Consider the following 115,343-nt stretch of genomic DNA (forward strand, 5'->3'; position numbering starts at 1 on the left):
AAATTGAAAAAACGCTTGGTGCACCAATCCAAAGACAAATAATCGAACAACCGAAGATAAAACGTGTAGATGAAAATGGAAAACCGGTACCAAAGCCTGCTCCGAAGAAATCAGGTCAACATCGTCAAAGAGATAGCCGCGAAGGTTCAAGAATTGATTCAAGACGTGATTCGAGAAATAGCTCAAGAAGTGATTCAAGAAATAGTTCAAGAAATGAAAACAACCGATCGTTTAATAAGCCAAGTAATAAAAAAGGTAGTACAAAACAAGGTCAGCAAAGACGTGGCCGTTAAATAGTTATTATCCTAGAAGAGTCGCAGAACGTTGCGGCTCTTTTTTATTTTTAAACAACGTAGTCGATATAAGTACGAAGGTGATGCAGAAGCAATTCTTAAAATTTCATTCACCGTATTAAAAAATAAAATTCATAAAGGAAATAGAAAGTAGGGCGTTGTATATATACGATAATAGGAAACTTTTTACGAACGAAACATATAATTTAAATAGACCGACAGTCGGTCTGGCAGGAAGGAGAACTTGAATGCGAATTGTAAAGGAGTATGAGGAGAGACGAAAGGAAATTTTAGAAACTGCTGAACGTTTATTTATTACGAAAGGTTATACGAAAACAACAGTAAATGACATTTTAAAAGAGATAGGGATAGCAAAGGGGACGTTTTATCATTATTTTAAGTCGAAAGAAGAAGTGATGGATGAAATCATTATGAGGATCATTAAAGATGATGTTGCAAAAGCGAAAATAATCGTCTCTAATCCAAATATCCCAGTATTAGAAAAGTTATTTCGAGTATTGATGGAGCAATCGCCAAAATCAGGGGATGTAAAAGATAAAATGATTGAGCAATTTCATCAACCAAATAATGCAGAAATGCATCAAAAAAGTTTAGTACAATCCATTATTCATTTATCTCCTGTATTAGCGGAAGTTTTAGAACAAGGAATCGCAGAAGGCATATTTTCTACTCCATACCCACAAGAAACAATTGAATTATTACTCTCTTCAGCACAAGTCATATTTGATGATGGTTTATTCCAGTGGAAACCAGAAGAAATGATGAGAAAAGCTAAGGCTTATATTAAAATGATGGAAGCATCTGTTGGAGCGAAAGAGGGAGCTTTTGATTACATGATGGAAGTTTTAATCAAACAGAAATAGTAATTTTCTGTTTGATGTTTATCGACCGACAGTCGGTCTAACTTACATGAAGGATGTGATTAAGTTGCCAACCAGCATAAAATCTTCTATGAAAGATTTTCACTTAATGGTGAGTGGGCAAATTATTACTATTTTGGGTTCAACACTTTTACGTTTTGCTCTGTCATTATATGTGCTAGATATAACAGGCCGTGCCGATATATTCGCAGGATTATATGCGGTAACGAGTATTCCGTTTTTGCTAGCTCCTCTTGGCGGAGCGATAGCAGATCGTTTCAATCGCCGTAACTTAATGGTCATTTTTGATTTTATAAATGCTACGATTGTATTAAGCTTTATAGTTTTATTATTTACTGGGTCTGTATCTATTCTATTGATTGGAACAATAATGTTTTTACTAGCGGTCATTAGTGCAATGTACGTACCGGTTGTAATAGCAAGTATTCCGCAATTAGTTCCTGAAAAAAAGTTAGAACAATCGAACGGTATCGTAAATGGTGTGCAAGCACTATCTAATATAGTTGCGCCTGTATTAGGTGGAATATTGTACGGCATAATTGGTTTGAAAATGCTCGTAATAATAAGTTGCTTCGCTTTCTTTTTATCTGCGATTTTAGAAATATTTATTACAATACCTTTTATAAAAAGAGCGCAAGAAAGCCATATCATACCGACAATTGTAAAGGATACGAAAGAAGGTTTTATATATGTTTTAAAACAGCCATTTATTTTGAAGGCTATGTTACTTGCAGCTTTACTAAACTTAATTTTGACACCGTTATTTGTTGTTGGAGGACCTATTATTTTACGAGTAACTATGCAGAGTAGCGATACGATGTATGGAATTGGGATGGGGTTAATTGATTTTGCAACCATACTAGGTGCATTGTCAATCGGTTTCTTTGCTAAAAAGTTACAGATGAAAACATTATATTATTGGATGCTTATTATAGCTCTATTAGTAATACCAGTAGCGTTATCAGTCACACCATTTATTCTTAATTTAGGACACTACCCACCATTTATCCTCTTTATACTTTCTTCTATTCTAATTGCAATAATCATGACAATTGTATCCATCTATGTAATTACTGTAGTCCAAAAGAAAACACCAAATGAAAATCTAGGAAAAGTAATGGCAATTATAACAGCGGTATCTCAATGTATGGCACCGATTGGGCAAGTTATTTATGGTTTTATGTTTGAAGAATTCAATATGAACATTTATTTACCTATATTAGCTATTAGTTTCATAATGATAATAATAGCGATAGTGACGAAGAAAATACTATGGAATGAAGGGAACTAGCTTCATATGATTAGGAGAATGTTAAAAAGAGATTTCTCTCAAAATAAAATGATAATTACCATTTTATTTATGTTTATCATGCTATCAAGTCTTTTAATGGCTAGTGCTTCAAGTAATGTTATAAATCTATTGAACTCAATGGAGAAATTGTTTAAAGTATCAAACGCGCCGCACTTCGTACAAATGCATGCCGGAGAATTAAATCAAAAGTCAATCGATTCATTTGTAGCGAAAACTCCTTTTGTAAAAAAACAGCAAACGGCTGAGATGATTCAAATTGACGGGTCTAACATTTTTATAAAGAAGAAAAATGAAGCGGAACATAATAGTGTAATGGACATTAGCTTCGTTAAACAAAATAGTAAGTTTGATTTTTTATTAAATCTAAATAATGAAGTGGTCGATGTTAGGAAAGGGGAAATAGGTGTACCCATTTATTATATGCAAAAATATAATTTGCGTATTGGAGATAAAATATGGGTTGTTAAAAATAATAATGAACTAGAATTGACTATTTCGTCATTTGTTCGTGATGTTCAAATGAACCCATCAATCGTTAGTTCAAAACGATTTGTAATAAGTGATGAAGACTTCGAAAGAATAAAGGGGAATTTTGGAGAAAGTGAATATCTTATTGAATTCCAGCTAACAGATGTAAATAAAATAAATGAATTTGAAAATCTATACGAATCATCGAACTTACCTCAAAAAGGTCCCTCTATTACGTATTCACTCTTTAAAACACTCAATTCATTAACAGATGGAATAATAGCTGCAGTACTTATCATAATAAGTGCATTATTAATGTTAATCGCAATTTTATGTATTAGATTTACGATTATGACTTCAATGGAAGAAGATTATCGGGAGATAGGTGTTATGAAAACTATCGGTATTACAAGTAAAGAGATTCAAAAATTATATGTAACAAAATATGTTGTTATTGCTGCTAGCGGATGTATATGTGGATATATTCTTTCATTATTTGTTACAAAAATATTTACCGCTAATATCTCACTTTATATGGGGACAGCAAATACAAGTGCTTTACATTTTGTTGTACCATTAATAATCACAACTTTGTTATTTCTAGCTGTTATCCTTTTCTGTCGTCTCATTTTGCGGAATTTCAGGAGAATTACAGCAATAGATGCTTTACGATCAAGAGATAATCTAGGAAAGAGGAAGGTGAAAAGTTCTTTTTCTCTTTCTCAAACTAAGATTACAAATATAAATATATTTATTGGTATACAAGATGTAGTAAAACGATTTAAGTTATATCGCGTATTAAGTATCGTTTTAATCATAGCCGTGTTCATGATTGTTGTACCTGTTAACTTTTTGTATACGATTCAGTCGCCGAAGTTTGTTAATTATATGGGAACGGGAAAAAGTGATATTCGAATAGATTTACAGCAAACTGAAAATATAGAGAAACGATTTAAGGATGTAATTTCATATTTACGAAATGATGATGAAGTAGAAAAATATGCAGCATTTGTAACGAGTACATTTAAAATGGTGACCGCTGATGGTACACATGAAAACTTAAATGTGGAAGTGGGAGACTTCACTCAATTTCCAGTAGACTATATGCAAGGTATGGCACCAAAAAATGAAAATGAAATTGCCTTTTCTTATATGAACGCAAATGAATTAAAAAAGAATGTAGGGGATGAAATCGTTTTATTTGTAGAAGGAAAAGAAAGAGTACTAACTATTAGTGGGATATATCAAGATGTAACAAATGGCGGGAAAACAGCTAAAGCCAGCTTCCCTTATAATAGCGAAAATATATTATGGTATGTAGTAAATGTAGATATAAAGCCTACTGTGAATTTACCAGAAAAAGTGAAGGAGTATAAACATAATTTTAGTTCTGCAAAAATAACAGATACAGATGATTATTTAACGCAAACTTTAGGAGAGACAATTAAACAATTAAGATTCGTGACTCAAGTTGCAATTTTAATTGCAATATTGATATCAGTTTTAATTACTGCAATGTTTTTTAAAATGTTATTGGCAAAAGACTCTTCGCAAATATTAATTATGAAAAGTATAGGCTTTTCTTACAAAGATATTCGTATACAGTATATAACTCGTTCTATTGTCATTGTATTAATAGGCATTGTAACAGGGACATTACTAGCTGCTACGTTTGGTGAAATGTTAGTAAGTTGGTTAGGCTCATTTATGGGAGCGGTTCATATAAAGTTTGTCGTAAACCCTATCGTTTCTTATATAATATGTCCAGCTATTTTATTTATATCTGTGGCTGCAACAACACTTTTCAGTAGTTTTACTATGAAACAAACAAACGAATTAAAACGAAATGGGGAGTAGGGGTTGTAACGTGAAAAAAATTTTAGAAGTAAAGCAGTTAAACAAAACATATTCAATAGATGGAAACGCAAATTATCACGTGTTAAAAAATATAGATTTAGAAATTTATGAAGGAGAATTTGTATCGGTCATGGGCCCTTCTGGTTCTGGGAAATCAACGTTACTATATAATATTAGTGGAATGGATCAAATGTCATCAGGAAGTGTGAAAGTTGATGATAACGAAATATCATGCATGAAAGAAGAAGCGTTAGCCAAATTGCGCCTTACTGAAATAGGATTTATTTTTCAACAGAGTAACCTTCTTAGAAACTTGAATCTATTTGATAATATCATCTTGTCAGCATATTTAGCGAAATGTGAGAGTAAGAAAATAGTAAATCAACGTGCTCTGGAGCTAATGGGGAAAATGGGGATAAGTGATATAGCATCCCATTATATAACCGAAGCATCTGGAGGGCAATTACAAAGAGTTTCTATTTGTAGAGCACTTATCAATAATCCAAATGTTATTTTTGCTGATGAGCCAACTGGTGCTCTAAATTTAAAATCAACAGAAGAGGTAATGCAAATATTATTAAATATTAATCGTGATGGAACGACTATTATGTTAGTGACACATGATGTAAAAGTAGCAGCGAAAACAGAAAGAGTTCTTTTTATGGCGGACGGAGAAATTATTAGTGATATACAGTTAGGTAAGCTTAGGAACGATGATTTAAAGGCGCGAGAAGAGAAGCTGTTAAACTGGTTAGCTATACTTGGATTTTAAAGAAAGAACTCCTATTGAATGTAGGAGTTTTTTCTTTGTTTGAAAGTTCAAAAAGATATATAATAATTTTCTGACTATTAGAATTTGGAGGGCTACAAATGAAAAATGAAACGTTGTACACGCAAGAAGATATTATTAAAATGCTTGATTCCTTATTAAGACCGGCAGAACCATTTTGGAATGAATTTTATGCGAATAGAGAAAAAGATGTTCCGTTTTTTGAAAATGTTCCAGATGAAAATCTAGTTTCATATATAGTAACAGGATGGGTTTCCAAAGGGAAAGTGCTGGAGCTTGGATGTGGTCCAGGAAGAAATGCTATTTATTTAGCGACTGAAGGGTTTGATGTAACCGCGGTGGATTTATCTATAGAGGGCATTAATTGGGCGAAAGAGAGGGCATTAGCAAAAGGAATAGAAATTGATTTTATTTGTGATTCGATTTTTAATTTAGAGGATCAAAATGATTTTGATTTTGTATACGATTCGGGCTGTTTACATCATATTCCACCACATAGAAGGATACATTATGTGGATTTAATTAAAAACGCGTTGAAATCAGGTGGTTATTTTGGAGTAACATGTTTTGCAGCAGGCGATTTAGATGAGCGAAATGGATCAGAAATAACAGATTGGGACGTATATAGAGGATGGAGTCTACAAGGTGGTCTTGCTTATTCGGAAGAAAAATTAAGAGAGATATTTAAGGGATTTGAAGTGATTGAAATTAGAAAGATGAAGCATATGGAACAACCAAATACTATGTTTGGAGAATCATTTCTTTGGACAGCATTATTTAAGAAGAAATAATAATGTAGATAATTGACAAACTCATCGTTTTTATAGACAATACATTTATAGGAATGTACGTTCGGTTTTTATTAGCCGATGTATGTTTTACATAAATACATAACAAGGGGTTGTGTCCATATGAGTAACACAAATCAAAAAATTACTACGTTTTTAATGTTTGAGGGCAAAGCTGAGGAAGCGATGAACTTTTATACGTCGCTATTTGATCAATCAGAAATTGTAAATATTTCTCGCTATGATGAAAATGGACCTGGTAAAGAGGGCTCTGTCATTCATGCGACTTTTACGTTAAATGGCCAAGAGTTTATGTGTATCGATAGTTATGTAAAGCATGATTTTACATTTACTCCAGCTATGTCTCTTTATGTAACCTGCGAGACGGAAGAAGAAATTGAAACGGTCTTTCATAAACTAGCGCAGGATGGAGCAATTCTTATGCCTCTAGGTGCCTATCCATTTAGTAAAAAATTTGGCTGGTTAAATGATAAGTATGGTGTGTCTTGGCAGTTAACGCTTGCTGAATAAAAAAGAAAAAGTGTAGCTTATTTGCTTAATGGATGCAGTTAAGAGCTTGAAAAATTAAATACTAATAAAGAAGGCGTTCCAACTTTCAACAGGTTTGGACGCCTTTTTTATTGACATGTCATTTTGGAGATTGTTAATTAATATCGTTTATTCTAAATGAATTGAATAGTCGTCGAATTTCTTGCTTATTTAGAATTTTTAAACAGTTTTACTTGTTTATTTGTTAAAATAAATATAGACAACTATGTATTTACTATCTGGTAGGTTAATAGAAAAAGGGAATGTATACATAGCTAATAATCTTACAATTAAATTGCAACTATATCTTTAGGAGGAATAATCATAATGGATACGACACAACAAAACAGTAATGCATGGGATAAGAAGGTTGAAGAAGGGGCTAGATACACGAAGCCTGTAAGTAGTGAGGTTATTGAAAAAAGTAAATCAGGCGAATGGGAGATTACAGTGACTACGGAAAAAGTAGTTCCTAGAGATTGGTTTCCAAAGTCATTAGATGGATTAAAGATACTTTGCTTAGCATCAGGTGGAGGACAACAAGCACCGGTTCTAGCTGCTGCTGGAGCAGATGTAACAGTTACTGATATATCTAAGAAGCAATTGGAACAAGATGAAAAGGTAGCACAGCGGGATGGTTTAACTTTAAAAACAGTACAAGGAGATATGTCAGACCTGAGTGATTTTGAGGAGGAATATTTTGATATTGTTGTAAATCCTGTTTCTAATTTGTTTGTAAAAGATATTCATCTTGTATGGAATGAAGTTTCCAGGGTTTTAAAGAATAAAGGCATTCTTATTTCTGGATTTACAAATCCGTTACTATGGATTTTTGATGATAACCAAGAACAAAAAGGTATTCTTGATGTTAAACATTCAATTCCTTCATCAACATTGGATTATTTACCAAAGGATGAAGTTCAAGATTACATCAATTCAAATCAAACAATAGAATATGCGCATACTCTAGAAGACCAAATCCAAGGCCAAATTGAAGCTGGTTTTGTTATAACAGGCTTTTATGAGGATGATTTTGGTGGAACAAGGATATTAGATAAGCATATTAAAACCTTTATTGCTACAAAAGCTATAAAGTTAAAGATGGATTAAGAATTTTGACTTGTCACAAGGGGTATTAGTCGAAGAAGGTTCTTAAAATAGTATACATAAGGAAAAGGATGGCGCTTTCCATCCTATTCCTTATGTATTTTGAGTGTCAAAACTATTCTCAAAACAAGTGTTACACTATCAATTGTATAATTAGGTTATGCTTTTTATATTAAGAATTTTGCTGGCCGAATCTTTTGCCCAGTTTAGCTAACAATTCTGGCTGATCCCCTTGGCTCATTACAACTTCAACAAAGATAAGCTGATCCTTATTAAAAGTTACTTTCGTTAAGACTTCTGCTAACTCTGTTTCATTTTCCACTTTACATGTTAGACTTTTTTCTTTCGATCCGAATACGTTCGCTAGTTTCGTGTAATCCCACATTTGTATGTCATTATACGGTTCGTTTTGGCCGTGAATTGCACGTTCAACAGTATATCCATTGTTATTGATTAAAAATATAATCGGTTTTAAATTTTGACGTAGTATAGTCGATAACTCTTGAACAGTGAATTGGAAAGAACCATCACCAATAATTAAAATGTTCCGCCTCGATAAATCAGCAAGCTGTGTACCAAGTAGAGCAGGTAATGTATAGCCGATCGATCCCCATAATGGTTGCGCTACATATGTAGTGTTGTTAGGTAAAGGGATAGCGGAACTACCAAAGAAAGGTGTTCCTTGCTCTGCAATTAAAACATCGTTTTCTTGTAAGAAATGGTATATTTGTTGCCAAAAACGTTTTTGTGTAACCATTTGAGCTTTTGGATTGAACTCTTCTGTCATAGATAGTGATTCTGAAATAAAGGGCTTAATTTCAAGTGTTTCCTCTATGCGATGTTCGATTAAATCACTTAATTGTTCTAAAACATCTTTCATTACAACTGGTCCATATGTTTTATCTATAATTTTCACAGTATAGGGATGGATTTCTATAACTTGCTCTTTCGTAAAACCTTGTGTGAAGCCGCCTGTAATAGTATCAGTTAACTTCACACCAATACTAATAATACAATCAGATGCATCAATTCTTTTTCGCAAGTACGGAGAACTTACATCACCAGTATAAACGCCTATAAATTGAGGTTGTTTTTCAGAGAATATTCCTTTTCCCATACTTAACGTTGCGATAGGAAACCCTGTTTTTTCTACGAATTGATACAAATATTCTTCCATATGGAAACGATCCACTTCAAAATCAGCTAAAATAACAGGTTTTTTGGCACTATTAATTTTTGAAGTTGCATGTAGAAGCATTTTATCTAATGCGTCTTTATTACTTACTATTGGATGATTTAAGATTGGTTCCGTAGGTTTATTAATTGGTTTATTATATACATCGATCGGTAAATTAATATGAACTGGACGTTTTTCATTCCAACATGCACGGAGTACTCGGTCAATTTCCTCAGCGGCATGCTCAGGAGTTAAATTTGTTTGTGCTACTGTAATTTCCCGATACATATTGGAAAAGTGATCGAACTTTCCATCACCTAACGTATGATGAACGAGTGCTCCATTTTCCATTACTGTTGTTGGTGGTGTCCCCGTGATTTTTATAACTGATACGTTTTCTGCGTATGACCCAGCAACACCGTTAATGGCGCTTAATTCTCCGACACCGAAAGTAGTAATAAGAGCAGCGATTCCTTTTATGCGAGCGTACCCATCTGCAGCATATGCAGCATTTAATTCATTACAATTGCCAATCCACTTTAAATTTTCATGTGCTACCACATCATCTAAAAAGGCCAGATTATAATCACCAGGAACCCCAAATATATGTTCAATTCCTAATTCGTGTAGTCTATCCAATAAATATGTACTTACAGTATATTGTTTTTTCAAATGAATCATCTCCTAATTATGCAATGAATGTTTCAATAGACTAAAGAAGTTCCAATGCGTTCATTAAAATATTGATTACTGGATTGTGGTATAATTTACATACAGGGGGAAAGTAGATGACACAACATAAAGAAGAACAGATGAATGAAGCATTAGCATTATTTTACTTTGCATATAAAACATTTACTGAAAAGCCAGATGAAATTATAAAAGAATATGGCATACAACGAGTACATCACCGAATTTTATTTTTTATCGCACGTTTTCCAGGGATAAGTGTAAATGAGTTATTATCACTGCTAGAAATAAGTAAACAGGCTCTACACGGACCACTACGACAACTTGTGGAAAAGGGTTTAATTGAGAGTAATGAAGCTACACATGACCGTCGTGTGAAACAGTTATCATTAACAGAAAAAGGTGCCGATTTAGAGAAAAAACTGAGCGATGTACAAAGACAACAAATGGGTACCATTTTTTCAAAATTTGGTGAATCGTGCGAAGAAAATTGGCATCAAGTTATGAATGAAATGGCAAATAGCCGTTCAGGTCATGATGCATGGATATCGAAAAGAGAAATTCCAGTTGATCAAAAATAATGAGAAATAGGCCTTTCTTTATAGTTTGAAAAAGAAAAAATTTTATCCGTACATATGGCAACTATGGATTGATCGTAGAGTGAATGGATAAAAAGATACATTACTAGATACTTTATACGTGTACGCAATGGAACAATAAAATTCACATTTCCGAGAGGGGAATTATTATGATAAAACTTGTACTTATTCGTCACGGACAAAGTTTATGGAATCTTGAAAATCGCTTTACTGGTTGGACAGATGTAGATTTATCAGAGAATGGACTAAGTGAAGCGAGAGAAGCAGGAGCAATATTAAAGGAAAACGGATATACTTTTGATGTTGCTTATACATCTGTATTAAAACGAGCAATTCGGACTTTATGGATAGTCCTACATGAAATGGATCTTACTTGGGTGCCTATACATAAATCGTGGAAATTAAACGAAAGACATTACGGAGCACTGCAAGGATTGAATAAAGATGAAACTGCGAGAAAATATGGTGAGGAGCAAGTTCATATTTGGAGAAGAAGTATTGATGTAAGACCACCTGCTCTTACTGAGGATGATCCTAGATATGAAATGAATGACCCTAGATATAAAGCACTTAAAAAAGGTGAGTTTCCATTGACAGAATGTTTAGTGGATACGGAGAAAAGAGTACTTGATTATTGGCATTCAGAAATTGCGCCATCATTAAAAAATGGTGAAAAGGTAATTATTTCATCGCATGGTAATACGATTCGTTCGCTAGTGAAATACTTAGATAACCTTTCAAGCGATGGTGTTGTTTCATTAAATATTCCAACGAGCATACCACTTGTTTATGAATTAGACGATGATTTACATCCGATTCGTCATTATTACTTAAGTATGGATGGAGAAGTACCTGAAGGGGAAATTCCAAAACATATTTCTTTTTAACATGAAAATTTGAAACGCATGCTTGTCTACATATACAATGTAGATTCATGATAAAAGACGTGGCACCTTCTAATATATATGCGATGTAGCTAAATTTAGAAGCTTGTCCACGTCTTTTGTCATAAAGAGAGCAGCTTGCGCATGTAATGATATCGTGAGTAGTTTTTGAATGGAGGGTGATGTGATTAATGATCTCTAACATTCGAATTGGCTTATTTGTTTTAGTGATTGTCTTTGTAGTCCTTGTTTTCTTTTATTGGAAAAATGAGGAGTTGTACGAGGAGAAAAAGCAGCGTATTAGAAAGACTTGGTATGGTTTGTTTATCATATCTGTCACTGTGTATTTCATGATAAAAGGAATCGATTTAACCCTCTGGAAAAATCTTTTGATGTTTACTGCAATGGTTATTTTTGTTGATATTGCGTTCATTTTAACACCTAACATTTCAGAAATATGGGGTGCGAAATTTAGCGATATTGGCAAGACAGTTCAATCAATAAAACGATCATTAATTGCATCTAAAGCGAGAGGAGAAATATACACGACAATTATTCAAAATGTTAATCCATCAGTATTTGGTACGATGGAATGGCATACGGAAGAGGAATATACAAAGAGCTTAAATGCATTTTTAGATTCATATGGGGAAAAGATTGGTGCGAAAATTGTTGTTTTTGAAGCCGCGAAGGAATTAAATACAAACTTTCGTGGTATTCGCTCGCAATTTAGTATTATCGTTCCGTTAGAACATATCGAGCAATTGAATGAGCAGAAAGCGGTGCAAGTAGAAAATGTCGGGATTATACCAGCAAAAATAGTAAGTGACGTTTTCATTATTATTGATGGAAAGAAAAATAACCTGCAAGATCGGGATTTTGAAAATGTATATAATTTAACAATACATCATAGTTATTTTAGTAAATAAGGACAGAATCTTTTTCTGTCCTTTTCTTCTATACATAAATTAAAAACAAAATCCAACAAAGTTGAATAAAATTGGACAATCATTCCTACACTAGCATGTAGAGGTGATCGTAGTGGTAAAAGATTATGACAATGATTTTTTTAAAGAAGACAATGAAGATACAACAGATTTCTCTTTAATAAAAGGAGATACTTTGCAGCAAGTAGAAGAATTAGAAGAAGAATTAAAAAGAAAATCATAAGTGTACACTCTTTCTACATTTTCTATATAATATAAATAGAAGATTGTATCTTTTTGAAAAGGGGGAGAAGAGATGGCTGAAGTCAATGTACAAAAGTCTTCGTTTTTTAAAGCAAAAAAAGAAGAATCAAATACAGATTTCTCTCTTGTGAAAGGTGCATTAACGGAAAATATAAATCGGTTAGAGAAATTAATGAATAATAGTACTTCAAAATATATGAAAGCAAAAAAAGAGAAAGAAAATGCATAGTGCATTTTCTTTCTCTTTTTTTATACGATTAAATAGTTAACGAATGGATTTTAAGGTATGAAATAGAAAGGGAAAGTAACGAATCATGCTATAATGATAGAAGACTTACATATTATTTTGTCATTTTGAGAGGAGCTTAAAAATGTATTCTACTTTAGAACAATTAACAAAGCACCCTGTATTTTATCATTTTGCAGAAATTTCAAAGATTCCTAGAGGATCGGGTAATGAAAAGGAAATTAGTGATTATTTAGTTGGCTTTGCAAAAGAGCGTAACTTAGAAGTGATTCAAGATGAAGCAATGAATGTCATTATTAAAAAAGACGCAACTGCTGGCTATGAAAATGTACCAGCTATAATCATTCAAGGTCATATGGATATGGTATGTGAAAAAAACCAAGCAACCGTACATGATTTTGAAAAAGATCCAATTGAATTACGAATTATTGGGGATATGTTATATGCAAATCAAACAACGTTAGGTGCTGATAACGGTATTGCTGTTGCATATGCAATGGCATTATTAGATTCAAAAGATATTCCGCATCCAGCACTTGAAGTCGTTATTACTACTGAAGAAGAAACGACAATGGGCGGGGCTTTCGCTGTTGACCCAAATCATTTTGAAGGAAAAATCTTTATTAATATTGATTCTGAAGAAGATCATAAATTACTTGTAAGTAGCGCAGGTGGTGCGAAAGCTGTTGAAACAATTTCAGTGATTTGGGATGAAGCGCCAGCGAATATGGATGCATACCGTCTATATGTTGGTGGTCTAAAAGGCGGACATTCTGGTATGGAAATTGATAAACAACGCGGTAATGCGAACAAAGTATTAGGACGAGTATTACATGATTTATCAGTAAATATTCAATTTGATATAAGTGAAGTTCACGGCGGATTAAAAACAAATGCAATTCCGCGTGAAAGTGTAGCTACAATTGTATTACGTACAAAAGATGTAGAGAAGGTAGAAGAAAAACTAGAATCTTGGACAAGAGTATTACAAGAAGAAATGCGTGCTGTTGATCCAGATGTCCACGTTACACTTACAAAATTGGATGAGAAAGTAGAAAAAGTATTTGCTAAAGAGATACAAAAGCAACTTATTTCATCATTATTCTTAATTCCAAACGGCATTCAAAGTATGAGCATGGATATTAAAGGATTAGTAGAAAGTTCAACAAATTTAGGCGTTATTGAAACGTTACAAGATGAAATTAAATTACGTAACGAAGTGAGAAGTTCTGTAAGTAGTTTAAAACAACATGTTGCAGATGAAATTAAATGTATTGCCGAATTAGTTGGTGCAACATTTGAAATAGAGTCAGAGTATCCAGAATGGCCATACAATCCGAATTCACAAATTCGTAATTTATTTGAAAAAGTGCATCAAGAAAAATACAATAAAGATGCTGAAATCTTCGCTGTACACGCAGGTATTGAATGTAGTGCATTCGTTCAAAAGATGCCTGACTTAGATGCAATTGCATTCGGTCCAGATATTTTCAACGTTCATACTCCAGATGAACATATTAGTATTTCTTCTGTTGTGAATAACTGGGGATTCTTTATTGATGTAATGAAGGGTACGAAAGAATTAGCTAAATAATATTGATGAAATGAAAAGTAGCCTATAAAACTTTATAGGCTACTTTTTTGTATTGATCTTTATTATGAGTTTTTTGTTGATAGTTTTGTTCTTATTTCTAGAGGAGATTGTACCAAAGATTGATCCTGATATTGCTCCGATTAAAGTCATAAAAATTGCACTCCATGCTGCAAATGACATTATTACACCTCCAAATAATACATTATTGTTTCTTAGCCTTTTGAATAGAAATGATAATTGCAACAACTATTAAGAAAATAAGAGGAGACCAAGAAAAGAAAGACATGTAATATTCTCCTTTCAATATTAATTTTATAAATTAGTATAAATAAATTATCGCATTTTTAAAGAGTAAACATATAGAATATGCAATATTGCATATTGAATGGTAAAACTTATAGAAGTGGAAACAGTTATTGAATAAAAATGCTAATTTATAAAGAAAGTAAGAATTTTTTAAACCTTAAAAAGGGCAAACAATCAAAAAGCTCCTCTATCTTATATAAGGTAGAGGAGCTTTGAAAATGGTTTTTGTTTAAAAAAATAGTATCCAATATTTATTTACTGGTGAGATAAACGTAAATTATTTTGAGATTTTAAAGCTGCCCCCATAATAATAATTTTCTCCAAGTTTCATAACAGCTACATATGTTCCTGGATTATAAGCCTTAGTAATAGGTGTTACAAATCTACCATAATTATGTTTTAAACCTGAGTCATAAATCGTTTTATATCTATGCAAGTTTATTTCATCATCTTCATTTCCACTCAATTGATATATTTTTACAATACCAGTATCTTTACCACCAGTATATATAGTAACATCGAATGTATCTCCATGTTTTAAGTCACCAACTGCTAACTCTTCTATAAAATCTGCATTATGATGTAATAAAAAATAGCTTTGCCACCGCCAATTATCTAAAAATCGTGATTCTTTTTGTGTAAGTTGCGATTCAGCAGACACAGGTGGGAGCGTACCAATTGTATTCGAAAATAAAAATCCTCCAACAGTCAATGCACCAATAATTGTTGATTGCCTTAAAAGTTTCATGTTCTAAACCTCCTATTTACTTAAGGATTCAGAAATCGTTTTTGTGAAAAACTAGCTGTGAAATCTAATGGATGATAATATCTTCTATAATCATATTAACATTTATTGATTTATCAGACAAATTAATTAATAAATAATAAAACTATATCGGGGGAGTTAAGGCTAATATAAGAAAGAAGCGAGATGTATAGCTAAGAAATCTGTATTATATGTAATTGGGATTTGTTATTTGAAAACTCGATTGTTTTAATGCTGAAATTTTAATTCATTCTTTAAGTTTCAGTACATAATTTTACAATTTGACTTATGTAATTTATCACGTTATGATTTTTTTATTATAAAAGAAAGGCTTGAATATAATGATTCGTCGTTTGAGAAAGCTAAAAAATGTAGCAGTCGTAGTAAGCTTCTAAGTAAATAGCAAAATATATAATACTTAGAAGCGAGGAATAAAGTTATGAAGCATCCATTATTTAATCATTGGTCAGAAACAAAGTATATAAAAGATATAGTAACAAATCCACTTATTGAGGTAGGAGAGTACTCCTATTATTCAGGTTATTATGGTCATCAAAATTTTGAAGATGGCTGTGTAAGGTATTTGTGGGGGGATGCTAAGTCCCGAGCGCTGTTCAATCCAATTGAACAGATGGGATGGCATCTTGATAAACTCATTATTGGGAACTATGTTTGTATTGCGAGTGGAGTAATCATTTTAATGGGTGGTAATCATAATCATCACTCAGAATGGATTACAGTATATCCATTCGCTGAGCAAATTGAATATTCATATGAACCGAAGGGTGATACAGTCATTAAAAGTGATGCTTGGATTGGAATGAATGCTATAATAATGCCTGGCGTTACAATCGGTGAAGGTGCAATCGTTGCAGCAGGATCTGTCGTAAGTAAAGATGTTCCGCCGTATACAATAGTTGGTGGAAATCCTGCTAAGGAAATAAAGAAACGATTCACTGATACAGAAATGAATATGCTAATGGAAATGCGTTGGTTTGATTGGGATAGAGAATTAGTTGAGAAGGCAATGCCGCTTTTATCTAGTTCATCCATTGAACCATTATTTGCTTTTTATAACAATGAAGTGAAAAATAAATAAATCAGTTAGAAAAACTACATCCTAAATAGGGTGTAGTTTTTTATTATTTGTACTAGAAATAATCACTCTGTTATGGTCTAGTTTTTATAAATTATCTTAAGAAAAATTAAGAAATATAACCAGTGGTTCTTAATATGTTTTATTTATAATTCAAATGATTGAACAAAATTGTTTCTTCATTTTCCCTTCAAGGTTTTCCATCACGAAGTATTTGCTAGGAAGTAGAAAAAAGCTAGCACATATATTAGAAATTTCAGCGATATTCCAAAAGTATTCACCTGAAGTATTTGGTGGACAGCAACATTTGCACTTATGCATAAGCTGGGCATTATATAGTTTATAAAATCTGCAGCAATGATTCTATTTTTGAGATAGCGAAAAGGTTTTTTTTTATGCAATTCATTTTGTTTTCTTAACAAAATACCTAATGCTTTCTTATCTAAATAGGAACAAATTTATTACTTAGATTGTCTATTACGTGTATTCCTAAAAATGGATGTCCAAATTAAATACTATTTATCCGGCTTGATATCTATTTTTATGTATTGCAAAAATATGAAAGGACTTATTATTTTAAAAAGTAAAAAGATATATATTAGTGGGGTGCAAGTTTAATACTTTTACAGATGGGGCATTGCAAGTGGAAACGAAAAAGAAACAACCCAAACAGTAGCTTATCAATCATAGAAACGTAGGAGGATATATATGATAAAACCAGTCGTAGACATAAAAAACATTCAAAAAGTGTACGGTAAAAAAGGTGAGAATGAATCATACGCATTAAAAGGTGTTTCATTTTCGATTCAAGAGGGGGAGTTTGTAGGAATTATGGGGCCATCTGGTTCTGGCAAAACAACATTATTAAATGTAATTTCGACTCTTGATAAAGCGACAGATGGCGTTATTGAAATTGCAGGAACGGATATTACGAAAATGAAGCAAGGTGAGCTTTCTGATTTCCGTTCGCAAAAGTTAGGATTCATTTTCCAAGACTTTAATTTATTAGAGAATTTATCTATTTACGAAAACATTGCACTTCCATTATCTCTTCAAGGTGTCCCATCACGCAAAATTGGGCCGAAAGTAGAGAAGGTAGCTGATATGTTAGGAATCTCAGCAATACTTCAAAAATATCCATCTGAAGTATCTGGTGGGCAGAAACAGCGTTCAGCAGCAGCGCGTGCTTTAGTGCATGATCCTGCAATTATTTTAGGGGACGAGCCAACAGGAGCTCTTGATTCTAAAAATGCAACAAGTTTACTTAATGCCATGACAGGTTTAAATAAAGAGCAAGGTGTATCCATTATGATGGTTACGCATGATCCTTACAGCGCAAGTTACTGTCAGCGTATTTTATTCATTCAAGATGGTGAGGTATATAAAGAAATTCATCGCGGTGGTACCCATGAAGAATTCTATAAAGAAATTTTAGACGTGCTTGCAAACTTAGGCACACAAAAAGCGTAAGGAAGGAAGTTCAATCATGTTATTTAAACTTTCTATGTCAGGCCTAAAAAGTAATTTGCAAGATTACATTGTTTTACTTGTTGGTCTTATTGTCTCCATTTCAACTTTTTATATGTTTCAAACGCTAGCATCCAATAAAACGTTCCTTGAATCTAACTCTTCTATTAGGGATATTGTGTCTGTATTTAAAATTGGTTCCTTTTTGTTAGCGGTTATCACATTTTTCTATATTTTATATGCAAATTCTTTCTTATCAGCTCTTCGTCAAAAAGAATTTGGTATGTATATGATGTTAGGAGCAAAAAAGCATAAAGTTACCTTACTTATGTTTATCGAAACAATCGTATTAGGCGCTGCGTCTCTTGCAATCGGTATTACAGTTGGTGTAGGACTTGCAGAAGGTATCGGTCACCTATTAATGAAACAACTCGAATTTGCTGGTGAAGGTTATAAAGCATTTTATCTGCCATCAATAATTATTACTTGCGTCTTCTTCTTTGCACTATTTATATTATCAGCAATTATGAATAGTATTAAATTATCGCGTATTTCTGTACTGCAACTTGTACATGCAGATGCACAAACAGAACGTGTCGCCGTAAAAGGAAAAATGACCGTTGTAGTTGCATTTCTTGGTATTCTTTTATTGGGTATTGGTTATGCATCACTGATCTATATGTCATATGCAAATCCGCTAATTGGTCTGGGTTTAATGGCAGTTGGATTAATCACAGCAACCGTTGGTACTTACCTTATATTTGGATCACTTCTCCCAGTTATGATTAACAAGCTAAAGAGTAATAAAAAGCATAGTGAAAAAGGCCTAAATGCTTTTACTTTTGCACAATTAAATTTCCGCATTAATGGTCTAACAAATGTGCTTGCAACAGTAGCAATCTTAGTGGCTCTTGGTGCTGGTGGAATTGCTTGTGGTATGGCATTTAAAAACAACATCTTAAACATGACAAATCAAATGCGAATTTACGATTCAGTCATTCATAATCCAACAGCAGAAGAAAAGACAATTTTGGATAGTATCTTATTTCAAGAAAAACTTGAATATCATTACAAAGTGGATGATAAGTATGTTTATTATCTTAAAGAAGATTTAGAAAAAAATCGCCCTTTCCTGCAAGGTATGAAAATAGAGAAAGTTTCAGAGGAAATACCCATTGGTGCATTTTCAATAAAGTGGGTTAAAGGAGAGATGAACACAAAACAATGGATCCAGGCTTTCAGAACGATCCAGTCAAATTATGTGTATCCTGATTATGAAATAAAAATTGTAGATCAAAACATCTACGATGAGTTGAAGGGTAAAGAAAGTACTGTGTTTATGGGGAAAACAGATGATTTTGGATCATACATAAAAGAATGGAAAAAACTTGATGAATTACAGATAGCAAAATATAAAAATGTAAAAGCGGAAGAATTGGATAGTAAGTATCAAGCGTATATTGTGAGTCATGATTTTGCCAGCGGACTAATGTTTATGGGTTTTTTCGTTGGTGTTGCATTTTTAGCAATGATGGCAAGCTGCTTAATGTTTAAAATTCTATCTGGTGCATCCAAAGATAGTACACGTTACCAAATGCTTCGTAAAATCGGTGTTCGCCGGGAGTTATTAATACAATCGATTTATAAGGAGTTATTCTTCGTATTTTTAGTCCCAGCAATTGTGGGTATTGTTCACATATTAGTTGGTATGAACATGTTCAGCGTTCTTTTGGCTGATCCGTACTTTCGTATTTGGCTACCAATTATTATTTTCGTAGTGATTTACTCGATTTACTATTTGATTACAGTTCAATTGTACAAAAGAATTGTACTTCCGAAAGAAGGTTAATGTAATAATATTATGTATACTAAATATTGACATAATTGCCCTCCGTTATGCTGAAATGAAAAAATACTATGTAAGCAAAATAGAAAATGAATTTGAGATACAAATATGCAGCAATGAGCGGCAGAAAGTGTTAGAAGAAAAGTAAATACAAGTAGGGGGGCATTTCATCTATAACTTACAAGAAGATATATATAAGCAATTAAAAGAGAAAAATACTATTCTTTCTATATCTTAATAATGAAGGGGCCAGATAGCATCGTTCCTACATTGAGTACTAATTTATCCTCATTTGTAGGAACGATTGCACTATCCCTTACAATAAAATTGAATTATCATCCAATATAAATTGTTAACTACAATAACTACCTTGTATTCATGGTATCTATTGTAGTTATTATTTTAAATTAGGCCTGCACCAAAAAAGTGTTAATTAAAATAAAACTTGTAAACCTTATTCATCATAAGGATTATCGTTTTAGAAAAGGAGTGTATGTTGAAAAAATTTTTAAAGGTAATATTCATCTTATTAGTAATATTTATAGGAAGTATGTTGGGAAGCAGAATTTTAAATAAAACATATCATACTGAGTTTAAGTCTTTAGATAACACAGATCAAAACATGTTAAAAGAATTATCTACTATTTATAAGAGCTTCGAAGAATCGAGTGATAAACTTTGGGATGAAGATTATCGCTTCGAAAAAATGCCATTGGTTCTAATACGTAGTAATAAAGATGGGGGATTCTTTAGACAAGAAGCTTATGCAGTTAATGTAACGGGATTAGAAAATAGTATTTTTGCAAAAGAAATAAAAGTTCCCAATTCTCTGCATTTACCTAAAGTCTATCGCTTAACTCGTTTTGATTTTAGAACAATTTCTACCTGGATTCCTTGGAACTTTGGGACAATAAATATGAACGATATGGATGTATTTTATTTGAAATATTATCCTAAAATGTTTAGTAATCCAGATTTATATTTTGATTTTTCGTCTTTCTTATTACATGAAGCTTTTCATGCTTATAAACAAAAAGATTGGACATATGATGCAAATGGTGGAGAGTTTATTTACGAATATCCGATTAATAAAGAAAATTACGCGCTAATGGGATTAGAATTTAAGTTATTAGATAAAGCGATGATTGATACGAACCCAGAAAGTATTAATAAGGTATTATATGATTGGACAATTGTACGTAACTATCGCTTGAAAAAATGGCCTCAATTAATTGGAGAAACAAAAACGGAAGCGATAGAAGGTTCAGCACGATACTTAGAGTATCGATATAGTAAGTTAACTGGTGGAAATCTTATGGTACTTGCAAAGAAACAGAAGCCATATCATGTTACTTTTATGGAGGCGTTCAACTTTATTGCTAATGGACAGGCAGAATCTCCAAAGTTTTTAGAACGGAATATGAAATATGAGACTGGTTCAGCGCTTGAATTAAGCATGGATAAAGCAAATATACCATGGAAAGAAGCTATTGAAGATAGTACAATCAAACAAGGAAAGACACCATATGAAGTATTAAATACGTACTTTAATATAAATAATACACCCACAATTGAAAATAAAATTAAAGAAATTAAAGAGAATAATGACTATGAAACACTTTTAGAACAAGGAGAAAAACTGGTGAAAATAAGTAACAAGTAAAAAATGAGATTTGAAAAAGAATATCCTTTAAGATCGTATTGAAGAGGATATTTTTTCTTTTTATAAGTTATATAAAATAATGATGTAATAAAAAAATTAATTAAAATAAGGAGTCATAAAGCAATTATTTTTTATTAAAAGTTAAATTTTATGAAGAAAAAAATATAAATTGTAAATGGATCTAAAGAAAATTGTAAGACGTTATCTTTTATACTGATTATATTATTTTTGTTCTTTCAATTACAGGTTTACAAAAAGGCGTATAAAAATGTACCACATGCTTATGCCTTTAGTTGTTCAATACGAGAAAATTGTGGAGGAATTATATGGAGTCAAAAATTCTTATTGTTGATGATGATAAAGAGATTAGAAATCTTATCTCTGTATATTTGGAAAATGAAGGTCTGAAAACTCAAAAGGCAGAAGATGCTATTGAAGCGTTAGAACTGTTAGAAGAAAAGCGATTCGATCTTATTATTTTGGATGTTATGATGCCAAATATGGATGGCATTGAAGCGTGTATGAAGATTAGGGAAGAAAGAAATATGCCTATTATTATGCTTTCTGCAAAATCAGAGGATATAGACAAAATTCAGGGTTTAGCCTCTGGTGCCGATGATTATTTATCAAAACCGTTTAATCCGTTGGAGTTAATCGCTAGAGTAAAATCCCAATTAAGAAGGTTTAAAAAATATAATACAAATGCAGATAATGATAAAAGAATACTAGAAATTGGTGATTTGACTGTAAATACAGATACACGTCAAGTATGGATAAGAGGCACGGAAGTAAGGCTAACTCCAAAAGAGTTTGATATACTCGAACTACTTGCTCGTAACAAAGGGATTGTTCTGAGTGTTGCAAAAATATATGAAGCAGTTTGGAAAGAGGTTTTTTATAAATCGGATAATACCGTCATGGTACATATTACAAAAATAAGAGACAAAATTGAAGAAGATTCTAAACATCCAATTTATATTAAAACTATTTGGGGGATTGGGTACAAAATATGAAGAAGGTTAGGTTTAGAAATAAGATAATTATAAAACTTCTTGGTGCTGTTGCAGTTAGTTTTTTTGTTTCGTTTGGTTTAACAATCCTCACTTTTATATATATCATAATTCCATTAACTCTAAATCACTATTTTGATAATCTTAGTGCATTTGAAAATAATATGCTTACATTTCTTATATTCGCGTTAGCGATCTTTACTTTTATAATCATTTTTTTAATATTGGTTCGAAAGAAAATAGTATATTTGAAGCTCATTTCTGATAATGTGAATGATATTGCTAATGGAAAACTGGGTTTGACAATTGAGATCGAGGGAAAAGACGAATTGACTCAACTTGCTCAAAATATTAATTACATGTCCAAGGAATTGGAGAATACATTTGAACAGGAAAGACGATTGGAACGTACAAAAAATGAACTCATAACCAACGTATCTCATGACTTACGCACACCATTGACATCTATTATCGGTTATGTAGATTTATTAAAAAGAGGGCAATACGACAGTAAAGCACAATTACAGGAATATCTCGAAACCACTTATTTAAAATCACAGAGATTGAAATATCTAATTGATGAATTATTTGAGTATACCCGTTTATCAGACAACGATGCCAAGTTAAACTTTAATGAAGTTGATTTATCTGGTTTATTGGAGCAAATAGTTGGGGAATACACTCCTATATTTGAAAAGGAAAGTTTAATTGTTCAAAAATCAATAACGGAAGAATCAATACCTATTTTCATGGATGTAGAAAAAATGGTACGTGTTTATGAAAATCTGTTTATGAATGCGATAAATTACAGCATGAAGCCATCCGAATTATCAATATGTCTTGATGTAATTGATAATAAGGCAATTTTGAAAGTATCAAATAAAGCTGAGAAACCACCTGTTAGCGATCCAAATAAATTATTTGAGAGATTTTTCAGAGGTGATAAGGCAAGAAAAGATAATCAAGGAAATGGACTGGGACTTGCTATCTCAAAAAGAATTGTTGAACTTCATAATGGTAATATACATGCAGAATATAAAGAAGGTTGGATATCCTTTATTGTTGAACATCCGATTATGTAGAATGGCTTATGGAATGAAAGGTTCCATAAGCTTTTTTTTAAAACTTAAGAAACTTTTTAATTTAATAATTCAAATAGGTCATTTGTAGTAGGCATGATACTGATAAGTTAATTATTTTATTTTTATAAAATAATTAATAGAATGAGGGAGAGTTCATTGATATGAATAATGGAAGAAACGATAGTAAGTTTAGCAACCAGTGTGTCTCGATATTTAATCGGGATACACTGGTTTTATTTTTTGTAAATGTGGAACAAACGCATTATTTAGATTGTCTATTCATTGTAATCCTAAAAAATATGAAAGTACCAATCATTTTGAAAAATACAAAGGTATGAAAAATAGGGATGCGTGTAGGGATACAAAATATCGGTGCGCCTAAAAGTGTTGGATGAGATGGTATATATGAAAGCGATCCTAACGTCTTATATGTATATAGAATTTGATAAAACTATCTATTTTTATAGGGATTATGCTAGAATAACGTTTTTTTTGAGTACAAAGATATTGGAGGTAAGAGAATTGAAAGGTATGTTTTACAAAAAATTCATTGTAATAGTAACAGTGCTTACACTATTTTGTAGCATAGTTGTTACATCTGGGAGCGCATCAGCGGAAACAGTCCCTGTTTTAGACGTAGAAGCAGGATCAGCAATTTTAGTAGAAGCAAATTCCGGAAAAATTTTATATGAAAAAAATGCGGATGAATCACTAGCAATTGCTAGTATGACAAAAATGATGAGTGAATACTTAGTTCATGAAGCGGTGGATAAAGGAAAACTTAAATGGGATCAAAAAGTTAAAATCTCTGAATATGCATATAAGATTTCACAAGATCGCTCATTATCAAACGTTCCATTAGAAAATGGTGGCTCTTATACAGTAAAAGAGTTATATGAGGCAATGGCAATTTACTCTGCAAATGGTGCAACAATTGCTTTAGTTGAAGAAATGGCTGGAAAAGAAGCCGATTTCGTAAAAATGATGAATGATAAGTCAAAAGAGTTTGGAATGAAAAATTATAAATTTGTAAACTCTACAGGCTTAACAAACTATGATTTAAAAGGACATCATCCAGAAGGGACAACTCCAGATGAGAAAAATAAAATGTCTGCAAGAGATTGTGCGATTTTAGCACAACGTCTCGTTCAAGATTTCCCCAAAATGTTAGATACAGCAAAAATCCCCAAAAAAACATTTCAAAAGGGTGGCAAGTATCCAATTGATATGGTGAATTTTAATATGATGTTAAAAGGTTTAATTAAGCAATACGAAGGTGTAGATGGGTTGAAAACAGGAACTACTCCAGAAGCCGGTGATTGCTTCACTGGTACAGTAGAAAGAAACGGTATGCGTCTAATCTCTGTAGTAATAAAAGCAAACTCTCATACAGCACGTTTTGATGAAACAAAGAAATTATATGATTATGGATTTGCGAATTTTGAAGTGAAGAATATCTACGGAAAAGATGCAGTAGTAAAAGGGTATGAAACTTTGCGAGTTGCAAATGCGAAAGACAAAGATGTAGTAGTTCAAACGAAGCAAGCTGTTTCACTTCCAATGCCACAGGGCAATAAAGATGTTTATAAAAAAGAATTTAAAGTATCGAATAAAGAACAAGAAGCGCCTATTAAAAAAGGTGTAACAGTAAGTAAAATGATTATCTCGCCTAAAGATAATACAGATCCTGGGTTCTTATTAGGTAAATCATTACAAATAGACCTTGTAACAAAATCTGATGTAGAACAGGCAAATTGGTTTACACGTTTTATGCGTAAAATCGGATCTTTCTTTAATGGTATGTGGGATAGTGCGGTTGATATAGTAAAAAACTAACATAAATTTGTGTCCATAAATTAAAAAACGCTATTCTTTTTGTAGAAATATACAGAAAGGATGGCGTTTATTATGAATCTTTCGATTTAGAGGGTTCTGGTGCAAGGATAGTTTCATAAAGTTACATGATGAAAAACCACCCACTATTCCATCAAATGACAATAACAAATTAATATCCGATACGTATTTCTGTAATTAGATTTTATAAAAATTTAATAAAATCTTTTCTTTGTATTAAATATTTTGTTTTAAATTATGTATATAAAGAAATGGAGGTCAAATTAACTCTGTACTGCTTATATTAGGAATTTAAAGAAACTATATGTACAATTGTCCCGCTACATTCGTATAGTGGCCTTTATGAACAGCAAAATTTACAATTTACAAGGAGAACATTTTATGAGTAAGAGAATAAAAGAATTAGATTCCATACGAGGATTAGCAGCACTTACTGTGGTATTTGGACATTTTTGTTTAATGCTACCATCGTTGCCTAATTCTATTAAATTTTCCCCGCTTAGGTTTTTATGGGCGGGTGGGGAAGCTGTTATCGTTTTTTATGTACTAAGTGGTTTTGTGTTATCTATGGCACTTTATCATTCAAAAACAAATTATTGGGGATATTTAATTAAGAGATTTGTAAGAATCTATATTCCTTATTATTTTTGGATAATCGTTACCTTTGCTTTATTTATTTTATTTTCGCCGTATGAAGTGATAGGACTACGTGATTGGTTCTATGATAGGTGGCAAGGATCTATAACAAAATTAGATATTATAAACCATTTTGTGCTTCTTACTAACTTTTTTACGGAAAATTATAATCCAGTTATCTGGTCATTGGCTCAAGAAATGCGTATATCTATTGTGTTTCCGTTCTTATTCCTTCTTTTTTATAAACTGAGTTGGAAGAAAATGATACTATTTGCTTTGAGCTTTTCTTTAATTAGTGTTTTTCTTAATATGTTGCATATTGGGAAAGCTGAGGGGTTTTATAATGGCTATGCTGATACACTGCATTTTACAGCTATGTTTATGGTTGGGATGATACTTTTTAAGCATCAGGAAAAACTTATCTACTCATATAGGAATATGAAAAAATTTAATAAAGGATTTCTTATTGCACTAGGGATTATTTTATATTTATATTCCATTTTAATTTATGGTATTTCCCGTAATGATACTACTTTCTTATTAAAAGATTGGGGTGTCGTAATGGGTGTTAGTATATTTATTATAATGGCCATGAGTAACCTTAAAGTAAAAGCATTTTTAAATAAGAGTGTGTTTGTATACTTAGGAGAAATTTCATACAGTATCTATTTGTGCCACTTTCCAATCATGATGGTACTATTTAAACTTTTGTATACAAAGATACCTATCTTATTCCTTCTTATTTTGTGCATTACAATGACACTACTTTTTTCTATAGTTTCGTATCATTTAATCGAAAAGAAATGTATCAATTGGGCAAAACAAAGAACAACAAATTTTTTGAAAAAAGTATAATGCCTAGAGAGGTTTTATTTCTTTAATAAATATACGAATATGACCGATTCCTAAGTATACTTAGGAATCGGTCATATTTGGATTCTAAATGTAAATATAGTAAAGTGGAATATAATTGAAATCGAAAACCACTTAGAAATAACAATTACGTTGTGAGCTATTGTATAGTATAGATATGGTTAATACTAAAGGGGGAATACATATGTGGAAGCGATTTGTAGCGATTGGTGATAGTTTTACAGAGGGGATAGGGGATGAAGTTGAGGGAATTGTATTAAAAAGCTGGGTAGATCACTTTGTTCAACTGTCTGTAAACGATATAGAATATGCCAATTTTGCAAAACGTGGGTTAGTAACTAAAGAAATTCGCTCGCAGCAATTGGAAAAGGCATTAACTTTTAAACCAGATCTGGTTAGTCTAATTGCGGGTGCAAACGATGTATTAAAAGGACGTTGGAATCATCAAGCATATAAGAATGATATGGAATGTATGATAGATAAATTAAGTAAAACAGAAGCTGATATTATTATAGCAAACCTTCCAGATTTTACAGTAAGGCTTCCTTGCGCTTCTGAAAAAAAACAAGTAATAAAGGAACAATTATTAGAGGCAAATGATGTTATACGTTCACTGAGTAGAGAGTATAAGATTCATCATGTTGACTTTTGGAGTCATCCTTTAGTTAATGACAATACGCTTTGGTCTGCGGATTTAATTCATCCAAATTCAAAAGGGTATGTAAAAGTTGCTGAATTAATTCATAGTAGTTTACCTGTGCATGACTCTTCTAAATAAGTTGTAGAATGACTAAAAATCCTGTCGCACATATTGCACAGGGGTTTTTAATACGAAAAAGAAGGATATAGGGTGCCTATAAATTATAGTTTAAATAACTTTTTATTTTTGATATTTTCTGTTGCAGAACCCTTTGTTTAAGGGTTCTTTTTTGTATCAAATATATACAAAAAAGATAGAATTGCAGAATCCAAACTAAGAGATATTTTAAATGAAATTATTAAAACAATACTAATAATAAAGTTCATTAATTATATCCGCTTCTTCTGTTTGTATGAGCTTAAAAACTTCTCTCTTCTAATCCAGCTTAACCATAAATTAAATTTTTAGTGTAAATATGGAACAATGTCATTACTTACACTGTCTATTAAGCGTTAAAACATTTTTTATTAAATAAATTAAGAAAGGAATCATCATTTTTAACTAAGGGAGAAGATTGAATTGAAAAAATTATGGATGCTGCTTTTCGTTTGTTTCGCAGTTATGTTGGTAGGATGTAATAAAAACGAACCGCCAAAACAAGCATTTGAAGAATATATCAATTTATGGAACGATAAAAAATTTGCAAATATGTATGATCATTTATCAGATCATGCTAAAAAATCGATTTCTAAAAAAGAATTTACAGAAAAATATCAAAAAATCTATGAAGGTATTGGCGTTAAGAATTTAAAAGTTAAAACGAAAGGAGAGAATGCTAAAGATAAAGAACTTTTTCTTTTTGAAGTTAAGATGGATACGGATGGAGGACCAGCTTCATTTATCCATGAAGCAAAACTTGTGAAAGAAAAAGAATCTTGGAAAATAGATTGGACACCAGATTTCATTTTTCCAGGTATGAAAAAAGATTACAAAGTACGTATGCAAATAGAACAAGGAAAACGCGGAGAAATATATGATCGAAATGGAAAAGGGCTTGCAACGAATGGTAAAGCGTCTGAGGTTGGAATTATTCCAGAGAAACTAGGTGAAATGGCAGCGCAAACGAAAGAAATAGTAGCACAATTACTTGATATGTCTATAGAAGAGGTCGATCAGAAGCTCGCAGCAAAATGGATAAAACCAGATTCCTTTGTACCCATTGGTATTTTAAAAGAGGGAACTAGACAGAATGATTATATTGAATTAGAAGGAGTTTCCTCTCGTCCAGTAAATATTCGTACGTATCCATTAGGAGAAGCGGCGGCACACTTAACTGGATATATAGGAAAGGTGAATGCGGAGGAGTTAAAATCGCTTCAAAAAAAGGGTTATCAAGCAGATGATTTAGTGGGTAAGACTGGTTTAGAGAAGGTATTAGAGAATAAATTGCGTGGTGAAAAGGGTGGACGCGTATTTATGGAAGACGAGAACGGGAAAGAGATCAAAAACGTAGCAAAAAAAGAAGCAAAAGAAGGAGAAAATGTTACGTTAACAATTGATGCTGCAATTCAAGAAAAAATCTTTAATGAGATGAAAAATGAAGCAGGATCAAGTGCAGCGGTCAATCCTAAAACGGGTGAAACTATCGCACTTGTAAGTAGCCCTGCTTATAATCCAAATACAATAGTTAGAGGCGCATCAAAAGCCCAACGAGAAGCATGGAATAACGACTCGAAACTACCAATGATGAATCGTTTCACACAAGCATTTGTACCAGGTTCCGTATTTAAAACGATTACAGGTGCAATTGGTTTGGAAATAAACACAATAAACCCTAAGGAAGAATTTAAAATTCAAGGATTGAAGTGGACAAAAGATTCATCTTGGGGAAATTATTATGTAACACGTGTGAAGGAAGCTAGTCCAATTGATTTTGATAAGGCAATGAAGTACTCTGATAATATTTATTTTGCTCAACAAGCTTTGAAAATGGGAAAAGATCAGTATGTAAATGAATTTAAGAAATACGGATTTCATGAAAAATTACCAATTGAATACGAATTCCCTATTTCAATCATTGCAAGAGATGGAATAAAAAATGATATTCAACTTGCAGATACGGGATATGGACAAGGACAAGTATTAATGACACCACTTCATTTAGCACTAACATATGCACCGATTGTGAATGAGGGAAATATCCCGTCGCCTCATCTTTTAAAAGAAACAAAAGCAGCGGGGAATTGGAAAGAAAAAGTCGTTTCTAAAAAGAATCAAGAGATATTAAAGAGTGCATTAATAAAAGTCATTAATGACCCTGATGGCGCGGGGAGAATTGCTAAAGTTGATGGTGTAACTCTTGCTGGTAAAACTGGTACAGCAGAACTGAAAGAGTCGAAAGAAGCAGACGGAAAAGAACTGGGATGGTTTGCAGCTTTCGATGCAAATGCGCCAAACATGATTGTTACAATGATGATTGAAGATGTAAAAGGAAGAGGAGGAAGTAACGTTCCAGGTGAAAAAATAAAACATATTTTCCAGAAATAACACTTCATTAAAAGATGACATTCCTTCTCTAGTAAATATACAAATCTAACCGATTCCTGATTATATTAGGAATCGGTTAATTTATATTTAAACGCACATTGTTCCAAAAATAATATGATGAATATTCATTTTGAAATTATTATCTATATGGGGGGCGGGCATTTTCAAATCTGTAAAATGGAAAGAAGAATACTACGTACATGTTGATGTGTTAACTATTTAGATTGTATATTCAGTTGTAAATAACCTTACAACAATGTAATAAAAATGTAAGGTTAAACGATAGGTATAGTTGTATAGATGTCGTATTATGAATGGGGTTTAATATGACAAAGGAGTTGTAATATGATAAAAAGCGTTACAAACAATAGAATTGACGAACTTGACTATATTCGGGGGTTCGCATTATTAGGGATTATCTTGGTGAATATTCTAGCAATACTTTCTTTGGATATACCAAAGCAGAATACAATGGATGCAAGTTATCAAAGGTTTTTATATTTATTTGTAGAAGGCCGCTTCTTCACTATTTTTTCCTTTTTATTTGGAATAGGATTCTATATCTTTCTTACAAGAGCGATTGCAAAAGGGCAAAATGGGTATATTTTGTTTTTACGTAGACTTGCTGCTTTACTTGTTTTTGGAATCATACATACGTTATATCAGTCAGGAGAAGCGTTAAAAATTTATGCAGTTTGTGGATTACTTATATTACCATTTTATAAAGTGAAAAAAGAAATTAACTTAGTTTTGGGCGTTATTTTAACAATCTATTTTGCTAGCACTGGTGCTAAATCAGCCTTACCAATCGCGTTAATTTTATTAGGACTTTCAGCTGGACAATATCGATTATTTGAAAACCTCTCAGGTAAGATGAAGCAGGTTGCTATTTTTACATGCATAATGTTTATGTTAAGTGTGGTAGGTGTATATTATCAATATAAACATGTTCCACTTTTACCATTTGACACTATGCTTGTTTATGGTGAAGATGGTTCAGCGATCGGACAAAATGGTAAGTTTTTAGAAATTGGAATTGCAATAGGGCCAATACTTTCTGCGTTTTATGTAGGACTATTAATCCTATTACTACAAACAAAGGTGTTGAGAACATTACTTGCTCCATTAAAATATTATGGTCGCATGGCATTAACAAATTATGTAGGACAAACTGCAATGATTTTACTGGCAAGTAGTGTGCTTCACTTAAGAGAAACTATGACATATATGCAAAGTTTATATGTATGTATTTCAATTTATGTGTTTCAAATTATTTTCAGTTTCATTTGGATGAAATTCTTTAAATTGGGACCACTTGAGTGGATTTGGCGCATGATTACGTATAAAAAAGTTATGCCTATAAAGAAATAGTGAGCAATTAGTAAGAGGGTTTCAGAATGCGTTTTACATTCCAGTAGTTTGGATAGGGTGGCAAATTAGGACATACCTCTACGTTATGCTCTTTATTATTTTGTAAATGTAAGAAGCACAGAGAGAAGACATCTCTGTGCTTCTATTTTTGGCCTTTTTATAGTAATTCTGTTTTTAGCATTCAAAGTATATTAGAAAACGAAGTAGTTTATAGGTAAAACAGGGAGAGGAGATATCAACAATGTAAAAGAGACGCTTACGTGATTGTAACGTCTTTTTACATTTATAGGAAATGATAAACCGTTCATCCCAAAACAAGTGAGTCGGGAAGAGAACTAAAAAAAATCGTAATGTGTCAGTCGTAGGTTTCGTATTATTCAAGCCTCTATATTCATTCATAGTGTGTACTTTCTACTGTCCGTTGGTGTATGTATAACCGTAATATAAAAAAGATAATCAATGGAACAAATGAAACTTGTATCTTGTCTATATATTGAAACCATAATAAAAGTGAGGGCAGTTTAATGGTTATTTAAATAAGTTTGAGGTGTGGAAATGGAACAGACGTTTATTGAAAAGTGTAATCATGATGAGCTGGACGATATTATAAAAGACTATTGGCAAGATGTATGGAATTATTCATTTATTATTACGAAAGATCCACACTTATCAGATGATATCACGCAAGATGTATTTATAAAGGTATTTAAAAATTGGAATTCATTTCGAAAGGAGTCATCTATTAAAACGTGGATATTAAAAATCACAAGAAATACGGCAATAAACTATTTGAAATCCTCTTATTTTAAAAGAATATCTTTAATAGGTTTTTTTAGTGACGATAAGCAATCTCCATCGGCAGAACGAGAATTTTTTAAGCAAGAGGAAATGAATGAAGTGTGGGATGTTGTCTTAAAACTACCTAAAAAACACCGTGAAATAATTATTTTAGACGCAAAATATGAATTATCTTATGAAGAAATGGCTGAAACACTAGGAGTATCCATTGGAACTGTAAAATCTAGATTAAGTAGAGCGAGAAGTAAGGTTTCAAAATTAATAGGGGAGGGTGGTAGTGATGAACAATAAACAAAATCCTGACTGGTATAGAAAATTAAAAAAAGGTCCAATGGAACACCGTAAAGATGAAGAAGAATATATATATAAAATAAAGCAATCTATATACCAAAGTAATGAGGTATATTCCCCAAAACATACAAGACCATTTCGTAAAAAAGTATTGCCAATTGTAGTGGTTTTAGCTTGTACATTTTTATTTTTTATTGTTCAACAACCTTGGCTTGATGATAATAAATCACCGGTACAAAGTAGTACACAAATTAAGCCTAAAACAAAAGATGAGTCTGCTCAAAATCCAACATTAAAACAATTTATGAATGATTTATATCAAAGTACAAATGCAAAAAATGAAAATGACTTGTATAAAGCGTTAAATGATGAAGTTATATTTAAAGGGAAAAATTATAAGAAGGATGAATTGAAGTTTGATGAAGATATTTTTCATGAGTTGCAAGTCGCTCTAACAATGGGGGGAGAATTTGCAAATGATACAAAACAAGTATACAAAGTACCAAGTGGATTGACAGAAAGTAACCAATCAAAGCAAGCACATTTTATATATGCAACTGTTACTGGAAATAAAACAAAAATTTTAGCTGAACCAAAGCGAGAATCGCGAGTTTTATATGAAGTATCTAATGAAATGGTAAAAGCTTGGATTCCAGAAAAAGTGCAGAATGATGGATATATAAAAATATCGACAATTAACGGTAATACTGGATATGTACAAAAAGAGTATGTTTTAACTGATATTAAATATTCATTTATGTTCGAAAAGAATAAAGAGGGTATATGGAAAATAATAAATATAGATTCTATATGGTAAAAGAGGAAGGTTCACTTTAATGAACCTTCCTCTTTGTTTTTATTCTCTTTTTGAAGAGTATTCCAGGAGTCTAAAATTTCTGATGTAACGAGAGCAGCAATGTTTTTTTCTGAATTACTACCAGGAATAACGACAGAAACGGCAATCTGTGGATCTTCGATAGGAGCATATGCAACGAATAGAGAATGATTTATCATTCTTGCTTGCTCATTCGGAAAACCTGTAATACCAGTTTTACCTGCGACGTCAAAGGGCAATTTTTTAATCTCCTCTATATTTTGACTCATCCCACCTTGCACGACACTCCAAAAGTTCATCGGGTAACGATTTGAATTTTCTAAAATAGGTTTAAACTTTTTTGTTCCCTTACCATCTTGACCAATAATAGCACTTGCCATTTGAGGTTTATATTTATCACCTTTACTTGCCAAAGTTGCTGCATATTGAGCGAGTTGAAGAGGAGTATGCACTTCATTTCCGCCCCACGAGGCATTTAATAAAGCGGAGATTCCATTTTCAAACTTATTAGAAGGATGGAATTCATATTGTCCGTCTTCTTCAAAGGGTAAATCAATCCCGGTTTTAGAACGTAGGCCGAATTGCATTAAATAATCTGTCCATATATGTGCGACTTTCTCTACATTGCCATTATTTTGGTTAAATAATGGTAGAGCTACTTTTGCTGTCATAAATGTGTTAGATGAATTAATGATAGCTTGCCTCGGTGTAATCTCACCTGTGGGCGTTCCAGGTGCATTTGTAATGTTATTTTGATTATCATACTGAAAAGTACCTTTATCTAAATAAGTATCTTCAGGTTGAAAAAGCTTTTCGTTTAATCCAATTAAAATAGTAAGTGGCTTTATAGTAGAAGCCATATTTACATAAGATTCACCATACTTTAATTTTTGAATTGCTTTATTTTGCGAAAGTGATTTTATGTTATCTATTTTAGTTGATACATGTGTATGTAATATATTTGGATCAAAAACTGCTGAGTTGGCCATAGTTAAAATTGCGCCAGTTTTTGCATCGCTCACTACAGCATAACCAGCTTTAGCATCAGGTGTTTTCTTAATTTGAGATCTTAATGCTTCCTCTGTTTTTTGCTGCAACTTAGAATCTAAAGTTAGCCGGACATCTTTTCCGTTTTGTACTTTTCGAAAGTTCCAAAAGAACTTCTTATTATTCATTTTAAAAATAAGAGTTTTACCTGGTTTTCCTTTTAAATCATTTTCATATTGCAGCTCAATCCCACTTTTTCCAGCTGATATATGCTTTGAATTAAAGTCATTTTCTACATACCCAATTACCTGTGAACCAATTTCACGTTTAGGATAATATCGAATCACTTCATCTTTTATTATTACATTATTGGGTTTGTTTTTGTTTATGAATGCAAGTTCATTCTCAGTTATGTCAGAGTATAACGGTATATCATTCATAGACTTCTTTTTACAAGATTGTTGTAATTGAGATTTTATGTCCTCTGTAGAAATGTCATGTTGAAATTCGCTTGAAAATTGATCGAAAAAAGCCAATGTGCTTGATGTATCATGATTCGATAGCTTTTCATCATTATAAGTGCAATATAAAGATTTAACTTTCTTATTTGTAGCTAGTATGACACCATTTTGATCAAGAATTTCTCCTCTTGCAGCTGAAGAAGTCTCGGTAGTAATTGAAACGAAATTGCTTTTTAACAAAATTATTAAAATCACACCTACAATAGAAAGAACCGCTATAAATCTCCATCTTTTTATTTTTGTATGTAACATAAAACCCTCCCTTTTTAGCCTATTCCATCTTATAGTTAATAATTTTTTTTGTAAATGTGGAACAACTTTATTATTTAGGTTGTCTATTAAGTATTACAGCATGAAGAAAGGAATAATCAGTATGAAAAGTTTTTAGCAAATCTATGTGTAAGTTTTATATGGGCCAGTATACAGTTTAGCATTTCTAATGCTAGCGACAAAAAATAGAGAGAAAACAGGAAAGGAGAGTTATGAATTACCTAGCTCAACGAAAAGAAATGGATGCTAACAAGGATTTAGCAAAAAAGTCGAACCGATATTTATAACCGGTCATCGATATGTAACATATAAGGGGAAAAATGGAGGATTTATGGAACAACAAAAAAGAAACAACAAGACAAATATATCTATTCGATTAAATATAATGTTTCTTTGCATATTTTTACTATTCTCAGCTATTATTATGCAGCTAGGAAAAGTGCAAATCGTAGAGGGAGAGGCTTATAAGAATCAAGTAGAAAGTAGTCAAAATGCAACAACCAGCATTCCAGTTCCACGTGGACAAATACTAGATCGAGAAGGGAAAACAGTTGTTAATAATAAATCTCTTCGTACGATCACGTATACAAGGGTGAAGGGGATTACGAGTGAAGATATTTTAAAAATAGCAAAAGACTTGGCAAAAGTACTTGAAATGCCTGAAGAAGATATAAATAAATTAACAGATATCGATAAAAAAGATTTTTGGATGCAGTTGAATACGAAACGTGCGGAGACAATGATTACGAAAAAGGATATAGAAAAGTTTAAAGAAAAGGGAGTAGAGGGAAAAGAGTTAGATAAAAAAATAGAAGATTTAAGACGAAGTCGCGTTACAGAAGTAGAATTAGCAGAATTAACAGCACAAGATTTAAAGGTGTTAGCTATTAAAAGTAAAATGAGTTCAGGTTATCAACTAACACCACAAATTATTAAAAAAGATGTAACAGATGAAGAGTATGCGCGTATAAGTGAAAACCTTGCGAATTTTCCAGGAGTAGATGCGACGGTTGATTGGGAACGTAATTATGTAAATGGTAATTTATTTCGTTCTGTATTAGGAAATATTACGAGTAGTGAAGAAGGTCTGCCTAAAGAAAACTTAGATTCTTATTTGGTACGTGGATATAACCGTAATGATCGTGTAGGAAAAAGTTATATTGAACAACGATATGAAGACGTATTACACGGTACAAAAGAAGAAGTGAAAAACATTACTGATAAAGCAGGAAACATTATAAACACAGAAGTAATTTCTAAAGGGAAAAGTGGGAATAGTTTAACATTAACGATTGATATGGAATTACAAAAGAAAGTGGAAGAAAGTATAGAGAAAAATTTGAGAGCTTTTAAGAGTTCAGAGCCGCTGCTCGATCGAGCTTTTGTCGTCATGACGAATCCAAATAACGGACAGATTCTATCTATGGCAGGAAAAAAGATTGTAGAAAAAGAAGGGAAAACAGAGATTGAGGATTTAGCATTAGGTAACATGACAACTTCGTATGAGCTAGGATCAGCTGTAAAAGGTGCTACTTTATTAACTGGCTACGAGACAGGAGCAATACAGCCAGGAGATCAATTTTATGATGCACCGATGAAATTTAAAGGTACACAAGCCAAGAAATCATGGAATGTATCCGGATTTGGTAATATTAATGATTTACGAGCTTTACAAGTATCTTCGAATGTATACATGTTCCAGACAGCTTTAAAAATTGCAGGAGTTAATTACGTACCAAATGGCTCATTGGATATTAAACAAGGAGCATTTGATACGATGCGCTATTATTTCAAGCAATTTGGCTTAGGTGTGCCAACAGGAATTGATTTACCGAATGAAATAATTGGACAAACGAGAAAAGTAGATAGTCAACCTGGCTTTTTACTAGACTTTTCTATCGGTCAGTATGATACGTATACGCCGTTGCAATTAGCACAATATATTTCAACAATTGCTAATGGTGGCTATAGAATGCAACCTCAAATTGTACAAGAAATACGAGAGCAATCAATAAAAGAAGAGGTTGGCAAAGTTATACGCTCCATAGAGCCGGTCGTATTAAATCGTATTGATATGAAGACAGAACATATTGATCGAATAAAAGAAGGGTTTAGATGGGTATTCCAAGAAGGTGATGGAACTGGCGTGAAGTATTTTAAAAATGCGCCATATAAACCAGCAGGAAAGACAGGGACAGCTCAAACTGTATATGGTGGAGATGATCCAATTGGTAGAAATGCAAAAGGAGAACGTATGGAATGTTACAACTTAACGTTAGTTGGATATGCTCCATATGATAATCCAGAAGTAGCATTCTCAGTAGTAGTTCCGTGGCTTCATGATGATAAAAATGGAATTAATTCTATAATTGGAAAGGAAGTTTTAGATGTATACTTTGATTTAAAACAGCAACGTATACATGGTGAAGCTACTAGTACAGGTAGTTCTAAGCAAAATTAGAGTATTTTTTTCAGGGAAGAGACCCTGTTTATATAAAGAAAACCATTTATAAGTAAAAAAATGATATGTGAAATAAGAGATAAATGCGATCATAGCTACTATCTCTTATTTTGTTAATCACTCTCATACTAGTTATAAATTTTTTAAGTTTATGGAACAAATTTGTTTCGGTGATTGTCTATTATGTGTACGTATAAATAGGTACTGAAAATTTGGAAGGAATGATGATTTTGAAAAATAAGAGGATACTAAAAATAGGAATATGTGTTGGTATATTAGGTTTAAGTCTTACAAGCCTAGAAGCTTTTACAGGAAGGTCACTGCAAGTTGAAGCGAAAGAAAAGACTGGACAAGTGAAACATAAAAATCAGGCGACACATAAAGAGTTTTCTCAACTTGAGAAAAAATTTGATGCTCGATTAGGTGTATATGCAATTGATACTGGTACAAATCAAACAATCTCTTATCGACCAAACGAAAGATTTGCCTTCGCATCAACATACAAGGCTTTAGCGGCAGGAGTATTACTACAGCAAAACTCAATTGATACATTAAATGAAGTTATCAAATTTACGAAAGAAGACTTAGTGGAATATTCACCTGTTACAGAGAAACATGTAGATACGGGAATGACACTAGGAGAAATTGCTGAGGCTGCTGTTCGTTCAAGTGATAATACTGCAGGGAACATTTTATTTCATAAAATAGGCGGACCGAAAGGATATGAAAACGCGCTTAGAAAGATGGGGGATCGGGTTACTATGTCTGATCGCTTTGAAACAGAATTAAATGAAGCTATTCCAGGAGATATTCGTGACACTAGTACAGCGAAAGCAATTGCTACGAATCTTAAAGCTTTTACGGTCGGAGATGCACTTCCAGCTCAAAAACGTAACATTCTTACAGAGTGGATGAAAGGAAATGCTACAGGAGACAAACTTATTCGTGCAGGCGTACCAACTGACTGGATAGTTGGAGATAAATCGGGTGCTGGCAGTTACGGGACAAGAAATGATATTGCTATCGTTTGGCCGCCAAATAGATCACCAATTATCATCGCAATTTTATCTAGTAAAGATGAGAAAGAGGCTACCTATGATAATCAACTCATTGCAGAGGCAACTGAAGTTATAGTTAAGGCTCTTAGATAATAATCTCTCAATTATTTATATAAAATAATGAAAAATAAGAACTTGGAAAGCGATTCTTTTTAATGTAAAAAGAATCGCTTTTTTATAAGCATGTAAACTATTTATACATATGTAATATAAAGATATAATTAATGTAGAAAAGAGGGTGAATAGTTATGGAGAATGGCAATCAAGTCTTTTGGAGAACAGATTGTCTTATTTTGAGAAGGTTTAGTATTGATGACACTAACTACTTTCATTTTTATCGTTCTAATCCAGAAGTGGCTAAATTTCAGTCATGGGTTAATTATCAATATCATGAGGCTAAAACGTTTGTAAATGAACAAGTTAAAAATAATCCTAATCTACCAGGTACTTGGTTCCAGTTCGCAATTGCTTTGGCTGAAAATAACAAAATAATTGGAGATTGCGCACTTCACACACTTGTAAATGAACCTCGCATCGTAGAAATCGGATTTACTCTTTCTCCAGAATATCAGGGAAAAGGCTATGCAACTGAAGCTGTTTATGCCTTATTGAGTTACATATTTCATTCATTACGGAAACATAAAGTGATTGCATTTTCGGACGTTCGAAATAATAAGTCTATTTCAGTACTAGAACGAGTGGGGATGAGGAGAGAAGGTCATTTATTGCAGAATTACATGCTAAAAGGCGAGTGGATTGATGAATATCAATATTCAATATTGAATTCTGAATGGAAGGACCCTACATAATTATAAAATTTAGAAACAAAGTATGATGGTTGTAAATTAAAATACTATAAAAATAACGTTATAAAAAAAGATCCTAGTGTGTACTAGGGTCTTTTTTATATGTTATCGATTTATTTCATCTTTTGATTCCGCATTAACAGGCAGTAAGACCCCCGCCTCAAAATTCAGCGAAAGCAAAGAAGTTAGGTGGGGGGCGGGCTGCAAGTAAAAGCCCGATTGGTGAGGGCTAATAATCAGTGGGGGATGAACAAAACCCCCACTGATTACAGTTTCACTTTATAATAACCATGTTTTACAACTTGCCTAGTTACTTCAATAGCATGTATTTCAGCAAATTCGGCAATATCAACTACAATCGTATTTTGTAAGATATTAACTACACAACCTGTTAATTTTAAGGTGGAGTTATTACGGTAGGGAAATTGTACGTAGGAACCAATTGTAACGTTATTTTTTGTCTCCATATGATACACCTTGCTAAAAAAAATTTTTCTTCAATGTGAAGATTCGTGCATTATATAATACACGAATGAAGATAAAATACAAGAGTGAAAAGAGGGAATATATCGAATGAATTACTCTCGATTAAGCGTATTTTAAATAGTTTCACATCATGAAAACTAGGGTGTTTGTAAAACTTACTTATTTTATAAAAAACTTAAATAATCCTACATTATGTATCTTGTTTTAATAGAAAGAAATAATATTAACCAATGGAATTTCACTTTAGTTTTAGGTATATTATAATTGACTGAATGAGTATATTGGTCAGTTAGTGCTGTTTTGAAACTTGTAAAGTAGCGCTCATTATGTTTATGGAATTGATTTCATGAACTATGGTTTTAATATTGTGTGATAGGTAAGTGGACGGAAGTAATTTAAACTCTTGGGAGGAGGAACAGCCAGTAGTTTCTGTGTGCGGTCTATTAACAATAATTTCATGGTGTTTAAATGGTAAAGTGGATAACGTATTTAATAGGGTAACGCATGATTGGTAGTTATAAGAATCCATACATATACCGTATACCCCTCGAATTAAGTATAGGAAGCTATAGTTTGAGAGAAGTTACATAGTAGGTGTGACACTAAGATTAAAGAAGCTAATGTAATCATGAAATGACAAAAAGAGAAAAATATGAGAAATGAGGAATTGAGATGGGAAGTATAAGGAATAAAAATGTTAATAAATTGAAAAGAATTTCACAAGCAATTTTGATTGTTATTGGAGCATTTATAACCGCATATGGATTAGAGGCTGTACTTATTCCGAATAATGTCTCAGATGGTGGTGTAACAGGTATAAGTATCGTTAGTTCTCAGCTATTTGGGTTACCATTAGGTCTTTTAATTGGAATTATTAATATTCCATTTGTTTGGCTAGGTTATAAACAAATCGGTAGAGGATTTGCAATTTATTCAGTTATTGGTATTGTATCACTTGCAATAGGCACTATGGTTATGCATAATGTGCCTACAATTATTGAAGGAGATACATTGTTAGTTACTGTTGTTGGTGGTGTGATTATCGGCTTCGGTATGGGATTAGCACTTCGTAATGGCGGAGCGTTAGATGGAATTGATATGCTAGCGGTATTGTTGTCTAGGAGATTACCGTTTGGCACAAGTGATCTTATCTTGTTTTTAAATATGTTCGTATTTATTTTTGTTTCAACAGTATTCGGTCTTCAGGGTGGAATTTTATCAGCGATTGCTTATTTTATTGCTTCTAAAGTAATTCATATTATTGAGGTAGGATTAAGTGGATCTAAAACATTTAAAATTGTTACAAAAGAACCTAAATTAATGATAGATACAATCTGGGAACGTCTTGGGAGAAATGCAATCTATAACGAAATGTATGGTGGATTTTCGAAAGAAGCCTATAAAGAAGTTAGCTGTGTTATCAGTCGTTTAGAAGAGAATAAAATGAAGGAGCTTATTCATGAAATTGATGAAAATGCTTTTGTCACTGTATATGATGTTGCGGAAGTACAAGGCGGAAACTTTAAAAAGCATGATATCCATTAAGGGTGTTAACTAAGTTAAATATTTTATACATGGTTGATTATTGAAAAAGATAAATACCTCACCACATATAGATAGACAGCTGTTATGTAATAAGATATACAACTGCAAGGTACATAGAACGAAAGCTAATGTATTCGTACGAACTCAAAAAGCCGAAATTCCTTAACTTAGGAATTTCGGCTTTGATGTTATATGATAGAGTTGCTATTAAATCAGAACAAGCCATGTTTACTTCGACAGAATTATATAAGTTCTTAAATTCCTTAATTTGGAAAATTGTAGTGCTAATCAAGATTTTAGGAGGATATATGAGGAAGAAGACTAAAAGAATTATATTACTTATTGCTACATTAGTAGGTTTTAGTATCTTTTTATATTTACAGAACAATTTAATAAGTATTACTGAGGTCAAAATAACCTCTAGTAAAATTCCCACCTCTTTTAAAGGATATAAAATACTTCAAATTTCAGATTTGCACAATAAACAATTTGGCGATAATCAAGAAATTTTAATTCAAAAAGTTAAAAGCATAGAACCAGATATTATTGCTATTACGGGTGATCTAATTGACAGTAATTCATACGATGCAGAAGTTAGTATGAAAGTAATACGAAAACTTGTACAGAAGTATCAGGTATATTTTGTGACAGGAAATCATGAAAAATTGTCAGGGGAATATAACAGTTTAGAAAAAGAACTGAAGAAAAACAATGTCAATGTTTTAAGAAATGAACATGTAAGCATCCAAAAGGGTGTACACCAAATAAACTTGCTTGGTATTGATGATCCAGAGTTTGTTACTGGAAAACGTGATGAAAGAAATATTGTAAAAGATGAAATTATAAAAGCGAAAAGTGAAATGCAGCCGGATACATATAATGTATTACTATCCCATAGGCCTGAATTTTTGACAGAATATGCTGATGAGCAGATAGATTTAGTGTTATCGGGGCATGCTCATGGAGGTCAAGTTAGATTGCCATTTATCGGAGGGATAGTTGCTCCGAATCAAGGTATATTCCCTAAATATACAGCCGGTTTATATGAAAAACAAAATACATCTATGGTAGTGAGTAGAGGATTAGGCAATAGTATCATTCCGCAAAGAATTTTCAATAGGCCCGAACTTGTAGTCGTGCAGTTAAATTGAACTGTACGATTTTTTGTATAGAAAAAATAAATAGTCCATATGTAATGTATACAAGTTAACATTACAATTTTGTTAAAAATTTTCTACGTTACATAAAGTAACAAAATTTGACCCGCAGAGTTTGTTATAGTGTAAATAATCAAAAAACTTAAAATTTGTCGAGTGAAAATTGTGATAAGGAATCTGTATAAAAACTTAAAGGGGTGTACACATGCATAAAGAATATGAAATTGAAGAGTATACGGCGATTGAGGAACAAATACATTATTATTGTAAATGTTTATTAGTAAGTCATCCTGATCAAATTATAAAGTATTTAGAAAAAAGGTTAGAAAAATATGCAGAAACATTACAATATGCACATTTATATCCCGATACAGTGATTTTACCGTTACAGCAATTAGTTATCGAATATTCTTTAGATGTTGCTAGAATTAGGAAATATATGAATTTAAAAACGTAAAGTAAAATATATAATTTAAATGAAACAGAGTCGACTTTAAGAAATGATATTCTAATGTCGACTCTGTTTCATTGTTTGATATTGTTGACGGAAAATACATACTAATCAATGAAGTTTGACATATAATTACGCAAGAGTAAAATAAAAGTGAGTACTCACTCATTTAAAAAAAGGGGGAAGAATACGTGCAGCAACCTTCAATTACTTTACGCACTGTATCGAAAAGCTTTGGGAAAAAAGAAGTTTTACACAATCTTTCGTTGCAAGTTGAACCTGCAGAGATATTTGGTTTAGTTGGGCCTTCAGGTTCAGGGAAAACGACGCTTATTAAATTGATTGCAGGTATTAATGAGGCAACAGAAGGTGAAGTACTTGTTTACAATACGAACATGCCTAATTTAAATGAAATGAAAAGAATTGGTTATATGGCTCAGGCTGATGCATTATACGAAGAGCTATCAGCATATGAAAATGCAGATTTTATTGCAACGATGTATGGATTAAAGGGAAAGCATAAAAAAGAAAGAATTGAAGAGGTTTTTGACCTTGTACAATTATCACAACATATGAGAAAGCAAGTACAGCATTTTTCAGGTGGTATGAAGAAGCGTTTATCATTAGCGATAGCACTCATTCATGAACCTGAAATATTAATTTTAGATGAGCCAACAGTGGGGATAGATCCGCTTCTTAGAAAAACGATCTGGGAAAAATTTTATGATCTTAAAAAGAAAGGCAATACCATTATTGTAACAACGCACATTATGGATGAAGCTGAATTTTGTGAGCGTCTAGGGTTGATTAGAGAAGGAAAGTTAGTTGCGACTGGAACGCCTGAAGAATTGAAAAAACGGGTATCATCAGGACGGATTGAAGATGTCTTTTTGTTGGAAGAGGTGGCCCTATCATGAGAGTTACTGGTGTAATCATTCGTATTATTCGCCAATTTTTTCGAGATAAGCGTTCGTTAGCCATGATGTTTGGAGCACCTATGTTATTACTTTGGTTATTATCGCTAGTGTTTACACAAAAAGACTATGTACCGCATATCGCGGTTGTTGATATGCCAGCTCAGGTAGTAAAAGTGATGAAAAATCAGGAAGCGTCAATTTATGAATATAGTAAAGAAAAGGCAATGTCTGAGCTAGAAAATCAAAAGGTAGATGCAGTAATTCGTTTAGAAAATGGAAAAATGAATATTGTATTAGAAGGTAGTGATTCGTCAAAAAATCGTGCTGTGCTCCAAATATTACAAAAAAGTACAGAGAAGAACGATGTATCGATAATGAAACCTGAAGTGAATTATTTACATGGCTCTAAAGACTTTACAATGTTTGATGGGCTTGGTCCTGTATTAATCGGTTTCTTTACATTTTTCTTTGTATTCATTTTATCTGGGGTGTCTTTTGTAAGAGAACGTTTAAGTGGTACTTTAGAAAGGTTATTATCAACTCCGATAAGAAGATGGGAAATAGTTGTAGGATATATTGTTGGTTTTGGGATCTTTGCATTTATACAATCCATTATTATCGTAAATTTTTCAGTTTATATTTTAGACCTATATGTAGCTGGCTCCATATGGCTAACGCTACTTATTACATGTATGCTTTCTTTAACTGCTTTAACTTTAGGGACGTTTTTATCTGCATACGCAAATAATGAATTTCAAATGATCCAGTTTATACCGCTTGTCATTGTGCCACAAATTTTCTTTTCTGGGTTATTTCCAATTGAATCTATGAATAAGTGGCTCCAAATGTTAGGAAAATTATTTCCGCTCACATATGGCGCTGACGCAATGAGACAAGTGATGATTCGAAATCAAGGGTTTACTGAGATTGCATTAGATTTAACTGTATTACTACTTTTTTCTCTATTATTTGCAGTAGGGAATGTATTTGCATTAAAGAAACATCGAAAAATATAATGATGATACAAAGGGGCATTGTAGATGAAGAAGGATTGGCTGGAAGAATTAATTGCCGCAACGAATACGGATAAACGAAATGAACGTCAAATGCGTATATTAGAGGCGGCTGTTGATATGTTTGGCGAAAAAGGCTACGCTTCAACGTCAACAAGTGAAATTGCAAAGCGGGCTGGTGTAGCGGAAGGAACAATCTTCCGCTACTATAAAACGAAAAAAGATTTATTGTTAGCAGTCGTCATGCCGACATTAACAAAGTTTGCTGCACCATTTTTCGTACAAGCCTTCGCAAAGGAAATATTTAAATCGGAATATAAATCATATGAAGGGCTTCTAAGAGTTGTTATTCGTAATCGTTTTGAATTTGCAAAAAAGCATTTTCCAATGATAAAAATATTAATTCAAGAAGTGCCATTTCAGCCAGAACTGAAAAATGAAATACAACATTTAGTAGAAACAGAGTTACTTTCACATTTTAAAAAGTTAATTGTAAAGTTTCAAGAGGAAGGGGAGATTATTGAAATACCCCCATCTTCTGTATTACGACTTACTTTATCAGCTGTATTAGGATTACTATTAACACGGTTTTTATTATTGCCTGAAGAAAAATGGGATGATGAAGTGGAAATTGAAAATACGATTCAATTTATATTGTACGGATTAACGCCACGGAGGTAATGTGATGCGCAAATTTGCTAAACCGAAAATTGTTGTAAGTAAATGTTTAGAATTTGATGCTTGTCGTTATAATGCAGAGATGATTCCAGATATAACAATACGAAATTTACAGCCATTTGTTACATTTATCCCAGTTTGTCCAGAAGTAGAAATTGGTTTAGGCATTCCTCGCGAAACGATACGAATAGTAGAAGAAAATGGCGTAAATAGACTTGTGCAATCGTCGACGCGTGAAGATGTAACTAAAAAAATGGAGCAGTTTTCAAATGACTTTTTACAAACGATACCCGATGTGGATGGTTTTATTTTAAAGAATCGTTCGCCAAGTTGTGGTACACGTGATGTGAAAATTTATTCTGGTTTTGAAAAAGCGCCAGCAAAAGGAAAGGGAGCTGGCTTATTTGGCGGAGCAATAATAAAAAAAATTTCGCATCTTCCAATTGAAGAAGAAGGAAGATTGTCGAATTTTATTATTAGAGAACATTTCTTTACAAGGTTATTTACAATCGCATATTACAAAGTGATTAAACATAATAAAAATATGAAAGACCTCGTATTGTTTCAGTCGGACAATAAATATTTATTTATGGCATATAATCAGGTGAAACAAAAGGAATTAGGGCGTATTATTGCAAATCACAAAAATGAAACGATTGAAGTTGTATTTGAAAACTATGAGAAGACTTTATATGAATTATTTATGCGTACACCCCGCTATACATCGAATGTAAATGTATGTGAGCATATTTTTGGATACTTTAAAACAAAGCTGAAAAAACAAGAAAAAGATCATTTTTTAAATTTAATACAAAAGTATATGGAAAAGAAAATTCCGCTTAGTAGTTTACTTGCAATTTTAAAATCATGGGCTCTTCGATTTGATGAAAAGTATTTATTAAGACAAACATATTTCGAACCATACCCTGAAGCTTTAGTAGAGATTTCAGATTCGGGAAAAGGCAGAGATTATTAAACAATAAATTACATAATTCGACAAGAAAACTCCTATGTTGTTGTAGAACAATGTAGGAATTTTTTTGTGCATTAGTACAGAATCTGTTTTAAAATTAAATTATGACAGAATTATAACAATTATCTAACTAATATTCTTGTCTTTAAGTAGTAATGTTTGTAGTAGAAACTCGCACGCTGTCGAAACTCAATATTCGATAAGGGGTGTGTAGCGGAATGGAATTTACTCTAACTCGCGAAAAACAAATGATTAAAGAAATGGTACGTGATTTTGCTGAAAAGGAAATCGCACCGAAAGCTGTATATTATGACAAAACTGCGGAATTTCCATATGAAACATTTCAAAAAATGGGCGAACTAGGATTATTAGGAATCCCATTCCCTGAAGAGTATGGGGGTTCAGGTGGCGATACTGTATCGTACGCGTTAGCAGTTGAAGAAATTGGTCGTGCTTGTGGTGGAACAGGATTAAGTTACGCTGCAACAATTTCATTAGGTGCTTCTCCAATTTATTATTTCGGTACAGAAGAACAAAAACAGAAATATTTAGTTCCAATGGCATCAGGTAAAACTTTAGGTGCTTTCGGATTAACTGAGCCAAACGCTGGATCTGATGCAGGTGGCACACAAACGAAAGCTGTATTAGATGGAGACGAGTATGTTATTAGTGGCGAAAAGTGTTGGATTACAAATGCAGAGTATGCAAATACAATTATTGTAACCGCTATCAATGGTGTTGAAGATAATGGAAGAAAACGTATTTCGGCATTTATCGTACCGACTACAAGTGAAGGATTAACGATCTCAAGCCCTTACGATAAAATGGGTGTTCGTGCTTCTAATACATGTGAAATCGTACTTGATGGTGTACGTGTACCGAAAGAAAATATTCTTGGTGATGTAAATAAAGGATTTAAACAATTCTTATATACACTTGATGGAGGACGTATTTCAATCGCAGCATTAGCTGTTGGTATTGCGCAATCTGCATTTGAACGTGCACTGCAATATGCGAAAGAACGTCAACAATTTGGAAAGTCAATCTCTAATTTCCAGGCGATTCAATTTAAATTAGCTGATATGGCGACTGAAGTAGAGCTAGCACGTAATTTAGTACATAAAGCAGCTTGGTTAAAAGATAACGATAAACCTTTCGGTAAAGAAGCAGCTATGGCAAAACTTTTCGCATCTGAGGCTGCTAGTCGTATTGCAAATCAAGCAGTACAAATTCACGGTGGATACGGCTATATGCGTGAATATGAAGTGGAACGACATATTCGTGATGCAAAACTATTAGAAATTGGTGAAGGAACTTCTGAAATTCAACGTCTCGTAATTGCAAGACATTTAGGATGTAGATAAAAAGGAGGAATCACTATGTTTCAAAAAATATTAATTGCTAATCGCGGAGAAATCGCAGTTCGTATTATGAAAACTTGTCAAAAACTTGGCATTCGCACTGTTGCTATTTATTCTGAGGCTGATGAAAACGCCCTTCATGTAAAAATGGCAAATGAAGCTTACTTAGTAGGTGGGCCGCGTGTCCAAGAAAGCTATTTAAACCTTGAAAAAATTATTGAAATAGCTAAGAAGACAAACGCTGAAGCAATCCATCCAGGATATGGATTATTATCAGAGAATCCGTCTTTTCCGGTTCGCTGTAGAGAAGAAGGGATTGTATTTATCGGTCCATCAGAAGAAATCATTACGAAGATGGGAAGTAAAATCGAATCTCGTATTGCAATGCAAGCTGCAGATGTTCCAGTAGTTCCAGGTATTACTACAAATATTGAAACTGCTGAAGAAGCAATTGAAATTGCAAAACAAATTGGTTATCCATTAATGCTGAAGGCATCCGCAGGCGGCGGAGGCATTGGAATGCAGTTGATGGAAACTGAGCAAACGCTCACCAAAGCATTTGAAAGTAATAAAACAAGAGCACAAAACTTCTTCGGTAACGGGGAAATGTATTTAGAGCGCTATATTGCAGATGCACATCATATTGAAATTCAGCTTTTAGCAGATACACATGGTAACACAGTGTATTTATGGGAGCGTGAATGTTCAGTACAGCGCCGAAATCAGAAAGTAATTGAAGAAGCCCCTTCACCATTTTTAGATGAAGGTACAAGAAAAGCGATGGGTGAAGTTGCTGTACAAGCTGCAAAAGCTCTAGGATATACAAATGCTGGTACAGTTGAGTTTCTAGTAGATGATCAGAAGAACTTCTATTTCTTAGAGATGAATACGAGATTACAAGTAGAGCATCCAGTTACAGAAGAAATTACTGGTTTAGATCTTGTAGAACAACAACTTCTAGTTGCATATGGTGAGAAATTATCGTTTACACAAGATGATGTAAAACGTAGTGGTCATGCCATTGAGGCACGTATTTATGCAGAAGATCCGAAAACTTTCTTCCCATCACCTGGGAAAATTACAGATTTAACGCTTCCAACAAATGTACGTATTGATCACTTTTTAGAGAATCAAGTAACGATTACACCTTTCTATGATCCAATGATTGCGAAAGTCATTGCTCATGGTGAAACGCGTGAAGAAGCAATTTCGAAATTACATGATGCTTTGGAAGAATTAAAAGTAGAAGGTATTAAAACGAACACGCCAATGCTACTTCAAGTTTTGGAAGATGATGTGTTCAAAAATGGTATTTATACAACGGGTTTTGTAACGAAACAACTTGTTAAAAAATAAGACTTAACAATATTAAGGGGGAAAAAATGATGACGAAAGTATATGCATCGATGGCAGGAAATGTATGGAAGATTGTTGTAGGAGTAGGAGATACAGTAGAGGAAGAGCAGGATGTCGTCATTTTGGAATCTATGAAAATGGAAATTCCAATCATTTCAGAAGAAGCTGGCACAGTTATGAAAATTAGTGTGCAAGAAGGCGATTTTGTAAATGAAGGAGATGTATTACTAGAAATTGAATAGGGAGATATAGGGGGAAGCGAATTGAAACTACCTAATTTTGCTGTCATTAAAGAAGTCGGGCCACGCGATGGCTTACAAAATGAAAAAAAGATTGTTGGCACAAAAGATAAAGTAAAATGGATTCAACTACTTACAGAGGCGGGATTATCGTACGTTGAAGTTTCCTCATTCGTTCACCCTAAATGGGTCCCTGCATTAGCAGATGCAAATGATGTGTTTTCTGAGCTGAAAAGGGATCCAAATGTTACATATGCAGCGCTTGTTCCAAATCAAAATGGTTTGGAACGAGCTTTTTTGCAAAATGTAGATGAGGTGAATGTTTTTTTATCAGCAAGTGAATCTCATAATAAAAGTAATATTAATAAATCAATTAAAGAAGCATTAGTTGTCATTGAAGATATAACAAAGCAGGCAACGTTCGAAGGTAAAAAGGTAAGGGGCTATGTTTCTACTGTATTTGGTTGCCCTTATGAAGGGGACATAAGTGTCGAAGCAGTTGACGAATTATGTAATCAACTATTCTCATATGGCATTTATGAAATCTCTCTTGGTGACACGATTGGTGTAGCGAATCCGTTACAAGTAGAGCGAGTATTAGAACATTTATTAAAGAAATATGATGCTTTGCAGTTTGCAATGCACTTCCATAATACGTACGGAATGGCTCTGGCCAATGTAGTTAAGTCGTTAGAATATGGTATTACAACATTTGATAGTTCTTGTGGTGGTCTTGGGGGCTGTCCATATGCACCGGGAGCATCGGGCAATGTTGCAACTGATGACTTAGTTCATATGCTTCATAAGTTAGGAGTCCAAACGAATATTGATGAAGAGAAGTTATTGAGAGCGAGTCAATTTATTCAAAGTAAATTAAACATCCAATTACCAAGTCATGTGTATAGAGCGCTTCAACATAAAACGATAAGTAGGTGAGAAGATGCTACAATTACAAAACATTTCAGTTGATTATGTAACACCTCACGTAGTAAAGATTTCGTTATATCGTGAAAGACAAGCAAACTCATTATCTTTAGCGTTATTAGAAGAGTTACAAAACATATTAACTCAAATAAGCGAAGAGTCAAATACTCGTGTAGTTATTCTAACAGGTGCTGGGGAAAAAGCATTTTGTGCTGGTGCTGATTTAAAAGAACGCGCTGGTATGAATGAAGAACAAGTTCGCCATGCTGTTAGTATGATTCGCACTACTATGGAAATGGTTGAACAATTACCACAGCCAGTTATTGCTGCTATAAATGGAATCGCACTCGGTGGTGGCACGGAATTAAGTTTAGCTTGTGATTTTAGAATTGCTTCTGATACTGCAAGTCTTGGTCTTACTGAAACTACACTTGCAATTATACCAGGAGCAGGTGGTACGCAGCGTTTACCAAGATTAATTGGTGTTGGTAGAGCGAAAGAATTAATTTATACAGGCAGACGCATTTCAGCGCAAGAAGCAAAAGAATATGGTTTAGTAGAATTTGTTGTACCAGCTCATGTACTTGAAGAGAAAGCGGTTGAAATAGCAGAGAAAATTGCTAGTAATGGTCCTATTGCTGTTCGATTAGCAAAAGAAGCAATTTCAAACGGTATTCAAGTTGATTTACATACCGGATTACAAATGGAAAAACAAGCGTATGAAGGTGTAATCCATACGAAAGATAGATTAGAAGGATTACAAGCATTCAAGGAAAAACGCACACCAATGTATAAGGGGGAGTAAATATGTTAGACCAAAAACAACAATCGAATACATTTGAAGAACGAGTTGAAACGATTAAACAAGGCGGCGCACCAAAGTATCATGAACAAAACAAAGCAAAAGGAAAACTATTCGTTCGAGATCGCTTAGCTCTTTTATTTGATAATGGTGAATATGTAGAAGATGCATTATTTGCAAATTGTGAACAAACAGGATTACCTGCTGATGGTGTTATAACAGCAACGGGTAAAATACATGGTCGTACTGCATGCGTAATGGCAAATGATTCAACGGTAAAGGCTGGATCATGGGGCGCGCGTACAGTTGAAAAGATTTTACGTATTCAAGAAACGGCAGAAAAATTACGTGTTCCGTTATTTTATTTAGTTGACTCTGCTGGAGCGCGTATTACAGATCAAGTAGAAATGTTTCCAGGGCGCCGCGGTGCAGGAAGAATTTTCTACAATCAAGTGAAATTATCAGGTAAAGTTCCTCAAGTATGTTTATTATTTGGACCTTCAGCAGCTGGTGGCGCATATATTCCAGCCTTTTGTGACGTTGTAATGATGGTAGAAGGAAATGCATCTATGTATTTAGGGTCTCCTCGTATGGCTGAGATGGTTATCGGTGAAAAGGTAACTCTAGAAGAGATGGGCGGAGCTCGTATGCATTGCTCTGTATCAGGATGCGGAGATGTTTTATGTAAAACAGAAGAAGATGCGATTACACAAGCAAGACAATACATTTCATATTTTCCAAACAACTACTTAGAGAAGACTCCATTGGTTACACCTCAAGAACCGAAACAGTTCGAAAAAACGTTAGAACAAATCATTCCAGAAAATCAAAATGCTCCTTTCAATATGAAAGACCTTATTAGCAGAATTATTGATGAAGGTTCTTTCTATGAAGTGAAAAAACTATTTGCTCAAGAACTAATTACAGGTTTAGCACGTATTGATGGTAAGCCAATTGGTATTATTGCAAATCAACCGCGTATGAAAGGCGGCGTATTATTCCACGATTCAGCTGATAAAGCAGCGAAATTTATTAATTTATGCGATGCATATCATATTCCATTATTATTCCTTGCAGATGTACCTGGATTTATGATTGGTACAAAAGTAGAGCGTGCTGGTATTATTCGCCACGGTGCAAAAATGATTTCTGCAATGAGTGAAGCAACTGTACCGAAAATTTCTATCGTTGTTCGTAAAGCATATGGTGCTGGTTTATATGCAATGGCAGGTCCAGCCTTCGAACCAGATTGCTGCCTAGCATTACCGACAGCTTCTATTGCAGTAATGGGTCCAGAAGCGGCAGTCAATGCTGTATATGCAAATAAGATTGCAGCTTTACCAGAAGAAGAGCGTGATAGCTTCATTGCTGAAAAACGCGAAGAGTATAAGAAAGATATTGATATTTACCATTTGGCATCAGAGATGGTCATTGATGGTATTGTTCACCCAAACAATTTAAGAGAAGAGTTAAAGGGACGATTCGAAATGTATATGAGTAAATATCAAGTATTTACGGATCGTAAACATCCTGTTTATCCAGTTTAAAAGCCCTATTTAGGGCTTTCTTGCTCAAAAAGTCAAGGAGGGGAAAACATTGAAACAAGCAGTTTGGTTTCCAACAGAAGAGTATAAAGAAAAAACACGTTTATATGGTTGGATGAAATCGTTGGGCTATGAAGATTATGAAACGTTTTATAATAAATCTATTGAAGAAACAGCTTGGTTTTGGGGAGAAGCTGAGAAAGCGGTTGGCTATCAATGGATGAAACCTTATACGGAAGTGTTAGATTTAGAAAATGGTACGCCGTTTGCACAGTGGTATAATGGCGGAACCTGTAACGTTGTAGAATCAGTTTTATCACGCTGGTTGGCGGATGAAGAGACAAGAATACAGCCAGCACTTCAGTACGAAGGGGAAAATGGAGCTTCAAAATCATTTACATATGAAGAACTTGACAGCTGGGTAAGTCGCGTTGCAAACGGTTTGAAACATGCGGGTATTGAAAAAGGTGACCGTGTAACGATTTATATGCCGATGATTCCGGAAACAGTTGTTGCGATGCTAGCTGTTATGAAAATCGGAGCAATTATTTCACCAATATTCTCAGGATTTGCTTCTGATGCAGTCATGACACGTGTGCAAGCAGCAGGATCTAAAATGATCATTACTGCAGATGGTTTTTCACGCCGAGGTAAGATTGTTTCATTAAAAGATGAAGTAGATAAAGCTTGTGTGCATTGTCCAACTGTTGAAAAAGTTGTTATCGTTCGTCATGCAGGAAATGATTTTACACCGCATAATTATGATTTCTCATGGAGTGCACTGGAAAAAGAAAAACCATTTACACATGCTGAAGAAATGCATAGTGATGATCCCTTAATGCTCATTTATACATCAGGTACAACTGGAAAACCAAAAGGAACAGTACACACTCATGCTGGTTTTCCTTTAAAAGCAGCTTTTGATGCAGGGTTCGGAATGAATATAAAACAAAGTGACCGAGTATTATGGGTAACTGATATGGGATGGATGATGGGACCATTTTTACTATTCGGCTCTCTCATAAATGGAGCAACGATGGTTATGTACGAAGGTGTTCCAGACTTCCCAGAAGCAGATCGTTTATGGGAGACAGTTGATAAATATGAGATTACACATCTTGGTATATCACCAACATTAATTCGTGCGTTAATGGCAAAAGGTGATGAGTATGTAAATAAACATTCGCTTAAGAGTTTAGAAGTATTCGCATCAACAGGTGAGCCTTGGAATCCAGACCCTTGGATGTGGCTATTTGAAACGGTGGGAAAAAGTAATGTACCAATTTGTAACTATTCAGGCGGAACTGAAATTTCTGGTGGGATTTTCGGAAACGTCCTTATTAAACCAATTGCACCGATTAGCTTTAACGCGTCTTTACCAGGAATGGCAGCGGTTGTGCTCGATGATCAAGGTAATCCGATTCGTGATGAAGTTGGAGAATTATGTTTAGAGAAGCCTTGGGTTGGTATGACGAAAAGTTTCTGGGAAGACGATGAGCGTTATGTGAACACATATTGGTCACGATTTGAAAATAAATGGGTTCATGGGGACTGGGTTATTTATGATGGTGAGCAATATATTATTACAGGACGCTCAGATGATACGCTAAACATTGCTGGAAAACGTATTGGACCTGCTGAATATGAATCTATTCTTGTGAAACATAACGATGTAATCGAAGCCGCTGCAATTGGTGTACCAGATGATGTAAAAGGTGAAGTTTGTCATTGTTTTGTAGTATTAAGGGACAATGTAACATTCACAGGAGAGTTAAAGAAAGAATTAATGAGTTTAGTAAACTCTCATATCGGAAAAGCATTATGTCCAAAAGATATTCACGTTGTAGAAGATTTACCGAAAACACGTAATTCTAAAGTAATGCGCCGTGTTATTAAAGCAGCTTATTTAGGAAAAGAATTAGGTGATTTGTCGTCACTTGTGAATCCTGAAGTAGTACCGTTTATTCAGGGGTTACAGTCTAGTAAATTATAAAATTAGAAAGGAGCTCTATATAAATAGAGCTCCTTTTTATGTTTATAAAAAGAGAAGAAGAAAAATTCTACTATTAGTGTTAAGTTTGTTTTTATCAAAACACGATACTGTCGCATGTTTATTCATTGGAGTAATTAAATTTTGTTAAGGATGAAAATTTAGTGAAGCGAAGAGTATTGAATAAAAGGAGAAATCCCTGAGGGACAGGGATTCACTAAGGGAGATAATACATGTCGTACAATGTCGAAATTTGGCGTATTCGACAAATTAATATTATCACGAATTTTCAGGAGATTGCGATGGTGGATGTGTCAAAGATGTGTACAGATTTCCTATTAAAGTGACTTTCAATAGAAAAGGAGAAAAAATTAAGTTCACTCGATCTTAAGATTTTCCCCTTGAAATTTACTATTTGTTCGTTGTAGTATATACGTCTTAATGCGGTAAATCTTCAACATGTAAAGATTGAGTACTGTCCTTTTTGTTTGAAACTTGTGCCTGCTGAGATGCTTCTTGCATTTGCTCTTGGGCCTTACTAGGAGTATTCAACGCATCTGATGACACATGATCAAGTTGTTGACTTAATAGATCTTTTTTATCCATGTTATGTAGCTCCTTTTTGAACTTAGATATAAAACGAAGTGTTTTTAAATAGTTACGTCGGTATTATGTATCTTTGAATGGAATTATATACATAAAATATATTGAGAATATAACTAATTATAAAAATTACTTGTGATGACAAGTTTAAGAAATATAAAGATTATTAGTTCTTAATAAAAACGTTATTTTAGTAGGGTGTTACGAAAACTCATTTGAAAGTAACATCCTAATAAGAAGAGCACTGCAAATCAGTGCTCTTCTTATTAGAAATTGTTTAGCTCTTAAAAATAAAATCATTACGGACAATTCACAATGGTAATAATGACGCTAGCCATTGTTCCAGGAGAATCAAGAAGTGAAGCAGTAACGGTTACTGTTCCAGGCCCATTAGCGGCTAGAAATACAGCGGTAAAGTTACCTGAAGCATTGGTAATGACAGCGAGAGGAACCATGAAAGCAAGAGATGGGTTACTAAATGAAAAACTGACCACTACTCCTGGAGTAGGACTACCGTTTACTAATACTTGACCCGAAAAAAATAACGTATTATTTCCTTGAGTGGATACACATGCTGTGGTTTCATTAGAAGTCAAGGTAATAGATGCAGGCCCAGCAGGAAGATTAAATCCAGTAGGTCCAGTAGATCCAGTAGGTCCAGTAGGTCCAGTAGGTCCAGTTGACCCAGTAGGTCCAGTAGGTCCAGTAGGTCCAGTTGACCCAGTAGGTCCAGTTGATCCAGTTGGTCCTGTAGAACCGGTGGGACCGGTAGGGAATTGAAAGGGTTGAACAGGTGGAAGTGTAGGTCCAATAGAACCCGGATTATGTGCAGCAAAAGATAAAAACTCGTCCATTATTTATCACCTCTAAAACTCGTATTACTAATAGTAAATGTAATGATAGAGCAAAGTGAAATGGACAAGCGATTGTATTTTAACAAATTAAACAAAGTAGTTATATGATAGAAAGAGAGATTCGTATGATTCCTTTAGAAATTAAATATAAAAAGGCGATTATCTTCAAATCGCCTTTTGGGTAATGCAGTGTAATTTTATTCAGTTATTTGAAATATAGTTTCATTCGGTTTAGAAAATCCATACAGTTTCCTTGCGAATTTTAAAATTTCTTCTTCACTACTTGTTAAAGCCTTGACATCCTTGTTAAGGGAATGACCATCCTTCTTTACAGAAGATAATTTTTGTTGCTCCGTATTAAGCGCGATTTGTTTTTCTTCAATCATTTCTTGTTGGTTATTCAGAGAATATTGCACGACAAAAATTATAGGTAATATACAGGCTAAAGTAGTTATAATACGGCGTCTTGTTTTTTTTATATTACCTTGTTGGGTATTAGGGTTCACTTGCTGTGAGGGTATATTAGAATTTGATTGGTGTGATGATACTTTTGGGATGTTTCCCATTAAAATGCCTCCATTACTGATTGTAGAATTTAAACCGTTTAAAAGTATTATAAATGTTCAATGGGGATTTTAGAAGATATTTTAATATAGGTGAGTTTTGTAAAGTTTAAATAAAATCTTTATTTAAATAAAAGAAACCCCGATTGTCTGTGGGGCTCCTGAAGACAATGAAAGTACGCGACTAATTAAAGATTCCATGAATTTTTTGGTAAAAATACTGGTGAATTCGTCCAAATCAATACGTATCTAAAGCTTTATGCGTACGTGAAGTAATTAAAAAATCAATTTATAAGAGTCAGCTTTTTATATATTACATTCTAGTATTTATCCCGCTATTTGCCGGGCAGTAAGGCCCCCACCTCAAAATTCAGAGAAAGCAAGGAAGTAGGTGTGGGATCAACTGTCCGTAAAAGCCCGAGTGGTTCCAAAAGACATATTCTTTCCTTTAAGTTGACATTGAAAATATTACCAAGGTTTTCATTTACAACGACACTTCTTCAAGAGATAGTGGAGAGAACTACTCGTTAAGATATTGATCAATAAACACTTGTTGAAGAAAACATGCTATATTATTGCAAACACAGTCTATGTATATGTGAAGTAATAGGAAAAGCTGGTGCATCTAGCTTATAAAAAAGAATTGTTTGAGAAAGTTGTGACTAAACATTAAATCTAAGTTCCCTCATTAAACAAGCTTTTAATTATTAGAGGTCTGTTTTTATAATTAATAATGAAAAGAATGTATAGTACAATTGTCTATTTTTTTCTTTCTATACTTTTGCCTCGTACCCTTTTAAGCTAGTGGACATACCTTACTAATAGAAAGGATTAGGGGGTGAGGTATTGGGTTCTCGATTTAATAATTGTAAAAAGAAGTGTACATGTAAACAGGATGATTGTTGGGAAGTATTCGAAGAGTGTAAAAAAGAACAGCATGAGAAATGTGATAATTCGTGTGTACAAGGAATTAGAGATGAACTTAAGAAATTAGTTAATCAAACAGTTCAAATTAACACAGAGGGACGTACTTATGTAGGTACGATTTCGTCTGTAAGTTGTGACGTAGTTAAGCTTGCAGCTATTCCTGGGGCAGTTGGGGTAATTATTTCTATTTGCAAAATTGAAGCAATTTTCCCTCCTGTTACAACGGTTACTGCTGAGTTTGATTTTAACGGTGCAGATGTAGCAAATAAAGCATAATTATGCTGTTTTTTTGTAAAGCCATTCATATGAATGGCTTTATTTTAATTGCGTATAAAAGGAAAATATATTCTATTTATAGAAATTAGTTTGAGGTTATATAAAATGGTATATGAAAGGGAAATGGAAATGATAAAACTAGAGTCATTTAAAAGATCTGATTTTAAACAGTTAATGAATTGGATTAATTCCGAAGAATTTTTAATTCAATGGTCAGGAAATGCATTTACATACCCATTAAATGAACAGCAATTAGAAAAATATATAGAAAGTACAAATACACTTGCATTCAAAGTAATAGATAAAGAGACTAAAGGAGTAATTGGTCATATTTCACTTGGACAAATTGACAATATAAATAAGTCTGCAAGGATTGGAAAAGTGTTAGTTGGTGATACGAAAATGCGAGGGCGTTCTATAGGGAGACATATGATGAAAGCAGTATTACAAATTGCATTTGAAGAATTAAAACTACATAGAGTAACTCTTGGTGTGTATGATTTTAATACATCCGCCATCTCATGTTATGAAAAAATAGGATTTGTAAAAGAAGGTTTATTAAGAGAGTCAAAAAAAGTAGGAGAAACATACTGGAACTTATGGGAAATGAGTATGCTAGAATATGAATGGAGTGATAAAAAATAATAGTTTTCTATAATTATGTTATGTTAATTAAAAGGGGTATGGTGGGTAATTATGAAAAAAACGAAAATCATTACAATTGCAGCTGTTTCAGGGGGTGGTAAAACTACTGTTACAAAAAGATTAACGAATGAGTTGAAGAACTCAAAAGCTCTTTATTTTGATAGCTATCACTTTGAAAACTGTCCTGCTGATATTTGTAAATGGATTGATAATGGAGCAAATTATGATGAATGGGTACTTACGCCATTAATTCATGACATTCAGCATCTTATACGAGAGGGGAATGTAGATTATATTATTGTAGATTATCCTTTTGCATACTTAAATAGTGAGATGCGAAAATTTATTGATGCAACTATATTTATTGATACGCCTTTAGATATTGCGATGGCCAGAAGAATTTTGCGAGATTTCAAGGAAGATACAATAGATGAAATACATAATGATTTGAAACATTACATAACATTTGCTAGAAAAGCTTATTTAGAGGCAATTCATACTGTTAAGCCGAATTCGGATATTGTATTGGATGGATCTTTATCTGTAAGTGAAATAATAAATCATGCTGTAGAGGAACTTGGTCGAAGAGAAGTGATTTTCAATGATTAAATGTATAGAGGAATATGTACAAATTGCCGATTTTAAAATATATACGAAAAAGTTCCAAGGAAAGAAGCTGCAGCCAGTTATTATAATGGAGGCAGGTTATGGAGATTATTCCAAGGCATGGGAGCATATTGTTGAAGGGTTGACTGAATTGGGGACGGTACTTACATATGATCGAGCAGGGTTAGGAAAAAGTGGGAAGAGTTCCAAACGACGGATTAGTTCTGAAATGGTAAAAGATTTAAGAAGTTGCTTAGCGCAATTACAACTGAAACCACCTTATATTTTTGTAGGACATTCTTTTGGTGGTATAAATGCACGTTTATTTGCGACTTTTTATCCCGAGGATATGTTGGGAATCGTTTTGGTTGATTCGACACCAGAAAACTATAAAGAAGCATTTTTACCAATCATGTCTACTGACTTTCAAAAAGCTTACCATAAACAGTTTGTATATGAAAGTTCATATGAAGAGTTTACATTTAGTTTAAGTGAAGTAGATAGATATTGTAAATCAATGAATGATATTCCACTTGTCGTGTTAGCTGCGGGTAAAAAAGCTTTTTATTCGCTAGATGCACAAATGAAATGGTTACAATTGCAAGAAGAATTATTACGATTATCAAGCAATAATAAATTTGTAATTGCAAAACAAAGTGGTCACTATATTCAAAAAGATGAACCATATTATGTAGTAGATGATATTAAGTGGATTATTGAGGTGGGGGAGAGATAAATATGTACACTTTATTTCAATACAATTGGCAAGTAAGAGACGACTGGTTTAAGTGGTGTGAACAACTTTCAGAGGAAGAATTACTCCGCAAGCGTGTAGGAGGTGTTGGGAGCATTTTAGAAACATTATTTCATATTGTCGATGTTGAATACAGCTGGATTAGCGCACTTCAAGGAAAAGAAGATAATGAACCGCAGTATAAAGATTATCAATCAATCCAAAAAGTGAAAGCGTTATCTGATTTATATAAACGAGAATTAGAAGTTTTTTTGCAGTTGTGGTCATCTAGCCTAGAATATAAGATATTAAAAGCTTCGTGGACAGATAAAACATATACATACGGTGAAGTTTTAAGACATGTAATTGTACATGAAATTCATCACATTGGTCAGCTATCTATATGGGCGAGAGAGCTAAATCTTCAGCCTGTTTCAGCAAATTTAATTGGAAGAGGACTATAAATGTAGAAAACGGCTTGCACTATAAATGTAAGCCGTTCTTTATATATAAGAAGATTTCCTAGTTAAAATCCTCGGATTTTTTCTGACGTATATGTAAAAACATTAAAAATGTAATAATGAAAAAAATCAATAATGTTTGTATGATTAAATTTTGAAACTGAAGCAAAACTGTCCAAGATGTAACCGCATCTTTAAAAGCTTGGAATGCAGAGTACGAGGAAGGATCAAAACCATACTGTAGTAACTTTTTTGTTTCAATAAAAGTACTGTTTTCATCATCAGATTCTAATATTACTGAAATAAGTCTAGTATCACCTCGTTTTGCTGTACTGACAAAACTATAATTACCATTGGTTGGAAAACTAGTTTGTAAGCCGTCAACACCTTGGAGTTTAATGTTTTTATTAAGGGAATAAATCATTTTATTTGTGTTGAAAACTTTGGAATCCTTGAAGGTAAATTGGTAAGAGGTTAGCTTCGTAATATTCAATACATCGGGAAAATCTTTTATTAATTGTGTTGCTAGTTTAGCTACGTCTATCGTTGTTGTAGTTGATTGTTTATTCGTATCGTTATTCATTCCAGTAGCATTTAGAAATGGGGTTGGTTGTGATAATTTTAGTTGTGTTGCTTTTTCATTCATTAGAAGTGTAAAGTTATCTTCATTTCCAGCAATGTGTTCTGCAAGGGCAAGTGCGGAACGATTATTCCCTGTCAAAAACAATGCATGTAGTAAATCACGAACTGTCGTTTTATCTTTCGAAGTTACTTGTATAGGGCTCGTTTCTGCTCGGAAAACTTCGTGACTTATTTTTACTAACTCATCTAACTGTATTTTGCCTTCATTCAGTTGTTCCATTGCGATATACTCAGTCATTAATTTAGATAAAGTAGCTGATTGTATAGGGATTTCCTCATTTTTTTTATAAATAACTTCACCTGAATTAGCATCTATTAAAATAGCTGATTTAGCTTGAATAATTGGACCATTTACATAAAGATAAAAATATAAAACAATAAGTGCTGTAATAACAAAAGATAATAATAAAATTGTGAACTTTTTCAGGAATTGCATAAGCGATCCTCCTACTATGACATCAATAATACTATTGTAAAAAGGAATGCTTAATTAGGAAGAAAGAAAAGGTAAAGAATTTCTAAAGAATTATAAAGGATTATTAAATTTTGGATTTTAAGGAGAAATAAAAGGTCCGATTTCTTATAAGGTAAGAAATTGGACCTGAAATTGAGTTGTATTAACATTTATATGGTTGTAGTTTTACAGTGAAAGTGGTTTTTTTATCATCACTATATACTTCAATTGTTCCTTTATGCAATTCCACAATACTTTTTGCAATTGCTAATCCGAGTCCAGATCCACCGGTGTTTGTAGAGCGTGATTTCTCAACGCGATAAAAACGTTCAAAGATATGAGGTAAATCCGTACTAGGAATTGGCTGGCCGTAATTTGTTATATCTATAGTAATCATATTATTGCTTTCATAGGCAGCAAGGTCGATATATCCACCATCGTTTCCATAAGCGATAGCGTTTATAATAAGATTTTCAAACACACGCACTAATTTGTCTCCATCAGCTAATACCATGAGTTTTTGAGATGGAAAAGAAGGTCGACATTCTATATTAGCTTCTTGAACTTGTATACGGAATTGAACAGTTAATTGTCCAAGTAACTCTACGATATCAATGGGAACAGAATATAAGCTTAACTCTTTATTTTGAACACGTGTATATTCAAACAAGTCATTCATTAATGCATTAAGACGTGTTACTTTATCGTAAATGACTTGTATGTAATAGCGTAATTCCACTTCATCTCTATAATTATCATGGTGGATTAAATTTACGTATCCAACTATAGAGGTAAGAGGAGTACGTAAATCATGCGATACATTCGTAATTAATTCACTTTTAGCTTGTTCCGCCTGTCTCTCTTCATCAATTGAGACTTTCAATTGTTCAACAATTTGATTAACCCCGGTCGCTAACTCTTCCAGATAATTATGATTTACGATAGAATTTATGATTGAAGTTTCATCATTTTTTTAATACAAGTTTCATAGTAAAGCTTTCTTTCATGACGATAAAAAATATATAGGTAAGATGAGAAAATAGAAAATAAAAATAAATAAGATACAATCATCATCCATAGAGATTCCCTTATTCCTTTATATTTTTCATATCCAAAAATTCTAATGAATTCTTTGCCGAGTTCACTTAACGTAAGTGAACTTTCAATTACACTTGTAACAAGGCGATATATAATTAATTCAGTAATAGGAGTAAGTGTAATGGCTAACATAAACCAAAAAATCAACTTCCATTTTGGGATATCTTTTAATATATCAAATGCTTCATTTCTCAATTTTATAGCCTACTCCCCAAACAGTATGAATAAACTTCTCTCCATTCATTCCTGTTTCCAGTTTATCCCGTAAATTACTAATGTGGACCATTACAGTTTTATTTGAGCCATAACCATCTTCATTCCAAACGCGTTCAAAAATTTCTTCGGAACTAAATACTCTTCCGGTATTACTCGCAAGTAAATATAAAATATCAAATTCAATAGATGTAAGTTTAATATATTCTCCATTTACTTTCACAGTATGATTATGTTTGTGTATTTCAGCAGAACGAATACGAATAATACCATCTTCATTTTTGGAGGAAGTGGCATTTTGGAAAGATGATCTTCGTAACAAAGCTTTCACTCTAGCTACTAATTCTAATGGATTGAATGGCTTAATCATATAATCATCTGCACCTGTCATAAGACCTAATATTTTATCCATATCTTCTGCTTTTGCACTAAGCATAAGAATAGGTACAGTGTTATTTTCACGCACTTCTTGGCAAACTTCTAATCCGTTTCGTTTTGGCATCATTATATCCAGAACCATAAGGTCAACTTCATATGTAGAAATCATTTGTAATGCCTCATCGCCATCATACGCTTTATAAATGTTATAGCCTTCATTTCGCAAATAAACAGCAAGTAATTCAACAATTTCTTTATCATCATCAATAATTAATATATTTTTATTCATTATGTAGTTCCTTTCCTAACAAATCATTAACATTACTATAATATCAAACATTTATGTATTTTGTAGCAATGATTCCACATAAAATTTCATGTAACGTACAAAAAAGGGATTAAAACATTCATAACGAATACAAAAAAAGAATATTTATATACTGCGTTATATTGAAAGTTAGGAAGAAGGGGACATACGATGTTATATAAGGATATATATTCATTTACTCCAACTGGAAAAATTGAAAATGATATAAAAGCTTTTCTATTAAAATACAATAAAGAAGTTACATATAAACATTCAGTTCGAGTGGCAAATGAGTCTCGTAAAATTGCGGTTATGTATCATGTAAATGAAGAAAAGGCAGTAATTGCAGGATATTTACATGACATTAGTGCAATCTTTCCGAATGAAGATCGGATTGTAGTTGCTGAGCAATTTGGAATAGAGATATTACAAGAAGAACGAGAATTCCCAATGATTATTCATCAAAAGTTATCGAAAGTAATTGCAAAAGAGATATTTAAAGTGGAAGATGAAGAGATTTTAAATGCAATTTGTTGTCATACTACACTACGTAAACATGCAACAAAAATGGATTTAGTGTTATTTGTTGCTGATAAAATAGAATGGGATCAAAATGGTACACCATCATATTTAGTAGAAGTAAAAAAAGGATTAGAAAAATCTTTAGAATATGCTGCTTTTGCATATATTTCATATTTGTGGGATAGAAAAGACACGCTGAAAGTTTTACATCCGTGGCTAGAAGATGCATATTGGCAGTTAAAAGAAATTGTAGAGTAGAAAGGATATAAGAATGCAATTAAAAGAATATATGAATCAAACGTACCCTGGGGTTACATTAGTACCACATATATACTTTCAGTGGGAAAATCATTTGCATTTTCATTTTGGGAAAGGGAAATGTCTAAATGTCAAAAGAACTGACGATATAAATACGGAATACTTCACTCAACTTTATACATATAATCAATACTTATTTGAAGAGATATTTTCAAAAGAAGATGAAGTGTTTTTCGTAACAAATGTTTATCGATTTAAAAAGGAAAATGTGAAAAATCCGCAGAAAATTAATATATATAGACGTTTTATTCATAATAGAGATTTAAAGTATCATATAAGGAAAGAGACAATACCTTTTATATTTGAAGAAGAAGAAACTGACTTGTATTGTACTTATCAATTTTCACTAAAATGTTTTGCTAGCGATATAAAGTATAAACGGCTTATTCAAGCTGCAAATCATGAAGATTTTCCAGGTCTTTATCCTCGTTTTGGACGCAAAAAAGAAATTTCTTATCCAGATGTATTTCTCATAAATGCAACAAAAGATATTATCATGTTTATTTACGATGATAGAGGATGTGAAGTAATTGCGAAGAATAAAGAAACAATACGGAATTTATATGAGAAATATAAAAAGTGGATTCCAGAATATGAACGAGAAAGTATAGATAACTTATTTAAATGACAACAATGGGGGAAGTGAAGCGTGTTATGAAACGTATTGCAATCGTATCCGCATGGGAACCAGAACTTACGTATTTACATCAATATTATCCAAGCGAACGCATTGAAAAAAGAGCAGCTTGGGAATTTCATTTTCATTATATAAATAATTTGGAAGTTATCTCCGTTATAACTGGAGTTGGCAAAGTAAGTTGTGCAAGTTGTGTACAATTATTAATTAGTGAGTTTCAGCCAGATGAGTTGTTTATGACAGGGATATGCGGAAGTTTATCAAATAAGGTGAAAAATGGTCATATTGTAGTAGCACTTAATGCAATACAACACGATGTTACTGCTGCTGGTTCGGGGGAAGATGTTTTTAATTTATATAATGGTAGAACAGCACCTATTGAAACAACAAAGTCAATTGTAAGAAGAATAAAAAAGATCCGATCATATGAACCGATTCATTTCGGTACATTTTTATCTGGAGATCAACGTATCCGTAGTTCAGAAATGAGATATTTACTCCATACTGTATATGGAGCTTTAGCGGTTGATCAAGAGGTGGCAGCTTTCGCTTATGTATGCCAAATCAATAAAAAGCCTTTTCTATGTTTAAAAGCTGCTTCAGATCAAGCGAATGATAAAACGAAAGAGGAACAAAAAATTTATAAAATGTTAGCATGTGAACGAGCATGTGAGCATTTAATTGCTTTTTTACGTGTGTATGAGATTAATGTAGTAAATAATAGATAGTAAGAGGGATTAATATTGGAAAGTACAAATAAAATAGCTATTCTGGGTGCAAACGGAAAAGCCGGAAAATTCCTTGTAAACAAAGCGTTAGAAAAGGGATATCAAGTAAAAATATTAACAAGAAATTCTAATAATATGACGATTACTAATGAAAATTTAGAGATTATAATTGGGGATGCACGTGATTTTTCTTCAATATGCAAATTAGTTAAAGGCTGTCGAGCTGTAATTAATGCCGTAGGTCAACCAAAAAGTGAATCTTATATTTTTAGTACAGTAACGAAGCATATTTTAGAAGCAATGAAAGAGTTTGAAATAAAACGATATATTTTAATTTCTGGTGGTTCTGTAAATGTCGCAGGGGATCAGAAGGGAATTGTGAATAAAATAGGGGCCCATTTGTTTAAAGTATTTTTACCAAAAATGATGCAAGATAAATATAAAGAATTACAAATTATCCAAAGTAGTGATGTAGATTGGACAATTGTTAGATTACCATTTGTTTTAGAGGGGGATGGTATTGGAGATATAAAAGAGAGTTTAGTAGATATGCCAGGAATCAAAATTCAAAATAGTGATATTGCACCATTTGTTATAAAACAAATTAGTAGTGAGAGATATGTAGGGAAGTGTCCGTTCATCTCAAATTAAGTGGTAGAATTGAAAATTAAAGAATGATGGGTAGAGTGGAATTCGTACATTTTATTATGTATTTGAATGCTAAGTTTAACACGAGTATGTGGGGGATAATTTTATATGATTCAATACAAAAGGTGCAGTGAAGTAAGTATAGATTTAGTGTATGAAGCTTTTAAAGATGGATTTTCAGATTACATTATTAAAATGGAAGTTTCAAAAGAAAAATTTATACAAAGATTTTTAGGACCAGAAGGTAACTCACTAGAGCACTCTTTTCTTGCTCTAGACGGTAACAAATCTGTTGGTGTAATACTTGGTGGGATAAAGGATTATGAAAACATAAAAACAATGCGCTGCGGAACATTAGCGATTCATCCTAATTACCGTGGAATTGGTGTGAGTCAAAAGTTATTTGAACTACATAAAGAAGAGGCGCTTCAAAATAAGTGTAAGCAACTTTTCCTTGAAGTCATTGTAGGCAATGACCGAGCGATTCATTTTTATACGAAATTAGGCTATGAAAAAGTGTACGATCTATCTTATTATAATTTAAAAGATTTGACTAAAATAATAACTAAAGACTGTAAGGGAATTGAAGTAAAACAATTAGATTTCCCATCTTTTAAAGTTGAAATTCAGAAATGGTTACATTTCCATATAAATTGGCAAAATGATATGGATTATATCGAAAAAACAAATAATACATTTTACGGCGCATATGTCGATAATGATTTAAAAGGTTCTATATGTATGAATGAACAAGGTAAAATTAGTTTTCTTTTCATAGACAAAGACTATAGAAATCGTAATATTGGATCAAAATTATTACAAGTAGCAAGAGAAAAGTTAAATGTATCAAGTTTAACAATTGGGTTTCCAAACAACAATTTACTAGAAGGATTTTTAAAGAAAACTGGATTTGAAAAGAATTCATTAGCACAATATGAAATGTATGTATTGTTATAAAAGCGGAAGGAATTATTCTTTCGCTTTTTATTTTTGTACTATATTGATATTTTACTTTGTATAATATTCTTTTTTTATGTAGAATAGATAGGATGGGAGGGGATGAAATGAATAATGGATTAAAGTTTAAGATTTTTGAATTACATTGTTTCGTTCAAAAAACTTATTCTGATATTAAAATAGCATGTGATATTGCTATTTATCAAGAAAACACTTCTAAATATTTAATTTCATTAGGGTTTTTAAATAAATCATATATGACCTATATAGAAGCAAAAAGATATTATCGTGAAAATGAAGAACTTGTAAGTGTAGAATTTGATAATTTCTTTGATACATATGATAAATTAGAACAGGAATTAAAACTAGTTATTTCAACTGAAGATAAAAATCCTTTATTACTACATAGTAGATTGGATCAGTTTCAGCAAAAAGTTGAAAATATAAATGACCTAATAAAAGTATTGCAAAATGCTCGTTAATAAATGTTTTTTTATTTTTGATATAGAAATTATACTTTAAAAACATATTAGGGATATTGCATATTAAAGAGGTGGCTTTTGTTGATTACAGAAGTCATTTTTTTATGTTAGGAATAGATTGTATAAATTTTAATAGTTTCATATTTTAGGAAATTATACGGGGAAAATAACATGAAAAATAAAAAAGAAATAGCTATAGTTGCATTAACAACAGGATTAGCTTTAACAAGTGTAACACCATATGGAGTAGGTTATGCAGAGGAAATGGGAAAAATGAAAGTTGAAATTCAAGAGGATTCGTTCCGTACAGGTGAACTTACACAACCATCACAAAAGACGCCAGAGAATGTAGTGAAAGATGCACTTAAAGAAAATACGGAGCATGCTTTGTCTCCAAAACAAGTTAGTGGAGACGAAGGGGTAGATTACAAAGTTGTTCAAAAACGTGGCTCTTATGATGGGACTACACTTGTGCGTATGCAACAAATATATGAAGGAAAAGAAGTATATGGACATCAATTGACTGCTCATGTAGATAAAAAGGGGATTATTAAAAGTATTTCAGGAGAAAGTGCACAAAATTTAACACAAGAACATTTAAAGAATGCTAGTAATTTATCAAAAGAAGAAGCAAAACAATATATTTATACGAAGTACGGGAACGATATTAAATTTATTTCTGAGCCAGAAGTTAAGGAAGTTATTTTTGTTAATGAAAAGAATGGGCAAGCTAGCAATGCATATCAAGTTACATTTACTGCTACAACACCAAACTATGTATCTGGAACTTATCTAGTGAATGCTAATAATGGTGATATGTTGAAAAATATGGTGCAAGAATCAGGTTTAAAAGTAAGTGAAGAGCATGTTGAATCTATTGAGGAGAGTAAAAAAAGCAATCTCAAATCATTAACTGGAACAGGAATAGATGATGTAGGTATAAATCGCACATTTGGTATTTCAGAACAGAGTAACGGAAAATATGCGCTTGCTGATTACACACGAGGGCAAGGAATTGAGACCTACGATGTAAATTATAGAGATATTACTTTTGAAGGAAGGTATTATCCTGGTATATTAGCAACTAGTACTTCAACAACATTTAATGATACAAAGGCGGTAAGTGCTCATTTCTTAGCAACAAAGGTATATGATTTTTATAAAGACAAATATAAGCGTAATAGTTTTGATAATAAGGGAAAAAAAGTAGTATCAGTTGTACATGCATGGGATTCCGGAGAAACAGATGATCCTAAAAATTGGGGGAATGCATTTAGTGCTAATATTAACAATGTTAGTATGCTTATATACGGTGATCCAATGGTAAAAGCGTTTGACATAGCGGGCCATGAATTTACACATGCTATTACATCTAGCGAATCTAATCTTGAATTTTCCGGAGAATCTGGGGCAATTAACGAGGCATTATCTGATATTATGGGAACGGCTATTGAGAAATATATAAATAATGGGGAATTTAATTGGACAATAGGAGAACAAAGTGGATCAGTTCTCCGTAATATGAAAAATCCATCTGCAGTCAAATTTTTTGATGGAGTACCGTATCCAGATGATTATAGTAAATACAGTGATTTAAACGGAGAGGATAATGAGGGTGTTCATTTCAACTCAAGTATTATTAATAAAGTCGCTTATTTAATTGCACAAGGTGGCACACATAACGGTGTAACTGTAAATGGTATTGGAGAAGATAAAATGTTTGATATTTTCTATTATGCGAATACTGATGAATTGAACATGACTTCTAATTTCTCTGAATTAAGATTAGCGTGTCTTAAAGTTGCATCAAACAAATATGGAGCAAACTCAATTGAGGTTGAAGCAGTCCAAAAAGCTTTTGATGCAGCAAAAATTAAAGGGACAGTGAAAGAAAACGAAAAAACTGAAGCAAACCAAGTCCCTGACTTAACTGTACCGCTTACAAGTACACTACGTGTAGGTGATACGTTTGACTCGATGAGGAATGTAAAAGCTATTGATAAAGAAGATGGTGAATTAACAAATAGAGTAGAACATAAAGGTGATGTAGATACTTCTAAACCAGGCAAATACATTGTGGATTACTCTGTCGTTGATTCTCAAGGAGGGAATGCAACGGCAACACAGACTGTAATTGTAGAGGGAAATGTAGAAACATCAGATCTAAATCCTACATTAACAGTGCCTGCAGCAGCGACAATTCATGTAGGAGATTCATTCGATCCAATGGCAAAAGTAAAAGCTATTGATAAAGAAGACGGCGATCTTACATCTAAAGTAAAAGTTGATGGTAAAGTAGATACATCTAAAGCAGGCACTTATGTATTAACGTATACAGTTACAGATTCTAAAGGTCATGAAGGAACTGCGAAACAAACTGTAACGGTCAAAGTTAGAGAAGAAGTTAAGAATGAAATACCAATATTAAAAGTACCTACTACAACTACAATTACTAAGGGGGATCAATTCGATCCAATGGCAGGAGTATCAGCTACTGATAAGGAGAACGGTGACCTTACTTCTAAAGTAGTTTATGAAGGAGCTTTAGATACCTCTAAAGCAGGTACTTTTGAAATAATATATAGTGTCACAGATTCTGTAGGTAATGAGGTACATGCAATACAAAAAGTATTAGTGAAGGATAAAGACACTAGCAAAGCTAAAGGTATTACTAATAACAGTAATAACGGTAATATCCCGAACAATAGTAATTCCGATAAAAAAGAATTTACATATAAAGAGCTTCCCAACACGGGTGCAAGTGAAACGAACAGTACAGCATTGGGCATATGGATGATTATTGTCGGTACAGTACTCACTTTGGTTCGCAAATTTAGAAAGATATAAAAATAATAGTATGGATTATTTCTCACACAATAATTATTAGGTGAATTTTTTACTTAATAAGATCTTAGTATTTAAGTAGTGTATTTTGCTTCTATAAAACTTTGTGCTTGGACGCTATTTTGCCTACAGACCTACACATATAAAGCACGTAACTATTCTCATTCAAATAAAAGAATAGTTACGTGTTTTTTTGATTGATAAATAGCCTAAACCCAAAATGTCATGAATGTGAGAGTAATTCTAATCTTTCATTAATAAGTTACTGAAAACACTTAGTTTTCATGAAAGTTTAACTCTATATGATAACATGAGATTTCCGGTATTTACCAGGTGTTTCGTTAGTGAATTTTTTAAAAATTTTAGTAAAATAGCTTTGATCACTAAAGTTGAGCGAAGCACATATGTCTGATAAGGGATGGGTTGTGAAAGTTAATAATTTCTTCGCTTCTTCGATTCGTTCACGTTGAATGTACTCAATTAATGAAATACCGACTTCTTTTTTGAATAATATAGATAAATAATCTGAATTTACGTTTGCAAATTTAGCAAGTTGTTTAACAGATATTTGATTGTAAATATTTTCAAAAATATAGTTTTTGCAAATAGCGATAGTCTTTGAGTGTTTCTGTACTTTTTGTGCTTTTACACGGTCTGCAAAAGTACAGAAAACATTTCTTAATAAATCCCAAACAGATTCTGTGTCTTTTAAATCCTCTGTCTTTTGAATGTGTAGATCGTAAATCTTGTAAGCAATCCCGGAAGGAAGTCCTCCTTTTATAGCATATCTAGTAGCAAGTGTGATGGATGAAATACAAATGTTTTTATGACGTCTTAATTGATGAAATGAAGATAAGGATGAAAGAGTCTCTTGTTGGAATTCGTAATAATATTTGAGTACGGTTTCTTTATCCCCGTTTTCTATAGCTCTAAGTAGTTGTTGCTCTATATACAAGTTATGACAAATAGATTCGTCTTTTTGCATTGCAATATATACATCCTCGTTTAAGATACTGCTATGACTTACATGAAATGAGTCACTGTTATTTGAAAAGGTACCTACATCTGAATTTTTTTTATAGAGAATGTTATAGAACAATATTGCTATATTTACAAAGAAATTTTGATCTTTGACTGACAATGAAAAATAATGGTTAATTGTTTTTTTATAATTAGAAATAAAATTAAGGTTACTATCCGTTTTACTTGTAGAAAAATTTACATGTGTTAAGGGTCCAATAATAACAGTACCGTTCATCATATAATCGCTCTTTATGTGAATTAAAATAAAGTGTCCTAAATGTTGGTGAGTTCTGAAGATGGGGAAATTATATGTATCATTTTTCTGTAAAAGCACATGTAACTGCTCTATGTTTGATGCATACCACGAATGTGAATCATTTTTTGATGTAAACTCAATAAGAATATTTTGGTTACAATCTAAAAAACAAACTGGAATTTCAAAAGATTGGAAAAACATATTACAAATGTACTCTATCTCAACTAGACTGAGCTTTTTAGTCATATTATTCCTCCTTACAGTTGTGCGTAATAGTTGAATGATTACATATTCCTTTTTTCAAAAGTAGAAACGGAAAAACTTTAGCTATAAAAATTATAAACTTCTAAGAATAATACCATAATTTAACATGGATAGCACATATTATTTGAATATGCAGGTAATAGTTTTAAGGAGTAACGTAAAATATGAATCGTCACACTTATTTGCCGGTTATTGCTTATATGTAAAAATGATTAAGATGGGATTTTAAATAGGGATAGGAAGGGAGAGAATAATGAAAATTAGCGATAGAAGTTAATATGTAACGATTTTTGAAGTAGAGATATAAGTATAATTCAGGGGAGAAAACTACATATAGCATACGGAGAGACAACGTAATAATAGAAAATAAGAAGAGTGAATAAGTGATTGTAAACAATGGATTGTTAGACGGCTATGTTTTATGTTATTCGTTTAAACCTGATACTTGGCACACTATTACTTTTAAGAAGGTAATAGTAATAAAGAGATTAATAAAATGATAGAAGTAGTAAAGGGGATAAGAGAAATGAAAAAAATATTTAGTGTGCTTTTAGTATTTTTCTTAACATTTTCTACATGGTCTAGTGTATTAGTAAAGGCAGCTTCACCATCCAAAGGTACTTTAACGATTCATAAATATGAACAAGAAAAAGATGGCGCACCAGGACTAGAAGGTGATGGCTCTGCAAATCAAGAGGTACCAACAAATGCGAGACCGTTAAAAGGTGTAACGTTTGAAGTGAAAAGGGTTGCATCGTTTGAAAAAATTTCAAACGATGGGAAAATCGTGAAAGAAGATGTGAAGCCAGTAATGGGAGCAACTCCAACTCAAGTAGTAACAGATGATAACGGACAAGCTGTATTAAAAGATCTTCCGCTAGGACGTTATGAAGTGAAAGAAGTGGCAGGACCTCCGCATGTTAACCTAAATCCAAATACGTATACAGTGGATATTCCATTAACGAATAAAGAGGGTAAGGTACTAAACTATGATGTTCATATGTATCCGAAAAATGAGATTAAACGTGGTGCAGTTGATTTAGTAAAGACTGGTGCAAATGAAAAAGCATTAGCAGGTGCAGTATTCTCTTTATTTAAAAAAGATGGTACAGAAGTGAAAAAAGAGTTAGCAACAGATGGTAATGGGCATATTCGCGTGCAAGGATTAGAGTATGGGGAATACTATTTCCAAGAGACAAAGGCGCCGAAAGGGTATGTAATAGATCAGACTAAACGAGAGTTTTTTATAAAGAACACCGGAACTATTAATGAAGATGGAACAATTACTTCTGGTACAGTAGTTAAAGTAGAAGTGAAAAACTATGAAGAACCAACTATTAATAAAAAGATTAACGGAAATTTGGAAGCGTTACCAATAAATCCGTTAACTAATTACAATTATGATATCAAAACATTAATACCAGAAGACATTAAAGAATACAAAAAATATGTAGTAACAGATACTTTGGACAATCGTTTAATGATTCAAGGAAAGCCAATTGTGAAGATTGATGGAGCGGAAGTAAATACAAGTATTGTAGAGGTAGCTGTAGAAGGTCAAAAAGTAACAGCTACAGTAAAAGATTTCACAAAATTAGATGGTAAAAAAGAATTTCATTTGCAAATTAAATCACAAGTAAAAGAAGGAGTAGCTTCTGGTGCCGAAATTTTAAATACAGCAAAAATTGATTTTATAAATAAAAATGATGTAATTGGAGAAAAGGAATCTAAACCTGTAGTTGTTGTTCCGACAACTGGAATTATCGAGTTAACAAAAGTAGATGGTGCTGATAAGAAGAAATTAAAAGGTGCGGAGTTTGTACTTAAAGATAAAAATGGAAAAGTAGTTGTTGTGGCAGGTAAAGAAGTCACAGGTGTATCAGATGAAAATGGTGTTATTAAATGGACTAACATTCCGTATGGAGACTATCAAATTTTTGAAACGAAAGCACCAACTTATACAAAAGAAGATGGTACAACAGCTTCATATCAATTATTAAAGGACCCTATTGATGTAAAGATTAGCGAAAATAATCAAACGGTTAAATTATCGATTGAAAATAATAAAAGTGGATGGATTCTTCCTGTAACGGGTGGTATCGGAACAACTCTATTTACTGTACTAGGCCTTGCGTTAATGGCTACAGCGGCATTTGTTTTCTTTAGAAAAAAGTTTGCTAATAATTAAGGTTTTAGGAACATGTAACCAAGTGATTTGAAAAGGAGAGAAGCAAAATGCTTCCCTCTTTTCGATATTTTAGTATATACAGAGGTGGAAATATGAAACGAAATCTTGTTTTAGGAGGTATTTTTTTATTTGGATTAGCTATTTTTTTATATCCTACTATTAGTAATTGGTTGGCGACTCGTGCACATTATTCTGAGATTAGCTCCTACGATAAGAAGATCCAAGCACTACAAAAGAAAGAAGTTGAACGTAGGGAAAAAGAAGCAACCGAATATAATAAACAAGTTCAAACTTCCATGAAAACATTTGCAGATCCATTTTCTGAAGAAAAAAATAATCATCAAGCGTATGCTGATGCGTTAAATTTAGGTGATGTAATGGGGTATATTGAAATATCGAAAATTAATATAAAACTGCCAATCTATCAAGGGACCTCTGAGGAAGTTTTAAGTCGCGGGGTAGGTCATTTAGATTATTCTTCACTTCCGGTAGGTGGAGAAAATACGCACACTATTTTAACAGGGCATCGTGGTTTACCATCAGCAAAATTATTTACAGATTTAGATAAGTTGAGTGAAGGAGATCTTTTTTATATTCATTCTTTAGACAAAATCCTTGCTTATAAAGTAGATCAAATTAAAGTAGTGTTACCACACGAAACGGACGATTTAAAAATTGTGGAAAATAAAGATTATATAACATTAATTACATGTACGCCTTATGGAGTAAACACAAATAGATTGCTGGTTCGAGGTGAGCGTGTAGAGTTCAACCAGGAAGAAAAGCAAGGAATGAGTACAGAGGTATCTATGTTTAATAAGTGGACGGTAATAGTTCCAATCCTATTGTTATGTACGCTTCTGTTCGTAATTTATAAGAAAAAAATAATTAGATAGAATGTATCTATCCCGTATTAATGAATAGTGTATCCAAAAATTTAGGGAAAAGCACAGAACGTATGTAGGGAAGGATCACTAATAAAAGTGCACTTTATTCGACTGTAGAAAAATACGGTAAAGGTGGGAACAAAGGAATTGAGGCTACGATTAAAACTGGTAAGTATTCATTTTATGGCTTTGTTGATGTTATGTGTAAGTTTTGTCGTCTATGTACCAAAAGAAGCGTATGGATCCACGATAAACTTAGAAGGTCTAGGTGATATATCGCGTTATAATGCTGTTGTCTTTGGTAACCATAAAGCAGTAGGTGGCGATATTGAAGGAGCAATTGCAGTTCAAGGTGATATGGATGCATCTGGTTATACAATTGTAGGTGCAGCAGCGGGAACATCTAATATAGTAGGTGAAAAATGGAGTGATGAGGGATATCCATCCTTGTTATTGTCTGGAAAATTTAAAAAATCAAGAGAGGAATCTTTTATCATTCAAAACGGAATAGTCGTAATGACAAAAGAGAGTGATCCAGATCGTATCATACAATCTTCTTATGATCGTATCGTTTATAAAGAAAAACTAGAAATTGACGCGAAATTTAATGAATTTCACAACTTAGTGAACCAAGTCAGTAAAAATGCAGGTCAATATAAAACGAATACCCCAATTCCAAATATGAGTTATGGAATCGGAAAAGATATAAACAATCCTAATATTTATGTTTCATCAGAATTGACAGGGAAAATCAATTTAGATATAAGAGATGTATTTTTACCCAATGCTAAAGGGAAAGATTTTATCGTTATGTATTCGGATGCAATAGAGGTTACATTTAAAAATGGGTCCATTCTATATGACACGAACAATATTGGAAGGGCTACGGATATAATTCCTACATCTCAACCCTATTCTCCTAATTCACCGTTTACTGAGCTATACGGGAAGGTGATTTGGGTTTTTCCTAATGCGAAAAAGATCACAACAGAGGGATATGGTGTTGTTGGGAGTGTGTTTGCTCCAAATGCTGTATTAGAAACAAAAGGCGGCTCAATTAATGGACAAGCATTTGTCAGTACTGTACAACAAACTGGTGGATTTGAATTTCACAATTTCAAATTTAACTGGCAACAATGGAACAAGCTTAGTACAGGAAAAGTAAAAATAAAAAAAGTTGATAGTAATAATGATAATAAAAAATTGATGGGGGCAAAGTTTCATATTAAAGATTCAAATGAAAAAGTAGTTGGAGAGCTAGTAACAAATGAAGAAGGAGAAGCGATATCAAAAGAATTACCAATAGGTAACTATACTCTTGTGGAAACAGAAGCGCCAAAAGGTTATGACTTATTAAAAGATAAAATAGCTGCAAAAATAGAAAAAGATGCAGTAGTAGAAATTAAAATAGGAAATAAGAAATTACCAGATCCGATGGGGAAAATGAAGCTAGTGAAAGTAGATACGGGAGATAAAAATAAAAAACTAGCAGGGGCAAAGTTTCATATTGAAGATTCAAATAAAAAAATAGTTGGTGAGTTAGTAACAGATGAAAAAGGAGAAGCGATATCAAAAGATTTGCCAATAGGTGACTATACCCTAGTGGAAGTAGAAGCGCCAAAAGGTTACGACTTATTAAAAGATAAAATAGCTATAAAAATAGAAAAAGGTGTAGTAGTAGAAATTAAAATAGGAAATAAGAAATTACCAGATCCGATGGGAAAAATGAAGCTAGTGAAAGTAGATACGAGCGATAAAAATAAAAAGCTAGCAGGAGCAAAATTTCATATTGAAGATTCAAATAAAAAAGTAGTTGGTGAGTTAGTAACAGATGAAAAAGGAGAAGCGATATCAAAAGATTTGCCAATAGGTAACTATACCTTAGTGGAAGTAGAAGCGCCAAAAGGTTACGAATTATTAAAAGATAAAAAAGCTATAAAAATAGAAAAAGATGTAGTAGTAGAAATTAAAATAGGAAATAGGAAATTACCAGATCCGACTGGGCAAATTGAAATTGAGAAAGTCGATGATAAGGATATTAATTTAAAACTAAAAGATGCTGTATTTCAAGTTTTAGATAAAGAAGGTAAAGAAGTTAGTAGATTAACAACGGATGAAAAAGGAAAGGTGATTTCCAACCAATTAGCACTTGGAAAGTATACGATTAAAGAAATAAAAGCACCAAACGGATATATGTTACTTAGAGATCCAATAGAAATAGAAATTACAGAAGCGGTAAGGACACAAAAACTAACAGTGAAAAATGTGAAAAATAATTGGGTAATCCCTAATACTGGTGGCAGCGGAACAACAAGTTTTTACGTGATTGGTTTTATGTTAATGTTTGGTGTGTTATGTTTATGTGTGAAAAATCGTATATAAATAGTATAAAAAAAGTTGTATTTCATGAACTGATTTTATAAAGTTAGAAAATCGTTTTATTAGACAAATTTCAGGCATGAGTTCGGTATTGTACTGTACTCATACTATTAAATTTGTTGAAGAAGGAAAGGTAATAGTAAACATAGAATATATTAATAAATTAAAATATTTACGAGGTGAAAGTGTTGGTAATAAAACAAGACGAAATTAAAGTAGTAGTCGGAGCTGGAGCGTTTAATAATAATCCAGGTTGGATACAAACACAAGAAGATGAACTTAATTTACTAGATAAAGTTACGTGGGAAGAAAGATTTGAATACAATTCTATTTCAGCTATTTTAGCTGAGCATGTATGGGAACACCTTACGTTTGAAGAAGGTGTAAGGGCAGCAGAAATTTGTTATGAATTTTTAAAGCCAGCAGGGCACATTCGGTGCGGTGTTCCTGATGCATTTTTCCGAGACGAAGCATACCAAAATATAGTTCAAATAGGCGGACCTGGTCCGAAAGATCATCCAGCAGCAAGTCATAAAATCGTTCATAATTATAAAACCTTAACGAAAATGTTTGAAACTGCGGGGTTTGAGGTAGTTTTACTTGAATATTGTGATGAAAATGGTCAGTTTTATTACAACGAATGGGATGCAAACGATGGTGTTATTTTCCGTTCTAAAAAGTATGATTCTAGAAATAAAGGCGATAAACTTGGTTTTCCATCGCTAATTGTCGATGCGATTAAGCGGTAAGTCATTCAACAAAAACAAGAGCAAATTCTATCATTTCAAAAGTCGCAAATGCGGCTTTTTTTATACGTAAGTCTATATTTAATAAGGAAATGGGCATACATGATATTTAATTCCTAATAAAATAGAACTCGATTTAGAAAATACTTAAGTTTTTCAGCGCCATTAACTTTAAATTAATACTTCGGTGACATAAATATTTATTTTATATTTATATTCGTGTAAAATAAAGTGAGAACATACATTCTGTGCAGGGGGTAATCAATATGATAGCTGAAATTGAAAAAGTAACTGATGGGTATATTGTAAAATTTGAACGCCAATTTCCATATACAATAGAGGAAGTTTGGCCTGTATTAACAGAAAACAGTAAGCTTAAAAAATGGATGTCTAATTTACAGATTGAAAGCTTTAAAACAGGTGGCATAATCAAGTTTGACATGATGGACGGTTCATTTATAAATATTGATATTTTAGAGTGTCAAGTAAACGCAGTGCTTGAATTTACTTGGGATAAAGATCGTATCCGATTTGAAATACATAAAGAGGAAAATGGTACTCTTTTACTTCTTAAAGAATACATTCATGAATTAACAGATCATACACCGAAAGACATAGCAGGTTGGCATATTTGTTTAGATCTTTTTTCTGCCGTTCTAGAAGGAGAAGAAAAAGAATTTTCTAAAGATGAATGGCAACAGTGGTTTGAAATATATAAAGGTAAGTTTCTTGAAGTAAGAGGGTAATTACGTAATAGATTATATTTATTGTGTAATTATTATATCGTAAAAATGTCTTTTATGAAGAATAAGAATAGAGGTTAATATGAAAGTAAATCAATTAATTGCTAATAACATAAATAAATTAGATACAGCTATTCCATTTAATAAGTCGTTTGGAATCGCTGGTTTATCAGGATCAGGTAAAACAACTTTTTGTCAAACAATTGGCGAAGAATCAAAAAAACGATTAGTTTCTTTATTGCCAAAGGCTGAATATCAAAATTTATTTCCTAATATCATGGAAACAAATTTTAGTGCTATTAAGATGGAGAATATGCCTTTAGTACTTTTTCTAGGAAAATCATCGATTTCTTCCAATCCACGTTCAACGATAGGTACTCATACTGGTGTGTTTACTGAAGTTCGCGAAAAACTTGCTGAAGTATTTCATCTTTCCCCTGAGGTTTTTTCGTTTAATAATCAGTTAGGTTGGTGTACTGGTTGTAAAGGCCGAGGCACTACTAAAAATATTGAGTGTAAAAAATGTAAGGGAAAACGTTATAGTGAAGAAATCGAACAACATACGATAGATTTATTTGCTAAACCACATACAATTTCAAATATTAATGATTTAAGTGTTGAATCTATTCTTTCGTTAGCAGAAGTGTTAAATATTAGTGAAGCAAAACAACATATACTGCAAAATATAATTAATATGAACATTGGTTATTTAACATTAAATCGAATTATGGGTACGTTGTCAGGTGGAGAGTTAACACGACTTTATTTGGCTGAATTCATGGCAGTAAGTGAAAATGCTGTAATTATTATTGATGAGATTTCAGTTGGACTTGATCATGAAACATTATTACAAATATTAGAAGAGATTAAGCAGTTAGGGTGTAAAAATCAAATTTGGCTCATTGATCATTCAGATACAGTACTGGATACAACAGATGAGCAATTGTTCTTTGGGCCTGGTAGCGGAAAATATGGTGGACAAATTGTGAAAGAATCACCAAGACCAAAACCAATACTGTCGGATTTAAATAAAGAAGTACCAACAGAATATTATACATTCCAAGAATTATATTGCCGTAATATCCAAATGACGGAGTTTCAAATTCCTAAAAATAGGCTTGTGACGGTTACAGGAGAATCTGGATGCGGGAAATCTACACTTGTTAACGAATGTTTAGCTACAGATTTCTTGAAACGATATCAAAAAGATAAATTAGTTATGGTAGGACAAGATCGAAATCAATCCATTACAAGTCGATCAACTGTAGCCACTTTCCTAGATATTAAAAAGAAATTAACAAAATATAGCGAAGATATTGATGATATTTTTGAGCGTTCGATTGAGGATATTATTGATGAACTTCCAAATGAAGATATTGCGTATAAACGCTTGAGTCTACTAATTAAATTAGGACTTGGTTATTTAACGTTAGAACGAAAAACACAAACATTATCAACAGGTGAGTTTCAATGTGTTCATTTAGTTTCGGAGTTATTTGCAAATACTAGAAATCTACATACATTATTTATTTTTGATGAGCCTTCAAAAGGTTTATCACAAAATATTTTAAATCAATTTATAGATAGTGTTAGAGGGATATTGCAAGATGAATCAGTCTCTATCATCATGATTGAACATAATAGCTACATGTTAGAAAGCTCTGATTATATTGTAGATTTCGGGAAAAGACAGCTTGAATCTATAAAGCATCTTGATGTACTAAGTCATGAAGAATATTATCGTCAAAAAAGCAGCGTAAATCATGCTGAGCAAATACATATTTCTTCAGCACTTAAGCATAAAGAAGGCGTTCACTATTTAGAAGGAAATCATATTAACTATTTTAAAAATGCCGAAAATGTTTATAAGGGTGGTATTTTAAAAAGTTTATCATCAATGGCCCGTTTAATTTATGGTGAATATAAATCTGATACAATTGCTCCTGTTGTTGCTATTGATCTTGAAAGACATTTATATAGTCAATATAGTTTCTTATATGAAATTGGTGGATTAATTAATCATATTGTAGCTGCTCATCCAACTAATAAAGATACGAGAAGTTTTGATTTCTATTCACAGGACAATCATTGTCCATCTTGTTCTGGACGTCTTCAAATTGAAGTTTTCGATAAAGATATTACAATTCAAGATAAAAATGTTCCATTTTGGGACGGTTTATTCGATCCGGAAATCATGAAAGTATTAAAATTTTATCAATATGAAAAAATAGAATTCCTATTTGAAGAAATTAAAAATGAGCTTGGTCACGATTTATCAAAGAGCTATAATGATATGTCAGAAGAAGAAAAGCATACGTTTTGGTACGGATATTTTGAAAAATCATTTTATGATAAAAAAGGAAAGACACGCAGAACATGGGTAGGATTTAATACGATTATTGGTGGATATATTGTTATTTCAAAAGCAGCTATTAAAGAAGAAATTAAGACTTCTAAAGAAATGATGACATGTCCAATTTGTGAAGGAACGGTTTTAAATCATCATAAACCACTTAAATTTGGTAACTTCGATATTCGTGAGATTATCAATCAACCAGTTGATGAAGTGTTGAAAATAATCGGTGATTTACCTGCGCTTCATAAATTGAAGTCTATAGTTGGTGGCGATATGAAATTGACAGAAGATGTTTCTTTATTGCCAAGGAAAGCACAAGTTGCACTGAAAATGTTGGAATTAGAACAGGCAAGCTTTTCAAACTATGAAATAGTGTTACAAAATGTTTTACCATTTTGGGACGAAATAAAAGGAAGTATTGAATCCATTAGCGTTAATAATCAAGTAACTATTTGTGATTTCCCTAATGTATATGAAACGAGAGAAAACATTATAGATAAGTACTTCACAAACGGTAAATATAAAAAACTTACGTATGTATACGAGGCGTTTGGATACAAAAAATTAGTTACCCAAATTAATAAAATTAGAAAAAATAATCCATGTCCATTTTGTAAAGGAAAGAAAGTTATAACAGAAGATAATCTACATGACGGCGTGTTTAAATTAACAATCCCATGTGTAACTTGTAATGCAACTGGTATTAGTGATGAAGGACTAAAAGAAGTTGTTGGGGCTGTGGATATACAAACATGGTTAACTGGAAAAGTTAGTGATGTTGTGGATGAGAGCTTTTTAACAGAAGCTGTTTCGCAAATACCAATTTTTAATCGCATTCGCGAATTGGATAAACGAGATATGATGGCGGTTTATGAATGTCTTGAGTGTAATCATTAAAGTTTTATTAGCTTATGTGTTATTAAATAACTAACTTAATTAACACAACTTATATAAAACATAATTTTTTAATGAAAATTGTATTAACTCAGTATAATTAATCTAAAGTAATAAAAAGATCCAACTTCTTAATGTCAAAGTTAAGAAGTTGGATCTTTTTATTTTTATGTCCTGCATACAATATTTCTCACTAAGGAAAGAAGTAAGGAAGGTAAGTAAGGAGAGATGAAAAGCTAAAAGGGATAAAAAGTTGATATATTATGTAATAATTATATTATAAAAGTGATAATTAAGGGTTAAAAACAGTTCATAAGTGATATTGTACTTATGAATCTTTTTATTTTGTTGTCTGATTTTTCGGATTTAACAGAAATATATCCTATGGATAGAACAAGTTTAATTAAAGGTCATTTAGAAATGTGTGTATTATCTATTTTGTCGATAAAGAAAAGTTATGGTTATGAGATTATGAAAGAACTTGAAGTAAACAATCTAAAATTGAAAGGAGTAGGAAGTATTTACCCCATTTTAACTAAGTTGAAAAATCAAGAGTGGGTTAATACTTATCAAGAAGTAACAGACAGTGGTAAAGTTAGAATTTATTATGAGATTAATGAAAATGGGAAAATACGTCTTGAGAAGAAAATTAATGAGTGGTTAGAATTGCAATCGGATATTCAAACATTATTAAAAAGCGGTTTGAAAGGAGACCTTTTGAAATGAGGAATAGATTAATAGGTAAAGAAAAGCAATTTTTAACAGACGTACTTAAGGAATTGAAGCAATACGATATTAGTTTAGAAGAAAGGGGAAATATTAAGCGACAAATATTAGAACATATTCAAGAATGTCGTGAACATGGTGAAGATAGTATAGAGGATCTAGGTACACCTCAATTATTTGTTCAAGATTTTATAGAAATAAATGAAATTGATTTACAGGTTAAAATGAAACAACTTCAAAATAAAAAGAGAAAATTTAACACATTTATCTTACATGGCATATTCATCGCATTTATTACTTACCTCATCTCGCAAACTACATTTTCATTAGTTTTAACTGAATCATTTAATTCAACTAATAGAAAAAATGCATTTAATTATAATATTTTATATCGCATTTCAGAGAATCAATGGTGGAATGCTTTATTGATAATGATTAGTTTTACGCTCTCTGTAGTAGTATTTATTAGTTTAGTAAGTTATAAAAAAAGAAAGCATCTTAAAGTATAATGAAGAATATCTATAAACTGTCTCTAATTTATATTCTTTGTAATATATTAATATTATGTATCATACCTTCAAAAGTTTACGCTCAGCAAAATGTTAAAGTTACATTAGATAAGTATATTGAAAAATTTATAAAGGAGCAGAACATTCCGGGAGCTTCTGTTGCAATTGTACATAATAAGGATGTATTCTTCACAAAAATGATGGGGATTACTGGAGAATCTGAAAAAAATAACTAGTAAAACCCCATTTGCAATCGGCTCAATAAGTAAATCTTTAACAGCTTTAGCTATAGTGAAATTAATAGAAGATAAAAAAATAAAATTAGAGGATCCAGTTCAACGATATCTCCCTTGGTTTAAACTAAAAGATCCATACATATTCTCAACTATAACAATCCAACATCTACTAACTCATACAAGTGGAATAAGCACATATGAGGGTTTAGCGTTATCAGATAAGCAATCCAAAAGTTCTACAGTATTAAAAGAAAATGTAATGAAACTTTCAAAGGTAAAATTAACTGCTCTACCAGGTGAAAAATATCAATATAGTAATGCGAATTATATTGTTTTAGGGGCACTAATTGAAGAAGTCACAAATGAAACATATTCTTCATATATGGAAAAGTATATTTTTCAGCCATTAAATATGAATGGCGCGGCAGCAAGTAAAGAAACTGCATGTGAAAAAGGTTATTTAACGGGGTATCAATCTTGGTTTGGCATACCAAGACACAGTGTAGTCTCCTATGATAATGCAGGAGCACCGTATGGTTATATTACCGCGAATTTGGAAGATATGATTCAATTTATTATGTTTTTGAATCACCATGAAGATTCTCAATTTTTAAAGCAAGAAAACATGGATCTTTATCTTTCACCACTTTATCAAATAAATTCAGAAAAAAGTTATGGTTTTGGATTAAGAACCACAAATATAAATGAAAGCGAAACGATGATTTGGCATTCAGGATCAACGCCCGATGCTCGTGCAGAAATATTTACTTTAAATAAAAGTGGCTGGAGTGGTGTGATTTTAACGAATAAAAATCATGTATTAGAAGAAACCGCACTATCAGTATTGAAAAAGGGAATTATTAGTATTTTGAATGGAGAAGAACCGGTTGATTCCCCTAAAAACATACCATTTACACAAATTGTTATGTCTATAGTTATATTCGCGCTTTTCACTACATCAATTATGTTAATTACAAAATATAAACATAAGAAAACAGTTAAAAGACTAACTTGGTTATTTATAGGGAGTCTATTTCTACTAGTATCTATTATTTTCATCCCGCTTCTTACTTATAGTACAAACTCACCATGGCATACGATTAAAATATTTGTGCCAGACGTAGCTTTAATTACAAGTATTATTGTAACTTTATTAGCTTTGAACGGACTAATATCAATTCTTATAGCCTTAAGAAGGAAGAAAGTATAATGGGAAATAATTAAAGAAATATAATTCAAGTGTTAAAAACAGTTTACTCTCACACGATGTCATTGTTTAAGATAAAGTTGAACTTCGAAGTAGATGTGAATTTTAGGAGGAAATCATGTTTAAAATAGGGGATTTTTCAAAACTATCTTCCATTAGTATACGTATGTTGAGACATTACGATAAAGTGGAATTATTACAACCAGTAAAAGTCGATGAGCAAAGTGGATATCGATACTATTCAGCAGCCCAATTAAAGAAAGTAAATCGAATTCAAATGTTAAAAGGTATGGGATTTAATATTGCTAGTATTAAAGAAATAGTAGAATCTGATAATATAGATGGTATAAAGGAACAATTTTTAAATCGTAGTGCTCAAATTAAGGAAGACATGAATAACCTCCAAAAACAATTACGTCTTCTCGAAGCCTCAATAAAAACGATGAGAGAGGATGTTGTTGAGATGAACTATCATGTTTCAATAAAAGAAATTCCAGAAAGAAATGTAGCTAGTGTTAGAAAGATTATTCCATCTTATAATCGCGAAGGGGATTTATGGGATATATTAATGCAAGAAATACAAATGAAAAATAGTAGTATTGCACATCCGAATTATAGTATTGCGGTTTTCCATGATCGCGAATACAAAGAAAATGATGTAGATGTAGAAATACAGTTAAGTATTTTAGGTAAACATGAAAATACAAATGATGTTACATTTAAAAAGATTGAATCCACTCATGTAGCTTCCATAACAGTTAATGGAAGTTATGAACAAATGACAGCTGTAAATGAAGCTGCGGCAAAATGGATTGAGACAGAAGGTTACGAATTAGCAGGCCCGATGTTTAATATTTATCATGTGAGTCCAGCGATGGAATCGGATCCTAATAAGTGGGTTACAGAAGTTTGTTATCCAGTTAAATGATGATAAAGAAAAAGGCATTAATTATATGCCTTTTTTCTTTATGGTGTACCGTCACGGAAATGCGAATTTACAATGCTTAGCCTATTTTCCTGACGATTCTCCCGTTTTTAACAAGGTTAAGAAAGTTTCAGTGGTCTTAAAGAATCTAATGAGATCACTTTCTCCGAATTAAAATGGTATTCTCCTAGCAAATTAATATGTTCCCAGCCTAAAGGTGAAATGTGGTGCAATATTACGGTTATGGCGGGTGTAAAACAATTAGAACATGATCTTATCCATATGCGGCAGCGTGAAGGGATTGAATTTGCTAAGAAAGAAGGAAAGTTTAAAGTTCGGTTAAAGAAGTACCATAAACATCATGCAGGAATGAATTATGCAGTAAAGCTTTATAAAGAGGGAGATATGACTGTAAATCAAATTTGTGAAATTACAAATGTGTCTAGGTTCTCATTATATAGAAAGCTATCGGAAAGGAACAGTTGATGAGTTGTACTAAAAATAGGAAATATACAATAGAAAATAAATTTCATATAGAGGTGGAATTATATGCCTAAAATTGACAATATGTTAGCAATTCTATGGATGCTTCGTTCAGGTGAAAAAATTACTGCAAAACAAATTTCAGAAAAGTTAGAGATGAATATAAGGACTGTGTATCGTTATATTGATACAATTTCAACAAGTGGCGTACCTATCATTTCAGAACCAGGACATAACGGTGGATACACTTTATTGAACAATTTTATTGAGGCTCCTCTTTTTTTTGATTTTGAGGAGCAAACTGCACTATTTCACGCTGCTGTTTTTGCAGAAGAAGCGGGATATTATGGAGGTGAAGCACTAAATAGGGCCATTTCAAAACTAAGTAAATACTCAAATCAAGAGCAGGAAACAAAGATAAACCAGCATTTAGCTAGTCTTGAAGTAATAAGTCGATTAAGTTCGCTCTCTATGGAACCTTTTTTGAAGGAGTTGGAACAGGCCGTAGCTGACGGGTATTCAGTAAAAATTCTTTACCATAAAAGTGGCGAAAAGCAATTAAATTATAGATTGGTCGATCCGTACAAAATTATCTATTGGAATAATAAGTGGTATGTGATTGGATTTTGTCATCTTAGGAATGATATCCGTAGTTTTAGAGTAGATCGAACTGAAAGTCTAATGCTAACAGAAAATAAGTTTAACCGGCCAGAAAATTTTTCAGCACGTGACTTTTTTATAAAAGGTCTTCTTCCAACTATAGAAGATAAGGAGGGGATTATTTCTTTGGTTATTAATGGGGATAAAAGTGTATTGGCTGATATTTGCCAACACTGGTTTTTAGGACATTATTTACAAGAACGGACTTCAAATCAAGCAGTTTTTCTTCTTGAAAAAGATATGATACATACATATGTACCTTATTTACTTTTACCGTACAATAAATCTATTAAAGTTATTGAGCCAATCAGTCTTAAGAAAAGACTTGTTGAAGTTCTGTCGGAATTAATAAAATTTCATCAAGTATGATAACTTCCCTGACGTTAACTGTCAGGGAAGTTATATTATAATAGCTATATAAATTGTGATTGGAGTGTTATTGGATGCAAACAAAAAAAGCTTTTCTATATGTATTTAATACAATGTCGGATTGGGAATATGGATATTTAATTGCTGAATTAAACTCAGGAAGATATTTCAAAAAAGATTTAGCACCTTTAAAAGTAATTACAGTAGGAGCTAATAAAGAAATGATTACTACTATGGGAGGACTGAGCATAAAACCAGATATTTCCCTTGATGAATGTACTCTTGAGAGTAAAGATCTTTTAATTTTACCAGGAGGGACTACTTGGAGTGAAGAAATTCATCAACCTATCTTGGAAAGAATTGGCCAAGCTTTAAAGCTTGGTACTATTGTTGCTGCAATTTGTGGTGCAACTGAGGGCCTCGCGAATATGGGATACTTAGATACTAGAAAGCATACAAGTAATAACTTAGAATATACTAAAATGGTATGTCCTAACTATAAAGGAGAAAAGTTTTATGAGCTGGGATCTGCGGTAGCGGATGCGAATTTAGTTACTGCATCAGGAATAGCTCCTCTGGAATTTGCAATGGAGGTACTGAAAAAAATAGATGTATTTACACCAGATACATTACATTCATGGTATAACCTAAATAAGACTCATAAACCTGAATACTTCTTCCAGTTAATGAATTCAATAAATAAATGAAGTAACTGAAAAGCTCAATTTCTCTATTTTGATTTGTAGAGAAGTTGGGCTTTTTAATTTGGAGTTTCCTTATCGTTGTAAATTCGTATTTTCCTGACGCGCCACCTTTATTAACTTATCCGTAAATATCAAGAGAAATTACTTCTTGATTCGATTCGTCAACTACTAGTGCAATTTTATTTGCAAATGTACAAAATGAGCAGAGTGTAATGGAATCCTTTAATGACTCTTTTAAAAACCAACCTGTCGGTACTAAAGAAATGCAACCCTCTTTTTGAAAGAATGAATGTTTGAGGAAATATGCTATTTCTTGAGTTTCTTTTAAGAACATCGGAGTAATGCAATCGAATAGTACAGAATAATATTTTAATGTTCTTCTACCGACAATTCTATTAAAAGAACAATTTCGGTATAAATCAGGCACTACGGGATATATACCGTTAGTTAGAAGTGCTTTTAAAGTTTGTTTTGATTCTTCCTTTAAACCTAGCATGAAAATTTCATGTAATTCATTATTAATATAAACTTGTTTCACATCTTTATAGTGAGGGATTAATTCATTTTTAACTATATTTAAAGTAATGTCATTTGTAATGGGAAAGGACGTATAAACGTCCTCTTCAAGTATGACATCCATGCCACTGAAAAGTTGGCAAATTGGACTGAGAGAAGCATTTGAAGATACAGGAGGTACCTTTTCTATATAAAAATATTCATTTATAGTAGGTGCTGAATATTTTTGCTCTTCGATTTCAATTAACCAATCATACATAATTATCTTTCCTTCCATCATAGTTTTCGTATCGGACTATATAGTGCAATAAAAACTTCAAGTAGCTTCGTGAAAGCAGCTAAAGCAAATACAAGTACTGGATTATAGGCTGAAATAATACCTCCTACTAATGCCCCGAGTGGCATAGCTAATCGTGTAAGTACACGTGAAAATCCAAAAACCCTTCCTTGTATATTTGATGGAACGGTTTCTTGGCGAACTGTGGCTACAATTATATTCCATGCAATATTGCAAGTCATTGCAATACCGAAAGCAATGCCAGGAGCAAACCAATATGTACTCCAAAGTGCGAAAGTTAAGCCAATTGCTCCAGCGAATAGGAGTAAAGGAATTAGAAGGCCGCGCTGTAATCTCTTTTCTAAAGGAACTGCAATCAAGCTTCCTAAAATCCCACCTATGCTAATTAATGAATAATTAAAGCCACTTTGCTCCGGGGTAAGTTGCAATGTGGATAGTAAATAATACATGAATACACCTAAAACCGCACTTGCTCCAAAGTTTCCAATCATAGCTTGAAGAGATAAAGCTAAATTTAAGCAATCATTTTTGAGCCATTTAAACCCATTAAACAAATCAGATAGAACATTTTGAAGTGTATTTTTATCATTATTTTGGCTGTCTACAGTTTTAATTGATGGTAATAGCATCACAGCAACTAATGTTGCAATAAATGAAAGAACATTAATCCAAAGCACTTGAAAGCCTCCAATAAAAGATATGAAAATCCCAGCTATCATTGGACCAAACAAACTAGCCAATTGATTGATCATTTGATAGAAAGAATTAGCCTTCGTTAATGATGCTCCTGCGATGTGTGGAATGACTGTAACAGTTGTTACATCAAAAAGCATAGACATAACTGCTAAGATAAAAGTAATTACGTATAAATGCCAGATTTCTAATAGATGTAATGTATGTAGAATGGGGACAAGACTTACTAAAATAATATTGGTAATATCCGCTATCCAAAGTAACTTTTTTCGATCGTATCGATCAATTATTACACCAACTAAAGGACCAAATAAAACAATTGGCAATACATTAATAGCAAATAAAGAACTCATAATTACAGCTGAACCGGTTAATTGATAGGCAATCCATGGAAGCGCAAAAGTATACAGTGAATCCCCGATTCGTGAAATGAGTAAACCAAAAATAAATATCTTGTATTCTTTCGAAAAAGTTCTCTTTACGGTAAGCTTGCGTTCTAGTATAAATTTCACACTGTTTGAACCACCTTTATTATAGAGGAATTTGAAAATAATCCGTCCAATATTTATTATGTATAGAATTCTATGATTCTTTTGTGAATCCTACTTTTTAGATGTATTTTTAAATTTTAAGGAGGAAATAAAAATGAAGGCAGTATTTTGGATTGAAGAGAATTTAAGAACATAATAAAATTATAGTAAACTAATTTGTAAAATGGTTAATTCAGGAGGGAAAATATTGATGCATATAGATAAGAATGTAAGAACATCTGGTGTGTATGTAATGTATAAAAATTTATTTGTTTTTCAGGTTGGACCAACTAGTAAAGGCGATACATTAGGTGTAGTAAGGCTTGGTGGACATAAAGAAGGCGAAGAAACAGCGGTAGAAACTGCTAAAAGAGAAGTGAGAGAAGAAGCTGCTATAGATATTACTATTTTGAGTTCACCAAGTACATATTATAAAGAGAACTGGAATGCGCAACCTAAGAAAATAAAAGTAGAAAATGAAATCAATCCAATATTAATTATTGATAGTCCAGATGAAACTTTATCTACTATGTATATGGCACATGCAGAAAATGAACCAACTCCATCTTCTGAAACGAACGGGCTCTTATTACTTTCAGTAAATGATATTAGGCTTATTTGTAGTAAGGAAATAACACTAAATGATTATATTAAGCAAGATGGAATAGCTGTATTGAAAGAAAAAATGAATAAAGAGTTAATCTTGCAACCTTTTCCACAACTTATGTTTTTAGCAGAACTTTTAAAAAAGGATCCTGTATTACTTCAGCAGTTTCTAAATTAGCAACAAAAGCCACCTTTATAAGGGGCTTTTGTTTTAAATAATTTAATGGTATGTGTATCCTCCATCAGGAAACAATACATTGCCTGTAGTAAAACTATTTTGCATTAAATATAGTACAGTATGCGCAATTTCATCATTATGCCCAGGTCGTTTTACAAGAGATAGAGATTTATAAGTTTCATAAGCAGCTAGTCTATTTTCATTTTGTTCATTCTTTCTTTGTATTGTTCCGGGAGAAACAACATTAACTCTAATTGGAGCTAGCTCAACAGCTAAAGCTTTCCCTAAACTTTCAATAGCACCATTACATGCTCCGTAAGCAGGCGCTCCTTTAAGTGGTCTTTGACTAAATGCACCGGACATTAATACGATAGATCCAGAGTTTACAAGAAAAGGAATTGCATATTTTACGGCATAATATTGTGGCCAAAACTTTCCGATAAAGCTACTTTCGGCAATATCATCTGTAGTGGTTATTGGTCCGAGTGTGTAAGAAGCTCCTGGTGTGAACAAATGATTAAAATCCCCAATGTTCTTGAAAAACGCTTTTAATTGGTTTTTGTCTTGGTTATCCAATACATAAGTCTGAAGATGATTGTTATTAATTACTTCTTGAGCAATCATTAATTTTTCTTTGGATTTTCCTGCAATAATAACATGTGCGCCTTGTTCAATTGCTTGTTGTGCTGTTGCAAACCCAATACCAGAACTCCCACCAATGATAACGATACGGCTACCTTTTAATGTAGTAATAGGCATATTTAAGCCACTCCTTTAATAAAAACTTTAAAATACTATGCTTTTATTATTCGCTAAAAGGTAGCACGTGAAAAGTACGCACTTTATATGTACATAGTCACAAATTTCGTACTAATCGCTATTCATGCGGATAAGTAATATGAAAAATTGCTAAATATGTTTTATGATATCTGAGGAGAGGTGAGAAAATGGATTTACAAGAACCGAAGTTAAAAGGGGTAATAGCAACATTACAAATAATCGGTGGAAAATGGAAGCCACTCATTTTATTTATTTTGCTAACAGATGGAACGAAACGATTTGGTGAATTAAAGCGATTAATACCCGATATATCTCAGGGCACATTAGCGAAGCAACTTAGAGAATTAGAGTTAGATCGACTAATAGAACGAGAAATTTATCAAGAAATACCACCTAAAGTGGAGTATAGCTTAACTGCGCATGGAAAAACGGTAAGTGTTGTTTTGGATAGTATGTGTGGTTGGGGAAGGAAACATTTAGAATATATCAACAAGAATTAACTGTAAATTTATTATGTAAACTAAAAAAATAGAAAGTTGTTATTTCAATAATTTGTATTTTATAATATATATAATTAGATGATGTTATCGTAGATATAATCTTTTAATTGAGGTGGGATAGATGAAATTATTTATTGCTCGAAGGAAGTAGTTGTTTGAAACTGAAAGATGTGTACCAGATATAAAAAGAAATTTACGAAAATATAAACTATGAGTCTAATTCGGGGGACTTCAGGATTGAACATTTCATACATAGTAACAAAGGGGAAATAATAAAATGAATGAATTAGAGTACAAAAACTTTTATGATAAAGTAGGAAGAGTAAATGGATGGGATTTTAGTAAAATAAAATGTGAAACTGTAGGAGATACATGGGACTTTTATGGAGAAGTGAAAGAAAAATGTAAACTATCAGACACTCTACTTGATGTTGGTACAGGTGGAGGAGAGAATGTACTTCACATAGCATCATCAGCTAAATTGTTAATTGGAATTGATAATTCTAACGGCATGATTGAAACGGCACATTCTAACTTGAAAAAATCAGGTATACAAAATGTTGAGTTTCTTCAAATGGATTCTGAAACGTTAACGTTTCAGAATGCCTATTTTGATATCGCTTCTAATTGTCACGCACCATTTATAGCATCTGAGTTAGCAAAAGTAATGAAACAAGGTGCTTTTTTCTTAACGCAACAAGTTTGCGAACATGATAAATTGAATCTTAAAGAAGCATTTGGACGAGGACAATGCTTAGGTGAAAGAGATGGATCTTTAAAAGAAAAGTATATGGCTGAACTTATAAATGCAGGATTTGAACTCGTGCAAGTACGTGAATCTGATGTTACTGATTATTACAGTACGCCGGAAGATCTTATTTTCTTGTTAAAACATACACCTATTATTCCTAGATTTGGAGAAGAGGAAGAGGATTTTACTATTTTACAAATGTTCATTGATGCAAATAGTTCTGAAAAGGGGATTCATACGAATTCAAAAAGATTTATGATTATTGCTGTAAAATCATAATGTATTTTATTGTAGAAGCTGCTTTTCGTTTGAGGAAAGGCAGCTTTTTTGTATGGAAACAATGCAGGATAAATTTAAATATTCATACTAAAGTTGTAGCTTTTATATGAAAAAATCCACCCTTCTGTTTGATTTTATCTATTTATAAGTGTAATACAATACGAATAGATAATATGAAACAAGGGGGAATGTAACGTGATTACACATATTTCAGATATAAAACTACAAACGGTTTCCATAGAAGGGGTAAAACAAGTTTATAAGGACATATTATCTTTTCCAATAAAAAAAGAAACTGCATCATTTATTCAATTTGAAATAACACCGTATACAACAATTAGTTTTCAAGAAGTGTATGAGCCAATTGCACCTGCGCACTTCGCTTTTGAAATTGCATATTCAAAATTTCATGAAACAGCAAAATGGCTTGAAAAGTCTGGGTTACTTATTGTGAAATGGAAAGATGGAAATACAATTGGTGAGGAGAACGATCTATTCAATTTATACTTTAAAGACGGAGATGGAAATCTACTCGAAATTATCGCGCATAGTTATGTTAAGGAAGATGTATTAGTATCGCAATCACCTTTAAACGTTTTATATGTAAGGGAAATCGGTCTTCCCGTTAAAAGTGTACCTGTATTTACGGAATGGTTGAAATCAAATCTAAATATGAAAACAATGGAAGATGGGGATATTTTTAACTTTGTTATAGGTGGCACCGCATACATCGTTGCAACTTGGTGGCAGCGACCTTGGATCCCAATTGCGATGAAAGCTTTACCACCAAAAGTACAGGTTTCTTTCGGAACACCAGATCAAGCATTTTTACAGCACATCCAAATTAACTTTAAGAAAAATAGTGTCCCATTTCAATGTAAACCTAATGAAGTATCATTTATTGAGCAGGGATATGCATTTTCAATTGTGCATACACCAAATTTCCCTTCTGATATTCCTAATAAATTAAAGTTACCACTTTCTATTTAAAGATAGAAAGTGGTTTCCATGTAGTTAAACAACAGCATTTTTAAACATTGATATAGGTATATTTAGTTTCGATCTTCATCCTATAAAGATTCATTATCCGTACTTGTTCCTCAGTTAATTCTTCTTTATCCCAATACATATGCATTAAACTATATTCAAAAAGCTCCTTTAATTTTATAAACAATGGAAACTTGACTATCATCTCTTTTGGGAGTTCATTTTCTTCTTGATATCCGTCAAATATTGCTTTTGTAATAGAACGCTCATAGTTTGCGATATTCCCATCTCCGACAAATGAATATTCTATCGCACTATAAATAGGAACTGCTAAATCAAATATATAAAAATGTTTTTCGCAGTCTTGAAAATCTATCATTGTTAAGTTTGAATTATTTTCGACTAAAATGTTTTCTAACCATAAATCTCCGTGTATTAAGCCGTAATTTGAAGGGGATTTTGGTAGCTCTTTTATGGAAGTTAAAACGTCAGATGCAATTTCTCTTATTGTATTTTCTTCTTTAGGGATATATTTAAGAAAATTATATTCTTCATTTTCATACCAATCGTTTATATGTTTTACTTGTTTAATCTTTTCAAAGCTTTTAGATATACGTTGTAATTTTCCAATTTGTTTACCAAGTTTTTTAAATATATTAGAATTCCATTCAGACCTTGGTAAATGTATACCAGGAGCAGCTTTATATAATACGGCAAGAATCTCCTTGTCTAATGTTAACCTTTCTACTAAATTCCCATTAAGAGAAGGTATTATTGGAGGAACTGCTAAACCATTTTGATATAAAAAATTCGTATATGAAACTTCTTCTAATTGTTCTTCATACGTTTTGTAGTTTGTAATTCTAATGAAATATGTACCTTGTTGTGCGTGACATTGATACATTTCATTCGTTATAGGTTTAATGTCAATAAAATTTAATGGATATCGTTCGTTTATTAATTGGAGTATTTCTTTTTCCAGCTCGTTCATTGTAACGTCCTTTCCAAACTTTAATTTTTTACTATAGAACTAAAAGAATCTTAATTTACAACATTCGTGTTTTATTTTTGATATCCTTTAAAATGAAGCATGTTGTAATGAATGGCCCATGTTATAAAACACAAGAAATATCAAAAGAAAGAAACGAATCTCTTTTATATTTTTATATAAGGAGTGAAGGAAATGAATGAACATATACAGCAGATGATTGATTGGATTGAGAGCAATTTAAAAGAAGAATTTTCATTAAATGGATTATCGCGTTATATGGGTTATTCTCCGTATTACTGTTCTTTTAGATTTCACCAAGTAACAGGCATTAGTATTAGGCGCTATATTCTTTTAAGAAGACTGTATTTATCTGCGGAGGATTTGAAGAATGATAGAAAGATAATAGATATTGCATTGGATTATAATTATTCTTCGCAAGAGGCTTATAGTAGAGCTTTCAAAAATGTTTTTGGAATGAATCCAAGAGAATTTCAACTTAACAAAATGCCTATCCAATCATTTATTAAACTAAAAATAGAAGAGGAGTTAAAAATGAATATTTCTAGAAAATTAGAGGTTGAGCAGTTACGTATCAATAATAATGAGTTGTTTGATAAAGATGTACTTAACATATTGAATGGTCAAATGATGTATGAAGAATTTAAAACGGAGAAGCTAATGGGTGAGTCTGATTATGCCCCATTTAACGAGGCCATGTGTGTAAATATGGCTACTGCACAAGTTTTTGATGAAGAGTTTATTAAAAAAAGAGCAGAAGGTCATAACAGTTCAGTAGAAAGTTATACAAAAAAGGTCATAGATCCGTTAAAAAATCTTTTTACAAAAAAGTATAAATGCATTGTTTTATGGTTTGGTGAAGATATGTTTTGCCAAATGAATCTACTTACTATACTTTCATACCTTGAACAGTCCTCTTATGAAGGGAAGGTATACTTAAATAGCTTCAGAGAAGATGAATTTAAAGTAAATCAAATTGAACTTGAATTGAGAAATTATTCTTCGGTATACAATGAAGTATTAGTAAAACATAAAAAGGCTTCCCATAAGGTACCACCAGTAATGTATCAGTCTATAGACTTATATTTAGAAATGCTAAAACAAGATAATACTGTAATGAAATTTATCTCCAAAAATAAAGATTTATCAGCTCAAGAATTATTAACAAAGTTGTTTCAGTTATTTCCAACAATCGGATATGGGGATTCTCAGTACATAGAACTGATAAATAAAGAAGAAAGCTGCACCTAAAATATAGGAACAGCTTTCTTTTTACAATTGTTCAAGTAACTCTAATTCACTCTCTACAAATAACATTAGTTCTTTAATCGTTTCTCCTGTAAAATCAAAACGAATTCCAGCAGCTTCATATACTTCAGTTAAAGGTTTAGAGCTACCTAACGATAATGCTTTTTTATAATTTTCTATTGCTTGTTTAGGGTTTTCTTTATATTGTTTATACATTTGCAGCGCACCAAGTTGTGCGATTGCATATTCGATGTAATAGAACGGTATTTCGAATATGTGTAATACAGGTAACCAGCCGGTTGCAATCCAATCTTCATACCCTTCAATATTTACGACGTTCGATTGGTAAGTGTTATGTAATTCTAAATACTTTGCATTTCTTTCTTTAACGGTATGATTAGGATTTTCATACATCCAATGTTGAAATTGATCAACGATAAGCATTTGTGGTAAGTACTTAACAATATCCTTAAAGAAGTCTAATTTTGCTTCTATAAATTCTTCTTTATTTTCATAAAAAGTATCCCAGTACTCCATCGAAAATAATTCCATTGTCATGCTAGCTAGTTCAGCGGATTCTGAAGGGATTTCTAAATACTTTTCAAGCTCTAACTGCTTCATACATTCATTATGAATACTATGGCCCATTTCATGGAGGAAAGTAGTAACATCATAATGTGTATGATTGAGATTCATAAAAATAAAAGATAATTGAGAAGCAGGCAAATATTCACAAAATCCACCGGGTCCTTTTCCTTTACGGCTTTCTAAATCTAAGCAATTATTTTTCTGCATACGATCCAGTAATGTAGAAAATTCAGGATCTAGTTTGTGTAAAATAAGAGAACTTTTTTCGATTAAATCACTCGCGTCTTCGATAGGTTTTAATGCTTTTTGGTTTGGTGCGGTTGCTTTTAAATCCCATGGACGAAGGCTATCTACTTGAAGTTCAGATTTTTTCTCATTAAATATTTTATCGATAAGTGGTACTACGTATTTACGAATAGATTCAGCAAGTTCATAGCAATCTTCAGGTGTATAATCAAAACGTTCATGTTTTTTGAACATATAATCACGATAATTATGTAATTGAATGTTTTTTGCTTTTTGGTGACGGATTACGATTAATTCATTTAATATATTTTGTAAATTATCTTCAACAGATAAGAATTTTTCAGAAATGAGAGTTTTTGCTTTTTTTCGTATATGACGATCCGGATCTTGTAAGTAAGACTGTAGTTCAGTAATTGTTTTTTCTTCACCATCCCATAGTGCAGTTAAACCACCTGTAATTTCGAAGTAATCGGTTACTAGTTTGTCTTCAGTTACCTCTAAATCAATGTTCTTTTCACAAAATAAAGTCTGAGCATTCTTTATTTTTTTATCTAGTAAGCTATGCGTTTTTGGATCAAGTTCCATTCGAAAAGGTGACTCTAAATATTTATTATCAAATGAATTTTGATAACGTTTCAAAAGAGGCCTTACAAATTGTTGATCATATCCAGAAGTATCTTTTATTTCTTTATTATCTGTATTACATTGAAAGGCGATATAGTGCGATCTTAATTGTTCTTCAATTTCCCAAATGAATATAGATTGTTTTTTTAACCAGTTTTCAAGTTCTAGTTTTGAAGAAATGACTTCATTTAATAAAGTAGAAAGAGCTTTTTCTAATTCTAATACATTATTAATATCAATCGTATTTACACGTTGCAATATTTATCCCTCACTTTTTATTTACTTAAGGAAGTATTCTTCTTCTTTACTACAATCCCTTTTTTTCCTAGGAAGTTTGTGCCCACAACTCCAAGAACAATCAAAATTGTTCCGATGATGTGATAGTATGCGATTTGTTCATGTAAGAATACAACACCCGCGATAATTGTAATAAGTGTAGATAAGTTGCTGAAAACACTTATTTTAGCTGCTTCAATATAAGATAACGAATAGTTTAATAACAATGCGGTTAGTAAAGAAGATAGCAAACCTAAATATAAAATGGAAATAAGAAATGTTCCGTTCATAAATGGTTTAAAGTATATAGTTAATGTCCCTTTGTTTATATGGCTGATGATAGCAATTAAATTAAAACTAATAAAACCAATCGCTGTCATTGTATAAGTTAAATCCATAAGCTTGAAATTATTTGCCATTTTCCGTGCTAATACATTATAGAAAGCAGATGATAATGCCGATAACAAAATAAGAGTAACGCCGATGATACTAGTTTCATAAGCCCCTAGACCATTCATTATAAATATATAAATGACACCGATGACGGAGATGAGTACAGAGATTTTTTGTGATGTATTCGTATACTCTTTTAAAAAATAGGAAGCTAAGATCATCGTAAATATTGGGATCACCGCTTGTATAATTCCTGCTTCAGATGAACTTGTATACACTAATCCAAAAGCTTGAAAAGCAAAAAAAAGTGCTGGATAAAAAATCGCAATTGGTAAAAGAGAAAGTATATTTTTAAATGATATATTTAACTTTATGAATCCAAAAATAACCGGAATATTTGCTGCTATGAAAGCAACTGTAAAACGATGAGCCAGAGTATCAAGAGGGCTTGTAATGGTTAGTGTTAGTTTCACGAATAAAAAAGAAAATCCAATAATAAATGAATAGAGTAATGCTGATATATATGCTTTTGTTGTATTTTTCATAATTTCACCTCATAGTAGTTGATTTCTTACTGGCCAGTATACGTACATAGTAAACTTTCTGATCTAGTGCTACAATGTGAACAAACACAAACTGTACCGGTACAAATTAAATGATGAGGTGGTAATGATGTATAAGTATTTACATGTTTTCAACGACTTAGAAAGTATGATTCAAAATGGGGAGATAAAAGAAGGTAAGAAACTACCGTCTATTCGGACACTAGTTACGCAATATGAGTGTAATAAGGCAACGGTTATACGGGCGCTACATGAATTAGAAAAGCGTCATATTATTTATTCTGTGCCTCAAAGTGGGTACTACGTTGTTAAAAAATCTGGGAATACCATAGAAAATAACGAGATAATTGATTTTGCTTCCTCAGCACCAGATCCAGATGTTTTCCCATATTTAGATTTTCAGCATTGTATTAATAAGGCCATTGATACGTATAAAAATGACTTGTTCGTATACGGAACGCCGAAAGGTTTACCGTCTTTAATTCCGGTCATTCAAAAACAATTAGCAAATTATCAAGTCTTCACGAAAGAAGAAAATATTTTTATAACGTCAGGTGTACAACAAGCGCTAGCGATACTAACTTCTATACCATTTCCAAATGAGAATGAAACGATATTAATTGAACAGCCAACATATCATTTATATATTGAATATCTAGAAATAAATAAAATTCCTGTAATCGGTATTAAACGTACGAATGAAGGTATTGACTTGCATGAATTGGAGCGTATATTTCGAACAGGTAAAATAAAATTCTTTTATACGATACCGAGATATCATCATCCGCTTGGAACTTCTTATTCTAAAGATGAGAAAGAAAAAATCGTGTTATTGGCTAAGAAATATAATGTATTTATAGTGGAAGATGATTATTTAGCAGATTTAGAAACAGATTCAAAAGCAGATCCGTTATATAGCTTGGATAATTGTAATCACGTAATATATTTAAAAAGTTACTCTAAGATTATTTTTCCAGGTTTACGGGTTGGAGTTGCGGTCATTCCACCATCCATCGCAAATGATTTCCATACATATAAAAAGATATTAGATATTGATAGTCCGATGATTTCTCAAGCGGCTTTAGAAATTTATATAAAGAGCGGTATGTTTGAACGTCATAAAAACAAAATTAAATCTTCCTATCACGATAGATCTAAAAAACTAGCAGAAACATTAGAAAGAATACAAAGTGAAACCCCGTTTTTATTCACATATAACAAGCAAAATACAATTGGAATCCATACTTGTTTAGAATTACATAAAACCAGTATTTCAGAAAAGCTTTTACAAAGACTAAGTGAAATTCAAATAAGTATTGATACGATTGATAAAAATTATGTGAAAGGTTTTCCGATAGAAAGGCTATTAAAATTAAACGTATCGAATGTGAAGGAAGATAGGATTGAAGAGGGAATTCGTAAAGTAATTGAGAAAATCAAAAAAGTGGAACGTCTAAATTTTCAATTTAAAAAAGAATAAGATGGAAAAGGAGGTTTGTGGTGAGACGCAAAATAATTCTCTTGTTTGTATGTATCGCTATAATAATTGGAGCTATAGTTGTGACTAAATATTTAAAAAAAGATGATCAGTGCTTTGCAGTTGGTAAATATTCAAGAGGTATTATCGTAGATCAAAATAACGAACCTATTTCTAATGTGAAAATTTATGAAGGTTCTATTGAAAGTAAGGAACGTAGTATTTCAAATGCACAAGGTGAATTTGAAATATCACATGGTATTTGTGGTGAGATTGTATTACAATTTGTTACCTCAGATGGAGAAAACTATACGAGGAAATATGATAGCAAGCATATACCAGAAGTGATAAAATTGAAATATAAAAAGTAAGGGGAATTACACGCAACCATTACAAGGAAAAAGAGTTGAATTAATATTTTTTAGAGCACTCAATAGCTGCGTGCTCTTTTTATTTGGGACATAAGTACTTAAAATGGAAATAAAATACCAATATATGGTACCCTTAAAGTGTAGCATTTATTTTGAATAGGAGGGTGATGGAGTCTATGGCGGTACGTATAGTCGATGATTTACAACAATTATCGTTGTTACTCATGTTTTTAAGTACATTTATATTTTACAGATACTTAAAGAAGGTTAAACGAGATAGAAAATTGACTGGTTTTGAATGGACAATGTATTTTGTCACTCAATTTGCGACATTAATTTGGGCAATGACTTATTTTATTAAACACTTAGCTGAATCGTAATTTCTATTCACTCAATCTAGTTTACTGTTATCTATTAGGAACATAAATATAGTCCGTATCTAAATCAATGACAACATCGCTCATGAGGTCTTCTTGTAATAACTTTGGGATTTTTTCATAATGATACTTTACACAAAATAAGCTTAGAAGCTCTTCATTAGACATTTCTTCATTTTTTACATTTAAATACATTATTTTTAACTTGTTAAGAGAACAGTTACGGCCAAAAACATACTCATTAATTCCATATCCATCAAATTCAATTATCATATTATCACTGTTGGGTGCTAGCCAACGTTATAGCTTAAATTTTAGATAAATCTATTATACATTTTTGGGGATGTAGTGAGAATATAATTCTATAAAGTGAGAGGATATGAATGGAACGATATAAATTAGTTTTAGAAGGCCCTAAACAATTTAAGTGGGAAAAGTGTGAAATTAAGCCTATACAGCACGACGAAATTATCATTAAAACAATCGCAGGTGCAATAAGTATTGGCGCAGAGTTACCGCAGTATAGTGGATCTGACGTTACAGATACAAATCCTATTTATCCAAGAAAAACTGGATATGAAAGTTATGGTGAAGTTATTCAAGTTGGTAATAAAGTAACAAATGTAAACGTAGGCGATAAAGTAGTTTCTTTTTATGGACATGAAACGATAGGAATAGTTACGGGGTATAAAGTAATTCGAGTACCTAGTTATATAAAGCCTAAAGTGGCTTTATTATCTATTCTTTCATGTGATGCCGCTAAAGGAGTATTGAAAATAGACCCACGGCAAGATGAAAAGGTGCTTATAACTGGAATGGGAGTTATCGGTTTACTCGCTTGTTATTTCTTAAAATCCTATGTAGGTGTTAAGCAAGTGGATGTTGTTGAACCAAATAAAAATAGAAGAGAATTTGCAAAGAAGTTTGGTGTGAAAAACACATTTGATTCAGAAGAACAAATAATAGAAACATATAATTACGGTTTCGAATGTTCTGCTACAAATAGAGGGTTTCACACATTACAAAAGGCTATTAATAATAATGGGGAAATATGTATTCTTTCTGATGGTAATATAGAAGAGCTAGCATTAACCGCCGACTTTTATCGGAAAGAATTGAAAATCATTGGTTCAAGTGACGGTTATGATTATCAAAAACATGCAGATTGGTTTTTTAGTCAAATAGAACAAACACCATGGATAGAAGAAATTTTTCAACATGAAATTCATTATTCTACACTCGAGCAATGTTTTGCAGAATTGAGTAAAGGGACAATAAATCCATTGAAAGTATTCGTTTCATATGAATAATAGGTCAACTTATAGCTTATAATTCATCCTTTAATGGAGAATGCTAGTAACATTCACCATTAAAGGATTGGGCTATTATGAATATGATTTTGGAAAGCATAATTTTAATTCTTACTGGAATGATTGCATTAAAAATGACAGGTAGTAAATCTGTTAGTCAAATGACGAGAGCGGAAATAATTATAGTAGTATCAATCGGCCGTATTATTGTAGAACCAGTATTAAGTAGGAAAGTAGTCCCATCTATATTTGCAGCTGTAATATTTGCAAGCGTACTTCTTATCATTCATTTCTTTGAATTGAAATCAAGGAAGGTGGAACAATTCCTAAATGGCAGTAGTGTTGTTATTGTTGAAAACGGAGAAATTGTAAAAGAGAATTTGATGAAAGCAAAAATGTCGGAACAACAACTATATATGCAATTAAGAGAAAAAGGAATTCTTGATTTAAAGAGTTTACAACAAGTTACAGCTGAACCGAATGGGCGTATTGGTTATCAATTGATAGAGAAAGCTCAACCAATAACTTTAGAAGTGTTAGAAAAAGTAATAGATCAGTACAATATAAAAAGATAATTTCTTATGTAAAAATGCCAATATACAATAGAAGTATTGGTATTTTTTATTTTGTCTAAATGTAAAAATTAATATTTAGAATACATATTCAACCAATCTTTAAAATAGATATAGGCTTATTAATATGCTATATTCAATGGACCTATAGTGACTGTGGTGAAAAAAGCAGCGTTAAAATGAATAGGTCTTTCATGTGATGCTATACAAGAGATAAGAATAAGGAGATAAAAATAAAATGGAATTTTGGGAATCAAGTTTTATTGAGAAACAAACAATGTGGGGATTTGAACCTACAGAATCTGCAATTTTGACAAAAGATGTTTTTCTGGAAAAGAACGTTAAAGATATATTAGTACCGGGTATTGGATATGGAAGAAACGCAAAGGTGTTTATCGATAATGGTTTAAATGTAACTGGAATTGAGATTTCAAAAACAGCTATTGATTTAGCGAAACAAAACGGACTAGAAGATGTTAGTATATATCACGGTTCGGTAAACGAAATGCCTTTTGATAATAAACTTTATGATGGAATATTTAGTCATGCACTTCTTCATTTGTTGAATGAGAAGGAAAGAGAGAAATTTATTAAAGATTGTTATAATCAGTTAAAACCTGGTGGATATATGGTTTTTACAACCGTTTCTAAAAAAGCTCCCATGTATGGAAAAGGGAAAAAGTTGGAGCAAGATTATTTCGAAATCATGGAAGGCGTAAAAATGTTCTTCTATGATAATGCCTCTATAAAGCAAGATTTTAATAAATATGGAATAGTACAAGTTTCGGAAATTGATGAACCAAATAAAAACATGGAAAATAAACCTTCAATCAATTTCTTAATGATAAAATGTAAAAAAGAACTATAACTAAAAGTTATTAAGAATTATTAAAGATGTTTATATATTGATTATGCACAAATAAAAAGGACAAGCATATAATAGAAATACCTATTAACTTTAAGTAACTTTAACTTTCTTTAATAGGGCATCTCAAAATCCCTAAAAAGAGCACTTGCGGAAACAAGTGCTCTTTTTTTTTGTTTATTTAAGATGATTATAGTTCGTTTAATTAATATGGAATTTAAAACCATAAACTTTGAACAAAATGGTAAAATTAATAAGAGGATGTATAAGGGGGACGGGGATTTGAAACTTAAAGAACTGGCGAATTTGTTATTGATTAAAGAGACCATTGGGGATATGGATGTAGAAATTACGGGCTTGGAAATGGATTCTAGAAAGATAACTAGTGGAAATCTATTTATATGCGTATCAGGTATCGATGGTTTTCTTGAAGATCGGCATCAATTTGTTGAAGATGCAGTGAATAAGGGTGCTGTAGCACTAATTGTAGAAAGAGATGTAAATATTGAGATACCTAAAATAATTGTTAAAGATGCTAGGTATGCTATGGCAGTTATTGCGTCACATTTCTATGGTTATCCATCTAATAAAATGAAGCTAATTGGAATTACAGGTACAAATGGGAAAACAACTACTTCCTATTTACTTGAAAAAATTTTAAGTGATTATGGATATCACACGGGGCTCATGGGGAATAACGGAGTCAAAGTTGGTTCAAAATGGTATCCAACTGATATAAATACGCAAGAACCTCCAACACTTCAACGAAATTTGCAAATGATGAAAAATCAAAATGCAGATTATTGTGTTATGGAAGTTACGTCACAAGGTTTACATATGGGAAGAGTTAAAGGATGTAACTTTAAAATAGCTGTTTTCACAAATTTAACGCAAGATCATTTGGATTATCATGGAACATTTGATGAATATAAGCATGTAAAAGGTCTTCTTTTTTCAAGATTAGGAAATGATTTTTCTACTACAGATAAAAAAGTTACTATTTTGAATGCAGACGATCCATCGGTAGAATACTTTAAAAACATTACTTCAGCTGAGGTTATCACTTATGGGATGCATAATGGAGCAGATGTTCAAGCGAAGAGCATAACTTTAAGCTCAAAAGGAATTCGGTTTTTAGTTTCGTCCTTTAATGGAGAAATAGAAGTTAACCTAAATCTAGTAGGACGTTTTAATGTATATAATGCATTAGCAGCAATAACAGCGGCGTTGGTTGAAGATATTCCGCTTACAAACATTAGTGATAGCTTATCTAACTTAAAGAGCATTGAAGGTAGAATGGAAATCATAGACGCAAATCAAGATTTCCTTGTAATAGTGGATTATGCTCATACACCTGATGCGTTAGAAAATGTCCTCTCTACAATTAGTGAGTTTTCAAAAGGTAAAATCATTACTGTTTTCGGTTGCGGTGGAGATAGAGACGCAAAAAAACGATCTATAATGGGTGAAATTGCTGGAAGTTATAGCGATTTTGTTTTTATTACTTCTGACAATCCCCGTTCGGAAGATCCGCAGTTAATAATGAAAGATATTGAAAAAGGATTTTCAAAGAATAATAATTTGAATTATAAAGTAGAGGTAGATCGTGAACTAGCGATAAATCACGCAATAAAAATGGCATCTTCTAATGATATTGTTTTGATTGCGGGGAAAGGGCACGAAACGTATCAAATTTTAAAAGATACAACAATTCATTTTGATGATAAAGAAAAAGCTCGACAAGCAATTATTAATAAATGAATGAATTCAATTAATAGCTGAATAGTATTGCTAATAAAAATAATGTTTTAGATGAAGCTAAAACTAATAACGAAGCAATTTTTTGAAGAATTTATAATTGAAAGGTAAGGGTGTTTCTAGGAATATATGAGGGAAAACCTTACCTTTTATAGTTTTATTTCTTAAAAACAAATGTTATAGCATTTGTTTTTAATTGAATGTGTCTTTCGTTTCGGACTATATCATAAGCTAATTCTTTTATTTCAACTTTTATTTCTTGCCATTCCTTATAAATACTTTTTAATAGATGTATCATATCATCAGTAGGAAGGTTAATTTCAATTAAAGCATCTAATTCTTCATTCGTATGTAAGTCAATTTCTTGTATGTTTGAGTTAATAATTAAACAATTGATACCACCAGTCTTTGTACCTCTTTTCATAGAATGGAGCACGTTTGTTAAATCTTCTTCTGATTTAACATGCTCTAAACTTGATACTGCAACGATATAATCATAAGTATCAGGTTGGATGTAGTAGTTTTCAATTGATGCTTGTTCTGTTTTTATAACTTCAAATACATCATGTTCTTTGCTATAAGTTTGTAATTTTGTTAACGCGGAATCCAGTAAGTCCACACATGCAACAGTACCGCTAGCATTTTTTATTTTTTGTGCAATTGTAATGCTATTTCTTCCAACGCCAGAGCCGAGGTCAAGCACTTGCAAGTTATTTTGTCCTTCAAAGTAATCTAGTAAGTTCATAACTGTTTTAACCGGTTTATAAAGCCAAGAACCAGTTTCAAATAGTTTATATTGTTCATAGCAAAGGTCGTGATATTTCTTTTCTTCGTGTCTTATGTGATCAATACGGTTCATATAGTTTCAGCTCCAATATTTTTATTACAAAATGAATAGGTGGGGCAGCCTTTAACATTTGTTTGAATTCGAAAAATACCACCAGCATGTGGATACTCTTTTAATTCGTCATCCGTCATTCTTGTTCTGGCTGTTGTAACATATAAATCAGTTAAGTTAGGTCCACCAAATGTACATGAGGTTACATATAACGCAGGAATTGGAATACTTAATATTTGTTCTCCAGTTAAAGGATTCCACCTAGTAATCTTTGAACCTCCCCAATGTGCAATCCATAAACAACCTTCTTCGTCAATTGTCATACCATCAGGTAGACCATCATTTTCAGGGAAAATGATTACATCACTTGGATTATGAATTTCTCCAGTACGTATATTATTTTGATAGCGAACCACTTTTTTAGTAGGTGTATCTATAAAGTAAAGGTATGTATGATCAGGTGACCAAGCGATTCCGTTTGAAGTATTTACATGTGAAACTTTTTTCTCTACACTCAAATTATTATGTAAACAATATAAGGAACCTGCAGCATTAATACCGTATGTATCTGTAGTGCCTGCCCAAAAACGACCAGCGGGATCACATTTTCCATCATTAAAACGATTTTCTATTAAATGTGGTTCAGGGTCAAAAATATGTGTCAGTATTTCTGTTTTTACATTAATAGAATAAAATCCGTTTTCCATAGCTAGGAGTAGTACGTCTTCTAAATATGGAACAACACAGCCGATTTGTTGATTGAGAGCGATTACTCGGTTTGTATTTGCAGTAGGATTAAGTATGCATAATTGTTTCTCTATAATATCAACCCAGTATAAAAGTTGCTTTTTTTCATTCCAACAAGGTCCTTCAGCTAAACTAGCTTTAGCATCTAAAACCAATTCTATATTACTGATCAAGATGTTCACCTCAATTTATAAGATATTTATATAATTCGATAAGAATGAAGGTAAACCTTTTTGTCAGAGGATATTAAGATTTTTACTGTAGAAAACTGACTATCTTAAGCGATTAAAAAATGTATAAACATGGAGAGGAAAATGCATATGATGTTTTATGAAATTGTTTGCTTTTCGTGTAAAAATATATTCCGTGTATACGAAGGAAGCGAAAAATATAAGCGATTTAAAGAGAAACCGAAAGGGACATATTGTTGTGATGAATGCAGTCATAAAATTCAATTAGAAGCGATAAAGCATTTATTTAGATAGCTTTATTGTCCGGAAAAGTTTGACAATAAAGGTATTATAAATTATCATATGAAAAAACTAATATTTAAAATGGCATGGAAGAGAAGAGTAGTTAAGAAAGGGTACGTACAGAGAGCTCTGGTAGCTGAGAAAGAGCGGTATACATCTTAATGAAAAAAGACTTGGAGCTGCGCAAGGAACTAATTTGTTTAGGGATAGTGCGACGGGTTCTCCCGTTATAGAGATAGGGTATAAGCATATTTTGCCGTACCTGAAGAGGTTAATATGGCGACGTATTGACAAACTGAGGTGGTACCGCGAAGCTAACAACTCTCGTCCTCAAGATGAATAATCTTGGGGGTGGGAGTTTTTTTATTGTATAAAACTGAAAGTGTGAAAACAAAAAAATTGAGGTGATTAATATATGCATTGGGCGTATGAAGTAGCGCATGAATTAATAAGAAAACATCCAAACAAAGAAACTTTTGTTTGCGCATCTGGAATAAGTCCATCTGGTTCTGTTCATATCGGGAACTTTCGCGAAATAATAACGACTTATTTCGTTGTAAGAGCACTTCAAGATTTAAGGAAAAAGACTCGTTTTATATTTTCATGGGATGATTATGATAGGTTTAGAAAAGTCCCTAAAAATATTGATCCATCTTTTGCAAAATATATTGGTATGCCATACTGTGATATTCCAGATCCATATGGCTGTCATAATTCGTATGCAGAGCATTTTGAAAAAGAGTTTGAGAAATCACTTCAAGCATTTGGGATTGAAGTGGAATTCATATATCAACATGCTGAATATAGAAGTGGAAGGTATAACAAAAACATATTAGAGGCTTTATATAGAAGGAAAGAAATATACGATATTTTAATGAGTTTTAAAACTGGAGAGTGTAGTGAAGAAGAGCGAGAGAGTTTTTATCCGGTTACATTATATTGTGAGAAATGCGAGAAAGATGCAACAATGATTACACATTTTGATGAAGTATTAAAAACAGTACGGTATGAATGTATATGTGGAAATCAAAATGAATTATCGGTATTAAATACAAATAAAATGAAACTGAATTGGAAAATCGATTGGCCGATGAGGTGGATGATAGAGGATGTTATTTTTGAACCAGGTGGAAGAGATCATTCATCAGAAACGGGTAGCTATAATGTATCCAAGGAAATTGCAAGGGAAATATTTAATCGTGAAGCTCCTCATTACGTTGCGTATGATTTCATAGGAATAAAAGGCAATCATGAAAAAATGTCAAGTTCTTCAGGGAATAATATTACACTTAGTGAGTTGTTAAAAGTGTATTTACCAGAAGTGATTCTTTTCATGTTTGCTAAATATAGACCAAACGCAGCTTTTCATATCGCTCTTGATGAAGATGTGATTCGCAATTATACAGAATATGAACGATTGAAAGATAGTTATGAGAATAAAACGCTCAAAAATGAAGATTTATTTGATGCAATTAAACTCTCTAGAGTTGATAGCGGGTTTAAAGAATATCCGAGATTTAATCAAGTAGCAGGAACGTTACCGTTATTAAATTTTGATTCATCTATTTTACAAGATACATTAGAAAAAATAGATAGAAGGTATACATTTGATGCTATGATAGCAATATGTAACCGCGCAGAGTATTGGATAAGAAACTTTCAATCTGAAAAATTAATTGCGGTAAATCAAGAGAGAAATACAGAGTTTTACAACACATTAGATGAAAGACAGAAAGAATGGTTAGTAGAAGTTTGCAAAACACTTCGTTCTAATAAAGATTACTCTAACTTTATGGAACAATTGTATTCAATTTGTCATCATGAAAATAAAAAAATAATGAAAGAAAATCAAAAACAATTATTTTTTATTATATATAGGCTCATTATGAATCAGTCTAGCGGCCCGCGTATACCGTTATTAATACATGTTGTAGGAGTTGAAAAATTCATTACATTATTAGATTTTAAAAAAGGCTAAAAGAAACGCAAGTACTTAAAGGTCTAAGTACTTGCGTTTCAAATTTTGCTACCGTGAATACATTTTCGGACATTCATCACCACTAGGTTCATAAAAACAGTGACTTTTAAATTGTCCTACAAATGGCTGGTTATACCATTCAGGCGGACAAGCTCCAACTGGACGGAAATACCAAAGAGCCCATCGTGCTGGCCAGCGCCATTCACCTTGTAAAACTTTTCTTGCGATATCTTTTTCTGATTCGCGAGCACGCTGATAAAAATATCCGTATTGCACTGCTTCAAATCCACCTGGACTTTGATATACTGCATCACGCACAGATCGAAGTTGTTTAAAGTCTAAGCAATCACAAAATACACGATTTACTACTACGCAGCCAACAAGTTGTTCACCTTGTCGACCTTCTCCTTCAGCTTCAGCACGAATTAAACGAGCTAGCAAATCCACATCGCTTTCGTTATATGGAATAAGGGGCATAGTGCTACCACCTTTCTTTACCTGTTATAGTAAAGAGTGTATGTATGAAAATAAGCTAGGTGCTTTTCTATAGGTAAATATCAATAAATATTAAAAGGAGCTTTTATGCAAAAAGCTAATTAATAATTGTAGAGTAATATAAAAAGGGAGAGATAACATGTATTGTATTCATAAAGAACATATCATTTACGCAATGTCACCAGATAATCAGCCTTGCATGGAAGTAGAAGTAGGGAGTCGTGTTGTATTTGAAACATATGATTGCTTTGAAAATCAAATTGACTCTGAAGATGTTGCGTTTCAAGAATTAGACTGGAACCGCATTAATCCAGCAACTGGACCTGTTTTTATTAAAGGTGCAGAACCTGGTGATATTTTAGTCGTAACGATTGAAAAAATTAAAATTGCAGAGCAAGGTGTTTTAACTACAGGGGCGAATCTTGGCGTAATGGGTGAAGAGCTAAACGAAAACACAGTGAAAATTGTCCCAATACATAATGAACAGGTTTTGTTTTCAAATGAACTACAAATTCCGATTAATCCAATGATCGGTGTTATTGGTACTGCGCCGAAAGAAGAAAGCATTTCATGTGGCACACCGCATGATCACGGTGGGAATATGGATTGTAAAGAGATAAAAGAAGGGACAATATTATTATTACCTGTAAATGTTCCTGGTGCTCTATTAGCATTAGGTGATTTACACGCAGCGATGGGTGATGGTGAGATTGGTGTTAGTGGCGTAGAGGTTGCTGGTGAGGTAACAGTAACAGTTCAAATTTTAAAAGGAAAGAAATGGCCACTACCAATGGCTATCCAAAAAGAAAAAGTAATGACGATTGCTTCAGAGAAGTTGTTAGATGCTGCAGCGAATCGCGCTGTACGTAATATGGTGACATTTTTACATGAAGAATTAGAAATGTCTAAAGCGGATGCAACACTTTTATTATCAGCTGCAGGCAATTTAAAAGTATGCCAAGTTGTGGATCCTCTGAAGACTGCTCGGATGGAATTAGGTATGAATTATGTGGAGAAACTGGGATTTACTTTGAGTAAATTTCATATTAAATAAAAATACTAGAAGAAGGATGCTGTTGTATAAAAGTATCCTTTTTTAATTTACGGATTAAGTAAAAAAAGGTAGTATTTATTTTATATAAGATTGTGGATCGAAAAAGGAGTTAATCAATGGTTAAAATTATGATTGTAGAAGATGATATGAAAATTGCAGAACTATTATCAACACATGTTGCGAAATACGGTTATGAAGGAATTATTGTAACGGATTTTCAAAATGTTCTAGACATTTTTTTAGACGAACAGCCAGAGTTAGTTTTATTAGATATTAATTTACCGAGTTTTGATGGGTACTATTGGTGTCGTCAAATTCGCGGAGTTTCTACATGTCCGATATTATTTATATCGGCTCGTGAAGGCACAATGGATCAAGTTATGGCGCTAGAAAACGGCGGCGATGATTTTATTTCAAAGCCCTTCCATTACGAGGTTGTAATGGCTAAAATTCGTAGTCATTTAAGACGTGCTTACGGAGATTATGCACCGAAAGTAGAAGAACGGATGGTTGAGCAACAAGGTCTTTGTTTATATCCGGAAAGGCTTGTGTTGAAGCTTAAGAATCAAGAGATTGATATAACGAGAAATGAAGCTATTTTATTAGAAATGTTAATGAAAAATTATCCACGTGTTGTGAGTAGAGAAGTGTTATTAAATAAATTATGGGATAGTGAATCTTATGTTGATGATAATACTTTAAGTGTAAATACAACTCGTGTGCGTAAAAAGTTAAAAACGTTACAGATAGAAGATGCAATTGAAACGATTCGTAGTGTCGGTTATAGACTACATATTACTTGGGATACTGGTATGGAGAAATGATAAGATTGTTTATTCGTGATCATATACCACTTATTTGTTTTACAGCAATCCAACTACTAGCCATATTTCTTGTATATTGGTTTGATGGACATAATCATATTTCAACAGCATTATATGCAATGTTTTTAGGTGCCTTTTTTATGGTAAGTTATTTAGTATTTCGTTACTTCACACATCGCACTTTCTATGAAAGGTTAGCAAATCCGTTGCACTCTTTGGATGATTCTGTTCAAAAATCAGATTTTGCAGTTGTATCTACTGCGCTTCAAGACTTGCTTGAGGTACAATATCGCCATTATCAAAATCAGCTCCAAATACAAGAGAGAAAAAATAATGATCATTTAACTTTTATGAATCAATGGATACATCAAATGAAAACACCTTTATCTGTAATAGAATTAATTACACAGGATGAAGTCGATCCTCGTTTTGAAAGTATAAATGAGGAAACAGATAGGCTGAAAAAGGGGTTAGAGATGGCTCTGTATGTCGCGCGTTTAGAAGCATTTACACAAGATTTTTATGTGGAAAGAGTACAACTGCATAAAATAGTAAATGATTCCGTGCATGAACATAAACGCTTCTTTATCCGGAATTTTGTATATCCACAGCTTGAAATTGATAAAGGTATTACTGTAGAAAGTGATGCGAAATGGTTACAATTTTTAATTGGACAAATACTATCGAATGCAATTAAATATTCATCAGGTAGTAGAGAAAAGATTAAAGTGCAAGCTTGTAAGGAAGGTAATAACGTTATACTTGAAATCGCCGATAATGGCGTAGGGATACCGAAGCAAGATTTACCAAGAGTGTTTAAACCTTTCTTCACAGGAGAAAATGGTAGAGATTTTAAAGAATCAACTGGTATGGGGCTCTATCTTGTATATGAAATTACGAAACAATTAGGTCACAGTGTAGAGATTCATTCAGAAGTTGGTAAAGGTACCGTTGTACGAATTGAATTTTTAAATGTGTAAAAATGATTCAGGCTAAAGAACTTGAAATATAGTTTTTTTAGCCTTATTTTATAGTTATTATTTGAAATGGTAAAAAGTCATATTGGTATGTATAATGACACACTAATAAATACAACTGTTAAATTAGAAGGATTTAATAATAGGCTGATAAATAAATAGGTTTTATAAGAAAAAAGCCACCCCCTTAAAAGAGATAGCTTCATGAATCCATCCTGTGAATAAGTGTATCAACATTAATAAGTATAATGTTCGAATTCGTGATATGTTTTGTGGATTATAATAGAATTAGTCTTTTATTTTTTTAGGATACAGTATTGTAATTAAGCAAACAAACTTAATACTTTATATCCAATTAACCCTAAAATAATAATAGGAATTATCATTAAAAAAGAAGAAATTCGATTAGCATTAGAGCGTTCTAATACAAGAATCAAGATAATCCCGACTATCACTTCGGTATATCCAACAGGTAACATATGACTATAGTCTTCAAAATTTAAAAGAATATGAAGTCCATCCGTTACAAAAACTCCACCAATAAGTGCACTTCCTAATTTATGAAGTGGATTTGTAGTATCTTTCCATAGAAAACCTGCAATTCCAAATATAGTTCCTCCTATAAATGCACATACAATCCATACAGATATAAAATAAATAGAGTGAGCTACATTTTTAATAACTATGGCATAACCATAGTAGCCTAATATCATACCGAGTAGTGCAAGGATACCAGAAAGTATAGCTGTACGCTTAGAATAACTAAAGCTAGCCATAAAAAAGGATGGAACTAGCCAAACGCTTCCTAGATTAGCTAATGAATTCCAATGTCCAGGAAGTATACCTTGCCCCAATTTAGTTAGTATACCAACAATTATCCCTACTATAATCGGGATGAGAAAAATCCTTAAAAACATATTTAACTTTGTGATTTTTAATGTCCTGTCCATAAATTCAATCCTTACATTAATATTTTCTGTAAATATATAATAGCTTATTACAGCGGGGTAATCAATAAAAATTTATTGAAAAACAATAAGTGATTATTGAATGACGAATAACATTTTGTTTTTATAATTAGGTGAATAAAATAGCAAGAACTCGTTACTCAACTAAATGGTAAATCAAATAATATATGCAAGTAATGAAATTGCCCAAAACATGTAATTCAACTTAGTATAAATCTCTCGTATTTTTATGAAATGATTTATTATAAAAAAGAAACGAAAAGGGATTGATATATTTTCCTCCTGTTTTTATTTGCGATTTATTAGAAGGAGGGCTTTTTGGCTAGTTGTTAATGGTAGGGGGGGATTGTAATGGATATTCGTAAAATGAGATATTTCATAACAGTGGCAGAAGAATTAAACTTTAGTCGTGCAGCAGAGCGTCTTATGATGGCACAACCGCCGTTAAGCCAAGAAATTCGTAAATTAGAAGATGAATTAGGAGTCCAACTTTTTCATCGAACAAAGAGAATGGTTGAGCTTACCGATGCTGGGAAAATATTTTTAGAAGGTGCTAGGCAAACGCTACTTCAAGTAGAAAGAACGATTAAAGAAACTCAGCTTGTAGAGGAAGGGAAGATTGGGCATTTAATCATCGGCTTTGTCGATTCTACAGAAACGGTTATAAACATATTAA

108 protein-coding genes, 5 pseudogenes and 1 other annotated feature (2 of these 114 only partly in view) are annotated in these 115,343 nt (G+C 32.4%); of the genes and pseudogenes, 89 read left to right on the forward strand and 24 right to left on the reverse strand.

Annotated features, from left to right (window positions below):
• The 8 genes from KZZ19_RS11650 to KZZ19_RS11685 form a co-directional block, all read left to right on the forward strand.
• On the forward strand, positions 1 to 293 hold the final stretch of the coding sequence (locus KZZ19_RS11650) for a DEAD/DEAH box helicase (RefSeq protein WP_237981133.1). 1,072 nt of this gene lie to the left of the window's left edge; only the last 293 of its 1,365 coding nucleotides appear in the window; its start codon lies off the left edge, out of view; the stop codon is at positions 291 to 293.
• Positions 294 to 541: 248 nt separating this feature from the next.
• Positions 542 to 1,177 carry a TetR/AcrR family transcriptional regulator gene (locus tag KZZ19_RS11655; protein ID WP_237981134.1) on the forward strand — a complete coding sequence of 212 codons (636 nt, stop codon included), beginning with the start codon at positions 542 to 544 and terminating at the stop codon, positions 1,175 to 1,177.
• Positions 1,178 to 1,223: 46 nt separating this feature from the next.
• Positions 1,224 to 2,486, forward strand: coding sequence for an MFS transporter (locus KZZ19_RS11660; protein ID WP_265413067.1), 1,263 nt, complete (start codon positions 1,224 to 1,226; stop codon positions 2,484 to 2,486).
• Positions 2,487 to 2,492: 6 nt separating this feature from the next.
• Positions 2,493 to 4,832 (forward strand): ABC transporter permease, encoded by a 2,340-nt coding sequence (locus KZZ19_RS11665; RefSeq protein WP_237981135.1) that lies wholly within the window; start codon positions 2,493 to 2,495, stop codon positions 4,830 to 4,832.
• Positions 4,833 to 4,842: 10 nt separating this feature from the next.
• Positions 4,843 to 5,604, forward strand: a complete 762-nt coding sequence (locus KZZ19_RS11670) for an ABC transporter ATP-binding protein (RefSeq protein WP_237981136.1) — start codon at positions 4,843 to 4,845, stop codon at positions 5,602 to 5,604.
• A gap of 98 nt (positions 5,605 to 5,702) precedes the next feature.
• Positions 5,703 to 6,413: a class I SAM-dependent methyltransferase gene (locus tag KZZ19_RS11675; protein WP_237981157.1), complete on the forward strand. Its 711-nt coding sequence runs from the start codon at positions 5,703 to 5,705 to the stop codon at positions 6,411 to 6,413.
• Between the two features lie 120 nt (positions 6,414 to 6,533).
• Entirely contained in the window at positions 6,534 to 6,941 is a 408-nt protein-coding gene (locus KZZ19_RS11680; protein ID WP_237981148.1) for a VOC family protein, read from the forward strand.
• Between the two features lie 345 nt (positions 6,942 to 7,286).
• Complete coding sequence (locus tag KZZ19_RS11685; protein WP_237981149.1) at positions 7,287 to 8,069, forward strand: class I SAM-dependent methyltransferase; 783 nt, start codon at positions 7,287 to 7,289, stop codon at positions 8,067 to 8,069.
• Between the two features lie 169 nt (positions 8,070 to 8,238).
• Here KZZ19_RS11685 and KZZ19_RS11690 read toward each other — a convergent pair whose 3' ends face one another.
• Positions 8,239 to 9,924: an alpha-keto acid decarboxylase family protein gene (locus KZZ19_RS11690; RefSeq protein ID WP_237981150.1), complete on the reverse strand. Its 1,686-nt coding sequence runs from the start codon at positions 9,922 to 9,924 to the stop codon at positions 8,239 to 8,241.
• A gap of 107 nt (positions 9,925 to 10,031) precedes the next feature.
• On the opposite strand from KZZ19_RS11690, the gene KZZ19_RS11695 reads away from it, so the two are divergent.
• The 6 genes from KZZ19_RS11695 (at position 10,032) to pepD (ending at position 14,447) form a co-directional block, all read left to right on the forward strand.
• Complete coding sequence (locus KZZ19_RS11695) at positions 10,032 to 10,514, forward strand: MarR family winged helix-turn-helix transcriptional regulator (protein WP_237981151.1); 483 nt, start codon at positions 10,032 to 10,034, stop codon at positions 10,512 to 10,514.
• A gap of 167 nt (positions 10,515 to 10,681) precedes the next feature.
• Positions 10,682 to 11,419: a 2,3-diphosphoglycerate-dependent phosphoglycerate mutase gene (gene gpmA, locus KZZ19_RS11700; protein WP_237981152.1), complete on the forward strand. Its 738-nt coding sequence runs from the start codon at positions 10,682 to 10,684 to the stop codon at positions 11,417 to 11,419.
• Between the two features lie 188 nt (positions 11,420 to 11,607).
• Positions 11,608 to 12,345, forward strand: coding sequence for a type II toxin-antitoxin system SpoIISA family toxin (locus KZZ19_RS11705; protein ID WP_098342467.1), 738 nt, complete (start codon positions 11,608 to 11,610; stop codon positions 12,343 to 12,345).
• Positions 12,346 to 12,457: 112 nt separating this feature from the next.
• Positions 12,458 to 12,586 carry a hypothetical protein gene (locus KZZ19_RS11710; RefSeq protein WP_000237818.1) on the forward strand — a complete coding sequence of 43 codons (129 nt, stop codon included), beginning with the start codon at positions 12,458 to 12,460 and terminating at the stop codon, positions 12,584 to 12,586.
• A 72-nt stretch (positions 12,587 to 12,658) separates the two neighbouring features.
• Positions 12,659 to 12,835: a stage II sporulation protein SB gene (spoIISB, locus tag KZZ19_RS11715; protein ID WP_237981153.1), complete on the forward strand. Its 177-nt coding sequence runs from the start codon at positions 12,659 to 12,661 to the stop codon at positions 12,833 to 12,835.
• Positions 12,836 to 12,977: 142 nt separating this feature from the next.
• Positions 12,978 to 14,447, forward strand: a complete 1,470-nt coding sequence (gene pepD / locus KZZ19_RS11720) for a beta-Ala-His dipeptidase (protein ID WP_237981154.1) — start codon at positions 12,978 to 12,980, stop codon at positions 14,445 to 14,447.
• 39 nt (positions 14,448 to 14,486) lie between these two features.
• Here the strand turns inward: pepD and KZZ19_RS11725 are convergent, their stop codons facing one another.
• Entirely contained in the window at positions 14,487 to 14,693 is a 207-nt protein-coding gene (locus tag KZZ19_RS11725; protein ID WP_237981155.1) for a hypothetical protein, read from the reverse strand.
• Positions 14,694 to 15,030: 337 nt separating this feature from the next.
• Positions 15,031 to 15,501: a DUF5065 family protein gene (locus KZZ19_RS11730; protein ID WP_098342463.1), complete on the reverse strand. Its 471-nt coding sequence runs from the start codon at positions 15,499 to 15,501 to the stop codon at positions 15,031 to 15,033.
• A gap of 457 nt (positions 15,502 to 15,958) precedes the next feature.
• Between KZZ19_RS11730 and KZZ19_RS11735 the strand changes: the two genes are divergently transcribed.
• The 13 genes from KZZ19_RS11735 to KZZ19_RS11795 all read left to right on the forward strand — a co-directional run bounded on the left by KZZ19_RS11735 (position 15,959) and on the right by KZZ19_RS11795 (position 33,510).
• Positions 15,959 to 16,618 (forward strand): CatB-related O-acetyltransferase, encoded by a 660-nt coding sequence (locus KZZ19_RS11735; protein ID WP_098342462.1) that lies wholly within the window; start codon positions 15,959 to 15,961, stop codon positions 16,616 to 16,618.
• Between the two features lie 705 nt (positions 16,619 to 17,323).
• Positions 17,324 to 18,085: an ABC transporter ATP-binding protein gene (locus tag KZZ19_RS11740; protein ID WP_348638037.1), complete on the forward strand. Its 762-nt coding sequence runs from the start codon at positions 17,324 to 17,326 to the stop codon at positions 18,083 to 18,085.
• 16 nt (positions 18,086 to 18,101) lie between these two features.
• Positions 18,102 to 19,931 carry an ABC transporter permease gene (locus KZZ19_RS11745; protein WP_348638038.1) on the forward strand — a complete coding sequence of 610 codons (1,830 nt, stop codon included), beginning with the start codon at positions 18,102 to 18,104 and terminating at the stop codon, positions 19,929 to 19,931.
• Positions 19,932 to 20,424: 493 nt separating this feature from the next.
• Positions 20,425 to 21,591, forward strand: a complete 1,167-nt coding sequence (locus KZZ19_RS11750) for a hypothetical protein (protein WP_237982772.1) — start codon at positions 20,425 to 20,427, stop codon at positions 21,589 to 21,591.
• Between the two features lie 326 nt (positions 21,592 to 21,917).
• A complete protein-coding gene (locus tag KZZ19_RS11755) occupies positions 21,918 to 22,604 on the forward strand; it encodes a response regulator transcription factor (RefSeq protein ID WP_098342458.1) in 687 nt (228 codons plus the stop codon).
• Positions 22,601 to 23,683 carry a sensor histidine kinase gene (locus KZZ19_RS11760; protein ID WP_098342457.1) on the forward strand — a complete coding sequence of 361 codons (1,083 nt, stop codon included), beginning with the start codon at positions 22,601 to 22,603 and terminating at the stop codon, positions 23,681 to 23,683. The genes KZZ19_RS11755 and KZZ19_RS11760 overlap by 4 nt, the downstream gene beginning before the upstream one ends.
• 522 nt (positions 23,684 to 24,205) lie before the next feature.
• Positions 24,206 to 25,519 carry a D-alanyl-D-alanine carboxypeptidase family protein gene (locus tag KZZ19_RS11765; protein ID WP_322349780.1) on the forward strand — a complete coding sequence of 438 codons (1,314 nt, stop codon included), beginning with the start codon at positions 24,206 to 24,208 and terminating at the stop codon, positions 25,517 to 25,519.
• A 360-nt stretch (positions 25,520 to 25,879) separates the two neighbouring features.
• Positions 25,880 to 27,028, forward strand: coding sequence for an acyltransferase family protein (locus KZZ19_RS11770; RefSeq protein WP_098342455.1), 1,149 nt, complete (start codon positions 25,880 to 25,882; stop codon positions 27,026 to 27,028).
• 175 nt (positions 27,029 to 27,203) lie between these two features.
• On the forward strand, positions 27,204 to 27,824 hold the full coding sequence (locus KZZ19_RS11775) for an SGNH/GDSL hydrolase family protein (RefSeq protein WP_237982773.1): 621 nt from the start codon (positions 27,204 to 27,206) through the stop codon (positions 27,822 to 27,824).
• Positions 27,825 to 28,265: 441 nt separating this feature from the next.
• Positions 28,266 to 30,233 carry a penicillin-binding transpeptidase domain-containing protein gene (locus KZZ19_RS11780; protein WP_237982774.1) on the forward strand — a complete coding sequence of 656 codons (1,968 nt, stop codon included), beginning with the start codon at positions 28,266 to 28,268 and terminating at the stop codon, positions 30,231 to 30,233.
• Positions 30,234 to 30,578: 345 nt separating this feature from the next.
• A complete protein-coding gene (locus tag KZZ19_RS11785; RefSeq protein ID WP_237982775.1) occupies positions 30,579 to 31,604 on the forward strand; it encodes a DUF418 domain-containing protein in 1,026 nt (341 codons plus the stop codon).
• A gap of 555 nt (positions 31,605 to 32,159) precedes the next feature.
• Positions 32,160 to 32,693 (forward strand): RNA polymerase sigma factor, encoded by a 534-nt coding sequence (locus KZZ19_RS11790; protein ID WP_237982776.1) that lies wholly within the window; start codon positions 32,160 to 32,162, stop codon positions 32,691 to 32,693.
• Positions 32,683 to 33,510, forward strand: a complete 828-nt coding sequence (locus KZZ19_RS11795) for an SH3 domain-containing protein (RefSeq protein ID WP_237982777.1) — start codon at positions 32,683 to 32,685, stop codon at positions 33,508 to 33,510. The genes KZZ19_RS11790 and KZZ19_RS11795 overlap by 11 nt, the downstream gene beginning before the upstream one ends.
• Before the next feature lie 11 nt (positions 33,511 to 33,521).
• Here KZZ19_RS11795 and KZZ19_RS11800 read toward each other — a convergent pair whose 3' ends face one another.
• Positions 33,522 to 35,288 (reverse strand): peptidoglycan D,D-transpeptidase FtsI family protein, encoded by a 1,767-nt coding sequence (locus tag KZZ19_RS11800; protein ID WP_348638039.1) that lies wholly within the window; start codon positions 35,286 to 35,288, stop codon positions 33,522 to 33,524.
• Between the two features lie 349 nt (positions 35,289 to 35,637).
• On the opposite strand from KZZ19_RS11800, the gene KZZ19_RS11805 reads away from it, so the two are divergent.
• Both KZZ19_RS11805 and bla read left to right on the forward strand, forming a co-directional pair.
• Positions 35,638 to 37,767 (forward strand): peptidoglycan D,D-transpeptidase FtsI family protein, encoded by a 2,130-nt coding sequence (locus tag KZZ19_RS11805; protein WP_237981858.1) that lies wholly within the window; start codon positions 35,638 to 35,640, stop codon positions 37,765 to 37,767.
• Positions 37,768 to 37,991: 224 nt separating this feature from the next.
• Entirely contained in the window at positions 37,992 to 38,918 is a 927-nt protein-coding gene (gene bla / locus KZZ19_RS11810) for a class A beta-lactamase Bla1 (RefSeq protein ID WP_237981857.1), read from the forward strand.
• A 7-nt stretch (positions 38,919 to 38,925) separates the two neighbouring features.
• Here the strand turns inward: bla and KZZ19_RS11815 are convergent.
• A pseudogene (locus KZZ19_RS11815) lies at positions 38,926 to 39,000 on the reverse strand (undecaprenyl-diphosphatase); the annotation flags it as partial.
• Between the two features lie 73 nt (positions 39,001 to 39,073).
• On the opposite strand from KZZ19_RS11815, the gene KZZ19_RS11820 reads away from it, so the two are divergent.
• Positions 39,074 to 39,634, forward strand: a complete 561-nt coding sequence (locus tag KZZ19_RS11820) for a GNAT family N-acetyltransferase (protein WP_098342450.1) — start codon at positions 39,074 to 39,076, stop codon at positions 39,632 to 39,634.
• Positions 39,635 to 39,897: 263 nt separating this feature from the next.
• On the opposite strand, the gene KZZ19_RS11825 is transcribed toward KZZ19_RS11820, so the two are convergent.
• A complete protein-coding gene (locus KZZ19_RS11825) occupies positions 39,898 to 40,098 on the reverse strand; it encodes a DUF2187 family protein (RefSeq protein ID WP_237981856.1) in 201 nt (66 codons plus the stop codon).
• A gap of 691 nt (positions 40,099 to 40,789) precedes the next feature.
• Between KZZ19_RS11825 and KZZ19_RS11830 the strand changes: the two genes are divergently transcribed.
• The 14 genes from KZZ19_RS11830 to KZZ19_RS11895 all read left to right on the forward strand — a co-directional run bounded on the left by KZZ19_RS11830 (position 40,790) and on the right by KZZ19_RS11895 (position 55,070).
• The gene (locus KZZ19_RS11830; RefSeq protein ID WP_029442760.1) at positions 40,790 to 41,662 is read left to right on the forward strand and encodes a YitT family protein; all 873 of its coding nucleotides are present in this window, start codon (positions 40,790 to 40,792) and stop codon (positions 41,660 to 41,662) included.
• A gap of 308 nt (positions 41,663 to 41,970) precedes the next feature.
• Complete coding sequence (locus KZZ19_RS11835) at positions 41,971 to 42,813, forward strand: metallophosphoesterase (protein ID WP_237981859.1); 843 nt, start codon at positions 41,971 to 41,973, stop codon at positions 42,811 to 42,813.
• Between the two features lie 211 nt (positions 42,814 to 43,024).
• Positions 43,025 to 43,276 (forward strand): hypothetical protein, encoded by a 252-nt coding sequence (locus KZZ19_RS11840; protein ID WP_000548621.1) that lies wholly within the window; start codon positions 43,025 to 43,027, stop codon positions 43,274 to 43,276.
• A gap of 185 nt (positions 43,277 to 43,461) precedes the next feature.
• On the forward strand, positions 43,462 to 44,187 hold the full coding sequence (locus KZZ19_RS11845; protein ID WP_237981855.1) for an ABC transporter ATP-binding protein: 726 nt from the start codon (positions 43,462 to 43,464) through the stop codon (positions 44,185 to 44,187).
• On the forward strand, positions 44,184 to 45,203 hold the full coding sequence (locus KZZ19_RS11850; RefSeq protein ID WP_237981854.1) for an ABC transporter permease: 1,020 nt from the start codon (positions 44,184 to 44,186) through the stop codon (positions 45,201 to 45,203). The genes KZZ19_RS11845 and KZZ19_RS11850 overlap by 4 nt, the downstream gene beginning before the upstream one ends.
• A 24-nt stretch (positions 45,204 to 45,227) precedes the next feature.
• Positions 45,228 to 45,881 (forward strand): TetR/AcrR family transcriptional regulator, encoded by a 654-nt coding sequence (locus KZZ19_RS11855; protein ID WP_088096403.1) that lies wholly within the window; start codon positions 45,228 to 45,230, stop codon positions 45,879 to 45,881.
• A gap of 4 nt (positions 45,882 to 45,885) precedes the next feature.
• On the forward strand, positions 45,886 to 46,854 hold the full coding sequence (locus KZZ19_RS11860) for a YbgA family protein (protein ID WP_237981853.1): 969 nt from the start codon (positions 45,886 to 45,888) through the stop codon (positions 46,852 to 46,854).
• Positions 46,855 to 47,069: 215 nt separating this feature from the next.
• On the forward strand, positions 47,070 to 48,215 hold the full coding sequence (locus KZZ19_RS11865; RefSeq protein ID WP_000397276.1) for an acyl-CoA dehydrogenase: 1,146 nt from the start codon (positions 47,070 to 47,072) through the stop codon (positions 48,213 to 48,215).
• A gap of 15 nt (positions 48,216 to 48,230) precedes the next feature.
• On the forward strand, positions 48,231 to 49,568 hold the full coding sequence (locus tag KZZ19_RS11870; RefSeq protein ID WP_098342445.1) for an acetyl-CoA carboxylase biotin carboxylase subunit: 1,338 nt from the start codon (positions 48,231 to 48,233) through the stop codon (positions 49,566 to 49,568).
• 26 nt (positions 49,569 to 49,594) lie between these two features.
• A complete protein-coding gene (locus KZZ19_RS11875) occupies positions 49,595 to 49,810 on the forward strand; it encodes an acetyl-CoA carboxylase biotin carboxyl carrier protein subunit (protein WP_085311237.1) in 216 nt (71 codons plus the stop codon).
• Positions 49,811 to 49,831: 21 nt separating this feature from the next.
• Positions 49,832 to 50,743, forward strand: coding sequence for a hydroxymethylglutaryl-CoA lyase (gene mvaB, locus KZZ19_RS11880; protein ID WP_237981848.1), 912 nt, complete (start codon positions 49,832 to 49,834; stop codon positions 50,741 to 50,743).
• Between the two features lie 4 nt (positions 50,744 to 50,747).
• Positions 50,748 to 51,536, forward strand: coding sequence for an enoyl-CoA hydratase (locus KZZ19_RS11885; protein WP_237981847.1), 789 nt, complete (start codon positions 50,748 to 50,750; stop codon positions 51,534 to 51,536).
• A gap of 2 nt (positions 51,537 to 51,538) precedes the next feature.
• Positions 51,539 to 53,080 carry an acyl-CoA carboxylase subunit beta gene (locus KZZ19_RS11890; protein WP_237981846.1) on the forward strand — a complete coding sequence of 514 codons (1,542 nt, stop codon included), beginning with the start codon at positions 51,539 to 51,541 and terminating at the stop codon, positions 53,078 to 53,080.
• Positions 53,081 to 53,129: 49 nt separating this feature from the next.
• Entirely contained in the window at positions 53,130 to 55,070 is a 1,941-nt protein-coding gene (locus KZZ19_RS11895) for an AMP-binding protein (RefSeq protein WP_237981845.1), read from the forward strand.
• A 435-nt stretch (positions 55,071 to 55,505) separates the two neighbouring features.
• On the opposite strand, the gene KZZ19_RS11900 is transcribed toward KZZ19_RS11895, so the two are convergent.
• A complete protein-coding gene (locus tag KZZ19_RS11900) occupies positions 55,506 to 55,673 on the reverse strand; it encodes a hypothetical protein (RefSeq protein WP_170930138.1) in 168 nt (55 codons plus the stop codon).
• Positions 55,674 to 55,985: 312 nt separating this feature from the next.
• On the opposite strand from KZZ19_RS11900, the gene KZZ19_RS11905 reads away from it, so the two are divergent.
• On the forward strand, positions 55,986 to 56,201 hold the full coding sequence (locus KZZ19_RS11905) for a hypothetical protein (protein ID WP_000236251.1): 216 nt from the start codon (positions 55,986 to 55,988) through the stop codon (positions 56,199 to 56,201).
• A gap of 45 nt (positions 56,202 to 56,246) precedes the next feature.
• On the forward strand, positions 56,247 to 56,450 hold the full coding sequence (locus KZZ19_RS11910) for a hypothetical protein (protein WP_322349768.1): 204 nt from the start codon (positions 56,247 to 56,249) through the stop codon (positions 56,448 to 56,450).
• Positions 56,451 to 56,467: 17 nt separating this feature from the next.
• Here the strand turns inward: KZZ19_RS11910 and KZZ19_RS11915 are convergent.
• Positions 56,468 to 56,524: pseudogene (locus KZZ19_RS11915) on the reverse strand (exosporium leader peptide-containing protein); the annotation flags it as partial.
• A 197-nt stretch (positions 56,525 to 56,721) separates the two neighbouring features.
• Positions 56,722 to 57,090 (reverse strand): FtsB family cell division protein, encoded by a 369-nt coding sequence (locus KZZ19_RS11920; RefSeq protein ID WP_088096412.1) that lies wholly within the window; start codon positions 57,088 to 57,090, stop codon positions 56,722 to 56,724.
• 843 nt (positions 57,091 to 57,933) lie between these two features.
• Here KZZ19_RS11920 and KZZ19_RS11925 point away from each other — a divergent pair.
• From KZZ19_RS11925 to KZZ19_RS11945, 5 genes are all read left to right on the forward strand, one after another.
• The gene (locus KZZ19_RS11925) at positions 57,934 to 58,290 is read left to right on the forward strand and encodes a hypothetical protein (protein WP_088096413.1); all 357 of its coding nucleotides are present in this window, start codon (positions 57,934 to 57,936) and stop codon (positions 58,288 to 58,290) included.
• Positions 58,291 to 58,395: 105 nt separating this feature from the next.
• Complete coding sequence (locus KZZ19_RS11930; RefSeq protein WP_237981844.1) at positions 58,396 to 58,935, forward strand: GNAT family N-acetyltransferase; 540 nt, start codon at positions 58,396 to 58,398, stop codon at positions 58,933 to 58,935.
• A gap of 48 nt (positions 58,936 to 58,983) precedes the next feature.
• The gene (locus tag KZZ19_RS11935; protein ID WP_237981852.1) at positions 58,984 to 59,544 is read left to right on the forward strand and encodes a hypothetical protein; all 561 of its coding nucleotides are present in this window, start codon (positions 58,984 to 58,986) and stop codon (positions 59,542 to 59,544) included.
• The gene (locus tag KZZ19_RS11940; RefSeq protein WP_237981843.1) at positions 59,537 to 60,277 is read left to right on the forward strand and encodes an alpha/beta fold hydrolase; all 741 of its coding nucleotides are present in this window, start codon (positions 59,537 to 59,539) and stop codon (positions 60,275 to 60,277) included. Before KZZ19_RS11935 ends, KZZ19_RS11940 begins: the two co-directional genes overlap by 8 nt.
• Positions 60,278 to 60,279: 2 nt before the next feature.
• On the forward strand, positions 60,280 to 60,738 hold the full coding sequence (locus tag KZZ19_RS11945; protein WP_088096416.1) for a DinB family protein: 459 nt from the start codon (positions 60,280 to 60,282) through the stop codon (positions 60,736 to 60,738).
• Positions 60,739 to 60,796: 58 nt separating this feature from the next.
• Here KZZ19_RS11945 and KZZ19_RS11950 read toward each other — a convergent pair whose 3' ends face one another.
• From KZZ19_RS11950 to KZZ19_RS11960, 3 genes and pseudogenes are all read right to left on the reverse strand, one after another.
• The gene (locus KZZ19_RS11950; protein WP_226545330.1) at positions 60,797 to 61,813 is read right to left on the reverse strand and encodes a D-alanyl-D-alanine carboxypeptidase family protein; all 1,017 of its coding nucleotides are present in this window, start codon (positions 61,811 to 61,813) and stop codon (positions 60,797 to 60,799) included.
• Positions 61,814 to 61,994: 181 nt separating this feature from the next.
• A pseudogene (locus KZZ19_RS11955) lies at positions 61,995 to 63,124 on the reverse strand (sensor histidine kinase).
• Complete coding sequence (locus KZZ19_RS11960; RefSeq protein ID WP_001038818.1) at positions 63,114 to 63,809, reverse strand: response regulator transcription factor; 696 nt, start codon at positions 63,807 to 63,809, stop codon at positions 63,114 to 63,116. The pseudogene KZZ19_RS11955 and the gene KZZ19_RS11960 overlap by 11 nt, the downstream one beginning before the upstream one ends.
• A gap of 189 nt (positions 63,810 to 63,998) precedes the next feature.
• Between KZZ19_RS11960 and yqeK the strand changes: the two genes are divergently transcribed.
• The 7 genes from yqeK (at position 63,999) to KZZ19_RS11995 (ending at position 70,966) form a co-directional block, all read left to right on the forward strand.
• Positions 63,999 to 64,607, forward strand: a complete 609-nt coding sequence (yqeK, locus tag KZZ19_RS11965) for a bis(5'-nucleosyl)-tetraphosphatase (symmetrical) YqeK (RefSeq protein ID WP_237981841.1) — start codon at positions 63,999 to 64,001, stop codon at positions 64,605 to 64,607.
• 13 nt (positions 64,608 to 64,620) lie between these two features.
• Positions 64,621 to 65,295: a DUF3885 domain-containing protein gene (locus tag KZZ19_RS11970; protein WP_237981840.1), complete on the forward strand. Its 675-nt coding sequence runs from the start codon at positions 64,621 to 64,623 to the stop codon at positions 65,293 to 65,295.
• A complete protein-coding gene (locus tag KZZ19_RS11975; RefSeq protein ID WP_098342434.1) occupies positions 65,292 to 66,032 on the forward strand; it encodes an S-adenosylhomocysteine nucleosidase in 741 nt (246 codons plus the stop codon). The genes KZZ19_RS11970 and KZZ19_RS11975 overlap by 4 nt, the downstream gene beginning before the upstream one ends.
• A 15-nt stretch (positions 66,033 to 66,047) precedes the next feature.
• Entirely contained in the window at positions 66,048 to 66,683 is a 636-nt protein-coding gene (locus KZZ19_RS11980) for an SDR family oxidoreductase (protein ID WP_237981839.1), read from the forward strand.
• Positions 66,684 to 66,788: 105 nt separating this feature from the next.
• Positions 66,789 to 67,637: a GNAT family N-acetyltransferase gene (locus KZZ19_RS11985; RefSeq protein WP_237981838.1), complete on the forward strand. Its 849-nt coding sequence runs from the start codon at positions 66,789 to 66,791 to the stop codon at positions 67,635 to 67,637.
• Positions 67,638 to 67,744: 107 nt separating this feature from the next.
• Positions 67,745 to 68,119, forward strand: a complete 375-nt coding sequence (locus KZZ19_RS11990) for a hypothetical protein (RefSeq protein WP_088096423.1) — start codon at positions 67,745 to 67,747, stop codon at positions 68,117 to 68,119.
• A gap of 171 nt (positions 68,120 to 68,290) precedes the next feature.
• Positions 68,291 to 70,966, forward strand: a complete 2,676-nt coding sequence (locus KZZ19_RS11995; protein ID WP_237981837.1) for a M4 family metallopeptidase — start codon at positions 68,291 to 68,293, stop codon at positions 70,964 to 70,966.
• A gap of 295 nt (positions 70,967 to 71,261) precedes the next feature.
• On the opposite strand, the gene KZZ19_RS12000 is transcribed toward KZZ19_RS11995, so the two are convergent.
• Positions 71,262 to 72,488 carry an AraC family transcriptional regulator gene (locus KZZ19_RS12000; protein ID WP_237981836.1) on the reverse strand — a complete coding sequence of 409 codons (1,227 nt, stop codon included), beginning with the start codon at positions 72,486 to 72,488 and terminating at the stop codon, positions 71,262 to 71,264.
• Positions 72,489 to 73,032: 544 nt separating this feature from the next.
• Between KZZ19_RS12000 and KZZ19_RS12005 the strand changes: the two genes are divergently transcribed.
• From KZZ19_RS12005 to KZZ19_RS12065, 13 genes and pseudogenes are all read left to right on the forward strand, one after another.
• Complete coding sequence (locus KZZ19_RS12005; protein WP_237981835.1) at positions 73,033 to 74,694, forward strand: SpaA isopeptide-forming pilin-related protein; 1,662 nt, start codon at positions 73,033 to 73,035, stop codon at positions 74,692 to 74,694.
• 92 nt (positions 74,695 to 74,786) lie between these two features.
• Positions 74,787 to 75,590 carry a class C sortase gene (locus KZZ19_RS12010; RefSeq protein WP_237981834.1) on the forward strand — a complete coding sequence of 268 codons (804 nt, stop codon included), beginning with the start codon at positions 74,787 to 74,789 and terminating at the stop codon, positions 75,588 to 75,590.
• A gap of 138 nt (positions 75,591 to 75,728) precedes the next feature.
• Complete coding sequence (locus KZZ19_RS12015; protein ID WP_237981833.1) at positions 75,729 to 77,963, forward strand: MSCRAMM family protein; 2,235 nt, start codon at positions 75,729 to 75,731, stop codon at positions 77,961 to 77,963.
• A gap of 185 nt (positions 77,964 to 78,148) precedes the next feature.
• Positions 78,149 to 78,709 carry a class I SAM-dependent methyltransferase gene (locus KZZ19_RS12020; protein WP_237981832.1) on the forward strand — a complete coding sequence of 187 codons (561 nt, stop codon included), beginning with the start codon at positions 78,149 to 78,151 and terminating at the stop codon, positions 78,707 to 78,709.
• Between the two features lie 263 nt (positions 78,710 to 78,972).
• Positions 78,973 to 79,452 (forward strand): SRPBCC family protein, encoded by a 480-nt coding sequence (locus KZZ19_RS12025; RefSeq protein ID WP_237981831.1) that lies wholly within the window; start codon positions 78,973 to 78,975, stop codon positions 79,450 to 79,452.
• A gap of 79 nt (positions 79,453 to 79,531) precedes the next feature.
• Positions 79,532 to 82,702, forward strand: coding sequence for an ATP-binding cassette domain-containing protein (locus KZZ19_RS12030; protein ID WP_237981830.1), 3,171 nt, complete (start codon positions 79,532 to 79,534; stop codon positions 82,700 to 82,702).
• 381 nt (positions 82,703 to 83,083) lie between these two features.
• Positions 83,084 to 83,425, forward strand: coding sequence for a PadR family transcriptional regulator (locus KZZ19_RS12035; RefSeq protein WP_098342424.1), 342 nt, complete (start codon positions 83,084 to 83,086; stop codon positions 83,423 to 83,425).
• Positions 83,422 to 83,934, forward strand: coding sequence for a hypothetical protein (locus KZZ19_RS12040; RefSeq protein WP_140392463.1), 513 nt, complete (start codon positions 83,422 to 83,424; stop codon positions 83,932 to 83,934). Before KZZ19_RS12035 ends, KZZ19_RS12040 begins: the two co-directional genes overlap by 4 nt.
• A pseudogene (locus KZZ19_RS12045) lies at positions 83,934 to 85,380 on the forward strand (serine hydrolase domain-containing protein). Before KZZ19_RS12040 ends, KZZ19_RS12045 begins: the two are co-directional and overlap by 1 nt.
• A gap of 115 nt (positions 85,381 to 85,495) precedes the next feature.
• Positions 85,496 to 86,305, forward strand: a complete 810-nt coding sequence (locus KZZ19_RS12050; RefSeq protein ID WP_237981828.1) for a MerR family transcriptional regulator — start codon at positions 85,496 to 85,498, stop codon at positions 86,303 to 86,305.
• A gap of 231 nt (positions 86,306 to 86,536) precedes the next feature.
• A pseudogene (locus tag KZZ19_RS12055) lies at positions 86,537 to 86,788 on the forward strand (recombinase family protein); the annotation flags it as partial.
• Positions 86,789 to 86,851: 63 nt separating this feature from the next.
• Positions 86,852 to 87,814 carry a helix-turn-helix transcriptional regulator gene (locus KZZ19_RS12060; protein ID WP_237981827.1) on the forward strand — a complete coding sequence of 321 codons (963 nt, stop codon included), beginning with the start codon at positions 86,852 to 86,854 and terminating at the stop codon, positions 87,812 to 87,814.
• A 74-nt stretch (positions 87,815 to 87,888) separates the two neighbouring features.
• Positions 87,889 to 88,521 (forward strand): type 1 glutamine amidotransferase family protein, encoded by a 633-nt coding sequence (locus tag KZZ19_RS12065; RefSeq protein WP_226545324.1) that lies wholly within the window; start codon positions 87,889 to 87,891, stop codon positions 88,519 to 88,521.
• Positions 88,522 to 88,636: 115 nt separating this feature from the next.
• On the opposite strand, the gene KZZ19_RS12070 is transcribed toward KZZ19_RS12065, so the two are convergent.
• Both KZZ19_RS12070 and KZZ19_RS12075 read right to left on the reverse strand, forming a co-directional pair.
• Positions 88,637 to 89,293 (reverse strand): hypothetical protein, encoded by a 657-nt coding sequence (locus tag KZZ19_RS12070; protein ID WP_237981826.1) that lies wholly within the window; start codon positions 89,291 to 89,293, stop codon positions 88,637 to 88,639.
• Positions 89,294 to 89,310: 17 nt separating this feature from the next.
• Complete coding sequence (locus KZZ19_RS12075) at positions 89,311 to 90,537, reverse strand: MFS transporter (RefSeq protein WP_237981825.1); 1,227 nt, start codon at positions 90,535 to 90,537, stop codon at positions 89,311 to 89,313.
• Between the two features lie 226 nt (positions 90,538 to 90,763).
• Here KZZ19_RS12075 and KZZ19_RS12080 point away from each other — a divergent pair, with 226 nt between their 5' ends.
• Positions 90,764 to 91,339, forward strand: coding sequence for an NUDIX hydrolase (locus tag KZZ19_RS12080; RefSeq protein WP_237981824.1), 576 nt, complete (start codon positions 90,764 to 90,766; stop codon positions 91,337 to 91,339).
• A gap of 42 nt (positions 91,340 to 91,381) precedes the next feature.
• On the opposite strand, the gene KZZ19_RS12085 is transcribed toward KZZ19_RS12080, so the two are convergent.
• Positions 91,382 to 92,098, reverse strand: a complete 717-nt coding sequence (locus tag KZZ19_RS12085) for an SDR family oxidoreductase (RefSeq protein WP_098342418.1) — start codon at positions 92,096 to 92,098, stop codon at positions 91,382 to 91,384.
• Between the two features lie 188 nt (positions 92,099 to 92,286).
• Here KZZ19_RS12085 and KZZ19_RS12090 point away from each other — a divergent pair, with 188 nt between their 5' ends.
• The 3 genes from KZZ19_RS12090 to KZZ19_RS12100 all read left to right on the forward strand — a co-directional run bounded on the left by KZZ19_RS12090 (position 92,287) and on the right by KZZ19_RS12100 (position 94,639).
• On the forward strand, positions 92,287 to 92,619 hold the full coding sequence (locus KZZ19_RS12090) for a winged helix-turn-helix transcriptional regulator (RefSeq protein WP_088096438.1): 333 nt from the start codon (positions 92,287 to 92,289) through the stop codon (positions 92,617 to 92,619).
• 277 nt (positions 92,620 to 92,896) lie between these two features.
• Positions 92,897 to 93,649 carry a class I SAM-dependent methyltransferase gene (locus KZZ19_RS12095; RefSeq protein WP_237981823.1) on the forward strand — a complete coding sequence of 251 codons (753 nt, stop codon included), beginning with the start codon at positions 92,897 to 92,899 and terminating at the stop codon, positions 93,647 to 93,649.
• A gap of 195 nt (positions 93,650 to 93,844) precedes the next feature.
• A complete protein-coding gene (locus KZZ19_RS12100) occupies positions 93,845 to 94,639 on the forward strand; it encodes a VOC family protein (RefSeq protein ID WP_237981822.1) in 795 nt (264 codons plus the stop codon).
• 40 nt (positions 94,640 to 94,679) lie between these two features.
• Here KZZ19_RS12100 and KZZ19_RS12105 read toward each other — a convergent pair whose 3' ends face one another.
• Positions 94,680 to 95,627: a phosphotransferase enzyme family protein gene (locus tag KZZ19_RS12105; RefSeq protein WP_237981821.1), complete on the reverse strand. Its 948-nt coding sequence runs from the start codon at positions 95,625 to 95,627 to the stop codon at positions 94,680 to 94,682.
• A 192-nt stretch (positions 95,628 to 95,819) separates the two neighbouring features.
• On the opposite strand from KZZ19_RS12105, the gene KZZ19_RS12110 reads away from it, so the two are divergent.
• Positions 95,820 to 96,896: a helix-turn-helix domain-containing protein gene (locus tag KZZ19_RS12110; RefSeq protein WP_237981820.1), complete on the forward strand. Its 1,077-nt coding sequence runs from the start codon at positions 95,820 to 95,822 to the stop codon at positions 96,894 to 96,896.
• Positions 96,897 to 96,917: 21 nt separating this feature from the next.
• Here KZZ19_RS12110 and KZZ19_RS12115 read toward each other — a convergent pair whose 3' ends face one another.
• Entirely contained in the window at positions 96,918 to 98,609 is a 1,692-nt protein-coding gene (locus tag KZZ19_RS12115) for a M3 family oligoendopeptidase (protein ID WP_237981819.1), read from the reverse strand.
• 17 nt (positions 98,610 to 98,626) lie between these two features.
• Positions 98,627 to 99,565 (reverse strand): DMT family transporter, encoded by a 939-nt coding sequence (locus KZZ19_RS12120; RefSeq protein ID WP_237981818.1) that lies wholly within the window; start codon positions 99,563 to 99,565, stop codon positions 98,627 to 98,629.
• A 127-nt stretch (positions 99,566 to 99,692) separates the two neighbouring features.
• Between KZZ19_RS12120 and KZZ19_RS12125 the strand changes: the two genes are divergently transcribed.
• From KZZ19_RS12125 to KZZ19_RS12135, 3 genes are all read left to right on the forward strand, one after another.
• Positions 99,693 to 101,063 carry a PLP-dependent aminotransferase family protein gene (locus KZZ19_RS12125; RefSeq protein ID WP_237981817.1) on the forward strand — a complete coding sequence of 457 codons (1,371 nt, stop codon included), beginning with the start codon at positions 99,693 to 99,695 and terminating at the stop codon, positions 101,061 to 101,063.
• 20 nt (positions 101,064 to 101,083) lie between these two features.
• Positions 101,084 to 101,431 (forward strand): carboxypeptidase regulatory-like domain-containing protein, encoded by a 348-nt coding sequence (locus KZZ19_RS12130; protein ID WP_237981816.1) that lies wholly within the window; start codon positions 101,084 to 101,086, stop codon positions 101,429 to 101,431.
• 176 nt (positions 101,432 to 101,607) lie between these two features.
• Positions 101,608 to 101,811, forward strand: a complete 204-nt coding sequence (locus KZZ19_RS12135; RefSeq protein ID WP_000290885.1) for a hypothetical protein — start codon at positions 101,608 to 101,610, stop codon at positions 101,809 to 101,811.
• 27 nt (positions 101,812 to 101,838) lie between these two features.
• On the opposite strand, the gene KZZ19_RS12140 is transcribed toward KZZ19_RS12135, so the two are convergent.
• On the reverse strand, positions 101,839 to 102,081 hold the full coding sequence (locus KZZ19_RS12140) for a hypothetical protein (RefSeq protein WP_088096447.1): 243 nt from the start codon (positions 102,079 to 102,081) through the stop codon (positions 101,839 to 101,841).
• Positions 102,082 to 102,191: 110 nt separating this feature from the next.
• Here KZZ19_RS12140 and KZZ19_RS12145 point away from each other — a divergent pair, with 110 nt between their 5' ends.
• The 4 genes from KZZ19_RS12145 to KZZ19_RS12160 all read left to right on the forward strand — a co-directional run bounded on the left by KZZ19_RS12145 (position 102,192) and on the right by KZZ19_RS12160 (position 106,316).
• Positions 102,192 to 103,118, forward strand: a complete 927-nt coding sequence (locus KZZ19_RS12145; protein WP_237981815.1) for a zinc-binding dehydrogenase — start codon at positions 102,192 to 102,194, stop codon at positions 103,116 to 103,118.
• Positions 103,119 to 103,195: 77 nt separating this feature from the next.
• Positions 103,196 to 103,693, forward strand: coding sequence for a DUF421 domain-containing protein (locus tag KZZ19_RS12150; RefSeq protein ID WP_237981814.1), 498 nt, complete (start codon positions 103,196 to 103,198; stop codon positions 103,691 to 103,693).
• A 235-nt stretch (positions 103,694 to 103,928) separates the two neighbouring features.
• On the forward strand, positions 103,929 to 104,558 hold the full coding sequence (locus KZZ19_RS12155; protein ID WP_088096450.1) for a class I SAM-dependent methyltransferase: 630 nt from the start codon (positions 103,929 to 103,931) through the stop codon (positions 104,556 to 104,558).
• Positions 104,559 to 104,837: 279 nt separating this feature from the next.
• Entirely contained in the window at positions 104,838 to 106,316 is a 1,479-nt protein-coding gene (locus KZZ19_RS12160; RefSeq protein ID WP_237981813.1) for a UDP-N-acetylmuramoyl-L-alanyl-D-glutamate--2,6-diaminopimelate ligase, read from the forward strand.
• Positions 106,317 to 106,470: 154 nt separating this feature from the next.
• Here the strand turns inward: KZZ19_RS12160 and KZZ19_RS12165 are convergent, their stop codons facing one another.
• On the reverse strand, positions 106,471 to 107,172 hold the full coding sequence (locus KZZ19_RS12165) for a class I SAM-dependent methyltransferase (protein WP_237981812.1): 702 nt from the start codon (positions 107,170 to 107,172) through the stop codon (positions 106,471 to 106,473).
• The gene (locus tag KZZ19_RS12170; RefSeq protein ID WP_237981811.1) at positions 107,169 to 108,071 is read right to left on the reverse strand and encodes an SMP-30/gluconolactonase/LRE family protein; all 903 of its coding nucleotides are present in this window, start codon (positions 108,069 to 108,071) and stop codon (positions 107,169 to 107,171) included. Before KZZ19_RS12170 ends, KZZ19_RS12165 begins: the two co-directional genes overlap by 4 nt.
• Before the next feature lie 141 nt (positions 108,072 to 108,212).
• Between KZZ19_RS12170 and KZZ19_RS12175 the strand changes: the two genes are divergently transcribed.
• The gene (locus KZZ19_RS12175; RefSeq protein ID WP_064774857.1) at positions 108,213 to 108,383 is read left to right on the forward strand and encodes a DUF2197 domain-containing protein; all 171 of its coding nucleotides are present in this window, start codon (positions 108,213 to 108,215) and stop codon (positions 108,381 to 108,383) included.
• Positions 108,384 to 108,449: 66 nt separating this feature from the next.
• Positions 108,450 to 108,706: a binding site (T-box leader), on the forward strand.
• A gap of 80 nt (positions 108,707 to 108,786) precedes the next feature.
• Positions 108,787 to 110,349 (forward strand): lysine--tRNA ligase, encoded by a 1,563-nt coding sequence (gene lysS / locus KZZ19_RS12180; protein ID WP_237981810.1) that lies wholly within the window; start codon positions 108,787 to 108,789, stop codon positions 110,347 to 110,349.
• 48 nt (positions 110,350 to 110,397) lie between these two features.
• Here lysS and KZZ19_RS12185 read toward each other — a convergent pair whose 3' ends face one another.
• Positions 110,398 to 110,826 (reverse strand): cell wall hydrolase, encoded by a 429-nt coding sequence (locus KZZ19_RS12185; RefSeq protein WP_088096455.1) that lies wholly within the window; start codon positions 110,824 to 110,826, stop codon positions 110,398 to 110,400.
• Between the two features lie 157 nt (positions 110,827 to 110,983).
• On the opposite strand from KZZ19_RS12185, the gene KZZ19_RS12190 reads away from it, so the two are divergent.
• The 3 genes from KZZ19_RS12190 to KZZ19_RS12200 all read left to right on the forward strand — a co-directional run bounded on the left by KZZ19_RS12190 (position 110,984) and on the right by KZZ19_RS12200 (position 113,702).
• Positions 110,984 to 111,898: an acetamidase/formamidase family protein gene (locus KZZ19_RS12190; RefSeq protein WP_088096456.1), complete on the forward strand. Its 915-nt coding sequence runs from the start codon at positions 110,984 to 110,986 to the stop codon at positions 111,896 to 111,898.
• Positions 111,899 to 112,014: 116 nt separating this feature from the next.
• A complete protein-coding gene (locus KZZ19_RS12195; protein ID WP_088096457.1) occupies positions 112,015 to 112,722 on the forward strand; it encodes a response regulator transcription factor in 708 nt (235 codons plus the stop codon).
• Complete coding sequence (locus tag KZZ19_RS12200) at positions 112,719 to 113,702, forward strand: sensor histidine kinase (protein ID WP_237981809.1); 984 nt, start codon at positions 112,719 to 112,721, stop codon at positions 113,700 to 113,702. Before KZZ19_RS12195 ends, KZZ19_RS12200 begins: the two co-directional genes overlap by 4 nt.
• Before the next feature lie 320 nt (positions 113,703 to 114,022).
• Here the strand turns inward: KZZ19_RS12200 and KZZ19_RS12205 are convergent, their stop codons facing one another.
• Positions 114,023 to 114,649 (reverse strand): DUF6518 family protein, encoded by a 627-nt coding sequence (locus KZZ19_RS12205; RefSeq protein ID WP_237981808.1) that lies wholly within the window; start codon positions 114,647 to 114,649, stop codon positions 114,023 to 114,025.
• Positions 114,650 to 115,018: 369 nt separating this feature from the next.
• On the opposite strand from KZZ19_RS12205, the gene KZZ19_RS12210 reads away from it, so the two are divergent.
• Positions 115,019 to 115,343, forward strand: the beginning of a protein-coding gene (locus KZZ19_RS12210) for a LysR substrate-binding domain-containing protein (protein ID WP_237981807.1). It continues 575 nt past the right edge of the window; the window shows 325 of its 900 coding nt (coding positions 1-325); it begins with the start codon at positions 115,019 to 115,021; the stop codon falls past the right edge of the window.

Source organism: Bacillus thuringiensis (assembly GCF_022095615.2).
GTDB lineage: Bacteria > Bacillota > Bacilli > Bacillales > Bacillaceae_G > Bacillus_A > Bacillus_A cereus_AG.

Excerpts from the sequence above, each read along its gene's own strand:
- KZZ19_RS11655 (WP_237981134.1), top strand. The coding sequence starts at position 542 with ATGCGAATTGTAAAGGAGTATGAGGAGAGACGAAAGGAAATTTTAGAA.
- KZZ19_RS11660 (WP_265413067.1), top strand. The coding sequence starts at position 1,224 with ATGAAGGATGTGATTAAGTTGCCAACCAGCATAAAATCTTCTATGAAA.
- KZZ19_RS11665 (WP_237981135.1), top strand. The coding sequence starts at position 2,493 with ATGATTAGGAGAATGTTAAAAAGAGATTTCTCTCAAAATAAAATGATA.
- KZZ19_RS11675 (WP_237981157.1), top strand. The coding sequence starts at position 5,703 with ATGAAAAATGAAACGTTGTACACGCAAGAAGATATTATTAAAATGCTT.
- KZZ19_RS11680 (WP_237981148.1), top strand. The coding sequence starts at position 6,534 with ATGAGTAACACAAATCAAAAAATTACTACGTTTTTAATGTTTGAGGGC.
- KZZ19_RS11685 (WP_237981149.1), top strand. The coding sequence starts at position 7,287 with ATGGATACGACACAACAAAACAGTAATGCATGGGATAAGAAGGTTGAA.
- KZZ19_RS11690 (WP_237981150.1), bottom strand. The coding sequence starts at position 9,924 with ATGATTCATTTGAAAAAACAATATACTGTAAGTACATATTTATTGGAT.
- KZZ19_RS11695 (WP_237981151.1), top strand. The coding sequence starts at position 10,032 with ATGACACAACATAAAGAAGAACAGATGAATGAAGCATTAGCATTATTT.
- gpmA (WP_237981152.1), top strand. The coding sequence starts at position 10,682 with ATGATAAAACTTGTACTTATTCGTCACGGACAAAGTTTATGGAATCTT.
- KZZ19_RS11705 (WP_098342467.1), top strand. The coding sequence starts at position 11,608 with ATGATCTCTAACATTCGAATTGGCTTATTTGTTTTAGTGATTGTCTTT.
- spoIISB (WP_237981153.1), top strand. The coding sequence starts at position 12,659 with ATGGCTGAAGTCAATGTACAAAAGTCTTCGTTTTTTAAAGCAAAAAAA.
- pepD (WP_237981154.1), top strand. The coding sequence starts at position 12,978 with ATGTATTCTACTTTAGAACAATTAACAAAGCACCCTGTATTTTATCAT.
- KZZ19_RS11730 (WP_098342463.1), bottom strand. The coding sequence starts at position 15,501 with ATGAAACTTTTAAGGCAATCAACAATTATTGGTGCATTGACTGTTGGA.
- KZZ19_RS11735 (WP_098342462.1), top strand. The coding sequence starts at position 15,959 with ATGAAGCATCCATTATTTAATCATTGGTCAGAAACAAAGTATATAAAA.
- KZZ19_RS11740 (WP_348638037.1), top strand. The coding sequence starts at position 17,324 with ATGATAAAACCAGTCGTAGACATAAAAAACATTCAAAAAGTGTACGGT.
- KZZ19_RS11745 (WP_348638038.1), top strand. The coding sequence starts at position 18,102 with ATGTTATTTAAACTTTCTATGTCAGGCCTAAAAAGTAATTTGCAAGAT.
- KZZ19_RS11755 (WP_098342458.1), top strand. The coding sequence starts at position 21,918 with ATGGAGTCAAAAATTCTTATTGTTGATGATGATAAAGAGATTAGAAAT.
- KZZ19_RS11760 (WP_098342457.1), top strand. The coding sequence starts at position 22,601 with ATGAAGAAGGTTAGGTTTAGAAATAAGATAATTATAAAACTTCTTGGT.
- KZZ19_RS11770 (WP_098342455.1), top strand. The coding sequence starts at position 25,880 with ATGAACAGCAAAATTTACAATTTACAAGGAGAACATTTTATGAGTAAG.
- KZZ19_RS11775 (WP_237982773.1), top strand. The coding sequence starts at position 27,204 with ATGGTTAATACTAAAGGGGGAATACATATGTGGAAGCGATTTGTAGCG.
- KZZ19_RS11785 (WP_237982775.1), top strand. The coding sequence starts at position 30,579 with ATGATAAAAAGCGTTACAAACAATAGAATTGACGAACTTGACTATATT.
- KZZ19_RS11790 (WP_237982776.1), top strand. The coding sequence starts at position 32,160 with ATGGAACAGACGTTTATTGAAAAGTGTAATCATGATGAGCTGGACGAT.
- KZZ19_RS11795 (WP_237982777.1), top strand. The coding sequence starts at position 32,683 with ATGAACAATAAACAAAATCCTGACTGGTATAGAAAATTAAAAAAAGGT.
- KZZ19_RS11800 (WP_348638039.1), bottom strand. The coding sequence starts at position 35,288 with ATGTTACATACAAAAATAAAAAGATGGAGATTTATAGCGGTTCTTTCT.
- KZZ19_RS11805 (WP_237981858.1), top strand. The coding sequence starts at position 35,638 with ATGGAACAACAAAAAAGAAACAACAAGACAAATATATCTATTCGATTA.
- bla (WP_237981857.1), top strand. The coding sequence starts at position 37,992 with ATGATTTTGAAAAATAAGAGGATACTAAAAATAGGAATATGTGTTGGT.
- KZZ19_RS11820 (WP_098342450.1), top strand. The coding sequence starts at position 39,074 with ATGGAGAATGGCAATCAAGTCTTTTGGAGAACAGATTGTCTTATTTTG.
- KZZ19_RS11825 (WP_237981856.1), bottom strand. The coding sequence starts at position 40,098 with ATGGAGACAAAAAATAACGTTACAATTGGTTCCTACGTACAATTTCCC.
- KZZ19_RS11830 (WP_029442760.1), top strand. The coding sequence starts at position 40,790 with ATGGGAAGTATAAGGAATAAAAATGTTAATAAATTGAAAAGAATTTCA.
- KZZ19_RS11835 (WP_237981859.1), top strand. The coding sequence starts at position 41,971 with ATGAGGAAGAAGACTAAAAGAATTATATTACTTATTGCTACATTAGTA.
- KZZ19_RS11840 (WP_000548621.1), top strand. The coding sequence starts at position 43,025 with ATGCATAAAGAATATGAAATTGAAGAGTATACGGCGATTGAGGAACAA.
- KZZ19_RS11850 (WP_237981854.1), top strand. The coding sequence starts at position 44,184 with ATGAGAGTTACTGGTGTAATCATTCGTATTATTCGCCAATTTTTTCGA.
- KZZ19_RS11855 (WP_088096403.1), top strand. The coding sequence starts at position 45,228 with ATGAAGAAGGATTGGCTGGAAGAATTAATTGCCGCAACGAATACGGAT.
- KZZ19_RS11860 (WP_237981853.1), top strand. The coding sequence starts at position 45,886 with ATGCGCAAATTTGCTAAACCGAAAATTGTTGTAAGTAAATGTTTAGAA.
- KZZ19_RS11865 (WP_000397276.1), top strand. The coding sequence starts at position 47,070 with ATGGAATTTACTCTAACTCGCGAAAAACAAATGATTAAAGAAATGGTA.
- KZZ19_RS11870 (WP_098342445.1), top strand. The coding sequence starts at position 48,231 with ATGTTTCAAAAAATATTAATTGCTAATCGCGGAGAAATCGCAGTTCGT.
- KZZ19_RS11875 (WP_085311237.1), top strand. The coding sequence starts at position 49,595 with ATGATGACGAAAGTATATGCATCGATGGCAGGAAATGTATGGAAGATT.
- KZZ19_RS11885 (WP_237981847.1), top strand. The coding sequence starts at position 50,748 with ATGCTACAATTACAAAACATTTCAGTTGATTATGTAACACCTCACGTA.
- KZZ19_RS11890 (WP_237981846.1), top strand. The coding sequence starts at position 51,539 with ATGTTAGACCAAAAACAACAATCGAATACATTTGAAGAACGAGTTGAA.
- KZZ19_RS11900 (WP_170930138.1), bottom strand. The coding sequence starts at position 55,673 with ATGGATAAAAAAGATCTATTAAGTCAACAACTTGATCATGTGTCATCA.
- KZZ19_RS11905 (WP_000236251.1), top strand. The coding sequence starts at position 55,986 with ATGGTAATAATGACGCTAGCCATTGTTCCAGGAGAATCAAGAAGTGAA.
- KZZ19_RS11920 (WP_088096412.1), bottom strand. The coding sequence starts at position 57,090 with ATGGGAAACATCCCAAAAGTATCATCACACCAATCAAATTCTAATATA.
- KZZ19_RS11930 (WP_237981844.1), top strand. The coding sequence starts at position 58,396 with ATGGTATATGAAAGGGAAATGGAAATGATAAAACTAGAGTCATTTAAA.
- KZZ19_RS11940 (WP_237981843.1), top strand. The coding sequence starts at position 59,537 with ATGATTAAATGTATAGAGGAATATGTACAAATTGCCGATTTTAAAATA.
- KZZ19_RS11945 (WP_088096416.1), top strand. The coding sequence starts at position 60,280 with ATGTACACTTTATTTCAATACAATTGGCAAGTAAGAGACGACTGGTTT.
- KZZ19_RS11950 (WP_226545330.1), bottom strand. The coding sequence starts at position 61,813 with ATGCAATTCCTGAAAAAGTTCACAATTTTATTATTATCTTTTGTTATT.
- KZZ19_RS11960 (WP_001038818.1), bottom strand. The coding sequence starts at position 63,809 with ATGAATAAAAATATATTAATTATTGATGATGATAAAGAAATTGTTGAA.
- yqeK (WP_237981841.1), top strand. The coding sequence starts at position 63,999 with ATGTTATATAAGGATATATATTCATTTACTCCAACTGGAAAAATTGAA.
- KZZ19_RS11970 (WP_237981840.1), top strand. The coding sequence starts at position 64,621 with ATGCAATTAAAAGAATATATGAATCAAACGTACCCTGGGGTTACATTA.
- KZZ19_RS11975 (WP_098342434.1), top strand. The coding sequence starts at position 65,292 with ATGACAACAATGGGGGAAGTGAAGCGTGTTATGAAACGTATTGCAATC.
- KZZ19_RS11985 (WP_237981838.1), top strand. The coding sequence starts at position 66,789 with ATGATTCAATACAAAAGGTGCAGTGAAGTAAGTATAGATTTAGTGTAT.
- KZZ19_RS11990 (WP_088096423.1), top strand. The coding sequence starts at position 67,745 with ATGAATAATGGATTAAAGTTTAAGATTTTTGAATTACATTGTTTCGTT.
- KZZ19_RS11995 (WP_237981837.1), top strand. The coding sequence starts at position 68,291 with ATGAAAAATAAAAAAGAAATAGCTATAGTTGCATTAACAACAGGATTA.
- KZZ19_RS12000 (WP_237981836.1), bottom strand. The coding sequence starts at position 72,488 with ATGACTAAAAAGCTCAGTCTAGTTGAGATAGAGTACATTTGTAATATG.
- KZZ19_RS12005 (WP_237981835.1), top strand. The coding sequence starts at position 73,033 with ATGAAAAAAATATTTAGTGTGCTTTTAGTATTTTTCTTAACATTTTCT.
- KZZ19_RS12010 (WP_237981834.1), top strand. The coding sequence starts at position 74,787 with ATGAAACGAAATCTTGTTTTAGGAGGTATTTTTTTATTTGGATTAGCT.
- KZZ19_RS12025 (WP_237981831.1), top strand. The coding sequence starts at position 78,973 with ATGATAGCTGAAATTGAAAAAGTAACTGATGGGTATATTGTAAAATTT.
- KZZ19_RS12030 (WP_237981830.1), top strand. The coding sequence starts at position 79,532 with ATGAAAGTAAATCAATTAATTGCTAATAACATAAATAAATTAGATACA.
- KZZ19_RS12035 (WP_098342424.1), top strand. The coding sequence starts at position 83,084 with ATGGATAGAACAAGTTTAATTAAAGGTCATTTAGAAATGTGTGTATTA.
- KZZ19_RS12040 (WP_140392463.1), top strand. The coding sequence starts at position 83,422 with ATGAGGAATAGATTAATAGGTAAAGAAAAGCAATTTTTAACAGACGTA.
- KZZ19_RS12050 (WP_237981828.1), top strand. The coding sequence starts at position 85,496 with ATGTTTAAAATAGGGGATTTTTCAAAACTATCTTCCATTAGTATACGT.
- KZZ19_RS12060 (WP_237981827.1), top strand. The coding sequence starts at position 86,852 with ATGCCTAAAATTGACAATATGTTAGCAATTCTATGGATGCTTCGTTCA.
- KZZ19_RS12065 (WP_226545324.1), top strand. The coding sequence starts at position 87,889 with ATGCAAACAAAAAAAGCTTTTCTATATGTATTTAATACAATGTCGGAT.
- KZZ19_RS12070 (WP_237981826.1), bottom strand. The coding sequence starts at position 89,293 with ATGTATGATTGGTTAATTGAAATCGAAGAGCAAAAATATTCAGCACCT.
- KZZ19_RS12085 (WP_098342418.1), bottom strand. The coding sequence starts at position 92,098 with ATGCCTATTACTACATTAAAAGGTAGCCGTATCGTTATCATTGGTGGG.
- KZZ19_RS12090 (WP_088096438.1), top strand. The coding sequence starts at position 92,287 with ATGGATTTACAAGAACCGAAGTTAAAAGGGGTAATAGCAACATTACAA.
- KZZ19_RS12095 (WP_237981823.1), top strand. The coding sequence starts at position 92,897 with ATGAATGAATTAGAGTACAAAAACTTTTATGATAAAGTAGGAAGAGTA.
- KZZ19_RS12105 (WP_237981821.1), bottom strand. The coding sequence starts at position 95,627 with ATGAACGAGCTGGAAAAAGAAATACTCCAATTAATAAACGAACGATAT.
- KZZ19_RS12110 (WP_237981820.1), top strand. The coding sequence starts at position 95,820 with ATGAATGAACATATACAGCAGATGATTGATTGGATTGAGAGCAATTTA.
- KZZ19_RS12120 (WP_237981818.1), bottom strand. The coding sequence starts at position 99,565 with ATGAAAAATACAACAAAAGCATATATATCAGCATTACTCTATTCATTT.
- KZZ19_RS12125 (WP_237981817.1), top strand. The coding sequence starts at position 99,693 with ATGTATAAGTATTTACATGTTTTCAACGACTTAGAAAGTATGATTCAA.
- KZZ19_RS12135 (WP_000290885.1), top strand. The coding sequence starts at position 101,608 with ATGGCGGTACGTATAGTCGATGATTTACAACAATTATCGTTGTTACTC.
- KZZ19_RS12140 (WP_088096447.1), bottom strand. The coding sequence starts at position 102,081 with ATGATAATTGAATTTGATGGATATGGAATTAATGAGTATGTTTTTGGC.
- KZZ19_RS12145 (WP_237981815.1), top strand. The coding sequence starts at position 102,192 with ATGGAACGATATAAATTAGTTTTAGAAGGCCCTAAACAATTTAAGTGG.
- KZZ19_RS12150 (WP_237981814.1), top strand. The coding sequence starts at position 103,196 with ATGAATATGATTTTGGAAAGCATAATTTTAATTCTTACTGGAATGATT.
- KZZ19_RS12155 (WP_088096450.1), top strand. The coding sequence starts at position 103,929 with ATGGAATTTTGGGAATCAAGTTTTATTGAGAAACAAACAATGTGGGGA.
- KZZ19_RS12165 (WP_237981812.1), bottom strand. The coding sequence starts at position 107,172 with ATGAACCGTATTGATCACATAAGACACGAAGAAAAGAAATATCACGAC.
- KZZ19_RS12175 (WP_064774857.1), top strand. The coding sequence starts at position 108,213 with ATGCATATGATGTTTTATGAAATTGTTTGCTTTTCGTGTAAAAATATA.
- lysS (WP_237981810.1), top strand. The coding sequence starts at position 108,787 with ATGCATTGGGCGTATGAAGTAGCGCATGAATTAATAAGAAAACATCCA.
- KZZ19_RS12185 (WP_088096455.1), bottom strand. The coding sequence starts at position 110,826 with ATGCCCCTTATTCCATATAACGAAAGCGATGTGGATTTGCTAGCTCGT.
- KZZ19_RS12190 (WP_088096456.1), top strand. The coding sequence starts at position 110,984 with ATGTATTGTATTCATAAAGAACATATCATTTACGCAATGTCACCAGAT.
- KZZ19_RS12195 (WP_088096457.1), top strand. The coding sequence starts at position 112,015 with ATGGTTAAAATTATGATTGTAGAAGATGATATGAAAATTGCAGAACTA.
- KZZ19_RS12200 (WP_237981809.1), top strand. The coding sequence starts at position 112,719 with ATGATAAGATTGTTTATTCGTGATCATATACCACTTATTTGTTTTACA.
- KZZ19_RS12205 (WP_237981808.1), bottom strand. The coding sequence starts at position 114,649 with ATGGACAGGACATTAAAAATCACAAAGTTAAATATGTTTTTAAGGATT.